This window comes from Pseudomonas sp. P65(2024) (assembly GCF_057480955.1).
This window is the reverse complement of the sequence record NZ_JBLIYX010000001.1, coordinates 1-113,274: the sequence shown is the minus strand read 5'-3', so window position 1 is coordinate 113,274 and position 113,274 is coordinate 1. Positions and strand designations below refer to the sequence as shown.

The following is a 113,274-nucleotide window of genomic DNA, read 5'->3' as shown; positions in this document are numbered from 1 at the left end:
CCACCAGCGTCAGGCCCGTGACCTCGCTGGCATCCACCGCGCTGCCCTGGCTGCTGGCCAGCAGGTTGTCGTCGATCAGCAACGGGGCTTCGGCCGTCGGCGCGAGGTTGCGCAGCTGGATGCCATGGCCACGGCTGTCGCCGATGCGATTGCCGGCCAGCAGCACGGTGCCGTGCTGGTCGCTGATCTCGATGGCGGCCTTGGCGGCGCCGAGGATCAGGTTGTTTTCGATCAATGCCCGGGTCTGGCCACGCAGGCGCACGCCGCTGTTGTTGTCGACGCCGCGCAGCTGGTTGCCACGCAGGCTCAGCTGGCTGTCGCGGGTGTCGATGGCATACTGCTGCGAGCCTTCGAAACGGCTGTCGATGATGGTCGCCTGGCTGTGCTGCAGCTCCACCGCGCTGGACAGCTCGCTGAAATGGCTGGCTTCCACCAGCAGCGTGGCGGGACGCGTACTGGCCGCCTGCTGGGTGCTGAGCGCGGTGCTCAGGCCGCGGGACAGGTTGGCGTTGTAGCCCAGGCGCTTGAGCGTCGAGCCGATCACCTCGGTATGGCTGCCCGCCCAGGCCACCACGAAGGGCCGCCAGGCACGGTCGGTGTTGCCGGGCTTGTCGCCGGCGACGCTTTCCAGCGTCGATTGGTTCAGCCCCAGCCAGCCCTGGTTGATCAGTGCGGTACCGGAGAAGCTGTACAGGTAGAGGCGCGTGCCCTCCAGCCGCAGCCCCGCATCGGCGCCGATCATCAACGGGTAGCTCAGCAGGTAGCCGTCCTTGTAGCGCTTGAGCACCCGTGGGTCGTGCAGCGCATCGTGCAGCTGCGCCAAGGTGATGCTGCCACCGCGCAGCACCACGGCCTGGGGGTGATGCGCCTGGTAGCCGGCGATGGCGCGGAACAGGCCGTTGTTGACGAACGGCTCGAACGGCCAGCTGCCGGCCTGGGACGAGAACATCGGCTGCAGGCTGACGCTGGCGCGGCCCGCAGGTGGCGGGCGGCGCGCCTGCTCGAAGGTCACCGCCTGACGGGTCTGGTGGCGCAGTTGCTCCAGCTGCTGCTGGTGCTGCGCCTGGGGCAATGTGTCCATCACCGGCGCGGCCCGCGCGGTGGTCGCCAGCAGCAGGGCGGCCAGGCAGGTGAAATAAAAGCGGCTGAACGGTGCCATGGGAGCGTCCTTGATCAAGGCAGGTTGGGGTAGGCCGGCTTGAGCGGGCCGCCGATCTGGCTGTAGTTGTCCACTTCGCCGTCCTCGCTGTCGTAGAGCTGGCGGGCGAGGGCATGCTCGGGTCGACGGGCCAGGAACGGGATCAGCCAGGCCAGCTTGTAGGGCGCGACGTCGGCCTGGCGCTGGCCCTTGAGCTGGGGCAGGGAGTCCGGGGCGAGCACGCTGCGGGCGGCGAAGGTGGCCAGCTGGTCGAGGGTGCGTTGGTCGTCCTCGCTCCAGGCCAGGCCGTTGGCCCGGGCCGACTCGCCAAGAAGCACCAGCGGCACCAGGGCGTACTGGCTGTAGTTGGCGGCCAGCTTGCTGCGCGCCACTTCCAGCGGCAGGTAGGCCTGGTCGCCACTGCGCACGGCCTGGGCCAGGCCCCGGCGCAGGTTGCCGTCGGCCCAGCGGATGAAGTCGTCGCGGTCCACCAGCATGCCGGCGGCGGCCACCGCCCAGGCGGCCCAGTAGTCGTGGTTGTTGAAGTAGACCGTGGTGGACTGGCGGCGCGGGTCGTATTCGCGGATCACCTGCTCGCCGAGCTGGTTGAACCAGCGTCGTTGCGCGGGGCTGAGCGGCGCCTTGCCGTCGGCTGCCGCCTGGGTCAGCAGCACCGCGCCGGCCATGGCCGCCAGGGCCCACTTGCGCGCGGCCATGCCGGTGTTGCTGGCGTCCGGGTCGAGCAGGGCGCCCGCTTGCGCCCAGTGTTCCAGCCACTGGTCCTGGCAGGCCAGGGCCATGTTGGCCTGCTGCGGCTTGCTGGCGTTCTGGAAGCGCTTGCCGGCCTGGATCAGGCCGTCGACGAACTGCTTGATCTGCCGGGCGACGCGCTCGCTGTCGGCATCGGGGCTGGCGCGCAGGGTGGACTTGCTGGCGTCGCGCGGGTCGTACTTGCTTTGCAGGTGCAGGCTGGCGGTGTAGGGCGGTGGCGGCGCCTTGCTGCAGGTGAGGGTGCGGTAGTCGCCGATCATGGCCGATTGCGCGGTGGCGCGGGCGGGCCAGATCGATTGAGCTGCGTGGGTGGGGAGGGGCAGCAGGGCGATTGCAAGTAGCAGGAGCACCCCAGGGGCCGGTTTCACAGGCACAGGCGGGTCTCCACATCGGTGGCGGCGGTGCCGGCCTTGGTCGGTTCGAGGAACACCGAAAGCAGGTTGGCGCCGGCGAACTCGGGGGCCTTGCTCAGTTCCAGGTAGTACTGGCCGCCGCTTACGGCCGCCTCGCGGCGGAACCACACCTTGTCGCGGGCGCCATTGTCGTAATAGACGATGATGTAGAAGTCCTTGACGCTCCTGTCGCTCAGGCGGATATCGAGAAAGCCCTTGGACACGGCCTGCCGGGCGCCGCCAGCATTGCTCAGCAACTCTATGCGTTCGCCGACCTTGAGTGGCGGACGCTGCAATTTCGTGCCAAGGATTTCCCTGGACGCCTTGCAGCCGCCGTGTATCGCCGGCACCAACTGGCGGTACATCAACGGCGAATCCAGGCGGTAGTTGGCCGGCAGTTCCCAGACGATCAGCTTGGGCGGCGCCTCGGGCTTGTAGTCGGCGGACAGCAGGTACTCCAGCAGCGAGCCGTCCTCGCCCACGCCGGGCAGGGCGTAGTTGAGGACATCCGCCTCCAGGTACTGTTTCAGGTAGCCGTCGAAGTTGAACTGCTTGCTCTCGTCCTCGCGAGCCGCGGCGTTGCTGTCGCCGACCAGGATCACCTCGGGGTCGGGCGCCTCGTCGAACAGGGCGTCGCTGCTGTCGGTCAGCGGCACGGTCTGGTAGCCGCGCACGTACTGGAAACCGTAGTTGTTGCCGCAGATGTAGCTCAGGGCCAGGTTCAGGGTGCCGTCCTTGGGCACCATCACGCCGGGCTCGGTGCTGTAGCGCTTTTTGGTCAGGCTGTCGTAGAACGGCTGGCGGCGGATCTCTTCGGCCATCAGTTTGGCCGTCGCCTCGGCGCCGCTCGGCGTCCAGTGGTGGTCGCGGCGGAAGAAGTACTCAGCCTGGGGTGGCTGGCGCACCAACTGCATCATCGGCGCCACCACCGCACCGGCCTGACGCAGTTGCCCCAGGTAGCTGTCTAGGTTGCGGCTGGCGCGCGGGTAGTCGAATCCGTGCAGTTGATCGGGGTAGAGCTTGTCGCGGTGCATCAGGCCGCGGGTCGGCTGGATCGCCATGGCCACCTGGATGCCCTGGCGGTGGAACGCGTTCATCAGCCGGGCGAACTCCGGGCGCATGGGCGCGGGAATGCCGAAGTCATTGGTCAGGTCGACCATCGAGCGGAACAGCCAGCGCTCCTTGCCGGGGACGATCTGGCGCATCAGCTTCATGCGCCCTTCGGCATAGTGCTGCGGTTCGGCCAGGGCCGGGCAGACCATGCACTGCAGGTTTTCGCAGCCGGGCCGGGCGGGCTCGGCGGCCTTTGCCTGCGTGCCGAGCAGGGCCAGGGTGGCCGCAAGGCCGAGGGGGAGGAGGGTGTTCATGGGCCAGTCATCCTTGCGTGCGGCACGGCGTCACTCGGTCGGGTCGATGCTGTTGGCCAGGCTCAGGCTGCGGTTGCCTGGCAGCAGCACATAGCTGTACGAGCGGCCCTTCTTGAGGAACAGCTCGTCGAAGCTGGCCACTTCCTGGTCGCCGACATAGGCGGCGAAGTCGATCTTGATCTCGTTGACCATGCGCGCGCCGGTCTGGCCACTGGCCAGGGCCTTGACCACCTCGTGCTTGCCGTCGGCGGTGCGCAGCGTGGCCTGGGCTGGCGTCAGGTTGTAGAAGGCCACCTGGGCCTTCTTCGGCTCGTTGACGTACTGGTCGGCGATCAACTGCAACTGCTTGCCGTCATAGACCACGGTGCTGGCGGCGTTGGCCGCCAGGTTCGGTTCGATGGCCTTGGCGCCGATGCCGATCCTGTGCACGCCGGCCGGCACGAAGCGGTAGCCGCTGAGCTGACCGGGGGCGACCTTCTGCGGGTTGAGCTTGCCGCTCAGGGCCACCTCGACATTGCTGTCGGACAGGTTGAGTACGCGCACGAACGCCGAATCGGCCGGGGCCACGGCGTCGTACAGGTCGGCGTTGCCTTCGGCGGCCAGGGCAGTGTGGCTGGCGGCGGCCAGCGCCAGGGCGGTGAACAGGGGTGAAAGCTTCATCAGGTTCTCCTAGGGACGTCAGAAATGCCCGGGCTGGGCGCTGCGGGTCAGCGCACCGGGACGATGGGCCAACAGGGTGCGCAGGGGGAACTCCCAGACCACGGTGTCGATCTGCGGGTTCTGCAACTGGTCGCCGGCGAGGAACTGGTTCATCGCCTCGAACGGCCCGCGGGCCTCCACGGCGATGGACAGCAGGTCGCGGTTGAGCGCCTCCTTGAGGAACCCGACGAAGTTCCAGTCGTCGATCTTGCTGTAGCTGGTGCCCACCAGCAGCAGGCTTTGCGACTGTTCGGCGAACAGCGCGTCGCTGTCCTGTTCGGCCTGGAGGGTCTCGTACAGCTCGATCGGGTTGGGGCCGAACTGCGGCGCCAGGCGCGCATGGTCGAACTGCAGGTAGTTCATCAGGTCGCCATTGACCGTCTTGTCACCGGCCTTGTGCGAGACGTACACCTGGTCGCCGAGCAGCTGCGGGCGCTGGCGGGCCAGTTCATAGGCCGACAGGCGCGCGCCGTCCGGGCTCCAGTGGGTGTCGGACTTGAGGAACAGCCGTGGGCCGGCCAGGTGGCGCAGGTAGGCGTCGCGCAGTGGCACCACGTCCAGCCGGCGTAGCTGCAGGTCGGCGACGAAGCGGTCGTAGAGGCTGTGCACCCGCGGATCGAAGGCGCGCTCGGCGTGTCTGGCGTAGATATCCAGCTTCATCGGCAGCGGCAGCAGCACCAGGTGCTTGCCGTGCTCGGCCAGTTGCCTCTGGACTTTGACGATTTGCTCCAGCTGGCTCGCCAGGCTGGCGTCCAGGTCGTTGGGCACGCGGTATTCCTGGTTGGTGTAGAGCCAGCCGTCCTTGCCCAGCACCACGCCCTTGGTGCCTTCGCCGAACAGCTGGAACTGGGCGTCGGCCCACAGCCGCTGTGAAGGTGCGCGCAGGAACAGGCGCTTGTCGTAGACCTGTTCGAACTTGCGCAGCAGCTTGCCATCGACAAACAGGTTCCAGCTGTCGGTCTGGGCGCGGGCGAAGCTCAGCACCGGCGGCAGCGAATAGACGAACATCGCCGCCAGCGCCAGGGCGAAGACCACACCGTTGGCCTTGCCGGCCGAATTCATCACCGGGTACATGGCACTCTCCTAGAACTGGAAATACAGGAACGGCGAGAACGAACTGGCCGCCAGGCTGCTCAGCGCCAGCAGGAAGCCGCCCCACAGCAGCAGGCTGTGCAGCACGCCGACGTGACGCATGAAGTAGCCTTCCTTGTTGCCGGCGTAGAAGCGCACGTTGTTGATCCCGGCCAGGATCAGCCAGGCGACCGCCACCAGGGCGAAGGCCATGGCCATCTTCGAGGCGCCGAGCACGTAGAGCTCCAGCGAACCGAAACCGTTGAAGCCCAGCAGCGCCTGGTAGATCTGCAGGCTGTGGCGCAGGTCCATGGTGAAGAACAGCGGCATGCTCAGGATGATCAGCAGCGCGGTGCGCAGGTTGCGACCCAGGTGATAGGGCGTGGTGACCTTGGTCGCGAGGTTGAACCTGCGCTCCAGCACCATGCCGATGCCGAAGAAAAGCCCCCAGCAGATGAAGGCGAAACTGGCCCCGTGCCACAGGCCCGACAGCAGCATGGTCCATACCAGCGCCGGCAGGGCGCCGGCCACGCGCTTGCGTACCAGCGGCAGGTACACGTAGTCGCGCAAAAAATGCGCCAGGGTCATGTGCCAGCGCGACCAGAACTCGGTGATGCTCTGCGACACATAGGGCTGGTTGAAGTTTTCCGGGAAGCGGAACCCCATCATCAGCGCCAGGCCCAGGGCCATGTGGCTGTAGCCGGCGAAGTCGAAGTACAGCTGCAGGGTCGAGACCACCAGGCCGAACCAGGCATCGCTGAATTGCAGGGTGCCTTCGCCGACGAACAGCACGTTGATCGGCGCCAGGCGGTCGGCGATCAGCACCTTCATGATGAAGCCGAGCATGAAACGGCACACCCCCAGCGAGAACAGCTCAAGCGAGTGGCTGCGCTGGCGCAGCTGCGGGGCGAGCTGGCTGTAGCGCAGGATCGGCCCCGCCACCAGGTGCGGGAACAGCGCGACGAAGGCGGCGAAGTCGATGAAGCTGCGGGTGGGCGTGGCATCCTTGCGGTAGATGTCGACGATGTAGCTCAGGGCATGGAACACGTAGAACGAGATACCCAGCGGCAGGAAGATGTTTTCCAGGGTCCAGGTGTTGATGCCCAGCGGCGCCAGCAGCAAGGCCAGCACCTCGGCGCCGAAGTTGGCGTACTTGAAGTAGCCGAGCGTGGCCAGGTTGCCGACCACGCCAAGCCACAGCAGGCGCAGGGCGCGGCGTTTGTCGCCGGCGTCCAGGCGCGCCTTGATGAGCAGACCGAAGCCGTAGTTCCAGGCGGTGATGGCGACGAACAGCAGCAAAAAGTCCGGGCGCCACCAGGCGTAGAACACGTAGCTGGCGGCGACGATCACCAGCGAGCGCCACTGCGGCCGGGCCAGGTAGTAGATGGCCAGGAACAGCGGCAGGTAGAGGAACAGGAAGACGTTGGAGGCGAAGATCATGCTGGCCGGTCCTTAGTAGCTGATCACCACGCCGACACTCAGCTGGTAGTCGTCGCCGCTGTCCAGCGCGCTGCCTGCGTTGAGGTAGCTGGCGCTGACCAGGGTGTTGACGTCCAGGTGCTTGCCGTCGAGGGCTACCGGGAACATCTTCCAGTAGTAGTTGAGGTCGATCATCTGGCCGACGTTGTCGCCCTTGCCATGCAGGCCGGCGTTCAGTTCGCTCTGGCGCCGGGCGCGGGCATCGGCGGCCATGCGGATCGGCAGGGCGCCGCCTTCATCGCGCAGGTTGAGCTGGGTCACCCGCAGGTCCAGGGCGCTGCGCGCCGTGGGCCGGGTCTCCAGGGCCAAGCCGTAGTAGCTCAGGTTGCGCAGGTCGAGGGCGACGAACGAGCTGGCCAGGCGCGTGCTGTACGAGCCCTGGCGGGTGATGCGGTCGGACTGGATCGGGTTGAGCCGAAAGCCGTCGTTGTCGTCGTCCGGCTTGTCGGTCAGGCCGCCGCGCAGGGCCACGCGCGGGGTCCAGGGCAAGGTCTCGAAACGCTTGCCGACCTCGCCCAGCGCTGCCCAGCCGCGGCTGCCGTGGCCGGTGCTGGTGACGCCGTTGCCGGCGGTGTTGTCCATCGTGCCGTCCAGTGCCGCCAGTTCCAGGTGGTAGTCGCTGGCCAGCGGCAGGTTGTCGCCCTTGAAGAACAACCCGTAGCGCCAACCCTTGAAGTCGTAGCGGTCGTCGACGTCGTGGCCGCTGCGGTCGTTCTCCTGCATCAGGCGCATGCCGACCTGGTTGTTCGGGCTCCAGCGATAGGCGTACTGGCCCATCAGGTACAGCGTGCGCGCTTCGCTTGCGGCCAGCGAATTGACGTCGGTGTTGTAGTTGCGAAATTTCTGTCCGACCGCGACGAAGGCATCGCTGAAGGTGTCCTGGTAGTTGAAGCGCAGCGACTCCAGGCTGTCGTCCCACCAGATACCGTAGTCGTCGTAGAAGCGCTGGCGACCGAACGACAGCGAAAAACGCGGGTCATCGCCGATCAGGTTGCGCTTGACGTACAGCTCGCGCAGCTCGGCGTACCAGCCCTCGGGTTGCTCGCGTTCATTGTTGTTGGTCGACTCGTTGGCCAGGTTGCTCGACTGGCTGGAGTCGTAGTTCAGCCACAGGCGGCCGTAGACCATCCATCTGGCCCAGCGTTTTTCCGGCGAGTACCAGGCGAACGACGGCTCGTAGCGCAGGCTGTAGAAGCTTTCGCGCTCGCGGCCGACCTGGGCGTCCTGAGGCCCGTAGCCGGTCTGCACGGTGAGCTTGTTGAAGAACTCCGAGGTGATCACCGGCTCGCTGCCGTCAACGGTCGCGACGCGCACCGGCGCGCTGCTGTCGGCCTCGGGGCCGGTGACTTCCTCGCCCGCCAGCACTGTCAGGGGCGCCAGGGCGAGCAGGGCGCCGAGCAGGGGTGGATGGGCTTTCACAGGGTGGCCTCCTTCAACATATCGTTGCGCGCGGCCAGGGCGCGCTCGATGTCATCCTTGGGCAAGGTCTTGTCCAACCGCTTGATCAGGCCACGGGCACGGGTCTCGCCCAGGTCTAGGGCGATGCGGGCGTAGGTGTAGGCCTTGACCGGGTCGTGGCAGATGGCCCGGCCGCGCAGGTGCACAGTGGCCATGCGGTACCAGGCCGCGGTCGAGCCCTGTTCGGCCTGTCGCTGCCAGATGGCCAGGGCGCGTTCCTGGTCGGGCTGGTCGAGGCCGCCCTTGCTGTACAGGTCGCCCAGCAGCAGTTGCGCGTCGGGGTAATGGGCGGCGATCAGTTCGTCGATCAGCGCCTGGGACTTTTGCGGATCCAGGGTCAGCCAGTTGTTGACCATGTAGAACGCCGCGTCCAGCGCCTTGGCCCGGGTCGGGTCCTTGGCCCGCACCTGGGCGATCAGCGCCTGGGCCTGCTCGGCGTTGTGCTCGGTGGGGTTGGAAATCATGAAGTTGGCCTTGGACACCTGCGCCGGCAGGTAGCCGCGGGCGACGGCGTTGTCCAGCCAGCGCTGGGCCTCGGCGATGCCGTCGGCGCGCTGCTGGTCGTCGGCCTTGTCGCGGGCCAGTTGCTCGGGCGTCGGCTCGACCTTGGGGCCTATGGCGCGACTCTGGCGCTGCTCGCGCTCGGCATCCAGCTCGGCGCGGGTGGTGCCGTGGATGCTGTCCAGCAGCGCGCCGATGCGCTGCACCACCTCCACCGGCAGACTGGCCATCTCTGGCTCCAGGCTGCGGGCGAAGGCGAGGAAGGCCGGGTCCTGGCGCTCGCCGAGGAAGCGGTAGTAGCGCTCGATGCCGCGCGGGTCGATGCGTGCCGCCTGCTGGTACCAGCGCTCGGCGGCGGCTCGGTCGCCCTGGCGCTCGGCGACCACGGCGCGGTATAGCTCGGGGCGGCAGTTGAGCAGGCAGCTCTGTTCGTACAGCGCCAGCAGTTCGGCGGCGCGCTCGCCGGGAAACAGCTGCGGATAGACCAGGAACACCTCCAGGCTGGTGCTGGTGCTGCGCGGATCACGGTCGTTGGGGTAGCGGGCCAGGGCCTGACGCACCCACGCCTCGTGGCTGCGCTGCAGGCGCGGGGTGCGGTCGAGCAGGCGTGCCAGCGAGGCCAGCGCCGGGATCTGGCCGTGGCCATCGGCGAAGGCCTCCTGGTACAGGCTCACGATGTCCTGGCGGTTGGCACTGTCGCTGTTGGCCAGCACATCGCCGAGCAGCTGCTTGGAGGCCAGGTCGCCACGCTCGGCGAGGGCGCGCAGGTCGCTCGTGACGTCGGCGCTTGGGTCCTTGTACAGCGCGTAGCGGATCTGCTCCAGGCTCTGCCCGGCCCAGCCGCTGCCGGCCCAGGCCAGGCCGAGACCGGCCAGCAACAGACGCGGGGCGTTCTTGGCGTTCATGAGCGGCCCTCAGTTGCCGTTGCCGAACGGCAGGCCCAGGTACAGGTCGACCGCCACGGCCTTCTGGTAGGCCGCCGCCGGCAGTGGGCTGTCCGGCTGGATGGTCAGCGCCAGGTTGTGGTTCAGCTCGTCGGAGCGGGCGTCGACCACGGTGCCGCTGAAGTGCTGGTCGAGGCCGAACACCTGCATCTCCACCGAGCGCACGCGGCCGACATCGGCGAGCTTGTCGAACGGCACGTTGGCGCGCACGAACAAGCCCTCGTTCTTCGGCAGCAGGTGCATCATCGGCGCGGCCTTGTAGCCATAGCCGTCCAGCGGCGGCGACGGGTACCAGACCTGGCAGTCGCACGGGCTGTTGATCACCGTCTCGACGCTGGCGCGGCCCAGCAGCGCCTGCAGGTCGCCCGGGGCGAGGTCGGCCAGGGCCTTCATGTCCGCCGGGCTGGTGAAGCTGGTGGCCAACTGGGTGGAGATGTTCGCCAGCGGCTGGCCGGCCTGCACCTCGCTGGCGCCGTCCGGCAGCAGGTACTTCACGTAGCCGTTGTCCGGCATGCTGATGACCTGGGCATTGCCGGCGACCGTGGCCTGCAGCGCCGGGATGCGGAAGAACAGCAGGTAGCCCTTGTAGCCAACGAAGCCCAGGGCGGCCAGGCCGGCGGCGGCGTAAAGCGCGGTGCCGGCCACGGCCTTGAGGCGCTCGGCCGGGGTGCGGGCGCTGGCCTGCTGGTGTTTGCGCGCCTTGATGTAGTTCTCGCGCTGCATCACGTTGAACAGGCCATTGATGTCTGCGACTTCGCCCGACAGATAAGCGCTGATCAGGTAGCGCAGGATGTCGCGCTTTTGCGCGTCGAGGTCGACGAACTGCGCGCCGACCTCCTTGCCGCGCTGGGAGACGATGCGCACCTTGCCGTCGATCGACAGGTCCACCTGGTTCAGACGCAGCTGGATCGAGCCGTCGTACAGCGCGCCGACGGTCAGTGGCGACTCGTACAGCAGGCCGATGCCACCCAGCGAGATATCGGCAAGGTCGGCCTCGAACGGTTCGCGTCCGGCGCCGGACAGGCGCACCCGGGCGTGCATGCGGGTGCGCACGTACTGACGCTCGTCGATGGCCTCGTGGACGATGTTGGCCGCGGTCTTGCCCGGGGCCGCCGGGGTATTCGAAGTACTCATGTGCAGGCGCCTTTCCTTAACGTTGCGTGAGTTCCAGGAGAACGGTGATGACCCCGAAGAAGATGGCGATCGAGGAGCACAGCATCGCCTTCGAGGACCAGCGGTTGAGGCTGGCGTCGAAGTCGACGCTGCCGGTGGCCAGGGTGGTCTTCTGCCGCGTCCAGCGTTGCTGGTCCATGTGGAACATCGCGTAGACCTTCATCAGCGAACCGACGATCTGGTTGTAATAGAGAACGAACGGGTACATCGGGCTGACCGGGTGCCCGGCGAAGACGAACAGCACCGTCACCAGGCTGCGCGAGACCAGCACCCAGAACAGGTACACCAGCAGGTACTGGATGCCGAACACCAGGCCGGCCACCACCGAGGCGGTCAGGCCCATCAGGCAGGTCCACATCGACACCCGCTGGTCGAGCAGTACATAGAGGGTGAACAGTCCCAGGCGCGCGCGGCCGAGCAGGGCGGTGGCGCGAAAGTTCTGGCGCAGCGAGTTGCCGTACCAGCGGAACATCAGCTGGCGGGTGGCCACCCAGAAACTGTCGCTGGGCGGGTGCTCGACGGTCAGGGTGTGGCTGTCGGGCACGTAGAAGGTGTCCCAGCCGGCGCGCATCAGGCTCAGCCAGCTCGACTTGTCGTCGCCGGTGAGGAACTGGAAGCGGCCCAGGCGCCAGTGCTCGAGAAAATCCGCCTCGACATCGCGGATGAAGCCAGGGTCGGTCATCACCCCGGCGCGGAAGAACGACAGCCGCCCGGTGAGGGTCAGCACCCGGTGCGACAGGGCCATCGAGCACATGTTGATGTGCCGCTGGACGAAGCGCATCGAGTGCCACTGGCGCATCCAGCGGCTGCCTTCGACCTCGCAGAACTCGTTGGTGGTCAGGCCGCCGACGTCGGGCAGCACGGCGAACAGCTTGACCGCCCGCTCGACGCAGCCGGGTAGCATCATGGTGTCGCCGTCGACCACGCCGACCACCGCGTCGTCCAGCGGCATCTGCCGCGACAGCGCGCGGAAGGCATGGGCCAGGCCATCGCGCTTGCCGGTGCCGCGGGCGCGGACGATCACCAGGTCGATGTCGTCGCGTCCCTGCACCTCGTCGCGCATGATGTCCTTGATGAACTGCTCGTCGCCCTTCTCGACGATCGAGGCAATCACCGTGCACGGCACCTTGAGCCGCTGCACCTCCTGGAACACCGACTGGTACACCTTGAAGGTGGTATGGGTGGGGATGCGAAAACTGGTCACCACCATGAACATGTGCGACGGCAAGGCCGCGTCGCCCAGACGCTCGACCCGGCGGCGCAGGCGTGGGAAGCGCCAGTGCAAAAAGTACATGCCGCGCAGGTAGTGGACGATGGCGTTGCCGTAGCGCCACATGCCCAGGGTGCCGATGATGAAGATGAACTGGTGGTGGCTGGGGTCCAGGTACTGTGGCGCGACCATCTGCGCGGCCAGGGCGATCAGCCCGGCGAGCAGCGCCCAGGCGCAGAAGCCGGCCGCCGCGCGCATGTACGCCGGGGCCGCGAAAGGCCGCTGTTGCTGTCGTTCCATGGCGTTGTAGCTCCTTGGGTCGGGGCCCGCCGTGACGGCGGGCAGCGGCGTGCCTTACCAGCAGATGCCGTGGCGTTGGGCGTCGCTGCTGCCGGCCATGAAGCCGACCAGGTCGATCACCTGCTTGCCGTTGCCGACGTCCAGGGCCTGGACGAAGCGCTCGTCGTTGTTGCCCAGCACGATCACCTCGGCCTCGTCGATGACCTGCTGCAGGTCGCTGCGCAGCAGGGCGCTGACATGGGGAATCTGCTGCTCGATGTATTGCCGGTTGGCGCCGAACTGACGGGCGTGGTCGACGTTGGCATCGAAGATGCGCAGGTCGTAGCCCTTGCCGATCAGTTGTTCGGCCAGGGTCACCAGCGGGCTTTCGCGCAGGTCGTCGCTGTTGGCCTTGAAGGCCAGCCCGAGCAGGGCGATGCGGCGCTTGCCGGCCCGGGTCACTAGGTCGAAGGCGTTCTCTACCTGGTTGCGATTGCTGTCCATGATCGAGGCCAGCAGTGGGTGCGCCACGTCCAGCTGGCTGGCGCGGTAGGTGAGGGCGCGCACGTCCTTGGGCAGGCACGAGCCGCCGAAGGCGAAGCCCGGGCGCAGGTAGTAGCGCGACAGGTTGAGCTTGTAGTCCTGGCAGACCACGTCCATCACCTCGCGGCCGTCGACCCCCGAGGCCTTGGCGATGTTGCCGATCTCGTTGGCGAAGCTGACCTTGGTGGCGTGCCAGACGTTGCAGGTGTACTTGATCAGCTCGGCGACCTCGATCGACTTGCGGATCACCGGGGCGTCGAGGCCTTCGTACAGCGCGGCGAGCAGGTCGCCCGAGCGGCTGTCGAGTTCGCCGATCACGGTCATGGCGGGGAAGTCGTAGTCCTGGATCGCCGTGCTCTCGCGCAGGAACTCCGGGTTGACCGCCACGCCGAAATCACGCCCGGCCTGCTTGCCCGAGGCCTGTTCGAGGAGCGGGATGACCACGTTCTTCACCGTGCCCGGCAGCACCGTGCTGCGCACCACCACGGTATGACGGCTCGCCTTGTCGCGCAGGGCCGCGCCGATCTCCCGGCACACCGCTTCCATGTACACCAGGTCGAGGTCGCCATTGGCCTTGCTTGGCGTGCCGACGCACAGTAGCGACAGTTCGGTGGCCAGGATCGCCGCCTGGACATCGGTGGTGCCGCGCAGGCGGCCCTGGCGCACGCCGTCGAGCAGCAGCTGTTCCAGGCCTGGCTCGACGATGGGCGAGCGGCCCTGGTTGATCATGTCAATCTTCGCCTGGGCGACGTCCACCCCCAGTACCTGGTGCCCGCGTGCCGACAGGCAGCCGGCGCAGACCGCCCCCACATAGCCAAGTCCGAAGATACTGATGTTCATAGATCCCTCTCCCCAGGCGCGGCGCAAGGCCGGCCGAGATACTCAGTTCAAGAAGTTGTGAAAATGCCAGACGCGCAGGATCAGGCCGCGCTAGATATATAGCGATGCAGGCTGTTTCTTGGTGGTCTTTTTACATCCTAAGGAGTTTTCTGATAGTTCGGCAAGCTTTGTTGTGTTGTTGTTTTGATAAATTCTAAGTGTGCTGTGATGAAGTTAAAAATTACTTATAAAACAATGAGTTAAAGTTAGATAAAAGTTGGGCGTCAAAAAAATGATATGCTTGTTTGTGCCGATAAAATGACGCCAAAATGGCGTTTTTCGACACTTTTTCCGCCGTTTCAGTCGTGCTTCGATGTACGCTTTTTTACTGACTTGGGTGATTTTTCTGATTCTTGGAAGTGCTATTTTCGTCTGTCGTCGGGCGCTTCCATGTCCACCAGCCGTCCGGCTGTGGCGCAATGATGGCTTGCAAGGATTGGATCCAATTGGCATAGTGCCGGACGACTGCGCAAGCATTCACTCGGGTGCGGGATGCACCCGTCTTCCATTCATGCAAAGGAGGCAAGCAGATGAACGGATTCGGTCCGCGACTCAGAGAAGAGCGCGAACGCTTGGGGCTGACCCAGCGTATCTTTGGCGATATCGGCGGTGTCGAGCCCAACGCCCAGGGCAAATACGAGAGCGGCGAACGCACGCCGCGCATGGATTACCTCGCGGCCGTCGCCAGCAAGGGCGTCGATGCGCTCTATGTGCTGAGCGGCGTGCACACCCCCGCGCCGCTGGACAGCCTCACGTCCGACGAAAACCGTCTGCTCGACGCGTTCCGCCGCCTGCCTTCGGCCGACCAAGCCGCGGTCTGGCACCTGCTCAACCGCCTGGCGGGCGAGGAGGGGGGGGCGCAAGTGCTGCGCATTCGGCGGCCTGACCGGCAGGCATATTTCCATGACGCTTTGCGCTAGGTTCGTTGTGAAAAATTTTGTTAAGGTGGCGGGATCCAATCGCCCCACTGACGAGGTGTCTGCTTGATTAGGGTCCTGGTGGTCGACGATCACGATCTGGTGCGTACCGGCATCACACGCATGCTGGCCGACATCGACGGGCTGCAGGTGGTGGGGGAGGCGGACTCTGGCGAGTCCGCCCTCAAGCTGGCCCGCGAGCTCAAGCCGGATGTGGTCCTGATGGACGTGAAGATGCCAGGGATCGGTGGTCTGGAAGCCACGCGCAAGCTGTTGCGCAGCCATCCGGACATCAAGGTGGTCGCGGTAACCGTGTGCGAGGAAGACCCGTTCCCCACCCGCCTGTTGCAGGCGGGTGCCGCGGGCTACCTCACCAAGGGTGCCGGGCTCGACGAAATGGTCCAGGCGATTCGCCTGGCCTTCGCCGGCCAGCGTTACATCAGCCCGCAGATTGCCCAGCAGCTGGCGCTCAAGTCGTTCCAGCCCCAGGGCTCGCCGTTTGACGCGCTGTCCGAGCGGGAAATCCAGATTGCGCTGATGATCGTCGGCTGCCAGAAGGTGCAGATCATCTCTGACAAGTTGTGTCTGTCCCCCAAGACCGTCAATACTTACCGTTATCGAATCTTCGAAAAACTCTCGGTCACCAGCGACGTCGAACTGACCTTGCTGGCCGTCCGCCACGGTATGGTCGACGCAAGTCTGTAAGCACACCTCATGTCACAACCTTTTGATGCAAGCGCGTTCCTGGCGACCTGCAGCGGTCGCCCGGGCGTGTACCGGATGTTCGACGCCGAGGCCCGGCTGCTGTACGTGGGCAAGGCCAAGAACCTCAAGAAGCGCCTGGCCAGCTATTTCCGCAAGACCGGGCTGGCGCCGAAGACGGCTGCCCTGGTGGGGCGCATCGCCCAGGTCGAAACCACCATCACTGCCAACGAGACCGAGGCGCTGCTGCTTGAGCAGACGCTGATCAAGGAGTGGCGGCCGCCCTACAACATCCTGCTGCGCGACGATAAGTCCTACCCGTACGTGTTCCTGTCCGACGGTGAATTCCCGCGCCTGGGCATCCACCGTGGCGCGAAGAAGGCCAAGGGCCGTTATTTCGGCCCGTACCCCAGCGCCGGTGCCATCCGCGAGAGCCTGAGCCTGTTGCAGAAGGCGTTCTCGGTGCGCCAGTGCGAGGACAGTTACTACGCCAACCGCACCCGCCCGTGCCTGCAGTACCAGATCAAGCGCTGCAAGGGTCCGTGCGTGGGGCTGGTCGCCGCCGAGGAGTACGCCGAGGACGTGCGCCATTCGGTGATGTTCCTCGAAGGCCGCAGCCAGCAACTGGGCAACGAGCTCAGCGCCGAGATGGAAAAGGCCGCCATGGCCCTGAACTTCGAGAAGGCCGCCGAGCTGCGCGACCAGATCGCCCTGCTGCGCCGGGTCCAGGATCAGCAGTACATGGAGGGCGGCTCCGGCGACGTCGACGTGGTGGCGGCCTTCGTCAATCCGGGCGGCGCCTGCGTGCACCTGATCAGCGTGCGTGGCGGCCGGGTGCTGGGCAGCAAGAACTTCTTTCCCCAGGTGGGCATCGAGGAGGAGGTGGCCGAAGTCATGGCCGCGTTCCTCTCCCAATACTACCTGGGCAACGCCGAGCGCGAGCTGCCGGGCGAGCTGATCGTCAACGTGGTGCACGACGACTTCGCCGCCATCAGCGAGGCGCTGCAGACCCTGCGCGGCCGCGAAATCAGCATCAGCCACCGGGTGCGCGGCACCCGCGCGCGCTGGCAGCAGTTGGCGGTGACCAACGCCGAGCAGGCCCTCAATGCCCGCCTGGCCAACCGCCAGCACATGGCCGCGCGCTTCGAGGCGCTGGCCCAGGTGCTCGACTTGGACGAGGTGCCGCAACGCCTGGAGTGCTACGACATCAGCCACTCCAGCGGCGAAGCCACCGTGGCCAGCTGCGTGGTGTTCGGCCCCGAAGGCCCGCTCAAGTCCGACTACCGCCGCTTCAACATCGAAGGCGTTACCGCTGGCGACGACTACGCGGCCATGCACCAGGCCTTGCAGCGCCGCTATGGGCGGATCAAGGACGGCGAGGGCAAGTTGCCCGACGTATTGTTGGTGGACGGCGGCAAGGGCCAGCTGAACATGGCCCGCGACGTGATGCAGGAACTGGGCTTTGCTGACCTGACGCTGCTGGGGGTGGCCAAGGGCGTGACCCGCAAGGCCGGTTTCGAGACCCTGTACCTGAACGACGTGGCCCACGAGTTCACCCTCAAGGGCGACTCGCCGGCCCTGCACCTGATCCAGCAGATTCGCGACGAAGCCCACCGTTTTGCCATCACCGGCCACCGCGCCCGGCGCGGCAAGGCCCGGCGCACATCGAGCCTGGAGGACGTCGCCGGGGTCGGCCCCAAGCGCCGTCGCGACCTGCTGAAACATTTCGGCGGCCTGCAGGAGCTCAACCGCGCCAGTGTCGACGAGATCGCCAAAGCCCCCGGCATCAGTAAAAAGCTTGCCGAGTCGATTTATGCCAGCCTGCATAGCGAGTAGAATGCCGGGTTCAACTCGCAGCCAGTCGTACCGATGAATATTCCAAACCTGCTCACCGTTCTACGCGTCCTGCTCATCCCGATCTTCATCCTGCTGTTCTATGTGCCCTATCACTGGAGCTACATGGCCGCCAGCACGGTGTTCGCCATCGCCGCCGCCACCGACTGGCTCGACGGCTACCTGGCGCGTCGCTTGCAGCAGAGCACCCCGTTCGGCGCCTTCCTCGACCCGGTGGCCGACAAGCTGATGGTCGCCGTGGCCCTGGTCCTGCTGGTGCAGGTGCACGCCAACTTCTGGCTGACGCTGCCGGCGGCGGTGATCATCGGCCGCGAGATTGTCGTCTCGGCGCTGCGCGAGTGGATGGCCGAGCTCGGCGCCCGCGCCCACGTGGCGGTGTCGAACCTGGGCAAGTGGAAGACCGCCGCGCAGATGCTGGCGCTGGTGATCCTGCTGGCCAACCCGCCGCTGCTGACCTTCTGGGTGGTGCTGGGCTATGGGCTGCTGCTGGTCGCGGCGGGCCTGACCCTGATCTCGATGGTGCACTACCTGCTGGCCGCCTGGCCGCACCTGCGCGAAGGTTCGGAGCAGAAGTAAAAGTTTTTTTGAATCAAGGGGTTGACGCCGTTCTGGAAATCGCTAGAATGGCACCCATCACGACGCGGGAATAGCTCAGTTGGTAGAGCACGACCTTGCCAAGGTCGGGGTCGCGAGTTCGAGTCTCGTTTCCCGCTCCAAATATAGATCTACAGAGTTTCATGGGATTCTTTAGATCATTGAAAATAGACGCTTCGGCGTCTTTTTTCGTTCCAGTCAAAGCCACTCCGATCGCATGCCTCGGTACCTACCCCGACGTCGGCCTGTGTCAGGCGCGCTCACTGCGCTATGAAGCGCGGCGGCTGATCGCCCAAGGCACCAACCCTTGCACGCATCGCCGGCATCAGCGCCGCACCCAAAACCTTGCAGAACAGAACACCTAGCTGAGCGCATCAACGGAATCCTCAAAACAGAGCTGCTGCTAAGTAGCCCTGAAAGTCTGGAACAGGCAAGGAAGATGGTTGTTGAGCCGTGCAGATCTACAACACAGATCGGCCTAACATGGCCCTGAAAAACAAAACGCCCGATGCGGTGCATCGGGCGTTTTAAGGCCTATCGGCCTACCTGAACAGGTGTAAATCTATTTCAGGGCTAGACATTGTCAAAGCCATCTGCCGGCTTTGCTGTCAATCAATCAACCAACCCGGATCACCCTCGACCAAGGTTCCGCCATGGCTGGTGGTGTCTCCCTCCCTTGCCGCCGGTTGGCCCTCGATGATCGTGCTGCCAGCACCGGTTTCGATGACAGCGCCACAACTGATTCGGTCGCCGACGCGTGCTATTGCCCTGCCATCCACGAATGCTGCGCTTGCGCCTGTTTCTACGGTGCCTTCGCCATGGATAGGGCAACTATGACGATGGCCTACGAGTACGATGGGTTTCATTTGCGCTTTCCTTTTTTTAGTTGAACAGGGGCTTCGTCGAAAGCCTCTGGCGGAGGCGGTGCTGCCCGGACATTGAACAGGCGGCACACGGCGTACCAGCCGATGGCGAGGCCGAGGTTGTAGGGGAACAACACGGCCCAGAACGGCAGTTGCCAGTTTTTCTTGCCCTGCATTTCACCGGGCTCGCCGGTTCGCCAAGGGGCGTAGTGGCGCCAGGCTTCTGCCGGGGTCAGGCAGATGGCATGAAGCGGCCGGTGCCACCAGTTGGGGTCGCCGGGAGGAGGGAGTTTGGATGGGCCGTGGTTCATGAACTGGCGAATGTATTCCCAGACTTCGGCGACGTGTTTGATGTCGGATTCAGTGGGTTCGTTGCTGTCGACCCATAAGCAATCTTTCTGGTGCAGGCTGCCATCCTCTCTAGGTGGGGCGAAGGCAAGTGCATAACTGGTGCTAAAGGATGAGCCTCCAAATTCGGTACGTTTGAATACGCCACCATGGGTCTTGTTCCAGTCAAAAGTGATAAGTTTTTTGCCGCGTTGGTAGTAAATTTTTTTGGTTGATCGGATGAAGTGGAAGTTTGAAAGTTTTTTTATGAAATAGATTCTATAGGCGAGGAAAGGTGTGAATATTAGTGGTGCAAAAATATACTGGATCACGGACTGGGTGCGTTCTAGTAGTATGGGTCTGTATTCGGGGTCTGCAATGTCTGGGTAGAAAGAAAGAGCCAGGGCTAATGTCATGGCGGTGTATAGTTTTGCCATGAATACAGAATCGGATACCCACGGGTTTTGCAAGGTTAATGTGTCTGTGGACAAGTTTTTTAGCTGTCCATTAATTGCTGGCTTGTATCCAGAGCTTGAGTTTTTATTGAATATCCATATGACTGCCATGATTAGCGCTCGAGACGAAAAATTGAATTAACCTTGTTGCCTTCACTCAAACCTTGGTTGGAAATATAGGCTAGATGCAGTGAGGCATGGTTTTGGTTGTTTATCGTATTTTTAAAGTTCAGAATTAAGCCGGCGCCTATAACGTAGCAAATAGTGGTAAGTGGAAAGACGACCATTTCTCCGTCTTCACGAAGACTGCTCAAGCTACCTGACCATTCGCTTGTACCTACGATGAAACCCGGTAGGAATACTGTGAATTCCACGGTGGATTGTGTAGTGGTGACTTCGTTATGGGTGATGGCAGCCCAGTTTGCTGGTGCCCAATATTTATTTTCATGCCAGCCACTGTCGACCCCGGTTATACCAAAGGATCGCGCTTCTTCTGCGGTTATTAACCTTGGTCCGTAATGCTCATCATGCCAGGCTTTAAGTTCGTCTTGCAGAGACGGGAATGTAGGAAGTTTTTTTTCATGATCCAGAACGACTTCGGGATGCACCTCTCCATCGTTTTTACGATTGCCGAATATGCTCCTTGCTGCCCACAGTTCAATAGGGGTATGGAGGTGTTCATACGATTTGGCGTGAAGGTATAAGCCTCCAGCGATAATCACTGCTCCCAGGAGTACAAGCGCTGCTGCGCCCCACCCGGCAAAGGGTACAACTGATGTAACTCCCGCAACCGCGAGTCCGCCCTCCAGTACTAAAACGGAGCCTGCCGCGACAGCGCTTCCGCCATAAAGTGTCAAGTCAGATGCTTCCGTGTTGCCGTGTCGTTTTTGTCTTTTTGATTTTTGAAAGTCTGAAGCGAGTCCTAGAAAAATTGCAGGGTAACCGGATAATCGTGCAAACAGATTGCTCCCCAAGAACTTGATTACGCCGTTACCAAACGCCATCCCCGGCGCCGTCGAACTCAATCGCAGCATTGCTGCTTGCTGCGTTTTTCTCACGCTAACCAATGTCGCCGCGGCCGCACCGATCACCCCGAAAATCGATGCCGCAAACCCCAAGGTATATTCCGGCGCATCGCTTTTCTGCAGGCTGTTGTAAGCCGTCTTCAGCGAGATCACGTTGAACCACAGCATTCCGGCGTTCAGAGCACCGCCTCCGCCCGACGTAAGCAACCCGAGAAAGCTGGGTTTAACCCGCGCAGTGGTGGTCAACTCAACCGCCACCGTCCGATTGCCCGAAATACGCAACTGCTTCATTTCCTCAACCTGCGCCATGCCGCTCTTCAAATACCGCTCCACCTCCTGGCTGAACGGGTTTTCACGGATGGCCTGGTCGGTGATCTGGTAACGCGCCGCCAACAGCCCCAGCGCTTTCTCGGCATTGGCCTCACGCGCCGCCAGCAGTACTTGCTGACGCAGGGTATGGCTGGCATCCCAGCGGGTCTGGCCACGCAGGCGTTTGAGCACCACGGCGTTGACGGACTGGGCAGTGAGATCGGTGATGTCGGCAATGGCCGGAAAACGCCCGGCCAGCCCTTCGATGACATTGTCGCTGCCACCCAGCACACCGCCGGCCGCATCGGCTTTGTCCTTGAAGGGGTTGAACGGCGCCAGGGCGGTGTAGAGCGGGCTGTCGTGCTGGTCCAGCCACTGTTCCAGGCGTTTGAAGCGCAGGTCTCGGTCTTCGGTACCGGGTGTCGGCTGGCCCATCGGGTAAATCAGCAGGGCCAGGGCGATTTCCAGGCCACGGGCCGAGATGCGTTCGTTGCGGTCATAGCACGCCAGTGCGGCGGCCAGGCTGTAGGGGTCATCGATATGCGCAGCTTCGGCCGTGGCCAGCCACGCGTCGTGATCATGACTGGCGTGCAGGGCAAGGTTGCGCAGGCCTGCAATGCGCTGCTCCAGCTCATCGCGTTCGGCGAGGAACTGCAGGTATTTGTCGGTATCGATGCGCAGCGCCAAACGCGCACCGTTTGGGGAATAGTCCTCGTGAGTGAGGGCCCGATAACGTGCCTCGGCCGGGGGGAAAGGGCGTCCGGTGCGGGTGGACTGCAGCCTTATCTCGACCACTTCGGTAGCGGGCATATCCGCCGGATACATCGTCTCCAGGGTTTTGTTCAGCAACAGGGCGACCAGGTTGCGATGGTGAAAATCGCGGCTCTGCTGGCTGAGCCGTTCGGCATCCAGCTGGTAGCACGCCGGTACGCCTGCCTGCTCGGAGCCTTGTGCAGGTTTGGTGTGTTCCAGCTGTTCGGCGGGCATCAGGTCGTGCAGTTGGTGCTGGTAGGCCGAGACCGACAGGCTCAGGTCCAGGGCCACGCCTTCAGCATCAGCCAGCGCCACCACCGGTATTTTCGGCTGAGTGCTGGGATAGTCCCGGGCAATGGCGTTGAGCCTGCCGACGGACAAGGTGGTTGTGGACGCGTGGCTGCTCCAGGTCAGGGACATACGCCGGCTTGCCGGTTTGTAGTCTTCGACCCAGTTTTGCAGCGCACTGAGCGGCAGTACATGAGGCTGGGTGGAGCGGGCCGGGTTGCCGTCAATCAGCTCGGCCATGTCCAGCTGGCGCATATGCCGTTTGCGCAGGGCTGCTGAAGCGGTGATGCGGGCAGTCGTGGCGTTGGTCCACAGGTGCGGGCTGTAGCCGATCCACACTTCCTTGGCGGTATCCGGGCAGGTGTCGGCCCATACCCAGCCCATGCTCTGGCTGGCCAGGTAGCGTTCGCGCAAGTGGTAGCCTTCCAGGCCCTGGTAGCGCAGCTCCCGGTAATGTCCTTCGCCGTCGTACTCATGAATGATCAGCTTTTCGCCCTGAGGACCTTTCATGAACACGTAGATGTAGCCTGGGCGCAGCGCGCGCAGGGTGTAGGATGAGGGCTGCAGCGGGGCGAAGCCTTGTTCCAGGTTGAAGCCTGCGCCTGCGTAGCGACAGGCCGGGGCATCGCCCGTACGCGGCACGATGGCATAGCGCACCGGCAGGATGGGCACGCGTGGGCTGCAGGCGGGGCCGGAGGTGGCGCTGTTGGCAGAAACGTCGGTCATTTACGCTGCCTTTTGGTTGAGCGTACTGGGGCTTCGTCGAAGGCCTCTGGCGGAGGCGGTGCTGCCCGGACATTGAAGAGTCGACACACGCCATACCAGCAGAGGGCGAGGCCGAGGTTGTAAGGGAACAACACGGCCCAGAACGGCAGTTGCCAGTTTTTCTTGCCCTGCATTTCTCCGGGCTCGCCGGTTCGCCAGGGGGCGTAGTGGCGCCAGGCTTCTGCCGGGGTCAGGCAGATGGCATGAAGAGGCCGGTGCCACCAGTTGGGTTCGCCGGGAGGAGGGAGTTTGGCTGGGCCGTGGTTCATGAAGTGGCGAAGGTATTCCCAGACTTCGGCGACGTGTTTGATGTCGGATTCAGTGGGTTCGTTGCTGTCGGTCCAGAGGCAATCTTTTTGATGGAGACTTCCGTCTTTTCGACGGGGTGCGAATGCGAGTGCATAGGAGGTGGTGAAAGATGATCCACCAGACTCTGTGCGCCTGAAAAGACCACCTCCAGTATTGCTCCACTCGAAGACGAATACCTTCTTAAAGCGTTGGTAGTAGATTTTTTTTGTTGAGCGGTTGAAGCAAACGCTTGATAAGCCTTTGATGAACCATATTCGGTAAAATAGAAATGGAAGGAAGGTAAAAGGCATAAGCACCATTCCGGTCATTAGTATGGGTTCAAGTAAAAAATCCTTCCAGCTGACGCTAGAAAATAGAAATGGGTAGAAACCGATCATTAATCCAATAATCATTGCGCAGTAAAGTTTTCCCATGAATACAGAGTCTGTTACCCATGGGTTGCGTAGGCATAAAGAGTTTTTGGATATGTTTAATAGCTGTCCACCAATGGCGGGTTCGTACCCTGAGCATGAGGTTGAGTTAAAAAGCCATATAGTTGCCATGATCAGCGCTCGAGACGGAAGTTCGAATGAATCTCAGTGCCTTCGTCCAGCCCTTGATTGGCGCTGTAGGCGAGATGCAGTGAGACGTGGTTTTGGTGGGTCAGCGTGTGCTTGAAATGCAGAATCAAGCCGGCGCCCACAACGTAGGCGGCGGGAGTGATCGGAAATACGTCCATTCCTCCATCGTTACGAAGGCTGCTCGAAATTCCTGACCACTCGCTTGTTCCTATTGCGAAGCCCGGTAAAAGAACTGTGAACTCAGCGCTTGGTTGAGGCGTGCCTACTTCGTTATGCGTGATAGCGGTCCAGTTTGGCGGTGCCCAATGGTTGTTATGATGCCACTTGGTGTCCACATTGGTTACACCAAATGATAGGGCCTGCTCGGCTGATATGAGCTTTGGTCCGTAGTGCTCGTTGTGCCAAGCTTTGATTTCTGCGTGCAGTGAGGAGAATCTCGAAAGTTTCTTTTCATGGTCCAGGATAATTTCAGAACGGGCCTCTCCATCGTTGATGCGATTGCCAAAGATGCTGCGTGCTGCCCAAAGCTCAATCGGCCTGTGAACGCGTTCATGTGCTTTGGCGTGAAGATACAGGCCTCCAGCAATGATTGCTGCTCCCGCGAGCACCAATGCAACTGCGGCCCATCCGGCGAAGGGCACAAACACCGTGGGCCCTGCTATTGCAAGCCCGGCCTCAAGGACGATGACAGAGCCAACAGCCATGCTTACTCCACCGGCTGACGTATAGCTGGCTGCAGTTGAATCACCATTATCGAGTTGGCGTTTCGTCTTGAGTCCATCAGAGAGCAAGCCAAATGCTATTGCAGGGTATCCCGCTAAACGCGCAAAGAGATTACTGCTCAAGAACTTGATCACGCCGTTACCAAACCCCATCCCCGGCGCCGTCGAACTCAATCTCAACATCACCGCCTTCTGCGTTGCCCGTACGCTGACCAATGTCGCCGCAGCTGCACCGATCACACCGAAAATCGATGCCGCAAACCCGGTGGTATATTCCGGCGCATCGCTTTTCTGCAGGCTGTTGTAAGCCGTCTTCAGCGAGATCACGTTGAACCACAGCATCCCGGCGTTCAGACCACCGCCTCCGCCCGAAGTAAGCAACCCGAGCAAGTTGGGTTTAACCCGCGCAGTGGTGGTCAACTCAACCGCCACCGTCCGATTGCCCGAAATACGCAGCTGCTTCATTTCCTCAACCTGCGCCATGCCGCTCTTCAAATACCGCTCCACCTCCTGGCTGAACGGGTTTTCCCGGATGGCCTGGTCGGTGATCTGGTAACGCGCCGCCAACAGCCCCAGCGCTTTCTCGGCATTGGCCTCACGCGCCGCCAGCAGTACTTGCTGACGCAGGGTATGGCTGGCGTCCCAGCGGGTCTGGCCACGCAGGCGTTTGAGCACCACGGCGTTGACGGACTGGGCAGTGAGATCGGTGATGTCGGCAATGGCCGGAAAACGCCCGGCCAGCCCTTCGATGACATTGTCGCTGCCCCCCAGCACACCGCCGGCCGCATCGGCTTTGTCCTTGAAGGGGTTGAACGGCGCCAGGGCGGTGTAGAGCGGGCTGTCGTGCTGGTCCAGCCACTGTTCCAGGCGTTTGAAGCGCAGGTCTCGGTCTTCGGTACCGGGTGTCGGCTGGCCCATCGGGTAAATCAGCAGGGCCAGGGCGATTTCCAGGCCACGGGCCGAGATGCGTTCGTTGCGGTCATAGCACGCCAGTGCGGCGGCCAGGCTGTAGGGGTCATCGATATGCGCAGCTTCGGCCGTGGCCAGCCACGCGTCGTGATCATGACTGGCTTGCAGGGCAAGGTTGCGCAGGCCTGCAATGCGCTGCTCCAGCTCATCGCGTTCGGCGAGGAACTGCAGGTATTTGTCGGTATCGATGCGCAGCGCCAAACGCGCACCGTTTGGGGAATAGTCCTCGTGAGTGAGGGCCCGATAACGTGCCTCGGCCGGGGGGAAAGGGCGTCCGGTGCGGGTGGACTGCAGCCTTGTCTCGACCACTTCGGTAGCGGGCATATCCGCCGGGTACATCGTCTCCAGGGTTTTGTTCAGCAACAGGGCGACCAGGTTGCGATGGTGAAAATCGCGGCTCTGCTGGCTGAGCCGTTCGGCATCGAGCTGGTAGCACGCCGGTACGCCTGCCTGCTCGGAGCCTTGTGCAGGTTTGGTGTGTTCCAACTGCTCGGCGGGCATCAGGTCGTGCAGTTGGTGCTGGTAGGCCGAGACCGACAGGCTCAGGTCCAGGGCCACGCCTTCAGCATCAGCCAGCGCCACCACCACCGGTATTTTCGGCTGGGTGCTGGGATAGTCCCGGGCAATGGCGTTGAGCCTGCCGACGGACAAGGTGGTTGTGGACGCGTGGCTGCTCCAGGTCAGGGACATACGCCGGCTTGCCGGTTTGTAGTCTTCGACCCAGTTTTGCAGCGCACTGAGCGGCAGTACATGGGGCTGGGTGGAGGGGACTGGGTTGCCGGCAATCAGCTCGGCCATGTCCAGCTGGCGCATATGCCGTTTGCGCAGGGCTGCTGAAGCGGTGATGCGGGCAGTCGTGGCGTTGGTCCACAGGTGCGGGCTGTAGCCGATCCACACTTCCTTGGCGGTGTCCGGGCAGGTGTCGGCCCATACCCAGCCCATGCTCTGGCTGGCCAGATAGCGTTCGCGCAAGTGGTAGCCTTCCAGGCCCTGGTAGCTCAGCTCCCGGTAATGTCCTTCGCCGTCGTATTCATGAATGACCAGCTTTTCGCCCTGAGGACCTTTCATGAACACGTAGATGTAGCCTGGGCGCAGTGCGCGCAGGGTGTAGGACGAGTGCTGCAGCGGGGCGAAGCCTTGTTCCAGGTTGAAGCCTGCGCCTGCGTAGCGACAGGCAGGGGCATCGCCCGTACGCGGCACGATGGCATAACGCACTGGCAGGATGGGCACGCGTGGGCTGCAGGCGGGGCCGGAGGTGGCGCTGCCGACGGCGGGGCTAGTCATGGGTGGATTCCTTGATTTGGACCAGTGCGTGCAGCTCGCGAAGACGGGCCTGGGGCGACTCGTTGAGGTTGGTGTAGATCTTCGTAGCCTGGTCACTGCTCATCAGCCACATGTGCCCGGCCATCAGCCGAATGAACTGACCTGCGGTTTCCTCGTCGCGAAAGTTGAGGGATTCCAGCTGCGGCAACAGGGCTTCAATCCATTTCCTAATGGCGGCTAACGTTTGGGCGGCATGGGGTGGCATGGCCAAGACTTCGTGCGCCAGCGTGAGGATGAAGTGCTCGCGTATACCTGCGTGCAGCCGGTCCAGTTCATGTACGCGAAGGCGCAGCGGTACTTGCGATATCAGGCGGGCAGTGGTCGGGATGTGTTCGTGTGTTTTCCATTCATGGGCCGGCCCCCAGTTGACTCGCCAGGCTAGTGACGACACAGGCCCAAGCCAGGTGGCGCGATGATCCTCGTCCAAGGCATCGAGCCAGGCTGCAAGATGATCCGGCTTTAAATAAAAAGTGGCTGCTCCCTGATCCGGGAGCGTGACCTGAGTAAGGCTGGTGAAATGGTCCGCTAGCACGGCGAGGCACGCTTCGCTATCCAGTGCTATGGCCCCTCCAACGGGCATCCAGGTGGTGATTGCATGGGCAAGGAGTTCGGGCGCTTCTGAAACGTCGACCAGCAAAGGGCCAAATTCGTGGCGGTCGTCCAGCGCGCTGCGCTTCCATAGCCATGCATGTTGAGTATTTCGGCTGACGTTATGGATGAGGTCGAGTACTGATGGGGCATAGGCCGGCACCAATTCGCCTTCTTGCGGTATGGGCCGGTAGGCCCAGTACTCGAGCTCGCGGGTCATGAGCAGCATGAAGCGATAGGGATGTCCGAGAGGTTCGCCGGACAGATACGAGGGTGTTGTATTCATTGGACTGGCCCTTTGATACAGCGGCAGTCGGGCAACGGGCAGGTGCCATCGGGGCGCCGCCCGCATAGGCGGTCCAGAGGTTTGCCAGTGATGGGGGTGCTGCTGATGGAAAAGGGGTTGGTGCTACCGCTTGGAGATTGGAGCAGGACGCCGTTGATGTGTAGGTTCGGGCTGTCCAGGGTGATGCCCGTGTCATCAATCCGGATGGAGCCTCCAGGCCCTTGGATGATCACAGCTTCCGCTGTTCGAAGGTCGTAGCGTCGAGTGCGCCTGCGGATTTCCAGTCCCGCCTCCAGCTCTGCATGGCCCTCGACCTGCTGCTCAAGATTGCCGCCGACGCTGATGTGGTGATTGGCTGTGATCTTGTCGTGGCGATGGTTGCCGACGGCTTCTATACGGTCTTTGGCGATGTTTATTTTCTGATTTCGGCCTATATCGACAAACGTATCCTGGCCAATCCGGACCCGCTCATAATTACCCACCGTTTGGCTGCGGTCATGGCCGATACTGAGCGTCTCGTCATGATCGACCTGTTCACTGCGGTCATTGCCGACGAAAGTGGTTTCGTTGTGTTTGACGACGTTGTTCTGGTCCTTCTCCGCATGGATGAACACCTCCTGCCGGCCCAGCTCATCCTCAAACCGCAACTCATTGAACCCATCCCCCTTATGAGTCTGGCTCTTGATGGTCATGCGGGTCTTGTGATCGGGCAGGTCGTAGGGCGGCAACTGGTTACCGCAATAGGTGCGCCCGGTGATCATGGGTTGATCGGGGTCGCCGTTGACGTACTGGATGATCACGTCCTGGCCGATCCGCGGGATGGCCATCGAGCCCCAGCTGCCACCTGCCCAGCCTTGGGATACCCGGACCCAGCAGGAGCTGAACTCGTTGTTGTTGCTCTCCCGGTCCCAGGGAAAACTGACCTTGACCCGGCCCCATTCGTCGCAATAGATCTCCTCACCTGGCGGGCCGACCACGGTGGCCATGTGGGGACCGTCGACGCGGGGCTTTTTGAGCGGAGCAGGGCGCCACTCGGTTCTGCCGGGTACCAGCTGAGCGGTTTGCTCGTAGTGCGTGCTCTGGTCGAGGCCAGCGGCTTCTTCCTGCAGACTGGTGAACTGGCTGCCCTTGTGCAACACGCTGTTCACGCGCCAATGCGCATTCAGATCATCACGTGGGTGGCCGGTGAGCGTGAAGCTGAGCCCAGGCTGCAGCCTGACGTCATCGCCCTGAACTTGTGCAATGCGCACATCATGACGCAGGGCAGTGATCCGGTTTTCGGTAAACGGTTTGCCCACGGCATCGCGTTTGTAGCGGCCGGGATAGTCGAAACGCTCGTACTCGGTGGACTGGTGTTCCAGGAAAGGGCCGTAAGCACGGTGTTCCTGGCGATACGCCGGGTGAGTGAAGGTGTAGTCGCGCTGGACCTGTCGCGAGGTTCGGACCTGCTCGCTGTAGCGCAAGCGCCGTAGGCAAGGCCTGGTTTGATCGCCGCCACTGTTGGATTGATACAGGACGGTGTTGGGATCGATAACGTCCTCGCTATCGAAGAGGTCATTGTTGTCGGTCTCGAGCGCGCCATGGCTGATCAATCCAAGGGATTGCAGTTGATCCGTGATGATCAACTTATGCAGTTTTTCACTGTGCTCGAAGCGATAGACGAAGCCCTCTTCAGCCGCCAACCGGGCGATGAAGTCGAGGTCGGTCTCGCCCGCTTGCACGCAGAATTCGCGCACCTGATGGTTCAGGCTCGCGCGAAGCTCGTATTGATCGATGCCCTGACGCTGGAGCATCAGTTCAATAATCTGCGGGACGGTCTTTTGCTGAAAGATGCGCCAGTTCGAGCGCAGTCCGGCGCGGGCCAGGATGGGCTCGACCAAGGCGTGGTAGTAGGTACGGTAAAAGCCGCTTTCACCCTGGCTGAATCGGCTGACCAGCCCATGCACGTGGCGCAGCGGACCTTTGCCATCCCAGATTGTGAATACGATGGGTTTATCCAGCAGTTGGCCGAAATCGATGTCGGGCTCGAAGCTGATCAATTCCAGCTCGAGCGTGAAAGGCGCGCTGATTTCTTCCTGGAGTTCAAACGACACCACTTCAAACTCGGCGTTGCCAACGAGTGGCTCAAAGGTGTACCGAAAATCAGATTGGCTGGGCATGAAATGTCCTTCCGCCGTCCGAGAGTTCAAACGCCCCCGGCAGGGCCTGCCTGCCAGGGATGTTCAGCCGGGTTAGACGACCGGCTTACGCCAGTCGTCGGAGCCTTCGGTGCCAGCGGTGACGTGTGTCCAGGAGATCTTGCGGTATGACATCGAGACCTCGATCAACTGGGTGAAGTCAGCGTTCTCCTTGTTTTGTGCATGAGGCAAGGTGGTGTTGATGTCGACGATGGTGGCGTCCTCCAGCTTGGTGGTAAAGAAATGCTCCTGCTTGCCCTCTACCGAAGTGCGGTACCAGTTGACTTCAACGGTCGGCAGCATTTCGCCGCTGGACAGGGCCTGATACATGAGCGGTGTCGCCTTGTTCAGGGCGCTGGTGAAGATGAAAGGCTTGTGGACCCGTTGGCCTGCAGGTTGGCCGCTTTGCGGGTCGGTGGGTACGGTCACCTGGTGCTTGATCTCTTGCACCAGAATCTCGTCTTCGTGGCCCTCGACAAACACGTTGCCGACCGAATCGGAGGTGAAGGCGCCCGCGGTGATGTTGCCTTGGGTCTGGCCTTCGATCTTGATGTAAGCGGGTGTTGGCATGGCAGTTTCTCCTGCGTCCATGTGGATAAGCACGCGCATGAGCGGCAGCGTGGCCATCGGAATCGATGGGCTTTTTCAACGCAGCAAACGCCGCGTCAATTCGTTGAATACGGTTGTGCCGACTGCCGGCTGTTCATTGCTGCAAGATGCCGTTGAGCGACTGCAGCACCTCGCTGGTGATCAGGTGCAGGCGGTAGCTGTAGATGCCGTAGGCGGTGGCCATGGCGATGGCGGAAATCACAAATGGGCTCCACCAGGGCCACTGCCGATTCATGCGGAAGTTGCGCGGGGCAACGTTGGTGTAGGGGTCAGAGACCGTTGTCGGCGTGGGCCCTCGTAGTTCACGGATGATTCCGTGGAGTTGGTGAATGAGGGTATTCAGCGTTTCTTCGCCTTTGGGCGCGAGGGCGTACTTGCCTTTGAGTCCCAGGCACAGGATGAAGTACATGAACTCCAGCACGTCCTTGTAGCGCTGGGGCTCTTGCATCAGGCGCGAGATAACGGTGAAGATCTTTTCGCCGCCGAACGTTTCGCTGTGGAAAATGCTGAGCAGGGGCTCTTGGCTCCAGTAACTGGTCTGCCCCCAGGGGCGCTCCATCACAGCTTCATCGATGAACAGGCAAAGGCCGTACGAATACGCCAGAAGTTGCGTGGTCTCGTAGCCATGCTGACGCATCTCTTGCTGGATGTTTTCAATCTGGATGCGTACCTGTTGGTGCACTTCCTCGATGTTGGGCAGCGCATCGAGCGTGCGTAGACGCATGACCAGTCCAAGCAGTGGTGTGGCTGCGTCCAGCATCAGGTTGTCGTAGCCGCCCCGTAGCTGAAAGTCGGGATCGGCGGGGTAGCCTTTGTCAACAGGGGCGGGCTTTGGTGTGGTTGCCTCGCAGGCCTCGGCGCCAGTGGGTAAAGCCTTTCCAAGCTTCGATGGCAACTGCTCAGTTTGAGCTGATGCGGTTTCATTGCGTGTGAGGTGGTTCTCTTGCATCTCACTCACTCCTGATCGCCCAGAACTGCAACTCAAGCCCAGGGAACTCCCCCGCGATATGAATCCCGAAACCGTTGGCCGTCTTCATGCAGACCCAGGCCGGGTCGCGGCGGTCGAGCTCGAAGTAGCTGAACCCTGCATGGAAGGGCAGGTCGCGAGGGGCAACAGGCAGCGGATTTAGCGCAATGCCGGGCAACTGCTTGTGCACCAGGTCATTCAAGGTGTCCAGGGATGTGACCTTGGCTTTCTGCAGGAACAGCCGGCGCAATGTTGGCGGCGGCAGGTCCGCGCGCACGGCAAGAATGAAGTCCGCGTCATCGATCAGGCGGCGGTCTTCGAGCGTTGTCGTCATCACGCCGTAATCCAGCGCGTCCAGCGGCAGCGAGATGGCCCGCGGTTGCAGGACCGTACCCAGGGCGCGGCGTAAGGTGTCCTGCAGTGGCTTGAATGACGTGCGCAGAGCCGTGTGCTGATAGGCGGGGAATTCTGGAGGCAGCCGGCTTTCGTCGGTGAAGGTCACGAACTCGCCACAGGCCTGGCTCATATGCAGGTACAACTGCTCGGGGTGTGTCTGCCCCTGCCTGGCCAAGTGCTGGAAGCACGGCCACCAGCGGTTCATGGCCTGCAGCAGGTTGAAGTCGCGGATGTCGGCAATACCGGACTGGCCCGATGCGCCTATCCGGCTAGCTAGGTTGCGCGAGCGCTCGCGCAGGGTATTGGTGATCTCCTCGAGGTAACGCTGGAGTGCCGGCACCGCCCGTACCGAGACGCTGGTCGGATAGAACCCTTCATCCAGTTGCAGGCTGCCATCGGGCCGGCGCTCCAGAATGCGCGCCATGGCAAGGCGGGTGTAAGCGCTGCTGTCATCGGCCTTGCGTTTGAGCTGAAGGTTGGGCACTGCCAGATCGACCTGCGCCAAGTCGCCGTCGGCGCTATGGGTGTCCTTGATTTCCTGAGCCTGTGCGCTGTAGCGGAAGTTGGCGGCATTGTCGGGCCAGCTCACCTCTCGGCCACCCTCGGTGCGCAGTGGCAGGCAGAGATAGATCTCGCTGTCTTTCGCGCCGTTGTCCTCGATTTCCAGCGGCGGCGGCGGTGGCAGATCTGCCGGGATATCGAACACGGTGCCGTCCGGCATGATGCCGCGTGCGCGGGTGATGGCGATCTTGCCCAGGCTCAAATATTCGTCGTTCAGTTGCAGTTCGCTGAATCCATAGAAAGCTGCGTTCAGGCTGCCAAGGCGTTGATGCAGGGCCGCTTCAGCGGCACGGCCAGCCTGCTGGAAATGCTGCGGTTTGACGAACAGACCTTCAGGCCACAGGACGGGATTACGTGAACTCATGAGCGCTCCATGTCAGCGTGAGTAAGTGAGAAGGGCAGGGTTGCAGGCGCCATCAGTCCTCCTCCTTGAGCAGGATCTGCGTGTCGTTGAGCAAGACCGACAAGATCATGTGTTGGCCGCGCGGTGGAATGCGCAGTACCTGGCTCCAGGTCGCGTTTTCCTGGTGGCGGTAGTCGGCGATCACCGCGATGAACCGGGTCTCGGCCTCGATAGCGGCAAACGGAATGAACTTGAATTGCCCGGGGCGTAGCAGATAGTCGTCATCACGAATGTAGGTGCTGCGCAGCACCTTGGCGGGATCCTTGTCCAACAGCTCATAAATGCTGTTGCGCAGCAGCGAGTCGTCGCGCAGTTGCAGGATCTTGATGGCCATTGGGGTGGCGGCCGGCTCGGAGGCCACTGTGGTTGTACGCGGTAAGGTCAGCACCACATTCGAGTCTTCGTAGTGGCCCGGCGTACTTTCCTCCAAGGGAGAACGAGCCGGCTCATCGGCCTCGTCCTCTGGCAGTTCGACGGGCGAGAAGGCCGGGAATTGCTCGTTAAGAAACTCGAGCAGGGTCTCGACTTTCTCGGTCAGGGCATAGGGGTCGCCCGCGCTCAAGCTGACCGCGTAGGGGCTGTATTCCAGGCTGCTTTCTTGCTCAGTCGCTGCTTGCAGGCTGTTGGGGTTGCTGTTGAGCGTGGGGCTCGCGTTGATGCTGAACGCGATTTCGGTGGGCTGATCCTTGGTCGCGCCGACGGGTATCGAGGGGTCCATCGCCACTTGGCCCATCTTGCTCAGGGCGGTGCAGCCCGAGGACCCGATCAGTGTTGCCAGAAGGCCGGCCATGAGTGAATGGCGCGTCATGAGCGTTCTCCTGAGATCAGTCGATCCAGCGGGTTCTCTTGCACTGGCCGCGTCACTGCTTCCAGGGCCGCCAAGGGATCGTTGCCCATGCCCGGATCGAAGGCCGAGCAGATCTCAGCGACGACTGGGGCAGCCGTGGGCTTGTGCAGCCAACGCTGCGCGGGTGCATCCATGATGAGTCGCTCGAGCACCCGCAAGTCAGTGTTGAACAGCTCTTCCAGCGAACGGGCATCAGCTTGTGAAAGCTGAACCAACAGTCGATAAGCGCCAACACGTAGCCGGTCACCCTCGAGCAAACGCCTGGCCGATAGCGGCCCCAGGCTATCGAGGTTGTCGTTCAGGTAGGTGCGCTCGCAGCGGTCGATCACGCAGAAGCCGCCTTCGATCCAGCGGATCTCGCAATGGATCGGCGCCACGCCCTGCTCACGATCATTGATCAGCCACGTGGTTCCCGCGCTGCCGACGGTGCCACCTGCACGATCGAATTCGTGCCGGGCGGTGACGTTGTGCTGCAACTGGTCGAGGTTGGTGATGCTCAAGATCAACGTGCTCATGAGCGCCCCCGGAACCGCACGACGGGGCTGATCTGGCCGCGGCGGTCATCGACGAAGCTGGTCCAGCCCAACTGGGCGCCACGGCTGGGGTGCAGGCAGAAGGGCGACAGCGCGTGCTGCTTCAGCCGCAGCTCCAGGTCGTAGGCCAAGCCGTCGCGCAACAGGAAGTCGATCAGAGCACGCAAGCGGTTGAAGTTGATGCCGCTGGGCAGCAGGTAACGCAGCTGTGCCTGGTCGAGCTCGCTGATCACGATGGTGAACTTGCTGCTGCGAGTTCGCGTGCGGCTGCCGACCATGAAGGAATTGCCCAGCTCACCATTGTTGCGGCCAAGGCTTACCTGTTGCTGGATTGTCGTAGGTACCAAGCGGGTTTCGAACTCGCGAATCTGCACCTGCTTCAGGTCGAAGCAGTGCGCGATGTTGCCGGCGACGGTACCCGGTGCGCGGCTGCGGCTGGCGATGACGCCGGCGAAGCTGAGCAGCCGGCTCCAGGGCAACGCCGTGTCGCCGCGTAGCTGTTTGTCATTCAACCCGAGCAGGGCAAAGATGTACTGGGAGAATCCATCGCTGGCACCCGGCTGGAAACGAATGTAGTAGCGGTACTTGCGCCAGATGCGGTGTAGCAGGCTGAGCAGGTAGTGATTGAAGAAGTCGAAGAACGCCGGACGCACGCCGATCCCCTGTGCATGCTCGTATGCCACCTGCTCCAGGTAATAGGAGGGCAAAGGCGAATCAGTGCCGTGCAGGCCCATGAACGTGGTGCACACGCGATAGCGATCTTGTGCTTCGGGCATGCGTTCGGCCTTGCAGATATCCGAAACGGGGAAGCTCAGGCGTGGGTCGCTGCCAAGCCGCACGCGCAGGCGGGCTTCTTTGCTGGGCCAACGGGGTTCAAGATCGTCTCCGTGAAGCCCGTGGAGGCGCTCGAGCAACTGGTAGAAGTTGTACCGGTGCGCGCCCGCGAGCAACTTGTCGGCTAGATCAGCGGTTGCTTGCCGGTCTGGATGGGCCATGTGTAATGCTCGTTGTTGGTGATGTTGATCACTTCCAGCTGATGGAAGGAATTGATGCTGGAGTACAAGGCGAAGAAGTGCGCGAGCACACAGCCGAACAGGTACAGGTCGCCTTCGCAGAGGAATGCAGCCTGGTCGAGCTTCAGTTGCGTGCGCAGGCCGCGAATGGGCTGCCCCTTGATCAGCCAATCCAGAGGCGCCGTTTGGATATCCCGGATGCCGTCGAGGCGTTTGCGGGTGGTGCGTGTCTGCTGGATGTCGTGCAATGCCGCGAAGTCATAAGCGCGAATAACCGCCTTCAATGGCTCGGCTGAGAGCAGCGACAAGTAGTTGAGCGACATGTTGGATATCAAGGACCATTGCAACTGGCCGTCCAGCACCGGCCGAAAGGGGCGGGTCGGTGCACAGATATTGGTGTAGGTGGTCAGTGGCGGGGTGACTTCGCTGAGCACATTGATGTCATCGATGCCCAGAGCCAGGGGTAGATCGCGGTTGGTGCAGGTCAGGTCGATGGACGCCGTTTCCAGCTCACCGATATAGGTATTGGCGTCGGCACGCACGAAGGCGATGCGATGCGTGACGCCATCACCTCGCAGTGAGTCTTCGAGGGTGTAGCGGTAATACAGCGCCGTGCGCCCTTGAACATGCTCGATCTCATGGGCGAACGATTCGAAGGGGCGGAAGGTTCGCAGGTGTTTACCAGTACTTCCGTCGTTTGTCGTACGGGTGCTGATCACCTGATCGACACTGAAGATTTCGTAGGCGTGGCGCTCGGCACCTTTGGGTGTGAGTTCGACCTGGGCGGCCTCGTTGGAGAGGTCAATGGGGTCGGCGCTGTGCTTGAACAGGTTTACCGCAGGGGCGCAGAACAGGTTGAAATCCGCTTTGCCAATGCGCAGCGAGTCTGGTAGCTGACGGGTGAAGTGGAATTCCAGACCCACTTGCTGAGTCGTCTGACCAGGCCAGATCTTCTCCAGGCCTGTCAGGGCGAAGAAGTGAAAGCGCTCAGGAAAAATGAAGTATTCCTGCAGGATCCGGTAACCGTCGAAGACGTTCTGCGGATAAGGCAACAACGCGTCGTCCGGGCTGAAGCCTGGGAAGACGATGCTGCTGGCCGGCAGCCGGCGAGCCTGACCATTGATGGTCACGCTGACATGGCTGAGATAGTGAGCGATCCATAGGTACAGTGTGCGCGCTGTTCGGGTGGTACCGCTCAGGTGAAAGTCGAGGCTGGTGCATTCGAGCGTATTCAATGGGCGCTCGACCAACGTGTGTAGGTCGATGCGAACCACTGAACTGTCGAGCGTTTGGGTTGAGCCCACCGCGTCGATCTCGAACGGATGAATGTCCACGGCGGTACAGGTGCGGAACTCACAGGGAATTCCGTCGACAGGCTTGGAGAACAGGCGTGCCCCCCTTGGCACGCGTTGCGACTGGCTGAGCGCCTGTTTGCACGGTGTGAACTGGATGATCGTGGCGCTCGGCAGCGGGCGAAGGTAGTTGGGCCACAGCAGTTGCAACATGGGGTGCGTCAGCTCTGGGAGGTCGTCCTCCAACTTGAGGCGCAGCTTCGCCGTCAGGAAGGCGAAGGCTTCCATCAAGCGCTCCACATCGGGGTCGCTACCCCTCTTGCCCAGCAGCCGGGCAAGTTGTGGATTGTCCTGGGCGAAGTCGTCCCCAAGTTCATGGAGGTAGCGCAACTCTTCGCTGAATCGATCTTTGAGCGACATCGATTACCTCACTCGGGTATGGCGGTTATGGCCGTTGACCAGCAACTCCAGTTGCAACTGCTCCGTGTGGTTATTCACCTGCACTTGGCAGTCCAGCCTGAAATGCAGCTCCTGAGGGGCGTGACAAGCGGGCACGGCCTTGAGTGAACGTACCTGCACGCGAGGCTCGAAACGCTGGATGGTGCGGCGTATGTCGGCGCTCACTTGTTTCAGGAGGTCGCCACTGCTCACGTCATGCCCGTTGAAATCGCGCAGGCCCAGCTCAGGGCTGCTCTGTGAGCAACCCTGGCGAGCGTTGAGCAGCGTTTCCAAGTGGCGCTTGATGGCGGCGAACTTGTGGGACGCGTTCTCTTGCCTGGACGGCGCCCGGATCACGGACTGATCGGCAACCAAGCGGTCGAAAAATCCGCTCATTGGGTGTCGAGCCGGCCTACCAGGGAGATCTCGAAGTTCGCGCCCATGTATTTGAAGTGCGGGCGTACTGCGAGCGAAACCTGATACCAACCCGGATCGCCGGCAACGTCTGAAACCTCGACCTTCGCAGCACGTAGGGGGCGGCGGCTGCGCACGTCGGCCGAGGGGTTTTCCTGGTCGGCGACGTACTGCTTGATCCATTTGTTCAGCTCGGACTCAAGGTCGCGGCGCTCCTTCCAGCTGCCGATCTGCTCGCGTTGCAGCACCTTGATGTAATGGGCCAGCCGGTTGACGATGAACAGGTAAGGCAACTGTGTGCCCAGCTTGTAGTTGGTTTGAGCCTGCAAGCCTTCCGGGGTCTTGGGGAAGTTCTTCGGTTTCTGTACCGAATTGGCCGAGAAGAACGCGGCGTTGTCGCTGTCCTTGCGCATGGTCAGCGCAATGAAGCCTTCTTCGGCCAGCTCGAATTCCTTGCGGTCGGAAATCAGCACCTCGGTTGGGATCTTCGCTTGCAACTGCCCAAGCGCCTCGTAGAGATGCACTGGCAGATCCTCCACGGCGCCACCGGACTGCGGGCCGATGATGTTCGGGCACCAGCGGTAGCGGGCAAAGCTGTCGTTGATGCAGCTGGCCAGCAGGAAGGCGGAATTGCCCCACAGGTAATTGTCGTGTCGCCCGTCGATACTTTCTTCGTAGTTGAAGCTTTTGATCGGCTGTTCCTGGGGGTGGTAGGCCGAGCGAAGCATGAAGCGTGGCCCGGTCAGCGCTGTGTGGCGGGCATCTTCGCTTTCGCGGAAGGCGCGCCATTTGGCATGTCGCGGCCCTGCGAAAATGTCTTTGATTTCCTTCAGGTTTGGCAGCTCTTCAAAGCTGCTCAGATTGAAGAAATCGGGGGCGGGGGCGGCCAGGAACGGGGCATGCGACATGGCACCGACAGAGGCCATGTAGCTCAGTAACTTTATGTCTGGCGAAGAGGGGCCGAAGTTGTAGTTTCCCAGCATGGCCGCCACCGGCTCACCACCGAACTGCCCATAGCCTGCGGTGTAAACGTGTTTGTACATACCGCTGCAGGTGATATCGGCGGCATTGTCGAAATCGTCGAGCAAGTCTTCTTTGCTGACATGCAGGATTTCAAGCTTGATGTTCTCGCGGAAGTCCGTGCGGTCCACCAGAAGTTTGAGGCTGCGCCACGATGATTCGAGCGCCTGGAATTCCGGCTGATGAAGAATGGCATCCATTTGCTTGCTGAGCACTCGATCCAGTTCTGCAATCATCTGGTCGACGCGATGTTTATTGATTAGTTGATCTGGATCACCAGTTTTGAGTATTTCTGCAATAAAAGCCGATACGCCTTGACGAGCGACTTGATAGCCCTCTTGAGTGGGCACTAGTTGTGTTTGCGCCATGATCTGATCGAGCAGAGTGGCATGGCTCAATGTCTCGCCAGATAGTTCAGCGGCGAGGGAGGTGCTGGTTGGCTTTGGCATGGGGACGCTCCGTTGTCTCAGTCTTCTTTTGGCGCCTCAAGCACCAGGTCCAATTCTTCGGCGAGTTGTTTGCGGGCCTGCTCGTTGTTCAACAGGTGATGCAATTGCTTGCGGAAAGCGGGCACGTTGCCCAGCGGGCCTTTCAGTGCCACCAGCGCCTCACGCAGCTCCAGAAGCTTGCTGAGCTCTGGTACTTGGCGGGCGATGCCGTCTGGCCCGAAGTCATTGATCGATCTGAACTGCAGATTGACCGCCAGCTCCGCGTCGATGGCCGTGCTGAGCATGGACGGTACCGACATGGCCAAGCTGACATCGGCGTCGTTCAACACGTTGTTGAAGGTGTGTTTATCGATGCGCATGACCGATCGGTCTTCCAGCGCACGGGTGTCATCCAGGCCGAAGTCGCCCATTACCAACATCTTGTGCGGCAGCTCTACTTCGGCCTGTTCATCGCCGGTGGCGGGTACGTATTTGATGTTGATGCGTTCTTTGGGTGCAACCGATCCTGTGGATTTTGCCATCGCAGAATCTCTCCGTGTTCTAGTAAGAGTTGTCCGTATTGAGTTTTTATTTGCAAATTAGTGTGTGGGAAATTTCCTAATTACTTGTTGGAGGTGTAAACAAGGTGCGGGATTGGTTGTGCGTCGCGTAAAAACATTGCGCTTGGTTTTATCATGTCGTCGAGTATGAAAATGTAAAAAAATATTTTTTTGTTTGTTGCTGTCCCGATGGGCTAGGCTCTTGCTGTTTGCGGGAATTTGAGTGCCTGGGAGGGCTGTTTCAGATCCACTGATTTGAATAGGTCATATGCACTATATGAAAGGTATTTACTTGCGATGCTTGGTAATAAAAATTGTGGCGTAAGTCTTTGGCTGGTGCTCGGGTGTATGCCAACACCCGTGTATTCCGATCAGGATTGTTCGCGGATCGTGTCCAACCTTGAGCGTTTGGCGTGTTTTGATGAGGCCGCCGGAACGCCTGCACACTCGGTGCCCATGCAGTGGTCGCCGCCAGAACAGGACTCACCCACGGTGCGCCGGGTGCTGACTCACGAAGCAGGACGCCATCCCGACGACCTAACGTTTCGACTCACGCCTGAAGACGACGGGCTGACGATCTCTGCACCTGCAATCGCTTCGGCCGTGTCGCATCCCTACTTGGTGATCAGTTGTTTGCAGAACATCTCCAGGCTGCAACTGGTCGCCGCGCAACCCATTGATGCTGGTCGGGTGACGGTGCGATTGCAGGGGGAGCGGAGCACCACCGTCGCAACCCCTTGGCAGGTGACGGAGAACGGTCAGGTACTCGATGCGGGCCGGGGCTTGCCCGGAATCGAGCAGATCAAGCAACTTATTGGGGCCCATCGCATTCAGGTCCAAAGCGACAACCCTTCCATTGATGGATTGGTCTTCGATGCCCAAGGCCTGGACCCGCTCATCGACGAGGCGCGCAAAACATGTCGCTGGTAGCAGAGGTCAACGCACAGGAAATTGCCCGGCTGCTCGCACCCATCGATGCGCAGGCACCCGTCGGTCTGTTTGATGTGGAGGACGAAACCTATCAGGCCATTGACCAGGAAATGGTCAAGCTGGGCGGGCTGCAGGCATCCACCATCGACTGGGCCTATATCGAGGAAGCGTCACGACAGTATCTGGCGCAGCAGTGCAAGCACTTGCGTATCGTCGCGCACCTGAGTGCTGCGTGGCTTCGCAGTGGATGTTGGGAGCGATGGGGTTTTACCTTGGCGTTGCTGGCCGGCATGGTCGAGCGCTATTGGGAGGTTGCGCATCCAAAGCCTGGCCCCAAAGGTTTCCTGGGCAAGCGCAAGCTGGTTGGCCTTGTGCTCGATCGCTTGAACGAAGCGCTGCCGCGCCTGGACCGCTACACATTCAACCCTGCTCATGCGGCCGTAGCTCAAGAGGCATTGCAGCGCCTGCGACAGCAGCAAGCCGTTGCTCAGTTGGATGGAGCCATTCTGAATGCTGTCGACCGACTGCTGCGCAAGCAGGCGGAGCAGGCGAGTGGCGCTGGCGAGCCTGCTGCGGCGAAGTCGTCGGCGGCGGCCAAGTCTGCACCGCTGGCCGAGGTCATTGCCACCCCAATGCCTCGTGTGTCGTTAGGCAACGAGCGTGAATCACGACGGGCCGTGCTGGCCATGGCCGAGATGATCAATCAACAAGACCCCTACGACCCGACGGGCTACCAGTTGCGTCGATTCGGCCTGTGGTCCCATATCCAGGCGGCGCCTCAAATCAAGCAAGGCAATCGCACGGAACTGATGGCGGTGCCGCTGGATATCGCCAGCGACTATGAAGAGGCGATTGCTGGCACCGCGATCGACGCGGTGTTGCTTCAGCGGATCGAAAAGAGCGTGACGGCTTGCCCCTTTTGGGTACGCGGCAGTTTCCTCGCGGCCAGTGCGGCGACACGGCTGGCGATGGGGGAGGTAGCTGAGGCAATCCGCGCAGCGACTGCCCGATTCGTCCAGCGCATGCCCGCGCTCCAGCAATTGTGTTTCAGCGACGGCAGGTCGTTCGTGGACGATCAAAGCATGGCTTGGCTCAGAGGCGCAGCTGGGCAAACGCAAGCCGAATCTGCCCACGAGTTCGCAGGCCTGCGCGAAGAGTTGGCCGGTCAGTTGGACGCAGGTGGGGTAGAGCCGGTCTTGCTCAAGTTGCAGGCCATGCAGGCGGACCTTCGTGCTCCGCGTGAGCGCAGCCATACCACCGTCATTGCGGCCGATCTCTTGGCAGCGCGAGGCGTGTCCTGGCTGGCTCAGGACCTGTGCGCCAGCGTCGCACGGACCATGCAGCACACCACGGCCGCCGTTTGGGAGCCAGAGGTGTTTCGACGACTGCAACAGTATGCCTCTGCCCATGTGTTGGCTGATCAGAACAAGGACTAGGCCCCCCATGAATCAACTATGGAAGCTATTGAAACGTTGGGGTTTGCCCCTGATGACTCGGATCGGCCTGGCCATGCCGCTGCTGCTTGTGCTGGGTACCATGCTGATGCTGGTCGCCATCTGGTGGCTCGGGCCGCAGTGGACGTGGCGTGAACAGCACCCGCTGGCCAGCATGGCGCATCGCAGCTTGGCCAGCCTGGTGCTCGTGCTGGTGCCGCTGTTGTGCTGGCTAGTGGTGCTGCGCAGGCGATACGTTCGCCTGCAGGCTGAGCGCAAGCAGGCGGTGGACGCTGAGCTGGACAGCGTATTGCCGCTGGTTCAGGCGCAAGAGAAAGCCTTGGACCAAGGACTTTCGCGATTTCTCGATGGCGCAGGCGGGCGACGTGCGTTGTATCGATTGCCCTGGTACTTGGTGATAGGTGACCAGCATGCTGGCAAGACCAGCTTCATCGATCGCACAGAACAAAGCTTTTCCCTGACCCGCATCGACAAGGCACAGGCTCGGGGCAGGCAGGCCCAAACGCTAGCCTTTCCGATAGGTTGGTGGGTCAGCAATGATGCGGTGATCATCGATCCGCCAGGGGCGTTCATCCGGCAGGAGTCGCTGGCAGGCTCGCCCGTCGACGAATCAGCCACACAGCAAGTGCCACCTGCAACCTCGGCCAGGCTGTGGCAGCACCTGCTGGACTGGTTGTTGCGCAGCCGCAGCCAGAGAGCCCTCAATGGCATATTGCTGGTAGTCGACTTACCCGCGCTATTGCATGGCACACCCGAGCAGCGCATTGCCTTGGCGCATGTGTTGCGCGCCCGTCTGTACGAGGTCAGTAGTCAATTGGGTTCGCGGCTGCCGCTGTATGTGGTGCTGACCAAGTTCGACCTGTTGGACGGGTTCGACCAGTTCTATGCCGGGCTTTCCGTCCCCATGCGGGAAAAAATGCTCGGTTTCACGTTCAAGCTGGATGCGATCGGTACGTTCGACGCTTGGCTGGAGGAGTATGGCGATCACTACGAACAGTTGATCAGCCAGCTGTTCGAGCAGGTGGTGGATCGGCTCGATGCGCTGGACAGTGCTGCGCAGCGCGCGCGCCTGTTCTCATTGCATGCCCAATTGATCGGCTTGCGCCCAATACTGCTGGAATTCCTGAAAGAAGCGCTGGCCAGTGATCGCTACACCACGCCAGCCTTGGTACGCGGGGTGTACTGGTCCTCGGTCATCCAGCAAGGTGACATGATCAATGCGTTCGTGCGCGAGGCCGCGCAACCCTACAAGACGAAGCTCCCTCTGCTCGAGGGGAAGGCGCAAACCAAGGCGCTGCCGTACTTCATCCAGCATGCGTTCGGGCGCGTCATCTATAAGGAAGCCGGACTTGCTGGGGATAACATCAAGGTGGCACGCAGCAAGCGCCAACTCCTATGGGTGGGCTCAGGGGTAGGCATGCTGGCTTTTTGTGTCGCCATCGCCGGCTGGCAGCGCTTTTTCGACATCAATGGCGACAAAGCCGCCAACGTGCTTGCCAAAAGCAGGGAGTACAGCCATCACGAGGTGGACCAACGTCTGGATCCTACCGGACGCAACCTGCTGGAGCCGCTGGACCAGATTCGCGATGCGGTATCGGTTTTTGGCGACTACCGCGCTGCATGGCCGGGTGTTTCCGATTTTGGCCTGTATCAGGGGCGCGCTATAGGCCCGCGTGTCGATGAGGCATATCTCAGCTTGCTCTCCAAGCGGTTTCTGCCGGCCTTGGCCAGTGGTGTGATCGATGCCATGGATGCGGCGCCGCCAGGCAGTGAGCAGCAAATGGCTGCCCTCAGGGTTTACCGCATGCTGGAAGACCGTCAGAACCGCCGCACCGAATGGGTCGAAGAGTGGATGGCCCGACAATGGCAGCAGAAATTCCCTGGCCAGGGGCAACTGCAGCGTGACCTCATGCGTCACCTTAAGTACGCCTTGGCCTACGCCGATACCGACCTGCCGCAGTACAGCCAACGTGTCGCGGTGGCGCAGGCAGCGCTGCGCAAGGTGCCGCTACCCGAGCGGGTTTACGCCGGCCTGAAACAACAGGCTGGGGAGCAGTTGCACACCGGGCTGGACTTGCGTCATCAGGTTGGGCCTGCCTTCGACGTGGTGTATCAGCCATCCATGGGCGCCAGGATGGGTAATGATGTGCTGTTAGCGCCGATGCTCACTGCCAAAGGTTTCAAGGAGTACTTCGAGCCACGCAGTCAGAGCTTCGCCGATTTGGCGATGATTGACCAATGGGCGCTGGGCGAGCGTAGCCAGCTCGATTATTCGGACGCCGACAGGGAGGCGCTGAGCGAACGGCTGCGCAACTTGTACAGCGCCGATTACATTGACAGTTGGCGCCGTGCCCTCAACGCTTTCAGCGTGGCTGATTTCCGTGACCTGGACCATGGTGTCGCGATCCTGCAGCAGTTGACGGGGCCTGCGGCGCCGCTGCATCGATTGCTCGATACGGTAAGGGACAACACGTCGCTCTCATCGACTGGTGTTGTTGAGGTGGCAGATGAAGCCAAGACCGTGCCACCGACAAGTAGTAAGCCTGGGCATCAGCAGGCGTGGACTATTCAAAGGGCCTTTGCCGGGCTGAGCGCGATGCTGCAGGCAACGGCAGAGAAGCCTAGCTACTACGATGAAACCCTGGCTGCTATCGCAGACGTGCACGACTACGCCAAGGCGGTGCAGGACAGCCCGGACCGAGGCAAGGCTGCTCTGCAGGCCGTGCGTCAGCGTTTCTCGATGATCGGGCATGACCCCATCGGCACCTTGCAACGGGTATCCACCGGCTTGCCTGAGCCTATCAACCACCAGGTCCGAAAGGTGGCTGATCAAACGGCGCAGGTATTGAACGTTGAAGCCCTGCGCGAGTTGGAACGGCGCTGGGACGCCGAGGTGTACAGCTTCTTCCAGCAGCGCCTGGCAGGTCGATACCCCTTCGTGGCCAGGGCGCCCGACGCGTCCCTGGATGACTTCGAGGCGTTCTTCGGGCCGAAGGGCCGGCTGAAGCAGTTCAATGAGCAGTATCTGAAGGTGTTCCTGAAGGACAACCTCGAAGCCCTGCAAACCGGCCAGCAGGGGCAGTCCCTGATCCGCAGCGATGTGATCGAGCAGTTGGAACTGGCAGACCGCATTCGCGAAACGTTCTTCGATCAACGCGGCAACTTGAGTGTGCAGTTCAGTATCGAGCCGTTAGGGCTGAGTGCGAACCAGCGCACCAGCCTGCTGGATCTGGACGGTCAGTTGATTTCCTACACCCATGGCACGAGCCAGATCACCGGCATTATCTGGCCCAATACGCTTGGGCAACATGTGCGTAGCAACCTGACACTGCTCAGGCAGAACGGCAACAGCAGCAGCCTGGAGTACCGAGGGCCATGGTCCATGTTTCGCCTGCTCAGTCGCGGTTCGCTCAATGGGCGGACGGCGACCAGCGTGGATCTGAGTTTCAGGACTGGTGATGGTGTGATGCGCTACCGACTCAGCGCAGAGAAGGCCTTCAACCCAATTACTCAACAACCGTTCAAAGGCTTCCGCTTGCCGCGCGGGTTGCTGCAACAGACATCCAGTGTGGCTCTGGTCGGACAGACGATCGCACCTGTCATGTAAGGAGTGGGCGATACAAAAGGAAGGGCGAGTACAAGCTTTGCATTTCTGCACCCAGGCCATCGAACAACTTGAGGCTGGGATGCGCACCGTGCGCAATCCGATCGTCGCAGGAGGAGAAGTGATGGAAGAAGAGGTGACCCCGCTATCCGAACAAGCATTGTTCGTGAGCCATGCTAAGTGCCTTCTTACAAAGAAGCTCTTCGAAGAGATTCGCGCGGCAGTTCGTAGCGAAGTGTCGGTAGGGGTGCCACCGATATCTGGGCATGGGTTCGATGACTGCATGCAAGCTTGCGCAGGCGCCAGATGGTGGCCCTACCAGGGGGGCACAGCGCTCGTGTTCGCCGTGTCCCATCTTCACCTGAAGCAATCAGTTTGCCTCGCCCTTGACCAGTGCTCCCGCTGACTCGTCGAATCCTCATCTTGCTGTCGGCTGACCACAGTCCGCAAGAAACGGAGAGCATCCCCCTTGTACCGCACCCGATAGTACCCGCGCACCCTGCAAATCATCTTCAGGACGAGGTACTCATCATGCAACTGGCCGGCAAAGTGGCAATCATCACCGGCGCCAGCTCCGGTATCGGCCGAGCCGCGGCGACATTGTTCGCCCGGCACGGCGCCAACCTTGTGCTCACGGCCCGGCGCCAGGCCGAACTCGAGCAATTGACGGCGGACATCGCGGCGGCCGGGCAAGGCCGGGCTATTACCGTGGCTGGCGACATCACCGATGCGGCGTTGGTCAGGGAACTGGTGGACGTGGCGGTGGCGCGCTTCGGTGGCCTGGATATCGCCTTCAACAATGCCGGTACCCTCGGTGAACTGGCCGCCGTCCCCGAGCTGTCCCTGGAGGGCTGGCAACACACCCTGCACACCAACCTCACCAGCGCCTTCCTCTGCGCCCAGGCGCAGATTCCGGCGTTGCTGGCCCGTGGTGGCGGCTCGCTGATTTTCACCTCGACCTTTGTCGGCCACAGCGTGGGCATGCCGGGCATGGCCGCCTATGCGGCGAGCAAGGCCGGCGTGGTCGGCCTGGTCCAGGTCATTGCGGCGGAGCAGGGCTGCCGTGGCATACGCGCCAACGCGCTGCTGCCCGGCGGTACCGATACGCCCATGGGCCGTAGTGCGATGAACAGCCCCGAGGCCCGGGCCCATGTCGAAGGGCTGCATGCCCTCAAGCGTCTGGCCCGGCCGCAGGAGATCGCCGAGGCGGCGTTGTTCCTGGCGTCGGAGGCATCGAGTTTCATGACCGGGGCGGCCATGCTGGTGGATGGCGGGGTGTCGGTGGTGCGGGGGTGAGGTGGGCTGCAGGTTCCGCGTGGCCCTTTAAAATGATCGTGGGGCAAGCCCACGCAAGTCCAGTTACTACACGCAAGTTCAGTTACCAGTAGATTGAACGGGGCTGCCAGGCAGCCCCGAGCGCTTGCATCAATCCGCCGGTTTGGGCGCGAAGCGCAGGATCAGGCAGGCGATCACCGCCGACAGCAGCGAGCCCAGCAGGATGCCGATCTTGGCTGCGTCGATCTTATCGGCCTGGCCGGGGAAGGCCAGCTCGCCGATGAACAGGCTCATGGTGAAGCCGATGCCGCACAGCATCGCCACGCCGTAGATCTGCAGCCAGCTGGCGCCATGGGGCTTGCTGGCCAGGCCGGTCTTGACCGCCAGCAGCACGCCGCCGAACACGCCGAGCTGCTTGCCCAGCAGCAGGCCCAGGGCGATGGCCAGTGGCAATGGAGCGAAGATGTCGCTCAGGCCCAGATTGCCGAACGACACGCCGGCGTTGGCGAAGCCGAAGGCTGGCACGATGAGGAAGCCGACCCAGGGCGCCAGGCCATGCTCCAGCTTGAGCAGCGGGCTGGCTTCGCGGGCCTCGCTGCCGCCGGTGCTGTAGGGGATCAGCAGGGCGCCGACCACGCCGGCGATGGTGGCGTGAACGCCCGACAGCAGGGTCACGTACCACAGTGCGGCCACGCCGATCAGGTAGGGCCACAGGCTGACCACGCGCAGGCGGTTGCAGGCTAGCAGCACCGCGACGATGCCGGCGGCGCCGGCCAGGGCCAGCAGGTTCAGCGACGAGGTGTAGAACACGGCGATGATCGCCACCGCACCCATGTCGTCGATGATCGCCACCGACACCAGCATCACCTTGAGCGACAGCGGCGCATGCCGGCCGAGCAGGGCCAGGGCGCCGACAGCGAAGGCGATGTCGGTGGCGGCCGGGATCGCCCAGCCGTCGGCCAGGCCCGGCTCGCCACGGGACACCGCCAGGTAGATGAGCGCCGGCACGGCCATGCCCATCAGTGCCGGCAGTGCCGGCAGGCGGCGCTGCTCCCAACTGGCCAGGCGACCGTCGACCAGCTCGCGCTTGATCTCCAGGCCCACCAGCAGGAAGAAGATCGCCATCAGGCCATCGTTGATCCACATGTGCACGGTCATTGGGCCGAGCTTGTCGGTCAGCACCGGGCCGACGGGCAGGTGCAGCAGGTGCTGGTAGGCGCTGGCCCAGGGGCTGTTGGCGATGACGATGGCCAGCGCGGCGGTGAACATCAGCAAGACGCCACCGGCCGCCTCTGTGGCCAGCAGGTGCCGCAGCATCGAACGCGGCTTGAGGGGTGGAAGGGGTGCGGTCATATAACGCTCCTCGTTCATGGCATCACCCTCGCGGTGGCAGTGTCGCGACGGGCAACGGGCACGGCGGGACGCTGGCTCCGGGCAAGACGGGCCACTGCGGCGAAGGGCGAGAAGAAGGATGGAAAATGCGGCGCAGCGACCCACGCCGTGAGGACACGGGGCAGGAAGGGCCATGGGGAATGGAGGCATGCGTGCAACATGGACGGATCTCACGGAAAACAAATGAATGTTCTCCGTATTCGGGAAGGCTCCCGGGCGCACGCAGCACACGCCAGGCGACCATTCTAACGGTGCGGGCGAAGGTGTGTGTTGCATTTTTGCATCGAAATGTTGCCAAGCGAGGGTTTCGACCCGTAGCACCGACCCTCAGGAGATGGCCTCCCTCCTTGAACCGCCTCAGCGCTGATGATGCCTGCGCAACCCCATTGGAGGGCGCGTAGGTCTGTGCCTGTCTCTCTCCATGGGGGCTTTCGGACCTATCCTGGAGCTAGTCGATGTACCTCTCGTTCATTTCCGTTGTCGTCGGAGGCAGTGCCGGTTGCGTATTGCGCTGGATCCTTGGCCTGCGCCTGAACTCGCTGTTTCCCGGGATGCCGTTGGGCACCTTGCTGGTCAACCTCGTCGGTGGTTCGTCATCGGCGGCGCGATGGCCTTCTTCCTGCGCTTGCCCAACCTCGGTCCGGCCTGGCTGCTGCTGATCACCACGGGCTTTTGCGGCGGGCTGACCACCTTCTCGACGTTCTGCGCCGAAGTGCTGTCGATGCTCATGCACGGCCGCGCTGGCTGGGCGATGGCCACGGCACACCTGTGACAACCAGGCTGGCGCGGGCCAGCCAGTGGACCTGGTGAAGACGGTTCATGGCTGCAGCCCGAGAAAACGACGTTGATGGTCTGGGCTGGGCATCAGGCATTGCTCATATCGGCCGAACAGCCGATAGCGGTTGAGCGCCACACGATCGTACAACCCGTCCCGCAACCTGCGAGGGCAGAGACGCAGCATGCGCAGCAGTGGCCAGGCGCCGGGCAGTTGGCGTACTACCTCGAAGAATGCCTCGGAGCGCACCCAGTAGTGGTTGTCACGAATGACCGCCATGGTGTCGAACGCCATCACGGGCAGGCCTGCCCAGGCCAGCAATGCCTGGCCTTCGGCTGACTGCACCGTGGCCAGGCGGATACGTTGGTGGCGATCGTGGCGGATAACGAACGTCGCCCAGCCGTTGCACAGCTTGCATACACCATCGAACAGCAGCACGGTTTCCCCTGGCGCGAGCAGAGGGGCGTGAGAGGGGCGCATCAGGGAGGCGGGCATCGCTTGATTCCGTTCAGGCTGGAAGCGGCATTTTAGAGGCTTTGGATGGGAAGTAGCGATTAATCGGCGCGCAGGGAGCCGCGCCCTAGGGATTGGCCGGTTCAAGGGCGATTGTCGAACCGTTATCATGCGCCCCCGATATTGGAGCGCCCCATGGCCAAGGACATCGACAACCCCTGCGTCTCGCTGTGCCAACTCAATGGCGAACTGTGCGTGAGCTGTGGCCGAACCCGGGATGAGATTCGCAAATGGCGGGGCATGAAGCGCCCGGAGAAGATGGCGACCGTGCAGCGGGCGGCTTCGCGAATGAAGGCTATCGTCAAGAAGAACGCCAAGCGCTAGGGCAAGACGCCGTTGCGGCCTGGCCCGGGCGTCAGGCGCGCTTGCGTGTCCCTGACACCTGCTGATGATCCGAATTCATGGGGAAGCTATGCGCAGACTGTGGCGAAGGTACCTCGCACTGTTGGATGCGGACCTCAGTAACAAGGTCTTCGACAACTTCAAGAACTTGCTGGTGTGCGCGCTGCTGTTCGCCGCGGGCACCGAGGCGATCCATGGCAACCAGCAGATGCTGTTGGGTTTGTGGGTGTCCAGTTTCACCGGCTGGGGGTTGATCCTGGTGTCGGCGTTGCTGTTGCTGTTGAACATCAGCGACACGCTGCATCGTCTGGCGAAGTTGCCATACCACACGGTACTGCAGGTCATCCTGTGCCTGCTCTATCTCATCCTGGCGTCGCGAGTGGTCGAGATTGTCTGGAGTTTCCGGGCGGAGTAAGGACGCTCCTTCAGGAGGCGACCGCGACACCGCCTGGTCGTCCAGGCAGTGTCGTTACGGTACGTGTCGCCGGTTCAGGGGGCTATCAGGCGATCGCCTCGCGACCTGCACTTGCCGCCTTGCTGTGCCAAAGGGTCGGCACCATGAACGCGATCGCCAGCACGCACGCGCTCACCAGCAGCACGAAGCCGCCGTCCCAGCCGAAGTGGTCGACGGTGTAACCCATCGCCGCGCTGGCCGCGACCGAACCGCCCAGGTAGCCGAACAGCCCGGTGAAGCCGGCTGCGGTACCGGCGGCTTTCTTCGGCGCCAGCTCCAGCGCCTGCAGGCCGATCAGCATCACCGGCCCGTAGATCAGGAAGCCGATGGCGAACAGCGCGATCATGTCGACGGTCGGGTTGCCTGGCGGGTTGAGCCAGTAGACCAGGGTGGCGACGGTCACCAGGGCCATGAATACGATCCCCGTCAGGCCACGGTTGCCGCGGAAGATCTTGTCGGACATCCAGCCGCACAGCAGGGTGCCGGGAATGCCGGCCCACTCATAGAAGAAGTAGGCCCACGAGGTGGTGTCGACGCTGAAGTGCTTGGCTTCCTTCAGGTAGGTCGGCGCCCAGTCGAGCACGCCGTAGCGCAGCAGGTAGACGAACACGTTGGCCATGGCGATGTACCACAGCAGCTTGTTGCGCAGCACGTACTCGACGAAGATCTGCTTGGCGCTGAATTCCTGCTCGTGGCTCTCGTCGTAGCCTTCGGGGTAGTCGTTCTTGTACTGCTCGACCGGCGGCAGGCCGACCGACTGCGGGGTATCGCGCATGGTGGCGAAGGCGAACACAGCCACCAGCACGGCCACGGCGGCGGGCACGTAGAAGGCGGCATGCCAGTCGTTGGTCCAGCCCAGGCCCAGCAGGAACAGCGGGCCGATCAGGCCGCCGCCGACGTTGTGAGCGACGTTCCACACCGACACCACGCCACCGCGCTCCTTCTGCGACCACCAGTGCACCATGGTTCGCCCGCTCGGCGGCCAGCCCATGCCCTGGGCCCAGCCATTGATGAACAGCAGCACGAACATGATCGTCACGCTGGATGTGGCCCAATGCGCGAAACCGAAAATGAACATCACCCCGGCCGAGATCAGCAGGCCGAAGGGCAGGAAGTAGCGCGGGTTGGAGCGGTCCGAGACCAGGCCCATGAGGAACTTGGACAGGCCGTAGGCGATGGCGATGGCGGAAATCGCCACGCCCAGCTGGCCGCGCGTGTAGCCCTCTTCCTCGATCAGGTAGGGCATGGCCAGTGAGAAGTTCTTGCGCAGCAGGTAGTAGCCGGCGTAGCCGAAGAAGATCCCGGCGAAGATTTGCCAGCGCAGGCGGCGATAGGTGCTGTCGACGCGCTCGTCGGGCAGCGGCGCCTGGTGCGCGGCAGGGCGGAAGAAGGCAAACATGTGAAGCTCCCAACTTGTTATAGGTATGCGAAAACGAATTTTACATTTTCGTTACAGAAAAAATACCGGTTTCGCTGGGAGATTCTGTTGTTTTGTGAACCTGGTCGGCTGCCGCCATGAAGCAAGCCCGGCACAGGGCATGGTTCACGGCGGCACACGCCCCGACCAACTGATAAAAGAGCTGTGATGTGGCGCAAATGACCCTGGCTCAGTCGAGCACAGGGCGCAGGAAGTTGCGTTCGTAACTGAGGATGAAGCGTTGCTCGCTAGCCAGGGCGAAGGCGGCGATGCATTCCGGGTCGGTTTCCGAGGCAGTGCGGTACTGCTCGTAGGCCGCCAGGCTGGGGAAGCTGAACAGGGCGTAGGCGACATTGTTGGCGCCTTCGCTGGGCAGGAAGTAGCCGTGGTGGGTGCCGCCCATGCGGTTGACCAGGCCGATCCACAGCTTGCCATAGGCCTCGAAGGCTGGGATCTGGTAGGGGTCGATGATGTACTTGAGGTGGCAGGTGATCATTGCATGCAATCCTTTGGGTGAGCCGGGTGGCTCACCTTACAGGGGCGGATGGCGGCCGTCACTGGGGGGCTGGCTGGCGCCAGATCAGTTGGTCGGTGGGATAGCCCTGCTGGCGTGCCAGCTCCAGCAGCTGTTCTCGGGTCTGGGCACTGACGGTCGGTGAGCGCGACAGCAGCCACAGGTACTCGCGGTTCGGATGGCCGACCAGCGCCACGCGATAGTCCGGGTCGTGGTAGAGCACCCAGTACTCGCCCTTGGTCAGGCCGGGGGCCAGGCGGCTGAACCAGTTGTCGAAGCGCACCCAGAGCTTGTCGGTGCGCCCGGCCACCTGTGGCTCGGCGAGGCCGTGGGCCTCATTCCACTGGCCGTCCTTCTCCAGGCAGCGATTGGTCACATCGATACGACCGTCCTCGCGCAGGCCGTAATGGGCCTCGGATTGCACGCAGTTGCGCTGGAAGAACATCGGCAGGCGCGCCAGTTCGTACCAGGTGCCCTGGTAGCGCTGCAGTTCTATCTGTTGCGTGGTAGGCGGCGGCTCGTCGCGGGCGCTGGTGCAGCCCGTGAACGCGAGGGTGAGGCAGCAGTAAAATGGCACGGCCAGGCGCATCGCCATGGAAAACCTCCTGAAGGGGGAAAGGGCTCACATGATGTTCGATGCGCAGGCCGGCCAAAGGTTTTACTGGGCTGGGCGCGAGGTTTCCACGCGCAGGATCTCGGTATAGATGGCGTCGACGGTCTGGTCGACCTTGAGGTTCTTCATGCGTGCCTGCAGGTCCGGGTCCTCGACCTTGACGACTTGTACCTTGCCTTCAGGCGGCAGCAGAGTGACCTCATGGGTGTTGAGGTCGATCTTCTTGATCTGCGAGGTGACCTTTACCTGGCGGAACGCCTCGCCGCCGGGGTTGGGGTTGTCCTTGGTGGCGCGGATAGTGCCGGATTCCTCGGACGCTTTCGGTGCGCCGCCTTCCTTGGTGTTGAGCACGTAGGCCACGGCGCGGGTCACGTAGATGTCGACCTGATCGCCGACCTTGAGGTTGGGCAGGGCCTTGGCCTGTTCGGTGAGCTGGAAGGTCACGTCCTTGTCGTGGGGACCCTTCACCGTGACCTGGCGATTGGTCAGGTCGATCTTGGTCACTTCGGTGGTGACATGGCTTTCCAGCGCCTCACTGGCGATGGGCAGTTCGGCGGCGTGGGTGGTGAGGTTGGCGGCAAAGATGAGCGAGGTGAGAGCGATGGCGCGGGTCGGGTTCATTGGCCTGTCTTCCTTGTGGTCGAGGGTGCATGCGAGAGGAAGCATAGACACTGGTTGGCAGGTGTGCGGCAGGTTCAGGCACTAGAAAGGTTGATGGTCACGCTGGCGCTTGGCCCCGGACACACTCACCGCCCCCGGCAAGTTCACGGCGTTCTTGGCCGCCAGCACTTCGGCCATCACGCTCACCGCGATTTCCGCCGGGGTCTTGCTGCCGATGTAGATGCCAATGGGCCCATGCAGGCGCTCGAGGGACTGTTCGGTTTCGCCGAAGTGCTCGATCAGCCGCTCGCGGCGCAGCTGGCTGTTGCGCCGCGAGCCGATGGCGCCGATGTAGAACGCCGGGCCGTGCAGGGCCTCGAGCAGCGCCAGGTCGTCGAGCTTGGGGTCGTGGCTGACGGCGATGATGCAGGTGCGCAGATCGGCCTTGAAGTCGCGTACCACATCGTCCGGCATGCCCTTCAGGTATTCGACGCCGGCGACCGACCAGGTGGCCATGTGCTCGGGCCGGGGGTCGCACACCGCCACCCGGAAGCCGTTGAACAGGGCCATGGTCGCCAGGTACTCGGCCAGCGCGCCGGCGCCGATCAGCAGCATGCGGTAGCCGGGGCCGAGGGTGTTGGTCATCTGCCGGCCATCGAAGCAGAACTGTTCCGGGGTGGCGGTGGGTTCGAGCTCGACCGCGCCGTCGGCCAGGCTCAGCTGGCGACGCATCAGTTGGCCGTTGTCGAGTTGTACCAGCAGTTGTCGCAGTGGGAGGGCGGCGGGCATGAACTCGAGGATCAGTTCCAGCGTGCCGCCGCACGGCAGGCCAAAGCGGTGGGCCTCGTCGGCGCTGACGCCGTAGCGGATCACCTCGGGCGCGCCCTCGGGCAGGCCTGGGCCGCCGTAGGCGGTGGTGTAGCGGTGGACCAGGTCGTCTTCGATGCAGCCGCCGGACACGCTGCCGACTACCCGACCGTCGTTGCGCAGGGCCATCATCGAACCGACCGGACGCGGCGACGAGCCCCAGGTGCGGGCGACGGTGGCGAGCAGCACGCGATGGCCGGCCTGGAGCCAGTCATGGGTGGTGCGCAGGACCAGCAGGTCGATGCTTTCCATGGTGTCCTCGGTATTTCAGTCGATTGTGCTTCGGGCCGCTACGCGGCCCATCGCCGGCAATCCGGTATCAGCGCATATGCAGGATGATCGGGCTGCTGCTGGCCGGGTCGGTATGCCCGCGCAACGTGCCCACCGCCTTGGCCTCTACCGCGCCGCCGTGATTGCCCCACGCACTGCGGGCGAAACTCAGCACCTCGGCGATCTCCTGGTCCGACAACTGCTCGCGAAACGCCGGCATGCGGTAGGCATCCGGCACCCCGGCGGCGACGATGCGCTGCGAGCCGTTGAGGGTGATGTTGATCGCCGAGGCATTCTCCGTGGCCAGCATCGAGGTGGCGCCCGCCAGTGGCGGCATCCACTCGGCCTGGCCCTTGCCGTCCAGGCCATGGCAGCTGGCGCAGCGGGTCGCGTAGGTATGCGCCCCCGGTGTGTCGGGCTGCGCAGCAGTCGTTTGATACTGCCAGGGTGCGCCGTCACGCCCCGGGTCGCCGGGCAGTGACTTGAGGTAGCGGGCGATCGCGTTCAGGTCGTCGTCGCTCATGAACTGCGTGGAGTTGTTGAACGCCTCGGTCATCGAGCCGTACACCACCGCGTGCTTGTTCCGCCCGGTCTTGAGGAACTGCACCATCTCCGGCTCGCTCCAGCGCCCGAGCCCGGTGTTGTGGTCCTGGCGCAGGCTCGGCGCGTACCAGCCATCGAGCAGGGCGCCGGCGAGGAACGGCGCGCCGCTTTCGTCCAGGGCCTTCTCGTTGAAGGCCAGGCCCCGAGGCGTGTGGCAACTGCCGCAGTGGCCGGGGCCCTGGACGATATAGGCGCCGCGATTCCACAGCGGGTCCTGGTCGGCCTTCTGCGCATAGGCGCTGGTCGGCGCGAACAGGCCGTTCCACAGGGCGATGGGCCAGCGCAGGTTCAGCGGCCAGGGAATGTCGCTGGGGACATTGGCCTCGGCGGCCGGCTGCACGCCCTTCATGAAGAACGCGTAGAGCGCCCGCACATCGTCGTCGCTGAGCTTGACGTAGGACGGGTAGGGCATGGCCGGGTAGAGCCGTCGCCCACCCGGCGCGACGCCCTGGCGCACGGCGCGGTCGAAGTCGGCCAGGCTGTAGGCGCCGATGCCATGCTCGCGGTCCGGGGTGATGTTGGTGGCATGGATGGCGCCCAGCGGCGTGGCCATTTCCAGGCCGCCGGCAAACGGCGCCTTGCCCGGCAGGCTGTGGCAGGCCACGCAGTCGCTGAGCCGGGCGACGTATTCGCCGCGGCTGACCAGGGTGGCGTCGGCGCTGTCCGTGACGCTGAAGGGCGAGGCGGGCTCGCGGGTGACGTACCAGGCCAGCAGGCCTGCCGCGACCAGGCACGGCACGGCCAGCCAGCCTGCGGTTCTTGCGAATCGGCGGTTGTTCATGGGCTGTCCTTGTCGTGTCAGCTGAAGGTATGGCGGCTAAGGGGCATGCTGCGCACGCGCTGGCCGGTGAGCCGCGCCACGGCGTTGGCCACCGCGGGCGCCACCGCCGGCAGCGGTGGCTCACCGATGCCGCCCATCTTCGCCCCGCTCTCGACGATGCGCACATGCACCCGGGCCATGCGCGACGGCGGGAGCACCGGGTACAGGTCGTAGTTGCGTGCCCGTGGCATGCCGTTGAGCCACACCGCTTCCTCCAGCAGCACCTGGGATAGGCCCAGGGACACCGCGCTGTTGACCTGGGCCTCAATGATCGCCGGGTTGACGATGCTGCCCGGGTCGATGGCCTGCCAAATGTCGTGCACCCTGACCTGGCCGCCCTCCAGCGACACCTCGGCGATCACCGCCGCCTCCGAGCCGAACGGCGAGGCCATGGCCACGCCGCGGGCGCGCTTGCTGCCGTCCTCGGCGGTGAACGGGCCGCGTTTCCAGCCACCGGACAACTCGCCCACCGCCTGCAGCAGGGTGGTCAGGCGCGGGTTGCCCTGCAGCAGTTGCAGCCGCAGCTCGAAGGGATCGTGGCCGCCCTTGTCGGCCAGCTCATCGAGGAACGACTCGTAGAAGAAGTCGTTGAGCGAGTTGCCCACCGAACGCCAGTAGCCGAGCATGGCCGGGCCTTTGACATAGATCTGCGCGGTGCGCTTGTTGGCGATGGCGTAGGCCTTGCCCGACAGCCCTTCCAGGGCGGTGGGGTCGACCTTGTCGCCCTGCTTGCCGGCGAGCGACTCGGTCGGGCCTTCGGTGGCGCTGATCGCCTCGATGGCCACCGGCAGGCCTTTTTCGTCCAGGCCGGCGCGGAACTTGACCACGGCCATCGGCCGCATGGCATCGCGCAGGAACTCCTCCTCGCGGCTCCAGATCAGCTTCACCGGCCGACCCACGGCCTTGGCCAGGGCGATGGCCTGTGGGTAGGGGTTGGCCGAGTCGTACAGGAAGTGGCGGCCGAAGAAGCCGCCGAGCAGCGGCGAGTGCAGGGTGATCCGCGCTGGGTCCAGGCCGGTGCGCTTGGCGATGTCGTCGCGGAACATGTCCTGGGCCTGGTTCGGCAGCCACACCTCCAGGCTGCCGTCGGGATTGAAACGGGCGGTGGCGGAGGGCGGCTCCAGCTGCGCATGGTTGAGGTACTGGTTGTGGTAGGTGGCCTCGACCGTGGTCTTGGCACCTGCCAGGGCGCCTGCCACGTCGCCCTGGTTTTCCTCGTCACGGCTTGGCCCGGTCTGGGCGGCCAGGTGGTCGCGCCAGCCGTCGCTGGAAAAATCGGCGGGCATCGCACGCACCTGGCTGTCGGCAGCCGCCTCCTTCCAGTCCACCTGCAGTGCTTCGACGGCGCGCTTGGCGTGCCACCAGCGTTCGGCGACCACGGCCACCGCGCCGGGCAGCTGATGCACCGAATGCACGCCCTTCATGGCCTTGACCTGTTCCTCGTTGCGCAGGCCGCCGACGCTCATGCCCAGGCGCGGCGCATGCTGCACGGCGGCGTGGAGCATGCCGTCGACCTTGATGTCGATGCTGTAGAGGGCCTTGCCGGTGGACTTGTCGTAGGCGTCGAGGCGCTTTACCGGCTTGCCGATCCAGCGGAACTGGCTGGGGTCGCGCAAGGTGACGCTGGCGGGGTCCGGCACCGGCAGGTCCATGGCCGTTTCGGCCAGTTCACCGTAGCCCAGCGAACGGCCCGAAGCGGCATGCACTACCTTGCCCGGCTCGGTGGTCAGCTCGCTCACCGGCACGCCCAGCCGCTGGGCGCCGGCCTGCAGCAGCATGGCCCGGGCCAGGGCGCCGAGGCGGCGCATGGTCGGGTAGCTCATGCGCACCGACATGCTGCCGCCGGTGATGCGCAGGCCGTTTTCCATCACCACGTAGGCTTCGCCGGCGGGCGCGCTTTCGACCAGGAAGCGGGCAGGATCGAGGTCCAGTTCCTCGCCGACGATCTGCGCCATGGCGGTATTGACGCCTTGCCCGCCCTCCATGAATGGGCTGAGCAGGCGCACGCTGCCGTCCGGGCGCAGCTCCAGGAAGGCCGGCACCTGGGTACCGCGCTCCGGGGCGCTGGAGGCCTGTACGCGTGGTGCGCCTACTGGCAGGCCGAAGCCGAGCACCAGCGCGCCCACGGTGGTGCCGACCAGAAAGCGCCGGCGCGACAGGTTGACAGTTTCACCTGCGGGCAGTTTCAGCAAGTCTTCGGGGGTATCGATGCGTGTGCTCATCAGGCTTTATCCCCTTCGGCGAGATCCTGCACGGCGGCATGGATGGCGTTGTAGGTGCCGCAGCGGCACAGGTTGACCATCGCCGCGTCGATCTGCGCAGTGCTGGGTTTGGGCGTGTGCTTGAGCAGCGCGGTGGCTGCCATCACCTGGCCGGACTGGCAGTAGCCGCACTGGGCGACCTGGTGCTCGACCCAGGCGGCGACCACGCGTTTGCCCACGGCATCGTGCTCGATGGCCTCGATGGTGGTGATCTCGCGGCCGACCACGCCGGCCACCGGGGTGACGCAGGCGCGCACGACGTTGCCGTCCACCAGCACCGAGCAGGCGCCGCACTGGGCCAGGCCGCAGCCATACTTGGTGCCGGTCAGGCCCAAATCGTCGCGGATCACCCAGAGCAAGGGCGTGTCGGCGTCAGCCTCGACCTGGTAAGTCTGCTGGTTGATTCGTAATTCCATGGGCTCACCTGCTGATCATCGGTTGTGGAAGCGGGGAATACGCTGTTCCCCAATCCGGAAACGCTAGCACAGAGGCCCATTGCGCAACCGATACACCCCACAGATTCAGAGGATCAGGCAAGCAATCCGGCGGAATGCGCAAGTAGCCCTCAATCGATGCGCGGATGCTGTTGTGCGAGCGTCTGGCGCCGGGCCTCCAGCTCGGCGATCTGTGCGTCGATGTCCTCGATCTTCTGCTCGATGTTGTCGTGGTGCTCCTGCAGCAACTCGCGGGCTTCCTCGATATCCGAGGCGGCCGGGGCGGCGCCGCGCAGCGGGCGGTTGGCGGTCTCCTTCATGGTCAGGCCGGTGAGCAGGCCGACCACGGCAATGACCATCAGGTAGTAGGCCGGCATGTACAGGTTGTCGGTGGTCTCCACCAGCCAGGCGGCCAGGGTCGGGGTCAGGCCGGCGATCAGCACCGAGATGTTGAAGGCACTGGCCAGGGCGCTGTAGCGGATATGGGTGGGGAACATCGCCGGCAGGGTCGAGGCCATCACGCCGATGAAGAAGTTCAGCAGCACGGCGAGGATCAACAGCCCTGCGAAGATCACCGCCAGCTTGCCGCTGGTGATCAGCATGAACGCCGGGATCGCCAACAGGAACAGGCCAGCGCTGCCAATGATGATGAACGGCTTGCGTCCCCACTTGTCGCTGAGCAGGCCGATGATCGGCTGCACGAACAGCATCCCGACCATGATCGCGATGATGATCAGCACGCCGTGGTCCTCGCTGTAGTGCAGGTTGTGCGAGAGGTAGCTGGGCATGTAGGTGAGCAGCATGTAGTAGGTGACGTTGGTGGCGATCACCACGCCGATGCAGGTCAAGAGGCTGCGCCAGTGCTGGGTGGCGACTTCCTTGAACGACACCTTCGGGCCGCTGGCCAGGCCTTCGCGGTCCCCTTGTTCGAGCTTGTCGACGTGTTGCTGGAACGCCGGGGTTTCTTCCAGGGCGTGGCGCAGGTACAGGCCGATCAGGCCCAGCGGCAGGGCCAGGAAGAACGGCAGGCGCCAGCCCCATTCGAGGAACTGTTCCTCGCCAAGCACCGTCGAGATCAGCACAACCACCCCGGCGCCAAGGACGAAGCCGGCGATCGAGCCGAAGTCCAACCAGCTGCCAAGGAAGCCGCGCTTGCGGTCCGGGGCGTACTCGGCGACGAAGATCGACGCTCCGGTGTATTCGCCGCCCACCGAGAAGCCCTGGGCCATCTTCGCCAGCAACAGCAGGATCGGCGCCCAGATGCCGATGCTGGCGTAGGAGGGGATCAGGCCGATGGCGAAGGTGCTCAGCGACATGATCACGATGGTCGCGGCCAGCACCTTCTGCCGTCCGTAGCGATCGCCCAGGGCGCCGAAGAACAGCCCGCCCAGCGGACGGATCAGGAACGGCACGGAGAAGGTGGCCAGGGCGGCGATCATCTGCACGCCGGGGCTGGCGTTGGGGAAGAACACCTTGCCCAGGGCGTAGGCGACGAAGCCGTAGACACCGAAGTCGAACCACTCCATGGCATTGCCCAGGGCGGCGGCGGTGATGGCCTTGCGCATCTTGGCGTCGTCGACGATGGTGATGTCCTTCAAACCGATGGGCTTGACGGGTTTCCTGCGTGATTTCATGGGCCGTTGTCCTTGAAGGCTTGGGGCGTGGCCATGGTTTGGCCAGCCTTGTACCTAGGGTCAGATACAACGGCGCGCTAAATAATTCCCTGCGGGGTCATTTGCGTGGGTAAACCATGCGCGATTTCTGTAGGAGCGGCGCTGGTCAGAGCGTGCGAGACATCAACCAATGGCTATGCCCCCAGGCCTCGAACTGCTCCATATGCGTCCAGCCACGCTTGGCGTAGTAGGCGTCCTGGTCGTGGGTATGCAGGTAGAGCGTGGCAACTCCGTTGCTGCGGGCATGCTCGCAGACACCTTCGATCAGCCGCTCCGCCAGGCCTTGCCCACGCGCCTCTGGGGCGACGAACACGCAGGCCAGCCAGGGACCGAGGTCGCTGCGTCCGGGCAGGTCGTCGCTGGCCAGGGCGGCACTGCCCAGCAGGCGGTCGCCGTCCAGGGCGACCAGGCATTGCCATTGACCGTTGTGCTGGCCTTCGGCGAATTCGCGTTGCCAGTCGGCCAGCGGCACGTCCGCGTACTCATAGTGGAACTGTTGGTGCAGCCACTGGGCGAGGGTGTCGCTGTGGGCCATGTGGTGTTTCAGCCAGTCCAGGCGGAGCATGACGATGTCCTTTCAGGGGCAGGAGGGGTGGACCTTTGCGCGAAGCATACACCGCAGTGCGTGAGCGACGAGGATGATGGCGTTTTGATTTTAAGGGTGCGCAGCCGTTATCCTTGCGCCCGCATTCATCAAGGAAGAACCATGCACCTGTCGTCCCGCCTCAAATCGCTTGTAGCCCTGTCACTTGCCAGCCTGCTCGGTGCTTGCGCCAACTACCACTACAAGGAGTACCAGGGGGACTGGGCGCCTGAGACGATGACGCCCTATGATCTGTCCGGCAACCAGGCCGACGCACCGGTCGTGTACTTCGCTACCGTCCGTTACCGCGCCCTGGGCGTGCCGTTTCATCGCCTGCTGCTGGCCACCCATGTCGATGACCAGTTGCTCGAAGGCGCCGGGCGGCGCTCGATCCTCGATATCGCGGGCAAGCAGGCGCTGCGGCTGACGCCGGGCAAGCACTCGCTGAGCTGGTGCTGGGCCTCGATGAACGCGCTGGGGACCGGTGGCGGCAAATGCGGTTTCACCGCGCGCGACGTCGAGTTCCGCGCAGGCAAGCGCTACATCGTCGACTTCGACACCGTCGATGCCATCAATGGCCCGCCCGGTCGAGAGACGATGACCATCACCATCACCTCCGAGATTCGCGACCTCGATACCCGAGAGGTGGTCTACCCGCCCAAGGGCAGCGAAGCGTTGACCAAGAGCATGGACGGTTGAGGATGTGCTCTGATGCAGACTTACTGGCCACTGTTCTGGCCCAATGACAGCAAAGTCGATCACAGCGCCCCGCAGGTGCGTCTCGATGCGCTGTTGCCGGTTGTCGGGGCGGTCACGCTCGCTTATTTCGAGCGCAATGAGCGCATTCAGGTTGATGAAACCGTTCGGCTCATCTGGTGCCCAAGTGTTTCCGACCTCAATGGCTGGAGTGAGCAACCTTCTGAAATCGCCTTTAGCCATGTGCTGCACGCCAGGGTGGTTGCACTCGATGCTGCCCCTGAATCGACGATCGACTCTGTGCATTTCGGTCTGCGCGGGCACATGCTGGAGGTTCTGTCCCTGGAGCGATTGCTACCGGCCTTGTGTGGATGGGCAAACGGTACCGGGGCTTGGGCGTTGCCTCAAGCAGCGACCGAGAATGGCAGCCTGCAGTTATGGGCGGAACTGAGCTGGTGCGGTTGGGCAGAGGTGGCGGGGTACATTTATCTTGTCGGTAGTACGCGAGCCGAGTCGCATCTGGAACTGATCTTCGAACGTGATGGCGATAACCTTGTCGGCTTGTTCCATGTACAGCGAAATCCAGCCGGGACCTTTTTCGACTTCGGGGCGACGTATTTCACCGAATTAGAACGTTGCTTGCTGGAGCGGGTGCTGAATAGCGCTCACCCCTTGTGTGATACTCACCCCCTTTATCTGGTGGAGTAGTCCGGTGTACAGAAAATTTGATCAGTGATACGACGTTGAGCTTTCTATTGATGTTCGCCAGACTTTCCTTCTGCTCGCAAGCCGGAAAGTTTAACCAGCAGGTCACGTACGACTAAAGTCCGGTGTCTCTCACTCGTTTCTACAAGTACCGTGGGGCCAGACAGTCATCAAGTTGGATTGTTGGACAATTAGATCTCGTCAACCCCTTTACCCGCTCTGCCACGGGCTAGCCAGTGACCATGCGGTCATGCCTGGCGCCATGTGGTAATTAGCAGTCGTTAACTTTTCCGCGAGCGTTTCAACAAACAACGCTCAACTTTCTAAAGTTATTGCGCGTGTGCCGATAACCCTCGGTGACCGTGCCGGGAAGTTCCAAGTACTGCGATTCTCGCTGTGCCTTTGCCTGCGAATGGGTGTTGTATGTCGTACCTGTCTGCTGTTGATCGTCGTCAATTAACGCTGTCTGTCGCATTGGCTTGCCTGTGTGTTGGCAACCTGCATGCCGAGACATTTACGCCCGGTCAGGAAGTGCTGCGCCAACAACAACAGCAGCAACACGACCTGCAGCAACTGCAGTTGGAACAACGCCGCCGGCAACTGCAACGCGGTGCATTCACCGCACCCGACAACACTGCGCAGACACCCAAGGCCTCGGCTGCGGATGCGCGCTGCTGGCCGCTGGCCGGGGTGCGCATCGGCGGTGTCACGCTGATCGACCGTGCCACCCTCGATGCCCGCATCGACCCGCTGGTGGCCGCGTGCATGGGCGTGGGGCAGATCAACCAGCTGCTGGCGGGCATCACCGCGCTGTACCTGGAAAAGGGCTATATCGCCAGCCGCCCCTACCTGAGCAGCGCCCCGACGGCCGGGCAGTCGCTGGACATCCTGGTGGACGAAGGCTACCTGGAGGCCATCGAGCTGGCCGACCAGCGCCTGCCGGTGTCCCTGGCCGGGGCCTTCCCCGGCATGCTCGGCGAGCCGCTGAACCTGCGCGACCTGGAGCAGGGCCTGGACCAGCTCAATCGCCTGCGTTCGGTAGACCTCAGTGCCGACATCGCCCCCGGCAGCCAGCCGGGTGCCTCACGGATCATCCTGCGCCCACGCAGCGCCGGCCAACCGCGGGTTTCCGTGGGCCTGGGCCTGGACAATCTCGGCAGCGCCAGCACGGGGCGCGACCGCAGCGTGCTCAGCCTGAGCCTGGACAACCCGCTGGCGCTCAACGACCTGCTCAGCCTGTCGGCCAGCGACACCCTCAACCAGGGCGATCGCTACAGCCGCAATGCCAGCCTGTACTACGCGATTCCCTACGGCTACTGGACGTTCAGCCTGTTCGCCAGCCATGCCGAGTACCGCTCGCCGATCAAGCTCAGCACCCTGACCCTGCACAGCACCGGCATCACCGATCAGCTCAGCCTGCGCGGCGAGCGCGTGCTGTGGCGCGACCAGCGCCATCAACTGAGCGCCAGCCTGCAACTGGCGCACAAGGACGTCAACAGCGAACTCGCCAAGGTCCGCCTGGATGTGCAGAGCCCGACGCTGACGGTGGCCGAAGCCGGGCTCAACCTGTTCTGGCTCGACAGCGCGGTGTGGAACCTGGACCTCAACTACGCCCAGGGACTGCACTGGTTTGGCGCCGACGACGATGCCGATCGGCCAGTGCCCGACCTGCCCATGGCGCAGTTTCGCAAGTACCGCGCCGGCCTCGGCCAGTGGCGCAATGGCCACCTGCTGGGCCAGGCCTGGCAGTGGCAGAGCCAGCTCAACCTGCAGTACAGCCCCGACCCGCTGCCGGCCATCGAGCAGTTGCTCGGTACCGACGATTCCGCCGTGCGCGGCTACCGCCTCAGCAGCCTGTCCGGGGCCAGCGGAGCGGTGTGGCGCAACACCCTGCGCCTGCCGTTGCAGCCCCAGGGGCCGCTGACCATCACCCCGCGGCTGGGGCTGGACCACGGCTGGATCAAGGCCGACCACGGCGCCGCCAGCCAGCGCCTGAGCGGCGCGAGCCTGGGCCTGAACCTGAGCTGGAAGGCCCTGCAGCTGGATGTCGACTACCAGCGCAGCCTGACCACCCCCAGCGGTTACCACCGCGAGCCCGAAGTCTGGCTGTTCAGGGCCGCCGTGCAGATTTGAGCGCACCGAATTAGCTGTACCGACATGGAGAGTGACCTATGCCCAAGACCCCTTTTACCTTCAACCTGTCCCCGCAAGGCAAGCTGCGCTGGGCGATAGCCAGCCTGTTCCTGGCCACGAGCCTGCCCCAGGCGCTGGCCGGCGGCGTCGTGGTCGCCCCCGGCCCCGGGGGCACGGCACAGTTGCAGACCCAGGGCGGCGTGCCCATCGTCAATATCGTCGCGCCCAACGGCGCGGGCCTGTCGCACAACCAGTTTCTCGACTACAACGTCGACCGCCAGGGCCTGGTGCTGAACAACGCCCTGCAGGCCGGCCACTCGCAGCTGGCCGGTGAGCTGGCGGCCAACCCGCAGTTCCAGGGCCAGGCGGCGAGCGTGATCCTCAACGAAGTGGTCAGCCGCAACGCCTCCGCCATCAATGGCGCCCAGGAAATCTTCGGCCGCGCCGCCGACTACGTGCTGGCCAACCCCAACGGCATTTCGGTCAACGGCGCCAGCTTCATCAACGCGCCCAATGCCAGCCTGGTGGTGGGCCGCCCTGAACTGGACGCGGGCCGGCTCAAGGCCCTGGGCACCCAGGACGCCAGCGGCCAGTTGCATGTGCAGGGCGCCGGCCTGCGCAACGATGGCGGCTCGGTCAACCTGATCGCCCCGCGCATCGACAGCCAGGGCCGTCTGGATGCCCGTGATCAGCTCAACCTCACCGTGGGCCGCAACCAGGTGGACTACGCCAGCGGCCAGGTCCAGGTCGTCGACCGCGGCGCGGCCAGTGGCGAGCAGCGTATCGATGCCAGCCTGTTCGGCGCGATGCAGGCCGGACGCATCAATATCGTCAGCACCGCGCAAGGTGCCGGGGTGCGGGTTGGGCCGGGGCAGGTCGACGGCCGCGACGGCGTGCGCATCGACTCGGCGGGAGACCTGAACGTCAGCGGCGCTGCAGTGGCCGACTCGCTGGAAGCGACCCGTGCCGGCGTGCGCAGCAGCCAGGGTGATGTCGAACTGCGTGGCGCCCAGGACCTGACCCTGGCCGCCGCCGACGTGGCCGGGCGCGATGTGAAGCTCGACGCCGGACGCAACCTCACCCTGAGCACCGTGCAAAGCCGCAAGCTCCAGGAAAAACGCGAGAACTGGCGCAGCGGCGCGCTGGGCATCGACTGGGAGACCTACCAGCGCACCCAGACCGACAGCGACACCCGCGAGCACGCCACCCGGGTCGTGGCCCAGCGTGATGCCGGGCTGAACGCCGGCCAGGATCTCACCCTCAGCGCCGCCAGCCTCGAGGCGCCCGGCAAGCTGAGCCTGGACAGCGGCGCCGACCTGCGTCTGACCGCCGCCACCGAGCGCCAGGTGCAGACCGACCAGGGCAAGCACACCAAGGGTTTCTGGAAAGCCGACTGGGACAACCGCAACGAAACCCAGCGCAGCGTCACCAGCCAGCTCAAGGGTGGCGACATCGCACTGCACGCCAAGGCCTCGGTGCTGGCCGAAGGTGCCCAGCTGACCAGTGGCCAGGACATCCGCATCGCCGGCAAGCAGGTGCAGATCAGCAACGCCTCGCGCACCGACCAGCGTGACAGCCAGAACCAGCAGAGCAAGTTCTTCGGCGTCAGCCACAACGAAGCCAAGCAGAACAGCCGGGAAAGCACCGCGGTGCGCAGCGAGCTGGTGGCCGGTGGCAGCGTCGGCCTGAGCAGCGCCGAGGGCATCGACGTGGTCGGCTCGACGGTCAAGGCCAGCGGTGCGCTGAACGCTGATGCGGCGGGGGATCTGAAGGTCGCCTCGGCCCAGGACACCCGAGAGCACAAGAGCGCCAGCAGCAGCCGTGGCTTCGTTGCGTCGGCCAAGGAAACCGCGCCGGGCTCCGGGCAGTATCGTGCTGGCGTCGGCTATGCGAGCGATCGTCAGAGCACCAGTGGCAGCCAGGTCAGCCAGCAGGGTTCCAGCCTCAGCGGCAGCGAAGTTCAGTTGACCGCCGGCGGTGACCTGACCGTCAAGGGTGCCGCGGTGAAGTCAACCGCGGGCGATACCACCCTGGTCGGCAAGCAGGTGTCGCTGCTGGCCGAGCAGGACAGCCGCAGCGAGACCCGCGACAGCAGCCACACCGGCGGTGGCGTCTACCTTACCGCTGGCCTCGACCGTGCCGGCGCCGGGGTCGACTTCGCCCATGGCACCCAGCAGGACGCCTCGAGCAGCACCACGGCGAAGACCACCGGCCTCGACAGCGCCGGCAGCTTGAAAATCAAGGCCGACACACTGGCCAGCGAAGGCGCGCAGGTGAACAGCGCCGGTACCCTGAGCATCAGCGCAGGTCAGGTAGACAACCGCGCGGCCCGCGACACCACCAACACTAGCCATCAGCAGAGCAGCTGGACGGCGGATGTCGGTGTCAACGTCGAGTACAAGGACATTGCCCGGCCGATCGCCGGGGCGGTCAAGGATGTGGTGGACGGCAAGGTGTCGGTCAAGGATGCGCTCGACGGCAAGCTGCCGCTTAATGACGTCAAGGACGTGCTGGACGGCAAGACTTCGCTGACCGCCGCCCTGGGCAAGCTTGGCACGCCGAACCTGGGCGTCGACCTGGCCGTGGGCCATGCCAGCCAGCAACAGGGCGAGCAGACCGGCACCGCGGTGGTCAGCCAGTTCAATGGCCAGGGTGTGCAACTGGACGTGGCCGGTGCGCTGAAGGACCAGGGCACCCGCTACAACGCCAACGGCGGCGCGCTGGACATCAAGGCCGGTTCGCTTCAGGCCGACGCGGCCAGCAACACCCACAGCCGCAGCGAGCAGCAGGTGAACGCCGATGTGTCCGCCCGGATCTACACCAAGACCGGCGAAGACCTCAACGTGACCGCCAATGGTTCCGGTGGCAGCAAGCACTTGAGCGAAGATACATCCACTGCCGTGGTCGGTACTTTCAGTGGCAGCCAGGGCCTGAACATCCAGGTCGGTGGCGATGCCCGCTTCGAAGGCAGCCGCCTCGACGGTGGCCAGGGCGCGGTGGCGGTCAACACTGGCGGCAAGCTGGCCCTGGACCAGGCCAGCAACCAGGCGCGTCGCGACACCGGCAGCCTCGGTGGCAGCGGTTCGTTGACCGTGGGCACCTTGCCGGTGGGCGACAAGGTCGACCTGGGCGCTGGGTTCCAGCTCGACCATGCCGGCGAGCACAGTGTCGACAGCAAGGCCCAGGTGGCGAGCATCAGCGGCAACGGCCCGGTGCGACTGGGCAGTGGTGGCGACCAGACCCTGCAGGGCACGCGCATCGACGCGAACGGCCCGGTCGAACTCAAGGCCGGTGGCGCCCTCGACCTGCAGGCCGCCAGCGACACCCGGACTGTCAGCGGCAGCCATCTGGGCGGCGGCCTCAACCTCGGCGGCAAGGCTGCCACCGGTGAGCAAGGGCGTGATCTGAGCGGCAAGCTGGGCGGCAACTTCAATGTGGGCCAGACCAACGAACGTTCGCAGACCCTGGCCGGCGGCCAGTTGAACAGCCATGGCAACGTGGACCTGGCCGGCCAGTCGGTGCATCTGCAGGGTACGCAGGTCGGTGCCACGGGCGTCAACGCCAGCGCAGGCGAGGGTGGCCTGGCGCTGGAGTCGGCCCAGTCCACTCAGGCCCGCACCAACTGGGGCGTCGAGGTGAAGGCCGGGAGCAACCTGAGCCGCACTACGCCGGCGGACGCGGGGCAAGAGGTCAGCTCGTCCCATGACTTCGACCTGGGCGGCAAGGTGCAGGTGGACCATCTGCAGGCCACCACCCAGCAGAACAGCCATATCACCGCTGGCGATGTGACCCTGAACAGTGCCGGTGCGGCGCAACTCAGCGGCGCACGGGTCGACGGCCAGCAGGTCGGCGGCAAGCTGGCGGGCGGGTTGACGGTCGCGGAACGCCAGGACACCACCACCTCGGTACGGGTCGACCTGGGCGCGGGCCTGGCCGGCAAGCCGGGCGAGGCGAAGGAGGGCCAGGAAAAACCAGGCTTCGACTACACGCCGTCGTTCAATGCCCAGGGCGAGTTCGTGCGCAAGGCCGGGGTTACGCAGGCTTCGGGCATCTCGGCACAGCGTGGGCTGGGTCTGCAGGTCAAGGGCGTGGAGCAGGGCGGTACCACGCTCGGTGCCGATGTGAAACCGCTCGGCTACCAGGTCAAGGCCACCCTCGACCTGCCCAAGCTGCCTGAAGCCGGTCTGCCCAGCGTGTCGCTGGATGACGGCAAGCTGAAGGTCGGGCCGGTGACGGTCGAAGGGCGTATCGAAGGCTGAACGTCTTCCATTCACACCAATGAGGTCCGGGGCGCTTTGCGCCCCTTTTTGTTGGTTGAAACTCTAAGCTTCGTACGAAAAAACGATGGGTGGGGGTGAGCCCTTGGGCCTGGCGCGAGAGCTGTAGGAGCGAGCTAGCCTCGCGATAGCACAGGACCAGGCCGTACCATGGGCGCATCTGACTCCATCGCGGGGCAAACCCGCCCCCACGCAGGTTATGTGTGCAGTCCAGTGCCTGCCTGCAACAACCTCGCTCAGACCGCCGAGAACACCGACCCGGTCATTCGCTCGCTCAGCAGCTCCAGCGCCCGCAGCCCTGCCAGCGAGTTGCCCGAGGCGTTCAGCGCCGGCGACCACACGCAGATGCTGTAGCGCCCCGGCACCACCGCGACGATGCCGCCGCCCACGCCGCTCTTGCCCGGCAGGCCGACCCGGTAGGCGAAGTTGCCGGCCTCGTCATACAGCCCGCTGGTGGCCATGATCGCGTTGACCTGTTGCGCCTGGCGCGGGCTGAGCACCTGCTCGCCGCTGTGCGGGCAGTAGCCGCTGTTGGCCAGGAAGGCAAAGCCGCGCGCCACATCGGCGCAGCTCATCGACAGCGCGCAATGGTGGAAGTAGCTGCGCAGCACCGCATCGACATCGTTGTGGAAGTTGCCGAAGGCCTGCATCAGGTAGGCCATGGCCGCGTTGCGCGCGCGGTGCTGGTATTCCGACTCGGCCACCACGGTGTCGCTGACGATGCGCGGGTTGGCCGCCAGGCGGCGGACGAAGTCGCGCATCGACAGGGTGGGGGTGGCATAGCGCGACTGGTTGATGTCGCAGATCACCAGCGCCCCGGCATTGATGAACGGGTTGCGGGGCCGGCCTTTCTCCACCTCCAGCTGCACCAGCGAATTGAACGCCTGGCCCGAAGGCTCGTAGCCCAGCCGCGACCAGATGTCCTCGCCGCTGTGGTTGATCGCCTGCACCAGGCTGAACACCTTGGAGATGCTCTGGATCGAGAACGGCGTGTGCGCATCGCCCGCGCAGTGCAACTGGCCGTCCAGGCTCTGCACGGCGATGCCCAGCTGGTTCGGGTCGACCTGGGCGAGGGCGGGGATGTATTGCGCCACCTGGCCCTGGACGAGCAGGGGGCGGACGTGGTCGAGGATCTCTTGCAGGAGTGCTTGCATCGGGGAACCTGGTGCGAAGGAAAGGCGCGTTCGAAAACGTTCAGGTAGACGATGGTCGCTGGCTGCGGAGCACATTTGTTCGTGTCGGCTCGCGGGGTGATGCGCAACCTCCGGGAGCGGGGCAAGCCCGCTCCTGCAGTGACCGCGTTTTACGCGTTGGAGGTTGCCTCGAACGCCGCGCAGTACTGCACGCTGCCCTGCGCCACATCACCGCTGAAGGACAGGGCCTGGAAGTATTCGGCCGGTACGCCCGGCAAGCTCAGGCCCGGCTGGGCCTTGAAACCGAAGCGGCCATAGTACCCCGGGTCGCCCAGCACCACGCAGCCCTGGCCACCCAGCCCGTGCAGGCGGGCCAGCGCGGCGTTGATCAGCGCCGAGCCGATGCCCTGGCCCTGACGCCGCGGCAGCACCGAGACCGGCCCCAGCCCGTACCAACCCTCGGCACCCGACGACAGCGTCACCGGGGAGATCGCCACATGGCCGACGATGACGCCGGCCTCCACGGCCACCAGCGATACCGTGAGCGCTCCGGCCTGACGCAGGGCGCTGACGATGAACTGCTCGGTGTGGCTGCTGTGTTCGGCGTTGGCAAAGGCGGCTTCGGTCAGCCGGCCGATCGTGGTGGCGTCCTCCGGGCGCTCGTCGCGCAGGCTGATGCCATTGTCGAGATGCCGGCGCGTGTCGGCGTCGATCAGGCCGCGCAGGGCCTCGAACAGCGGCGTGGCGGCAGTGTAGCGCTTGCCGTAGTCGAGGTTGAAGGCATAGTCGAAGCCCGGAGGATTGCGCCCCTGGTTGTGCTGCAGCAGGGTCTCCAGCTTGTCGAGGGCCTTGACCGCCTGTGCCTCGGCCGAGGTGGCGGCCTCGTACTCCTCCCACAACGCCATGATCTCGTCGCGCAGGGCGGCGTCCAGACTCGCCATCAGTTGCAGCAGGTCTTCGCGTTCCTGCCGGCTCTTGTCGGGGAAGCCCTGTTTGCTGACGGCCGGGACGTCGCCGCTGATGGCCTCGCCCAGGTCGTGGACCAGGCACATCTTCAACACCTTGAGCAGATCGAGGTCGCCCAGTTCGTCGGCGAAGGTGATGGCCATCAGGCACAGCCGCCAGGTGTGCTCGGCGGTGCTCTCGGCGCGGCCGCTGGAGGTGTGGGCGCTGCGGATCACGCTCTTGAGTTGTTCGGCCTGGCGCAGGAAGGCGAGGCGGTTCTGCAGTTTTTCGATGTTCATGGTGGCTCCATGTCCTGGGGCGGGTTCAGCGCGTCTGCATGACGAACAGATGATACCCATACTCGCCCAGGTGGTTTTCGTGGATCTTGAGTTCGCGGCGGATGTCGGCCAGGGCCTGGGAGGCGAAGGTCTCGTTCGCCAGGCTGGCCACGCGTGCGCGCAGCGGCTCCAGATAGTTGGCCCAGGCCTGCGCGCTCAAGGGGAAGTGCGACAGGGTGCGATAGCCCAGGCGGGCGATGGCGGCCAGGCGCGTGTCGACGCTGTGCAGGTCGGGGTAGGCGGTCTGCCAGAACGCCTCGGCCGCAGGGGCGAGCCTGTCGGCCACCCGCACCAGGTCGCTGACGACCAGGTAACCCTGGGGCTTGAGGAAGGTACGCCAGTACGCCAGGGCGTTGTCGAAGCCCATGATGTAGGCGCAGCCCTCGGCCCAGATCGCGTCGAAGTGCCGAGGCGCGAACGGCAGCTGGGTCATGCTCGCGCAAATCGGCGTGACCCGTGCCTGCAGGCCCTTGTCGAACAGGGTCGCCCGCAGGCAGCCAAGGCTGTGCTCGTCGTTGTCCAGCGCAGTGATGTGCGCCTGGCTGTGTTCGGCCAGCAGCACGCTGGAGGTGCCACGGCCGCAGCCGATGTCCAGCAGTGTCGCGGGGGCGTGGGGCAGGGCGTGCAGTGCTTTGAGTGAGTCCTCTGGCGACCCTGGGCCAAGGTGCTCAAGGCCCTCGAAGAGGCGTTCGAAGTCGGCCATGTAGCGGTCGTGTTCGTTCATGTCGCGGGACAGCCATTTCAGGCGCAGGGCCTGCTTCTCATTGAATCCTTGCCGGCGCAGCCACGCCAGGTGGGCGCCGGGCGCCTGCTGCTCGAGGGCCTCGTGCCAGGGGCGCATGGACGACATGCCGAGCATCGCCGCCAGCAGGTCACGCGAGCGTTGCCGGGCGGCGATCTCTTCGTCCAGGGTGTGCAGGCGTTCGAGCAGGGCCGCGCGGTCCAGGCGTGCCTCCAGGCAGGCCTGGCACTCCTTCAGGCTCAGCCCGCCGGCCTGCAGTTGCTGCAACAGCCGCAGCTGCTGCAGGTCCTGCTCGCCGTAGGTACGATAACCGTTGGCCTGGCGCCGCGAGGACACCAGTCCGAGTTTTTCGTAATAGAGCAGCGTGGAGCGGCTCAGGCCCACCTTCGCCGCCAATTCGGAGATGCGATACACCGGTCTTCCCCTCATGCAGTGGGGCGATGATGAACTATGAAGCTATAGACAGGTAAAGCGGGTTTCTAAAGAAACAGGCGTTTCTTGAGATCGGGGTTGCCTGTGATCACAGGCAGCGCCGGCGTGCTCTTGAAGGATGTTTTCTCAGCGGCTCTTCAACAGGCCCACGAAGCGCTTTGTGGGCCATTCCTTGAGGTCGGATACCTGGCCGTCGCCCAGCTCCACCAGCCGCAGCACGCCATCGGCGCGCATCACCGTGTCGACCGAGAAGAACGGGCTGTCGATCCGCTTTGCGCACTCTCGCACCAGCTCGGGCACCTTGCCATCCGCACCGTGGGCGCATCCATCGAGTACGAAGTAACGACGCTCGGTTTCCTCGAGGTAGCTTTCCCGCCGCCTGACGCAGATACCGCCCTCGACCTGGCCGCGGTATTGGCGCATTTGGGCCACCAGCGGCGCGATCTCCCGAGGGCTGTCCACCAGGCTGCCGGTGCCGGTGTTCAGCGATTTCACATAGTCCTTGATGAAATAGCCCGGCCATTGCAGGCCGGCGAGCGCCTGCTCGAAATCGGCGTCGTCGGGCAGTATCACCGTTTCGCTTGTATGCGCGGCCAGCAACGGGTACCACTGCGGCAGGTGATGACACTGCCGGTATTGCTCGGGACTGGTCAGCGCGACCGCGGTACAACCATGCAGCAGGTCGACCAGCACGGCGTAGGCCTCGGGCGTCAGCATCCAGCCCCGGTACAACATGCAATCGCCGGGATTGAGGGCGCGGGAGGTTTCGAGCAGACCGGCTTGAAGGGCTTCGAACGAGAACAACAGGGTGTCCAGTCCGGCCGCCAGCGCCGCGTTGTACTCCTCGGCGTACTGTTCATCGGGCTGTTTCAGGTTGAAGGGTTCGCAGGGATAGAGCAGTCGCATCGGGTTTGCTGTCCATGGCAAGGGTGGGAGGCGCAAAGGCTGTCAGTCTACCCCGATTTCCTCCATGAATTCGGCGAGGAACGACGCCAGCCGCTGATGCCTGAGCGCGGCCAGTCGCGCACCTTCGCCGGTCTGAAAGCCTGAGGCGAGCTTGAGCAGCTTGGTCGGGAAGTGCTCGATGGCGAAGCGGTTGTCGCGATAGTCCCGGCCTGCGGCGGTGGGGTTCTCGACGTCGTAGAGCGCCGACCCCGTGCGCCCGGCCACATAGAAGCAGCGGGCGATGCCGACGGCACCGATGGCGTCGAGGCGATCGCTGTCCTGGAGGATCTTCGCTTCCAGGCTCTGTGGCGGCAAACCTGCCGAGTAGCTGTGGGTTATCACTGCATGGGCCACCTGTTCGATGCGCGGTAGCGGCCAGCCCATGTCGGCGAGGATCGCGGCGGCGCGTTCGGCCGAAAGCGTCGAGGCCTGCGCACGCAGGGGCGAGTTCTTTTCCACCGCCACGCAATCGTGCAGCACGGTGGCGGCGAGCAGTATGTCGAGGTCGCCGCCTTCCTTGGCCTGGATACGCTGGACATTGCGCCAGACCCGTTGCAGATGGGCGAGGTCGTGGGAGCCGTCGTTACCGTCGGCGGGCAGATAGGGCAGCAGTTGGGCCGCCAGGGCTTGCAAGGGGAAAAATGGCGCGCTTGCCATGAAAGGGTTCACCGATCAAAGGGAAGATTGAATTCTACGTTGGCGATTAGCGAAGCCGGAGCATTGTCCTTGCCGTTGTCCGGGCGCGGCCTTACCTCAACTGGCGTACCGGGCGATACCGTTGCCGAACGACCAGTTCTCCTTGCGCACCTCGACCAGGTTGATGAACACGTCCTGCGGTCGCACCCCGGCCTCGTGCTCGAAACCTTCGGCGATGGCCTGGTACAGCGCCTTCTTCTGCTCCAGGGTACGGCCTTCGTTGAGGGTGATCTGGATGAACACCTGGCCGTCGGAACGTTGGATGCCCAGGTACCGTGGGTCGCTCACCACGCCGTCGCCGTCGTGTTCGGTCAGGATCTGGAAATTGTCGTGCTCGGGCACATTGATCGTGCGCCGCATGCAAGCGTAGACGATCTGGCCGAGTGTGCGCAGATGGTTAGGGTCGGGGTGGCGCTTGATATCGATGCGTACCAGTGGCATGTGGACTCCTTGGACGATGGCCAGGCGAGACGCAGAAGCTGGTACGGCAGGATCAGGTATGAGCCCGGACAGGCGCCGGGCTCGGGAAGGCAACTACCGTTACTGTGGCAGCAGCTTGGAGGCGCGCTCGCTCGCGTTATTGAAGACCTCGATCAGCCTTTTCGCCAGGGCATCTTCGATGGCCGCTGCAGTGAGCAGGCCCTGGGTGAAACCGATGCCCTGGTCCTTGGCGACAGCCAGCTGCTGGCTGTTCTCTGCCTCGGCCATGTCGCCCAGGTAGTGGGCTGCACGATAGGCGTAGCGCTCGGGGAGTGTCAGCTGTTCGAGCTCCTTGAGCGAGAGGGCGAACTGGCTGGCGGCGGCGGGCTTCAGGCTGAGTTGCTCGAACTGGAGCAGGCTCAGGCGATCGGTAGTCAAGGCGAATCTCCGTTTCATTGCGGGAACACCCGGTTACTGTCCTGCCTTTTGCCGGTCAACGCAAGGGTGGCCAGGGCAGTGGCGCGAAAAGAATCCGCTTGCCCACGGCCTATGCTCGCCTGCCGGAGCGGTAAGGAGGTGCTTGGCTCGGGTGCTAAAACGTTCTAGCCTTCGCGTTTTGCTTATTTTCACAAGGGATGTCTGCATGATTCCAACCCTCAGCCGCCGCCGCGTGCTCCAGGGCGCGCTCGGCTGCTCGGCCCTGTTGACCTTGCCCGCCTGGGCGCACGATCCGCTGCGTCAGGCGATGCAACAGCTCGAGGCGGCCAGCGGCAGTACCATCGGCCTGTGGGCCCTGGACACCGGCAGCGGTCGGCAGCTGGCCTGGCGCGGCGAAGAGCGCTTCGCCTTCTGCAGCACCTTCAAGGCCGTCCTCGCCGGTGCCGTCCTGCACCGCAACGAGGCCGAGCCGGGCTTGCTGGCGCGGCGCATCGCCTATGGCGCCGAGCAACTGGTGGTCTATTCACCGGTCACCGAAAAGCATGTCGGGCCCGGCATGACCGTCGCCGAACTGTGCGCCGCCGCCGTGCAGTACAGCGACAACACTGCTGGCAACCTGCTGCTCGAGCTGGTCGGCGGTCCACCCGGGCTGACGGCGTTCGTCCGCGGCCTGGGCGATCCGACCTTCCGCCTCGATCGCAACGAGCCGACGCTGAACACCGCCTTGCCGGGCGATCCGCGTGACACCACGACGCCCCTGGCCATGGGCGTGACCTTGCAGCGCCTGCTGCTCACCGATGGCCTGCCCGCCGGCGCGCAACAACAGCTGCAGGCCTGGCTCAAGGGCAACACCACGGGTGATGCCCGTATTCGCGCCGGGCTGCCAAAGGACTGGGTGGTGGGCGACAAGACCGGTTCGGGCGACTATGGCGTGGCCAACGACGTCGGGGTCATCTGGCCCAAGGGCCGGGCGCCGTGGATCCTGGTGGTGTTCAGCCGTGGCACGAAACAGGATGCGCCGTGGAACAGCGAGACGATCGCGGCGGCGACGCGGGTGGTGGTGGAGGCCTGGAAGGGCTGAGCAAGTGTGCGGGCCACATCGCGGGCAAGACCAGATAACACCTGGCCATCACCCCACCCGCGCCCGCCGCCGCTTCTTGCGGTACATCTCGCCATCGGCATGGCTGAGCAGGGTGTCGGCATCCTCGCCATCGGTGGGGTAGCAGGCCACGCCGATGCTGCAGGACGGCATCCTGACGTCGCCGAACTCGGCGCCGAGCGGCTCCTCCATGACCATGGCGATCTGCTCGACCACCTCGTACACGGCGTCCTCCGACGGTACATCGGTCAGCAGCACGATGAACTCGTCCCCGCCGATCCGCGCCACGGTATCCGCTTCCTGCACGCTGTCCTGCAAGCGTCGGGCGATGGTGCACAGCACGCGGTCGCCGGCCGCGTGACCGTGTACATCGTTGATACCCTTGAAGTCGTTGACGTCGAGGAACAGCAGCGCCAGCCGGCGCTGCTGCTGACGGGCGGCGCGCAGGGCGGTGGCCAGGCGGTCGTTGAACAGCGAGCGGTTGGTCAGCTTGGTCAGCGGGTCATGATGGGCGAGAAAGCGCAGTTCCTGCTCGGCCTGGGTGAGGGCTGTGATGTTGCGGGCGACGCCGATCCGCGCGCCCACCTCGTCGGACCAGAAGGCCGCCCAGAGGATATGCACGATCTCGCCATCCTTGCGCACATAGCGGTTGCGAAAGTCGAAGTGCGGGGTGCCGTCCATGACCCGGGCGATCGAGGCGCGGGTGGTTTCCAGGTCATCCGGGTGCATGTAGCGGGTGATCGGGGTGCCGGTCAGTTCGTCGGCGCGGTAGCCGAGCAAGGCCTCGCAGGCGTTGCTCACGAATGCGATGGTGTCGTCCCGGTCGACCACGAACACGGTGTCCAGCATCAGGTGGATCAGCCTGGGGTAGAGCGCTTGCAGATCGACGGGCATAGGGCAGAAGTGTCCGAAACGGGTAGCCCGGTCATGGTCCGATCACGCAGGGCGGCCGCGCGAGGTCCTGCAAGCCGCCGGGGGCCGCTCGCCGCGCTCGTGCAGCATACACAGGCTCGGGGGCGCGGCACACTACCTGCGGACAAGCAAACCGTCGGCTGCTTCAAGTGCCCTTGTCTGACGGAAACGGCAACTGCCCCAGCAGCTCGACGATTGTCGTCGCGCAGTGCCCGTCCGGGTCCAGGTCGGGGTCGAAGACCGTGACCGTCATGCCCCGGCAGCGTCGGTCCGCCACGAACGGGGTGAGGATCCTCGCCAGGTCGTCGGGGGCGATGCCCGGTGTCCCGGGGCTGTCGACCGCGGGCATGATCGCCTGGTCCAGCACATCGATGTCCAGGTGTATCCAGAACCCCTGGCCAGGTACCTGGTCGAGCGTGTCCCTGATCCGTGCGATGACCGCGTCCGGGCCGATGGCCAGCGCCTCGAAGACGTCGATTCGGTTGATGGCCGTATGGTTGACGTCGGGCCAGGCGAAGTCGTGATCACGGTTCTCGCGCTCGCCCAATTGGACAACCTGGGCATCGCCCACCAGCGGACCCGCTATGCCGGGCCAGTCGGTTGCCAGCGCCTCGCCACGGCCGGTCGCCAGGGCCAGGTCCATGCCGGCGACGGCGCCCAGGCTCTGTTCCGGGTCGTAGTTGCCGGGGTGGCGGAAGTCGCTGTGCCCATCGATGTGCAGGAGCGACAGCGGGCCTGCGTGGCGCGCACCGGCCAGTGCGCCGAGCAGGATTGAGCAGTCTCCGCCGATGACCAGTGCAAAGTCATCCTCCTGCATGGCGGCACGCACCAGGTCCGCCAGGGCGAGGTTGAACGCGCGCAGGGCGTGGCCGTTGCGCAGGCGGGTGCCGGGTTGTGCCTCGGCTGAGTAGAGCGGACGTGGCAGATGCCTCACGGTACTGGCGTTGATCGCTTGCAGCAGACCCGCTGCCAGCAGGGCTGACGGGGCACGCCAGGTACCGGGTTGATGGCCTGGCCTCAGGGGACTGAGGCCGAGGTTCGAGGGGGCGGCGATCACGTGCATGGATGGGTACTCGAAGGCGCTACAGGCAGATGTCTATGGACACGTTCTCGCCAGTCATGAGCCATCGGCCTGGCTGGCCATCAGTGCGTTGAGTTCACCATAGCTGTGGGCCTTCAATCCGTGGGTGTCGAGCTGGCCGCTTTCCAGGAAACGCTGGGCCAGGCCGCTCATGGCACCATAGAGAAACTCGGCGATGCTCGAGCCGGCACTCAGGCGGCGAACGCCAAGCCGTTGCAGTTCGGCGGGGGTGGGCAGGCCTGCGCGCCAGAGCAGGTTGACCGGCAGCGTCACCTCCCGGCACAGCGTGGCGATCTCGCCGGGCTCGACCATGCCGGCGGCGAACAGCCCGTTCGCGCCACCAGCGGCATACCGCGCGGCGCGCCGCAGGAGCTCCTCGAGGCGCTGCTCGGCGGGCAGCTGGTTCTTCAGGTAGACATCGCTGCGCACGTTGATGAACAGGTCGACCCCGCGCCGGCTCGCGGCGTTCCTGGCGGCGTCGAGCTTGCGCAGGAGCTGTTCGGGAGGCTGCGTGCCATCCTCGATGTTGATCCCCACCGCGCCTGCGGCGATGACCGTGTCGACGACCTTGGCAACTTGTTCGGGGGCGTCCGAATAGCCGCCTTCGATATCCACCGTCAGCGGCACGCTGAGCACCCTTGCCATCGACTCGACGGTGCCGGCCAGCAGTGCCAGGGGCAGCTTGTCGCCGTCCTGATAACCGTGGGACCAGGCCACGGCGGCGCTGCTGGTGGCGACCGCCTGGCTGCCCTGGCGCTCGACCAGGCGCGCGCCGCCGGCGTCCGCCACGTTGGCCAGGACTAACAACCCTTGCTGGTGAAGACCATGAAAAGCGCGATCCAGTGCTGCCATGACGACATGACTCCCTTGAACATCCTGTTGATGGTTCACTGCGAGACCTAGATTGCCATTTTCCCTGGGATTCGACGAGCGTGTTGCAGCGCCTTCGAAAGGACCAGCCCTCAAAGCCTGCCGATCTTCTCCAGCTCAACCCCAAGCTGATCGCGTCCGAGGCGGTCCAGGGGCAGGGCGAAGAACGCCCGGCAGCGCCGTTCGATATGCGCCAGGGTGGCGTGGAAGGCGGCGTCGATGGCCTGCTCGTCGCCCACCACCTCGGAAGGGTCCGCCAGCCCCCAATGGCATTTCAGCGCTGGGCCGAAGTACACCGGGCAGGTTTCGCCGGCAGCCTTGTCGCACACGGTGATGACGATGTCCGGTGGGTTGAGGGCGAAGGCGTCGTTGCCTTTGCTGCTCAGGCCCTCGATGGCGATGCCGACCTGTTGCAGGGTGCTCAGGCTGCGAGGCAGCACCTGGCCCCGGGGGAAGCTGCCGGCGCTCACGGCCTGCAAGCCCGGTGGCGCAAGGTGGTTGAACAGGGCTTCGCTGAGGATGCTGCGGCAGCTGTTGGCCGTGCACATGAACAGGACTCGCATGGGGCGCTCCAGGTATCAAAGGCTCAGGCGCAAGGCCAGGGCCGAGAGGGTGATCAACAGGACCGGCAGGGTCAGCAGGATGCCAACCTTGAAGTAGTAGCCCCAGGTAATACGCATGCCCTTGCGCTCCAGTACGTGCAGCCAGAGTAGGGTGGCAAGGCTGCCGATGGGGGTTATCTTGGGCCCCAGGTCGCAGCCGATGACGTTGGCGTAGATCATCGCTTCGCGCACCAGGCCCTGGGCATCGCTGGCCTGGATTGACAGGGCACCGATGAGCACGCTGGGCATGTTGTTCATCACCGACGACAGCAAGGCGGCGAGCAGGCCGGTGCCGAGGGTGGCGCTCCACAGGCCATGCGCGGCCAAGCGGTCGAGCAGTTGCGTGAGCAGGTCGGTGAGGCCGGCGTTCTTCAGTCCGTACACCACCAGATACATGCCCAGCGAGAAGATCACCACCTGCCAGGGCGCTTCGCGCAGCACGCGGCGGGTGGAGATGCGATGACCGCGGGCGGCGACGGCGAACAGCATCGCCGCGCACACCGCCGCCACCGCGCTGACCGGCACGCCTAGTGGTTCCAGGGCGAACAGACCGACCAGCAGCACCAGCAGCATCCAGCCACCGACCACGAAGGTGGCGCGGTCATGGATCGCCGCTTCGGGAGCCTTGAGCGCATCGAGGGCGTAGTGCCGGGGCAGGTCGCGACGGAAGAACAGCCACAGCACGCCGAGGGTCGCGGCGACGCTGACCAGGTTCACTGGGACCATCACCGCGGCGTACTCGCCGAAGCCCAGGCCGAAATAATCTGCCGAAACAATATTGACCAGGTTCGACACCACCAGCGGCAGGCTCGCGGTGTCAGCGATGAAGCCGGCAGCCATGACGAACGCCAGGGTCGTGGCGGCCGAGAAGCGCAAGGCCAGCAGCATCGACATGACGATGGGGGTGAGGATCAGCGCAGCGCCGTCGTTGGCGAACAGCGCCGACACCGCAGCGCCCAGCAGCACGCAGAAGGCGAACAGGCGGTAGCCGCTGCCATTGGCCCAGCGCGCCACGTGCAAGGCGGCCCATTCGAAGAAGCCGGCTTCATCAAGCAGCAGGCTGATGATGATGATGGCGATGAAGGTGGCCGTGGCGTTCCAGACGATGGCCCAGACCGCCGGGATGTCCTGCAACGACACCGCGCCGACGGCCAGGGCGATCAGCGCGCCGAGTGCCGCGCTCCAGCCCACGCCCAGGCCACGGGGTTGCCAGATCACCAGCACCAGGGTGAAGACGAATACCGCGATCGCGATCAGCATGATGGATGTGTTCCGGGGGCAGGTTCAGCAGCAGGCGGCGCGTTGCGGGCGGCCGTCCATGAGCTGCAGGCAGGTGGTGTTGTCGTGCAGCCAGGCTTCGTTGGCCCGTAGGGTCAGTTGCAGCAGTTCACGCACCCAGGCGGGGAGCTGCGGGGCAAGGCGGTAGTACACCCACTGGCCTTGGCGGCGGTCCTGCAACACGCCGCAGTTGCGCAGTTGGGCCAGGTGGCGACTGATCTTCGGCTGGCTGTCGCCGAGGGCGCCCATCAACTCGCAGACGCACAACTCGCCCGACTGGGCGATCAGCAAAGTGGCACGGGCGCGGGTCTCGTCGGCGAGGCATTTGAATACCTCGGGGGGCGTGAGCATGATGATGGCCTATACATATGGATATCCGAATATACGGATTTTCATATGTATATTGCAATTCAATTCGGTGGATGACAGGGATGCGGTGCAGGAGAAGGGGATGCGCTGTTGCGCAGGGAGCTGGACCTCTGTGGGAGCGGCCTTGCGTCGCGAAAGGGGCGCGTAGCGCCCCCTGATTTCGAGCCGCCAGCAAAATTGCCGGGGCTGCTGCGCAGCCCTTTCGCGACGCAAGGCCGCTCCCACAGGACCTAGCTAAATCAATGAATTACCGCGTTTTTCCTTAAAAGAGGGCAGCGCATGGACTGTTCAGCGACGATAGTAGCGGTGATCGTCGTCATAGCGATGACGCAGGGCACGCTCGTGATGGCGCTCCCAGTAGCGTTGCCGTTCCATTTCCCGACGGTGCTGTTCCCGGCGCCATTGTTCTCGCCGCCACTGTTCCCGACGCCAGTCGTCGCGGTGGTCATGCCAGCGTTCGTCGTGCCGGTAGCGTTCGTCGTGGGCCAGCAGCGGTGCGGACGGCGTGCTGGCCAGGCTTGGCCAAGGGCGTTCGCTGGCCTGGCGGTCCGCCAGGTCGAGGCTGTGGGCGGGAGGTGTCGAAGTCTTCATGGGGGCGGCGGATGCCGAGCCTGCGGCCACAAGTGCGAACAGGCCAACGAGCAGCAGGCATGGGGCAGGGAAGTTCATGAGTGAAGACAACCTCTGATTGGCAATTGAAGGTGCGTTCGGTGGTTGCTGGAACAACCGTGGAGCGCACTCACCCAATAGACCGGGAAAACGGAAAAAGTTCTGGAGGCTGCGTACGACCTGTCTCGTCTGCTCGGTAATCCCGCTATGTGCCCGCCGGTTGTTCGGGGTCGTTGAGCGGCCCCGCAAATCCGGCGTCACTGTTCAGAAACCGAACTCGCTCAGCCCCGGATGATCGTCCGGGCGGCGCCCCAGCGGCCAGCGGAACTTGCGCTCGGCCTCGCTGATGGGCTGTTCGTTGATGCTGGCGTGGCGGTTGCGCATCAACCCGTCCTCGGCGAACTCCCAGTTCTCGTTGCCGTAGGCGCGGTACCACTGGCCGCTGTCGTCGCGGTACTCGTAGGCGTAGCGCACGGCGATGCGGTTGTCGGTGAAGGCCCAGAGTTCCTTGATCAGGCGGTATTCCAGCTCGCGGTTCCACTTGCGGGTGAGGAAGGCCTGGGCCTCTTCGCGGCTGGTGCAGAACTCGGCGCGGTTGCGCCAGTGGGTGTCGAGGGTATAGGCCAGGGCCACCTTGGCGGCGTCGCGGCTGTTCCAGCCGTCTTCGGCCAGGCGCACCTTCTCGATGGCGGTTTCACGGGTAAAGGGGGGCAGTGGTGGGCGGGACATCGTGGTCGTTCCTTGCAGGGAGTGGGTTTGCAGGACCGAGATTAGACCCATCGCAGGGCAGGGAGAATCGGTATACCGGGCACTTCATAATTGTCCTCGGAGGAACAATCCGGGCGGGAGTGTCAGGCCTGGCTGTCTATAGTTACCGCACAAGCGACCCCCAGCCCCACTGGAGCCCACTCATGACCCTGATCAGCCGCGAACCCTGGTGGCTCGTCCCGCCCAAGCCCGGGCAGACCGAGCAGGACCTGCACTGGGGCTACCTGGAAATCTACGCCGACGGCCGCACCGTGTTCGTCGACCAGCGCCCCAGTGAGCGGGAGCTGGCCGAACGCAAGAGCTGCCGTCACTTTCCCGATGCCGAAAAGCCCTGAGTCAACCTTCGAGTTGGGCCAGGCGTGCTTCCAGCGCCGCCACTCGGGCTTCCAGCGCCTCGATGCGCTCGTCCGCCGCGCTGGTGGAGCGGTGGCCGCCGTCCTGCTGGCGGGCGGCGAGAATCGCCTCGATCTCGGCCGGGTCGCCCAGGGCGTGGGTGTAGCGGTCTTCGCGCTGGCCGGCCTGGCGCGGCAGGTGCAGGGCCAGTTCGCGCGAGACCAGGCGCTCGAGCTGGTGCTGGACCTGATCGACGTCCTCGAAGGCGTACAGGCGGTTGCTGCGAGTCAGCAGCTCGCTGAGGGTCTGCGGGCCACGCAGGAACATCAGCCCCATCAGTACCAGCTGCGCCGGCACCAGCTCCAGGGCCTTGTCCACTCTATGCTCCCAGCGGTCGGCGCGGCTGCCCATCTGCAGGCGCGCCATCTCCTGGCTTTCCAGGTTGCGCAGGGCCTGGCCGACCTGGCCGGGCGTCAGGTTCATGACGGGTTCGCGGCTGGTCTTCTGGTTGCAGGCCAGGACCAGGGCATTGAGGGTCAGGGGGTAGGTTTCCGGGCTGGTGGCCTGTTTCTCGATCAGCGAACCGAGCACACGGATCTCGATGCTGCTGAAACGGCCTTCGCCGATGGTTTCGTGTTCTGACATGGCCCTGTCTCGTTGCGAGGAAAAGGCCACTAGCCTAGGTAAAGCGTCGGGCTTAAGCAATCACTGCCGCCGTCGCGAGCCGGGCCTGCACGCATCACCCAGGGTATGAGTGATAGCGGAGCCGACCCGCTGCGGCGACAGCGATCAGGCAGTGCTGCCCAATGCCTGGTCGCTGGCCTTGCCGCGCCCGCCCAGCCACACCAGCAGCAAGCCGGTCGCGGCCAGCAGGCCACCGGCCATTGGCACCGCCGCATAGCCCAGGTCCAGGCTGATCACCGCGCCACCCAGGGCGGCGCCGACGGCATTGCCCAGGTTGAACGCGCCCACGTTGATCGACGACGCCAGCCCCGGCGCCTCGGCCGCGGCGGTCATCACCCGCATCTGCAGCGGTGGCACCACGGCGAAGGTGAACACGCCCCACACCAGCAGCGCCAGGGCGGCGCCGACATGGCTGCCCAGTACCAGCGGCATCAGCAGCATGATCGCCGCCAGCGCGCCGAGGAAGATCCGCGCGGCGCCGTCCAGCGACCAGTCGGCCAGCTTGCCGCCCAGGCTGTTGCCGAGGGTGAAGCCGACGCCGATCAGCACCAGGCCGAGGGTGACGAAACTGTCGGAGGCACCGGTCAGTTCGGCCAGCACCGGGGCGACATAGGTGTACAGGGTGAACATGGCGCCGGCACCCAGGACCGTGGTGGCCATGGCCAGCAGCACGTTGGGGCGGGCAATCACCGCCAGTTCCTTGCGCACATGGGGCACGCTGCCGCGCTCGCCCTTGGGCAGGGCGTACCACAGCGCCGCGATGGCCAGCACGCCGAGCACCGCGGTGCCAGCGAAGGCCATGCGCCAGCCGACCTGCTGGCCGAGCCAGGTGGCGGCCGGCACGCCGCCGATATTGGCGATGGTCAGGCCCATGAACATGGTGGCCACGGCACTGGCCTGCTTGTCCCGGGGCACAACGCTGGCGGCCACCACCGCGCCCAGGCCGAAGAAGGCGCCATGGTTGAGGCTGGTGATCAGGCGTGAAAGGAGCAGGGTGTAGTAGTCCGGCGACAGGGCCGAGAGCAGGTTGCCGAGGGTGAAGATGCCCATCAGCATCATCAGTGCGGCGCGCTTGCCGAAGCGGCTGAACAGCAACGTCATGATCGGCGCGCCGACCATCACGCCGATGGCGTAGGCGGTGATCAGCATGCCCGCGCTGGGAATGCTGGCGCCGACACCATCGGCGATCACCGGCAACAGGCCCATGGGCGTGAACTCGGTGGTGCCGATGCCGAAGGCGCCGATGGCCAGGGCGAACAGCACCCGTTTGGGGGAAAGCGTGCTCATTGGGAGCTCCGAAAAAGCGGTTGAGAACGGGGGTGGGCTTCCATGCCCGGTGCAGATCAGTCCCAGTTCGGCGCCAGGCCGTCCGGGCTGACTTCGCGGCCGTTGCGTTCCAGGGTGGCGATGCGCGCCATGTCGTCGGCGTCCAGGCGCAGGCTTTGGGCAAGCAGGTTGCTGGCCAGGTTCTCACGCTTGGTGGACGACGGGATCACCGCGTAGCCCAGTTGCAAGGCCCAGGCCAGGGCCACCTGGGCCACGGTGGCCTTGTGCTTGGCGGCGATCTGCGCCAGCAGCGGATCCTTCAGCACCTTGCCGTAGGCCAGGGTCATGTAGGAGGTGGTGGTGATGCCCTGCTCCTGGAGGAAGGCAGTCAGCTTGCGGTTCTGCAGGTACGGGCTGAGCTCGATCTGGTTGGTGGCGATCTCGCCCTGGCCGACCACGGCGATGGCCTGGCGGGTCAGCTCGATGTTGAAGTTGGAGATGCCGATCTGGCGGGTAAGACCCTGGTGCTTGGCCTCGGCCAGGGCCTGCATGTATTCGGGCAGCTCGACGCCGTTGCCTGGTGCCGGCCAGTGGATCAGCAGCAGGTCGACATGGTCGGTGCGCAGCTTGGCCAGGCTCTCGCGCAGGCTGGGGATGAGCTTGTCGGCGGCGTAGTGGTCGACCCAGATCTTGGTGGTGATGAACAGCTGGTCGCGCGGCACACCGCTTTCGGCAATGGCTTGGCCGACTTCGGCCTCGTTCTTGTAGATCTGCGCGGTGTCGATGGCGCGGTAGCCCAGCTCCAGCGCCGACTTGACCGAATCGATGACGGCCTGGCCGGTGAGGCGGAAGGTGCCCAGGCCGAAGGAAGGAATGCTCATGGATCTGCTCCTGTCGAGTGAGGGGATCGAAGCCCGGACAGTGGGGTGCGGGTTCGAACGAGTGAGCGCAGTTTGCGCCGTTCGGCGGGATTGATTAAGACGCCGGTGAGTCAAGGTCCTTTGACTTGGAGTCATGAATGGGAGGGTGGGTTGTGATTGGTGGCTAGGCAATAGGGGTATCAAGCAGGGGGATGCATCCGGCATCATGGCAAACCTGCAGGTGGTTGTGATTGAGCAAATGCGGCTAGGCAGGCCCGAGCGCGGATCGACGAAGCTGTGGCCTGCCGTATTTCCAGGAGCACACTGACCTTGCCCGTCAACGTTCATTACAAGACCCGCTTCGACGCCGTGCTCGCCTATATCCAGGACAACCTGGAAGGCGACCTGTCGGTGGAGGCCCTGAGCGCGGTGGCGCACTTTTCGGTGTTCCACTTCCATCGCCAGTTCAGCGCCTATGTGGGCGTGCCGGTTGCCCGCTACGTGCAACTGATGCGACTGCGTCGCGCGGCCCTGCGGCTGCTCGGCCAGCCAGGCCACTCGGTGCTGGCGGTGGCGCTGGAGGCGGGCTTCGAAAGCCCGGAAGCGTTCAGCCGGGCGTTCCGCCGGGCCTTCGGGCATGCGCCCAGCGCGTTCCGCCGCCGGCCTGACTGGCAGGTATGGAATACGGTGTTTGCCATTCCTCATTTTTCCAGGAGCATCACCATGCAGGTACGAATCGTCGATTTCGCTGCCGTGCGCCTTGCGGCGCTCGAGCACCGTGGGCCGGCCAATCGGGTCAGCGAGACCGTGCGCCACTTCATCGACTGGCGCATGAGCAGCGGGCAGTCGCCCGTGGCCAGCAGCCGCAGCTTCGGCATTCCCTACAACAATCCGGACACCACGGCGCCGGAAGACTTCCGCTTCGCCATCTGCGGGGAAATCCACGAGGCGGTGGCGCCGAATGCCCAGGGCGTGCGGGAATCGAGCCTGCCCGCCGGGCGCTGCGCGGTGGTGCGGCATGTCGGCTCGCCGGACCATATCGGCGAGACGATCTATCCGCTCTACCGCGACTGGCTGCCGGCCAGTGGCGAGGAATTGCGCGATCATCCGTTGTTCTTCCATTACCTGAGCATCTACCCGCAGACGCCGCTGGAGCAGTGGCAGACCGATATCTACGTGCCGTTGCGCTAAAGCACGGTCGGCCCCAAACGCAACAGCCCGCCGATTGGCGGGCTGTTGCGTAGGGCCAGGAGCGATCAGCGGCGGCGGAACAGCGGCAGCGGCTCGTCAGTGGCGCCCTGGTAGGTCACCGAGAAGTCCTTCAGGCTCTGCAGCGCGTCTTCCGGGTCCTTGTCGGCACGGATGGCGAACGCGTCGAAGCCACAGCGGGCCATGTAGAACAGCTGGTCGCGCAACACGTCGCCGATGGCGCGCAGCTCGCCCTTGAACTTGTAGCGGTCACGCAGCAGGCGCGCGTTGGAATAGTTGCGCCCGTCGGTGAAGGCCGGGAAGTTCAGGGCGATGACCTGGAAGTGCTCGACGTCTTCGCCAATTTCCTCGGCTTCCTCGTCGCTGTCCAGCCAGATGCCCAGGCCGCCGTCGCGGGCCTTGAGCAGGCTTGGATGGTCACGCCACAGCTGCAGCGGCACGATGTAGTCGTCGCAGTTGGTCAGCTCGTCGATCGAGACGTCCTTGGGCAGCAGGTGCCAGGTTTCGTCGACGATCTGGTTGTTCTTAATGATTCGCTGCATAGACGCGTTCCTTGAAGGGGTCGATGCCGATCCGCTGGTAGGTGTCGATGAAGCGCTCGTCTTCGGTGCGCTGCTCGACGTACACATTGATCAGCTTCTCGATCACGTCGGCCATGTCGTCCTGGGCGAAGGAGGGGCCGAGGATCTTGCCCAGGCTCGCGTCGCGTGCGGCATTGCCACCCAGCGAGACCTGGTAGAACTCCTCGCCCTTCTTGTCCACGCCAAGGATGCCGATGTGGCCGACGTGGTGGTGGCCGCAGGCGTTCATGCAGCCGGAGATGTTCAGGTCGAGCTCGCCGATGTCGAACAGGTAGTCCAGGTCGTCGAAGCGGCGCTGGATGGACTCGGCGATCGGGATCGACTTGGCGTTGGCCAGCGAGCAGAAATCACCGCCCGGGCAGCAGATGATGTCGGTCAGCAGGCCAATGTTCGGGGTGGCGAAGCCTTGCTCGCGCAGTTCCAGCCACAGCGCGTGCAGCTGTCGCTGCTCGACGTCGGCGAGGATGATGTTCTGCTCATGGGAGGTGCGCAGGAAACCGAAGCTGTAGCGCTCGGCGAAGTCCGCGACGGCGTCGAGCTGCTTGTCGGTCAGGTCGCCCGGGGCGACGCCGGTGGGCTTGAGCGACAGGGTCACGGCGACGTAGCCCGGCTTCTTGTGCGCGCGGGTGTTGCGCGAGCGCCAGCGGGCGAAGCCTGGGTGCTCGGCGTCCAGGGCGCTGTAGTCGACGTTGTCGAGGGCCAGGTACTCGGGGTCGACGAAGTGGCGGGCAACGCGCTGCACCTCGTCCTCGGTCAGGGTGGTGCTGCCACCGCGCAGGTGGGCCATCTCGGCCTCGACCTTCTCGGCGAACACTTCCGGGGTGAGGGCCTTGACCAGGATCTTGATCCGCGCCTTGTACTTGTTGTCACGGCGGCCGTAACGGTTGTACACGCGCAGGATGGCATCCAGGTAGCTGAGCAGGTCCTGCCAGGGCAGGAACTCGTTGATGAACGAGCCGATCACCGGGGTGCGGCCCAGGCCGCCGCCGACCAGCACGCGGAAGCCCAGCTCACCGGCGGCGTTGCGCACCGGCTCCAGGCCGATGTCGTGCACTTCGATGGCGGCGCGGTCGTCGCTGGAGCCGTTCACGGCGATCTTGAACTTGCGCGGCAGGTAGGCGAATTCCGGGTGGAAGGTGGTCCACTGGCGGACGATCTCGCACCACGGGCGCGGATCCACCAGCTCGTCGGCGGCGACACCGGCGAACTGGTCGGTGGTGACGTTGCGCAGGCAGTTGCCGCTGGTCTGGATCGCGTGCATCTGCACGGTGGCCAGTTCAGCCAGGATTTCCGGGATGTCTTCCAGCGCCGGCCAGTTGTACTGCACGTTCTGGCGGGTGCTGATGTGCGCGTAACCCTTGTCGTAGTCGCGGGCGATCTTCGCCAGCATGCGGGCCTGGCGGGCGTTCAACTGGCCATAGGGCACGGCGACACGCAGCATCGGCGCGAAACGTTGGATATACAGGCCGTTCTGCAGGCGCAGAGGGCGGAATTCTTCTTCGCTCAGCTCACCGGCCAGGTAGCGGCGGGTCTGATCACGGAACTGCTTGACGCGGTCCTCGATGATCCGCTGATCGTACTCGTCGTATACGTACATATAAGTCCTGTCTCAGGCTAGCATGCAGCTAATCGCGCGCACGGCCGCGCACTCCAGGTCGGAGCCGAGGCACGATAGCAGAGTGGGTTTATGCGCTAAAGTGATGTTTTTGCATATGAAAAGAACCATTTGGACTAAGTGAGACTGACTGGCATTTGTCCGCGCCGGTACATCGCGGCGCTATAATCCGGGGTTTGCTCCGCAGGGAAGTATCAGCATGCTCAAGGCCTTGTGCCAGAGCCTGTGCCTGAGCCTGCCACTGGCAGCGAGCGCACAGGCAGCGTCCGTGGTGTTCCTCAACCCGGGCTATTCCAATGAGACGTTCTGGGTCGATTATTCGCGCTTCATGCAGGCCGCCGCCCAGGACCTGGGCATGGCCTTGCGCGTGCAGTACAGCGAGCGCCGTGCCGACCTCGCGCTGACCCAGGCCCGCGAAGTGCTGCAAGGACCGCAGCGCCCGGACTACCTGGTGCTGGTCAACGAGCAGTATGTCGCGCCAGAGATCATCCGCCTGTCACGGGGCACCGGGGTCAAGCTCTTTCTGGTCAACAACGGCCTCACCGACAGCCAGGCGCACAGCGTCCAGGCACAGCCCGACAAGTATCCTGAAGTGCTCGGCACCCTGGTCAGCAACGACGAGGAGGCCGGTTACCAGATGCTCAAGGCGATGGTGGCGCAGGTGCCGACTGACGCAGGGCCGGTTGACCTGCTGGCCTTCGCCGGGATCAAGACCACGCCCGCCTCGCAATTGCGGGTGCAGGGCATGCGCCGGGCGCTGGCGGAGTTCCCCCAGGTGCGCCTGCGCCAGGTGGTGTATGGCGGCTGGCGCCGCGAACGCGCCTTCGAGCAGGCGCAGATGCTGCTGGAGCGCTACCCCGACACGCGCCTGGTGTGGTCGGCCAACGACCAGATGGCGTTTGGCGCCATGCAAGCGTTCGAGGCCCTGGGCAAGGTGCCGGGGCGCGATGCCCTGTTCAGCGCGGTCAACAGCTCGCCCGAGGCCCTGCGGGCGCGGATCGACGGGCGTCTGAGCGTGCTGATGGGCGGGCATTTTACCCTCGGCGGCTGGGCCATGGTCATGTTGCATGATGATGCCCAGGGGTTGGCAGTGGGGCGCGACGGCCAGCGGGAACATAGCGTGCCGGCCTTGCAACTGATCGACGCGGACAAGGCCCGGCGCTGGCTCAAGCTGCTGGAACAGGACAACCACGGCATCGACTTCCACCGCTTCAGTGCCGAGGGCAGGCCGACGGACTTTCGCTACCCCTTTCTCACGTCACCCGTCGACTACTGAAAACCCCTGCTTGAGGGAAGGGCATTGCTGGACTTAACTGCTGCTTGTGAAGTGCATTCCCATAACCACTACAAGAGGCAATGCAATGGGAAACTCTACCAAGGTCCGCAAAGCTGACAGCAGTGTCGATGCTTGGGCGATCCTGTGTCTGATCGTGCTGGTGGTGGTCACTGCGGTGTATTGGGTCAGCCATCAGTAGCCAGTAGCGCAAAACTGCTCGAGACCGTGAGTAACACCTGAACCGCCCGCGGAAGGGATATCCGCGGGCGGGTTGCGTTTGGGCCAGCTAATGCATACCCCCTGTAGGAGCGGCCTTGTGCAGGGGCTGGCCCTGGCGCGGCTAGCGCGCCGTCAGGTGCAGCGCCAGCTGCACCAGGCCAATCAGCACGAAGATGAAGATCAGCGTGAACAGCGTTCCCATTACGATGAAATGGCTGGCCTTGCCGTAGGTGAAGTCGCGCGCGCGGTTCTTGCCGCTCTGCACGCCGAAGGCGGCGGCGAGGATGCTTTGCAGCATCTGCCAGAAGGTCGGTGGCTTGCCGTGTTGGTGGTCGTCCATGAGTGGCTCCCGGGTTCAGAGGCAATCCCCCACAGTGTAGGCGACTCAGGCCGATGCCATGGACGAATCCGCCTGCTCCTGCTCATCCTGGGCCACCACCCGCTCGCACAGCTCGATGATCTGCTCGCGCATCCAGCGGTTGGCCGGGTCCTGGTCGGTGCTTTCGTGCCAGTACAGGTGGGTCTCCAGCGCCGGCACCTCCACCGGCAGCGGCTGGTGACGCAGCTGATGACGGCGGGCGAAGCGCTCGGGCACGGTCATGACCATGTCGGTCTGCTGCAGCACCTGCGAAGCCATCAGGTAGTGCTGCGAGCGCAGCGCGACACGGCGCTGCACGCCCATCTTGCCCAGGGCCAGGTCGACATAGCCCAAGCCGTTGCGGCGGCTGGAAATATGGATGTGGGTCATGGCCAGGTAGCTGTCCAGGGTCAGCTTGCCGTCGGCCTGCGGATGGCCGGGGCGCATGGCGCAGACGTAGCGGTCCTGCATCAGCTTGACGTGGCGCACTTGTGGGTCGGTATTCAGCGGCGCGTCGACGGCGAAGTCCAGGCGCCCGGCGGCCAGTTCCTTCGTGGTCTCGCGGCGCTTGCACAGGAAGCTCTCGATCACCAGTGCCGGGGCCAGGCGGCGCAGGCGCTGGAACAACGGCGGCAGGATCACCGCCTCGGTGAGGTCGGTCATGCTGATGCGAAAAGTCTTGCTGGCCTGCAGCGGGGTGAAGATGCGGCTTTCCTGCACCGAGGTGCGCAGCAGCGACAACGCGTTGCGCACCGGGCCGATGATGTTCTGCGCCATGGGCGTGGGCACCATGCCCTGGGCGGTGCGCACGAACAGCGGATCGTTGAAGGTCTCGCGCAGGCGCGATAGGGCGTTGGACACCGCCGGCTGGGTGATGCCGACGATCTGCCCGGCGCGGGTCAGGTTGGCTTCGGTGTAGATGGCGTCGAAGACGATGAACAGGTTGAGGTCGACCTTGCTGAGGTTCATGGGCGCCGCTCTTTGTTGGAATTATCGGGTGATCATATATTGGTTATGAATGTTTATACACGTAGAAAATAGACTAGGTGGATGAAGGGTGGCTGTTCTAGGCTCAGGCCCATGTTCTTCATTGACTGAAGGTAGCCCCGATGGATTTCGCCTATTCGCCCAAGGTCCAGGCACTGCGCGAGCGCGTCAGCGCATTCATGGATGCATACGTCTACCCGGCCGAGCCGGTGTTCGAGCGCCAGGTCGCCGAGGGCGACCGCTGGCAGCCCACCGCGATTGTCGAGGAGCTCAAGGCCAAGGCCCGCGTCGAGGGGCTGTGGAACCTGTTCCTGCCGGAATCGGAGTACGGCGCGGGGCTGACCAACCTCGAGTACGCGCCACTGGCGGAGATCATGGGCCGCTCGCTGCTGGGGCCCGAGCCGTTCAACTGCTCGGCGCCGGACACCGGCAACATGGAGGTGCTGGTGCGCTACGGCAGCGAGGCGCAGAAACGCCAGTGGCTCGAGCCGCTGCTGCGCGGCGAGATCCGCTCGGCGTTCGCCATGACCGAGCCGGACGTGGCCTCCTCGGACGCCACCAACATGGCCGCCACCGCCGTGCGCGACGGTGACGAATGGGTGATCAATGGCCGCAAGTGGTGGACCTCCGGCGCCTGCGACCCGCGCTGCAAGGTGATGATCTTCATGGGCCTGTCCAACCCGGACGGCCAGCGCCACCAGCAGCACTCGATGATCCTGGTGCCCACCGACGCGCCCGGGGTGAAGATCGTCCGCCCGCTGCCGGTGTTCGGCTACGACGACGCGCCCCACGGCCATGCCGAGGTGCTGTTCGAGAACGTGCGCGTGCCTTATGAAAACGTGCTCCTGGGTGAGGGCCGCGGCTTCGAAATCGCCCAGGGCCGCCTCGGCCCAGGCCGGATCCACCACTGCATGCGCTCGATCGGCATGGCCGAACGCGCCCTGGAGCTGATGTGCAAGCGTTCGGTCGAGCGCACCGCCTTCGGCCGGCCCCTGGCGCGGCTGGGCGGCAACGTCGACAAGATCGCCGACTCGCGGATGGAGATCGACATGGCCCGCCTGCTGACCCTCAAGGCCGCCTACATGATGGACACCGTCGGCAACAAGGTGGCGCGCAGCGAGATCGCCCAGATCAAGGTGGTGGCGCCGAATGTTGCGCTGAAGGTGATCGACCGGGCCATCCAGATTCATGGCGGGGCCGGGGTGAGCGGTGATTTCCCGCTGGCGTACATGTATGCGATGCAACGCACCCTGCGCCTGGCCGACGGACCGGATGAAGTGCACCGGGCGGCGATCGGCAAGTATGAGATTGGCAAGTATGGGCCCAAGGAGATGTTGCGCAGCGGACACTGAAGAACATCGTGAACCGCCCGCTCAGGTTCGGCTGCACGCCTGAACGGGCTCACCCTCGGCGCCATCGCTGCCGTGTTCAACGAAGTGTTCTTCTACAACGAAGCGGGCCAGATGACCCACGCCAACGCAGCAGCCCAGGCGCCGGTGCCCAGCGTGATGATGGGAGGCTCCGACGCGGGGCTTGGGCGTCAGGACGAGATGGGCAAACTGATAAGCGTGCTCGCGACCAAGGCGGCGAGGGATCTGGTGCTGGACCTCAAGACGCCTTGAGTAAAAATCTGGCCACTGGTCCCCGCATTGGTACCTGAGACTCCCAATGCGGGGCTGGCTTGTCGGACCGGGAAGTCGGGGGCTGGCAATTTTTGCATGGGACACTCCTTGTGCGGGAAGTGCGCATGCTCGCCAAGGTGTTTTGCCTGAAGTAGTCAGCTGGGTCCGCTTGCGATGTAGGACGTTTCTTGATGAGCCTTGAGTATGCCTGGCAAGGGCAGAAGACCCGCCGTGGCGGGTCTTCCTGTCGATCATCAGCCCGGCGGATTCAGACCCCCGCCGCCAGCTTTGCACTCACCTGGCGACGGCGATACGCGCTGTCGCGAGTGGCCAGCCACCAGTACAGCGGCGAGGTGATCGCCAGCCCCACCAGCCACGACAGGTCGGCGCCATTGATGTGTACGGATACCGGCCCGACATACAGCGGCGTGTTCATGAACGGGATCTGCACCGCGATGCCCACCGCGTAGGCGATCAGCGCCTGTGGGTTGTAGCGGCCGTAGATGCCGCCGTCGACCTTGAAGATCGAGTCGATGTCGTAGTCGCCCTTGTGAATGACATAGAAGTCGATCAGGTTGATCGCCGTCCACGGCACCAGCACCACCAGCAACACCAGCACCATGTCGACGAAGTGGCCGATGAAGTCCGCCGAGGCAAACACCGCCACCACACAGCAGGCGGCCAGGACGATCAGCGACAGCACGGCGCGGCTCTTGGCGGTGGGGATCCAGCGGTAGGCGAAGGTCTGCACCAGGGTGATGATCGACAGCACCGCACCGTACAGGTTGAGGGCGTTGTGGCTGATCACGCTGAGCAGGAACAGCACCAGCATCAGTGGGCCAAGGGTGCCGGTGGCGAGCTTGACTGCGTCCATGGTGTCCATCCCGGCCGGGATCGCCAGCACCGCGACCGCGCCGAAGATGAACGACAGGCTCGAGCCCAGGGCCGAGCCCAGGTAGGTGGTCCAGAAGGTCGAGGACACCTTGACGTCGGCCGGCAGGTAGCGCGAGTAGTCCGAAACGTAGGGAGCGAAGGCGATTTGCCACAGCGCCGCCAGCGACACGGTGGCCAGCCAGCCGGCCAGGTTGAAGCCGCCGCGGGTGAGGAAGTCGTCGCTCTGCACATGGCTGAAGATGTAGCCGAAACCAACCACGATGCCGATGCCCAGCACCCAGGTGCCGATGCGGTTGAGCACGTGGATGAAGCGGTAGCCGATGATGCCGATGATGCCCGAGCCCAGGGCGCCGATGACGATGCCCACCGGCACCGGCACGCTGTCGACCACGCCGTGCAGCGACTTGCCGGCCAACACGATGTTGGAGGCGAAGAAGCCGATGTACATGACCCCGGCGATCACCACCACCAGCAGGGCGCCGAGCGAGCCGAACTGGGCACGGCTCTGGATCATCTGCGGGATGCCCATCTGTGGGCCCTGGGCCGAGTGCAGGGCCATGAGCACACCGCCGACCAGGTGGCCGACGAGGATGGCGACGATGCCCCAGACCAGGTTGAGGTGGAACAGCTGCACGCCCAGCGCGCCGGTGACGATGGGCAACGGCGCGATGTTGCCGCCGAACCACAGTGTGAACAGATCCCTTACCTTTCCATGGCGGTCTTGCGGCGGCACGTAGCCGATTGTGTGTTTCTCGATGAGGGGTGCCGAATTGGCTGCACTGGTCATGACTGACTCCAAGGCAAGGTGGGGCATCGGGGGAAGCCCGGGTGCGTGCCGGCAAGGGGCGACGCGTTCTTGTTGGAGCGATGATGCGGGGTGGGCGGGTATCGAGAAATTAGTAAATTTGTGCTCATGAACCTTAAAAAACCTAAGGCTGGCAAAAGGTTAAGCGGGGGACGGCAGCAAGGAGGGTGCCAGGTGGCCGGAGGCCTTGGCGGGCGGGGGCTGCACAGTGCCTTCGGGGTCGTGAAAGGTCCATTGTGGTGCGCGCTGCGCAATAACATGGCACTGGCTGCGTGGGTGATCACGCGGCACGTCCGCTCCCGTTGGCAGTCCGCTGCAGTGAGGGCGCACAGCGGCTATGCTGTCTAGTGCGGGGGTTCAAAGAGGGGATGACTTCATGGCGACGCTGGAGCGGGCCATCGCGATGGCCATCAAGGCACATGAAGGGCAGTTCGACAAAGGCGGTGCGGCGTACATCCTCCACCCGCTGCGGGTGATGGAGCGAGTGATCACCCCGGAACAGCGCATCGTCGCGGTGCTGCACGACGTGCTGGAAGACACCCCGCTGACCCTGTCCGACCTCGCCCGCGAAGGTTTCCCGCTGAAGATCCTCGCCGCGCTGCTGGCGCTGAGCCGCCGCGAAGGGGAGAGCTACGAGGCCTTCGTCATCCGTCTTGGCGTCGACCCCCTGGCGCGCCAGGTCAAGCTCGCCGACCTGGCCGACAACAGCGACCTCTCGCGCATTGCCCATCCTGGCCCGGCCGACCTGGCCCGGCTGTCCCGCTACCGGGAGGCCAGCGCCTACCTGCAGACGCTGGCCTGACCCTGCTCAGCCACAGGCCTTGAGATTGACAGGCCCGACGAACTCGTTGCCACGGCCCATCACGCATGCCACCTGCTGGTTGCGCTGCAGCTCCCAGGCCTGCGGCGGGTAGGTCTTGTTCCAGGCCTCGAACAGCTGGCGGTCCTGCTTGGACAGCCTCAGGTCATACTGCTTGCTCATGTAGAAGTAGGTGCGCGCGATCATCCCGCGGATCGATGGGCGCGGCATGACCTTCTTGGCCTTGAAGTCGACCTGGGTCAGGCAGCTGCCGTACTGGCCATGCTGCTCGGGCAGCCAGCCGAAGCTGAAGTTGCTGCGGTCGCCGTTGATATTCTTATCTGATAAAAAAGCATGGTGACAAATTCCAGACATCACCGGGAGGCCCCGAAATTACTGGGCTGCAGGCCATGATGATGGTGTTGACATGTATGTCAATATTGACGCCGAGGCTGGCCGAGAAACCAGATCGAGTTCGTTTCAATGACGCGTTGTGAGCTTTGCGCTTTTGCCTGCTGCTAAGAGGAATTCGCTCGCCCGAGAGTAGGTCTGTTCCCTGCACTAATGAGCCAGGTGAAACGTTGCCGCGAGGAAACTTGATGTAGGCGAGGAGGATAACCTCCCCGCAGATGCTCTCCCCTATATCGTCGTCCTGCGAGTAGGGAGCAAGTTATTTACAGTTACTAGCCCTGCGATACCCCGCAGCCTGTGCATCCGCTTCTGAGCTGAATAGCACTTGGTTTTTTTCAGCGACTTGATGGTAGCCAGGGCATCCAGATGCTAGGTGGTACACGTGGCTGTTCCGATTGCCGAGAATCGACACATTCGTCGCCTTTTTCTCCAGCGTAGGCTTAGCGGTATCTGCATTGGACTGGATCGCGATGTCAGATAGGGCCGAGGGGCTACCGGTTGGTTTGTAGCCGAGCGTCCAAGTTCGTTCGCCAGTCACGAAAGGGTTTGAATGACCCATGATACGAGAGATCCGCTGATTACGCTCAATCTCCCAAGCAGTCACCGGATGCTGTCTATCCCATGCCATCAGAACCTGCTGTTGTTGACGAGACATACTGAGCTTGTACCGATCAAACATGTAGAACGTTGTTCGAGCAACCAGCCCCTTCACCTGATCGCGAGGCTCAGCAGCCTTCTGTTGAAAATCAATCTTGGTCGTACATTGGCCATACTGACGTGCAACACCTGGTGCCATACCGTAATTGAAATTGCTGCGGTCTCCGTTCACCTCGCCTACGGCTGGGTAGAGGTTGAAAAGGTCAGCCTCCATCGCACGGAATGTAGGATCTGAATCAACGCAGTTTTCTCTCCCGCCCGTTTGCCAGCACTGACGCTGATGCCCAAAAGTCCATGCTGGGACAATGTGTTCCCACTCTGTTCTCTCCGCCCGATTTTGCTGCTTGCGAGTCTCATAGCCGCATGACTGAGCATCGATTCGACCACCCGTTTGTCCTACCCAAGTCCATTTACAACCACAGTAGAGATCTCCGACCGAGCTATTAGCTTGGTCAAAGTAGATTTTCTGTTTTGCAATGATCTTAGCTTCGGTGAAGGTTGTAGGAGGAGCGGCAATGGCGGTCAGGGTAGTAGTGAGGGTTAGCGCTACTGCGAAAAACAGTTTCTTCATCAATCGAGGTCTTAGGGGTGGGGGGATGATCTGGCTAAGTCGTGGGATGTCAGCTATCAGTTGGGGAGATTTATTAGAGGTCTTATGAGCTTCTCTGTTGGGCAATTCGCTAAGTTGGGCCAAGAGCGCTGCAGCGTCCGTGATTTGCCGATGGAGAGCGATCCTGAGACCCAGAAGGTCTAGTCTTGAATTGATTGATGCCACAGTCGACGCAAGGTGCTTTCTGGAAGCCCTAGCTTTTTAGCAGCTTGGGACTGACTGAGACCGAGTGCTTTTTGTTCCTGTACAGCCATCAATTTTTTTCTTGCTGACGATACGTTAACTCGTGTCACAGCCTGAGGCTCGGTCGGCAGAAGGCTGTCGGCCAGTCCCAGCGCTTCTAGTTCAGCCAGTGATGCAAGAAGTGTTTCTCGAGCTGAGCGGTGATCGTGTGATGCCATGACCAGGGCTAGGAGGGTGGTGGGTTCGACCTCCAAGCCTGAAGCTAGTAGATAGCTTGTATCAACGGTTACGGAGCTCTTGGCCAACTCCAGCTTGCTCACATTAGTTTGTGGCACGAATGAAGACAAATCGTCTTGGGACAAACCCTTGTGCGTTCGCAGTAGCTGAAGCACTGCAGCAAATGAGTAACGCAGCGACATGATGCTTTCCCCAAAAGCGAACGATATGCCGCGTTTGCTTACCGCCAAACAAACGTCTATAGTCGTGTTTCTGGCGGTGTGGCCGAATTACCGGCAATTTATGGAAATTGAAATGCGGGGATGTGCTTGATGGATAGCCCACTCAACGACGGGCTATTGGGGGAGGGAGTTGATCTGATCGGCTCCGAGTTGACCCTGGAGGAACTGGTTCTCGCCGCTCGTGAGCGCTACAAGTGGATGCCGTTCTGCGTGGTTGAGGAGTGGGTCATCCTGGACGCCATCCTCACGGAAGATGAGCTGGCTAAGGTGGCTGCTGCTGGATGTCAGCCCATGTTCTTGTTTGCCCACAAGGTCGTACATGACGAACAGCAACGCTTTGAGGCGGGCGATTGGGTGCGGTCGACTATCGCTCGAACCTTCAATGAGGGCTACCTCTTCGCGACCAGGAACACTGTCTACCTACTCAAGGGGCCAGGCCAACGGAAGCCGTCTTCGCTGCAAGGCATCTTCTCAATTTTCTAGGTCTCTCGGCCCCGCTCGTGACGACTCTACTGTTTCAGAGATCAAGATATGTTTCGTTCTCACCATGCTGACATGGCCGGCATCCCTGGCATGTTTGGCGACGGGTTGATGCATTGGCATGGCGTTTCCCGAGCTCTCGCTACCCACTGGTACCACGTGAGTGTTCAGCGTCTCCATGAAGGCCAATTCAGGAATTATGAGGAGATGCTCAACGATGAGATGCGCCTCGTCGAGCTGCTGATAGCGCAGGACGAGAGCCTAGTTGTGCAGGAAGTCCAGGCCGTGACTCCATCCTGGATGAACAAAGACGGCGGCTGGAAGATGGAGAGGCTCACTTCACTGTCGATGGGACACAACCACGCTGGTGTGGCCGTCTGCCTTCTGGAAGTAGAGGGTGGTGCTGTGTACGTCGATACGCATGAGCCTGGTCTCGGTGCCGACTCCTTGAACGGCGTCAGGGAGCTGTATCGACGCGGTATGGCTCAGGCCAGTGCTGCAGCAGAATCTCGGAGGGCTTAGGGATGTCAGAGGTCAATACGGTGAAGGTGGACTATCACGTGAAGCGCTACTCGGACTTCGACCTGTTGCGTATTGCTCGAGCTGTAGGCCAGGGATACGAGGATGAGATAACCGCGTTTCTGGTGAATGTTCACATTCATCGACTGAGCGCCGTTGGCGTAGTCTTTGGGCATATGCGGCAAGGGCCTCATGGTCGGTTTGCTGATGGGCACCTGATCCAGACATCCGACATCGTGAGTATTAAGAAGGAAGGCAAGTTCTGGGTGATCACGACTATGAAGTCCAAGTACGTGGTAGCTACCTTCCGCCGCGATGGCGGACGCCGGAGCCTGAGGGATTTCTGCCGCTTGGTTGGAGAGCGCTTCCCCAATACTCAACTGCACTGATTTAGATCGAGCCTGAGCACGCCAAGGTGTGCCCAAGGCCTCCCCCTGCCTGAAATTTGGGCCCGAGCAAGGAGCTGTAAGTGTTTATTAAGTTTGAATACCTGAAATTTTCTGGCTGCCTGGAAGACATACGAGTTTTTGAGAGCTTCTCAGATAATGTGCAAGTCATCATGAAAATAGATGACGTTCTCATTCCTAATTTTCGGATGCCTACTCGTATCTACGAAGATCTGGAAAATGGCGGACAGTACGAGTTTTACGGGCTTGTTCAGAAATCTAAGAATAAACAAAAAAATACAGGCTTTATATACGCCGCAAAGACCGCTAGCGGGAAAGTGCTCGAGCAGCCTAGCCTAAAGTACACCTCCCAGCTGGGTATTTGGGCGAATGGAGCGGTGATCTCAGCAGTGGCCTTTGTTTTGGCATGGGTAGCTTTGTTCTTTGGATTAGGCACCCTGGTTGATGGGTATCATTATAGTTCTGTAAATGGATTTGCTGAGTATGCGGGTGATGTGACGCGTTATGCATTCGCTCTTGCTTGTATGATTGCAGCGTTTTTTGTGGGAGTAGGGATAAATCTGTTCTACAAAACAACGGTATTGGACACCTGGCAGTCGATTGCACCTGCAAAGCTTGTTGAGCGGTTCAGCAAAATGCATCGCTGACCATTGGGCGAGCCCTCCTTCAGAGGGGCGGCTGTCGTAAACCGTGCCCGGCTTGCCGGTCACGGCCCTCCGGGCTTCCATCCTCACGCCTGCGGCCATCCTTGGCCTGCGCGCTCCGCTTGCCGTTTGGTGTCAAACCCCTTGTTTATAGGGCTTGTAACGTAGTTTTTGGAATGTAACATTGGCGTTGTTACATTCCAGGAAATGCGTTACAGCAATTGTCTTAGAAGTCGAGTCGCTTCACTTCGTCAAAGATTTTTTGGGCAAGCTTGACCTGAGATGGTTAAGACATTCTTCGACAATTTCTGTAATCTGGCCCGATCATAGCCCCCAAGGAACACCCCCCCCATGTCTCGTCTTGCAGAATTCCGCCGCCTTGAACTCCAGCTTGCTCAGCAGCTCGCAGAATTGGAAGCGATGAAAAATGACGGTGCAATCCAGGCTGAAATGGAGTTTGAAAACAAACTCCGTGCCCTGCTTGGTGAGTACGGTTTCAGCCTGCGTGAGGTGATCAGCATTCTTGATCCTCAAGCTCGCGCTCGTGCCGCTGCTCCAGTCTCTCCAGAGAAAGCGACTCGTAAGCCACGTGAAGTTAAGACTTACAAGAACCCGCACAACGGCGAAGTGATCCAGACCAAGGGCGGTAACCATGCCATCCTCAAAACCTGGAAAGCCGAGCATGGCGCCGAGACTGTGGAGTCGTGGCGTCAGTAATCTCCGCACCTTTAGCGGAATGGCTGCGATCCGCAGCCTAAGTGTCCGGCGACAAAACCTCTGTGAGGAAAAGACCTCTTTAACGACAACCTAAATCTCGTCGTGGAGAGCCGGAGACCCCGAGCAGTACCTTATGAACCGCCCCTGTTGGCGGTTTTTTTTTCGCCTGGAATTCAAGTAGATCGCGACCGGGTCGAGCGTCTGGACAGCCAATCTTCTTCGTCTACCTTACTCATCGAACCTTTTGCCGTTTTGGATGTGAGTAGAGATTGCGTAAGGGCGTTAAGCTTATCTAGCCTGCGGGAAGCGTTTAAATACTAGGATCTACGGCTCATTCAACGGCACGCTAAATAGCTAGGCCATACCCAACCCCCCATGCTTTGACCCAGGCGTTAAGCGGCTATCGTTCACATTGGAAATCACTGCGTGATTACGGAGATTTCGAGACCACGACCCCAAAGGACGTTATTGTGCCGGCGAGGTGATTGCCTGGTACCCCGACCAGAAGATCATTCAGATGCGTGGATAGATAGTCTCAGCCACAAAGATGAGAAGGAGAACTATTCATCTCAAAAATTTTTCCTTAAGCCTAAAGAGTTAAACGATTCAGCCGATAAGCATAGACTGGTGTGTAGGACAGAGGTTTATATGAAGTTTCGTGATATTAAAATAGGGCCGCGTGCGGCGCTTATTTTTGCAATTATTGTCGCTGTGGTTGTTATGATGGGGCTACTTTCTGCTAATAAGTTGGAGAGGCTTCGTCAAGCAGAGCAAGATGTTGAAACAAATTGGATGGCCAGCATTCGGCTAGCTGGGCTTATAAACTCAAGCGTTCTTAGGCTAAGGTTGGAAAGTCTTCGAGCAACTACTACGAATGATCCTGTAGTTCGTGATCAGACAGTGAAAACTTTTCCGGACTATCGGCGGGAATTCACAAGCCTCATAAGAAAATATGAGTCTGTGGTAGCGAGTCCTGAAGAGCAGTCACTGTACGATAAGGTCAGGGCGAGCGCTGATCGTTATGAAGGTTTCCTGAACCAGTTAGAGCCAATGCTCCTCTCTGGTGACAATGCGGCTGCTTCTGCGTTGATTAGTTCGACTATCCGCCCCCTTACCAATAGTCTCGTTGATCAAATTTCTGATTTGATGGATTATAATGATCAAGGAGCAAAAGCAGCGGGGGTGTTAACAGGTGAAATCTATCATAGCGGATTAGTCACAATCTATGGTCTGCTTTTGGCCGTGGTGACGCTTACAATTGTTTTGGGTTACATGCTGGTGCGAAGTGTGACTCAGCCTCTGGACGAAGCGCTTTCAATTGCCAAGGTTATCGCGAATAAGGATCTATCGCAGACTTTCAAGGTTTCAGGTCGAGACGAGGCAGCTGCGATGCTGGCTGCTATCTCTCAAATGCAAAATAACTTAAAAGACACATTGACCCATATTTCCGATAGCTCAACGCAACTTGCTTCGGCTGCTGAAGAAATGGCGGCGGTCACTGAAGAAAGTAGTCGAGGGTTGGTCAAGCAAAACGATGAAGTCAACCAAGCTGCCACCGCTGTCAATGAGATGAGTGCCGCAGTTGATGAAGTGGCCGTCAATGCTGCGGAAGCCGCTGATGCATCCGGGCGAGCTCAACAACTCACCAAATCTGGGCTCGAAAATGTTAAGAGAACTTTAGGAGCTATACAAGCGCTATCCTCCTATGTTGAGTCTACGGGTGAGCAGATCCAAACGCTTTCTTCGCGAGCTCAAGACATCAGTAAAGTCATCGAAGTGATTAGAGCCATCGCTGAACAAACCAACTTACTGGCGTTGAATGCCGCAATTGAGGCCGCAAGGGCTGGGGAGCAAGGTAGAGGCTTTGCAGTAGTTGCAGATGAGGTTAGGGCTCTGGCCCATCGTACTCAACAATCCACTCAAGAAATTGAGCAAATGATTGGCTCTATCCAGGACGATTCGCTTCAGGCTGTTAAGGCTATGGTCGAAAGTCAGAAAATGGCTGATGAATCTACCTCTGTAGCACAGCTGGCTAGTGAGTCGCTAGAGGAAATATCCCAGTCAATCACTATGATCAACGAACGTAATATTTTGATTGCGACTGCTTCAGAAGAGCAGGCGCAGGTGGCACGAGAGATTGATCGAAACCTCACAAGTATTCGTGATTTGTCTACTCAAAGCGCAGCGGGTGCGAGCCAGACGGCGAGTGCTAGCGGGGAAGTGTCCAGCCTTGCTGTCGGCTTAAATCGTGTAGTCCAGGACTTCAGGCTTTAAGCTCTAGGTCTATATTTGTTTTTGGATTTATTTTAGCAGGGATGCTTTTTTATAATTTCGCGCAGGGGTGCAGGTGTAAGTATGGTTTGTGGTTCTGTTTTCTTGTGCGTTGTCATGTGTTGCTTTGGGGGATTTTCCAAGTTGTAAGCTCTGTTTGGGGTGCCAAGGTGTGCCGAAACTAATTCTTCTAACTTTGTAACCTGCCAGGGCTTTGGCAGAAATATAGCGAGATCAGGTAGAGACTTGATTTCAAACTCGTAGTATCCACTCATGACAATAATTTTGGCATCAGGGTGTTCCTCGTTGGTAATCCAGGCAATGTCCACTCCGGTGAGCGAGCCGGGCATCTGCACATCAGTGAGCACTAAGCGCCAGCCTGGTTTTCTTAGCTGCTCACGGGCTTCATCGGCAGTGCTTACGGCTGTAACCGCAGCACCCCAATCTTCCATCAGTAGTGTCAGTAACTCCCGAAGCGTTGGTTCGTCCTCCACAATGAGGACGTTAGGGCGGTGTATCTCCTCTACTGGAAGAAAGTCTTTCATACTAGCACTCGAACATATAGCTACGGTTACAAAAATCTGAATCCACTTGCCGCTTCAACGTATCGTGGACAGCTCGTCACGCATACGACATGTGAACTGTACAAAAAATTCACTTGATCATCAGGGGGCAATACAGCACTGATCGGTGGAAGTGCTCGCTATTCTCCTGGATGATTGGCGTGGCTTCAAGAACTGCTGCGGGGTTATGGCAAAGCCTGGACTTCAGTTTTCCTGACTATATGATCAAGTTGGCGAGTTCAATTCCGTTCGTATCTGGATAGCCGGTCGGCTATGGCTTTTATAGCGCGATAGCACAAGCTTATTCAGTTATGCAGGTGACACAGGCATCGACCCTAGCCGCTATGCGGATAGCGATGTGCTCTCAACTCACACTGAAGGCCTGACTTCCTACATGATGCGTCCTGATGGAAGCGGTAAGCCGCTGACAGCGGGTGATGTGAGGCAGCGCTTTGCCAACGTCACACGAGGTACTGATCTGATCTTGGTAGGTAGGCCCGAACAAATTGCTGATCGAGTCGAGGAGCGTGCTCGCATCTCGGGCACCAGTGGCTACATGCTTAACCCGCTCACAAGCCCTGGCACGCTTGAGGATTTCGCCGGGCTGGTCGTGCCAGCGCTCCAAAAACGAGGCCTCTATCGCACTCAGCCGCAAACCGGCACTTTTCGATCTCGACTGAGGACTGACGGCTCTAGTCGGGGCTACCGCCATCCGCCTATGGGGCTTGTTTTCGGGATCGTTGATATGAAAATCCTATGATCGGATAGCCAAGCCTCGGGATGGTCACTACCGGTGTGGCCTACTGAGGAGGCGTTCGACTCGGGGCTAGGGGAATCTATGACACAGGCTCTGTCATCGTGTGTTGCGATGGCCCACCGAACAGCTAATCAAGGAGCCTGAGTGGTTACTCGACCAGCCGCTTCTGGGTAAAAGTCTCCTGGATAGCTCGGTATCCGTCCTGAGATAGCCTTCGCCGGCTGCTTTCACGGCAGGGAGCGTAAGATGTGCGATGAGATCAGAACTACCCATTTGCTTTGATGTCATAATGATGCACAGGGACATCGGCACGTATCCTCGAGCCAGCCCTTCAGGACATCAGTCCAATGCTAAGCAACGACGATTTTCGGTACACCGCTCATAGGCATCTCCTCGAATTGGATGCTTCAAATTCCAGGCTCAGGCACCTAATTTCTCGGGGCGAAATCAACGGTGTCCTCTGGGACGATGCTGTCCAATGGCATCAACACTCATATGAAACCTGGGCCATTTTCTTGAGCCAAAATACTCAGCCTTCGTTGCCATCCTGATCTGCAATCGCGGAGAGATCTTCGATTTTCAGCGGTTCCAATTCACATCAGTCTTCCTCCCCTTGAGGCCAACTGCGCTTCCAGAGGCTCTGGCTGGCGTCTACAAAACCAAGGGCGATTCATGGATCCGTTGGCGCGCCACCCTACCGACCCAATCAAAAACTGACTGGCCGCTCAAGAAAAAGTGGCCTGTGTCGATAATTGCTGATTCAGCACGTGTGGAGCCTAAAATTGTTCAACCGCAAACTCAAAAAAACGCTGCAGGAGCAGAGTGCGGAGCTACATCTGCTACGTCAGCAGGTCGAGCAAATGGACAGAGGGATGCTTTCCATAAGACTTGATGCTCAGTTCCGGATCTGTGCATTCAATCGAATTTTCTTAGAAACTCTGGGGTACTCGAGCGACCATCTGCATGGCCGTCCGCTTTCGGAGATCGTTCCGCCTTACGTCAAAAATCTCCCTTGCTTCCACGCCTTCAATCAAGCTGTGGCGCGATTCGAACCCGTCAATGACGAATATCGCTACCTGCGGGCTGACGGTACTCTTGCATGGTTGAAAATCTACTGGCTTCCTATTCGAAACCAAGACGGGAGCTTGGCTCATGTCCAGGGCTACGGCAGTGAGATCACTCGCACCGTTGAGGAGGCCAAGGAGAACCGGGCTCTGATTGAAGCGCTGGTTAGGTCAACAGCTGTCATTGAATTTAAATTGGATGGCACCGTGATCACGGCGAACAAACAGTTCCTCGATGCCATGGGCTACTCACTGGGCCAGATCGTAGGCAAGCATCATCGCTTGTTCTGTTCGGCGCAAGAAGCGGCATCCGATGAGTACGTAGGTTTCTGGAAGACACTCAACCGTGGTGAATACGTCGCGAATCGCTTCAAGCGAGTCGACGCGCGTGGTAACGATATTTGGCTGGAGGCAACCTACAACCCTGTGCACGACACTGAGGGCAACCTAGCGAAGGTCGTGAAATTTGCGAGTGTGGTTACCGACCAGGTAGCTAGAGAGCAAGAAGTTAAAGATGCCGCCGGTGTTGCTTTTGATGTGTCGCAACGAACGGACTCTAGTGCCGAACACGGCGCCGTCGTGGTAACGCGAACGGTAGGCACGATGCGAAGTATCGCTGAGCAAATGAAGCTCGCAACCGACAGCATCGAGGCACTCGGTAAGCAATCTGCGTTGATCAGCTCAATCGTTCAAACCATTGGCGGTATTGCGTCGCAGACTAACCTTCTTGCCTTGAATGCGGCGATTGAAGCGGCACGTGCCGGAGAGCAGGGACGGGGCTTCGCTGTGGTTGCCGATGAAGTCCGAAAGCTTGCAGGCCATACCAGCTCGGCGACCGAAGAGATTGTGAACGTCGTTCAGCAAAACCAGGAGCTCGCTGATAAGGCCGTCGCCCAGATGTTCAGCAGTCGTGCGAAAGCCGAGGAGGGTTTGGTACTCGCCAACGAGGCGGGCACGGTTATCCTCGAGATTCAAAATGGAGCAAAGCAAGTAGTGGAAGCTGTTGGGCGTTTTGCTAACGAGGTGAAATAGACCTGTATCTCTTACGGTACTGAATTGAGGTGCGCCATCACAGATGGACGGACTGCGAATGTCCATCTGTCATGGCCAGTGCCTGTAAAGTTTTTAGCACTTCACGTCGTTGCCGTGCTGCCTCCTTTGAGTGGATTCGACAGGAGGCCAGCGGAGCGTTTCCCCGCAGGGCTGACCGATCAAACAGAGTCTCCACTCGTACAGGCCGAAGGTTTTTGATTGTTAAAAATCGAGCGTCACCCCTGCATACAGGGCCCGGCCATCGCCTGGCGAGTGTAGCGAGTTTTTAGCGCCATCGGGGTCATACCAAGCGTACTCGTAGTAGCGATTGGTTAGATTTTTCAACTGAAGATCCACGCTCATCGACTCACTCAACTTATAGGTGGCCCCGATGTTCATGAGTACGTAACCACCATAAGTGCCTTGAGTGTTCTCTCTCTCTAGGTAGTAATTGGTTTGTCCGTTTGCCCACGCAGATAGTTGAAGCATCGGGGTAGCATGGTAGCTGATACCAGTATTCCACAGATGATGCGGCACATGGTCGATCTCCCTGCCTTTGCTCTGTGGTAACGCACTGCTGGGCTCAAGGATTTTTGAATACTGCCAGGAGTAGGACATCCACATTTCAGTGCGTTCGTCCGGGCGGAGGTTGACCTGCAGGTCATAGCCCCACCGTCGTGTTTCCCCCACATTATCGGAGTCGCCACTGGGGTCGTTCAGACGTCGGCTGACTTCACCCGATGCATCTTGTTGCCAGTAGGCAACGCGACCGTCCATCCAGCTGACTGGCGTAAACTTGATGCCGGTCTCCCAGCCTTCGTTGATCGATGGATCAAGGTCTTCGTTACGCGGCGGTACCTTATAGGCAGCTGCACCTGTGCCTACTTGGAAAGTGCGGCCCCAGTTCGCATAAAAACTCGCAAACTTCCAGGGGGAGTATACGACACTGAGCTTCGGCTGTTTGATCAGGCCATAGTCGTTAATGTCGTAATCTTGGTCGGTGAGCTTGTTGGTGAAATCGCCGCTGATCTTGTCGACGCGGTAGGCCGGGACAATCTTCAGCGACTCAAAGGGCTCGATTTCGGCCTGCATATAGGCCCCAACGGTATTGAAGTCGAAATCCTGGTCGCGAGTCTGGTTCTGCCGCACCCGGTTGATGGTGTTGTAGCGCTCGCTGCGATTTTCCTGTTTCTGCACATCGCTACCACCCTCTAGAGCGAAGGCGTGCAACCAGTCAACCTCGGGTCGCCAAGTCAAAGAGGTGATAGCGCCGTACTGGGTCTCGTAGGCGTCACGCTCTTGCTGCGAGCTGGTGCTCCAGTATTGCGTCCAGCGGCGGTCATCGAAGGTGTTCACATAGGTCTTGGCTGACCAGGACAGCGTGTCAGCCAGATCAGTGTCGAAGTGCAGGCTGACCTGATTCATACGCCGCGTACCCTTATCCGTGGCGTTATACGGGTTGCTCATGCGAGGGTGATGCCGGGCATTGTCTTCTGTCAGGTATCCAGCCTCATCTGCTTCGGCCTCGTAGTGCCTAGCGATCAATCCCAAGCGATAGCCGTTGTCATCAGGGGTGTAAAACCACTTGCCACCGAAGCTGTAGCGTTCGGTGTCAGCATGGTCTCTATAGCCATCTACCTGTTGTCGAGCGAAGAAGTAGTTCTGCGTCCAGTTGCTGGTCTCGATGCCCTTGGCCATTTGGACTTCACGGGTATTGAAGCTGCCATAGCGCAGTCGTGCCTTGTTGTAGTTACCGCCTATACGAGTATTGATGTTGACGTTGCCAGCGATGTTATTCAGCCCGTAGCGAGCGTCACTGGTGCCACGGACGATCTCTATGCTGTCGATGTCCATGGGGAACACCGAATCGATGAAGGGCATGTTGCCGTCATTCGTGTTGCTCGGGATGCCGTCAATCAGCAGCTTCACTGCGTTAACCTCACCCTCTCCATTGAATCCCCGAAACGAGATTTTTCCGGAGGTGGTGCCTTGGTTGAACTCGGTGAGCATCACGCCAGGTGCCCGGTTGAACAGCTCCCAGCTGTAGGTAACGGGCATTTTTTCAAGGATGTCGCCACCGAGAATGTCGACTGAACTGAGTACGCTGCTGGTGGCCAGGGGGCCAGTGCTAGATCCTGAAATGTTCACGGCACCCAGAGTCAGGGTGGAGCTTTCGGGCGGCAGGGTATCGGCAGTTGCAGTCGAAAGTGGACTGACGGTAAAGGCGCTGGTGATGGCGAGCACGGGCAATATAGCGCGTGCGGAATTGCAATACGCAGGCATGACGTATGTTCCTGGTAAAAGTCGAATACGACCGGACTCGCTCAAACGCGAGCACGTTCTGGATTGAGTGACTGCTTAAACCAGGGGGGAGGCGCGAGGATTTAGACTAGGCCGCTGATGGCGAGGTAGGGGAAGGAGCGGGGTATCGCCTAGAAGTACAGTATCAGGCCAGAAGCGTGGAAACAGATGCTTGAAGTAGTCGCCGGATACACCGGCCTGGCCGGCATGGCAGCAACAGCAGTCCCCACTTTGCACCTTGCCCAGAGCATTATCAGCCAGATCTGTCTGGTCAACCTTAATCTGTGCCAGCAAGGATTTAGGCAAGCTTTCCAGGCCATGAATGCTGCAGAAGCTGCCCAGGATCAGAGACTCATCAACTGGAGCGTTACGCAAACTACGGTCGAGCGGCATCATCAGCAGGTTGAACAACACTGCAAAGCAGGCGAGCAACAGCAGGTGGTTACGGAAGCGCGAGACCATGATCCTTTCCGCTTGGCGAGCGCCGGCATTAAGCCGGAATCAGCGCAACCTGTAAAACCTTTTCATAGGTGCTCGGCGATAAGCGTCACACGCCAAATGTGCTACTCCAGTGTTACTGCGAGCCGCCCAACTCAATCACTGTCGGGGCGTGCAGCCATTTGAGAAATTCACTGAGCTAATCGACGCCACAAAAGCGAGGCTCCTCGCGCCGTCAGCCGAGCAGCTACCTTTCGATCCCGGTTATGGCTTGACGTCTCTAGCCGGAGCCCGTCATCCGCCCGAAGCTACTGAACCCACCAGCCTCCAGTGAGTGGGCGCTTTACGAGGTGATCCCTCATCACGGCCATTGCTAATTTCGCGGGTTCCGCTAACTTATACAAAACCTGTACAAGATTGAGGTGTTGTACATGTATTGCCAGTGGCCTTTGACCCTTTATTTTGACGGTGCCTGCCCATTGTGCGCCAGGGAGGTGGCCTTCCTGCGCAGGCGTTCAACTGCAGCAAAGCTCATCCTGATCGATATCGATGGCGATGACTTCGATCCCATACCTCTTGGCCTGTCGATTGAGCAAATGAGAACGTGCTTGCACGCAAGGTTCGCGAACGATCATTGGGTAACAGGCTTGGACGCTACCCTTTGGAGCTGGCGTGCTGCCGGTGTTGGGATGTGGGCCGCTCCACTGGCTTGGCGTCCGCTACGTCCTTTGCTTTCAGTTCTGTACAGGTTGTTCTGTCGTTTGAGGCCAAGTTTGGCCTGGTTACCCCATCCCGAGGGTAGGCAACGTTGCAAAGGTGAGGAATCCAAATGTCACATTCGCTAGCCGAGCATTATCGTGAAATCCTTGTTGGCGTTGGTGAAAACCCGCAGCGAGAAGGGCTCTTGGATACCCCCCAACGTGCTGCCAAAGCGATGCAATATCTATGCAATGGCTATACCCAGAGCCTAGCTGAGCTAGTCAATGGCGCTTTGTTCGAAAGTCAGAATGATGAGATGGTGGTCGTTCGCGATATTGAGTTGTACTCATTGTGCGAGCATCACATGTTGCCGTTTATTGGGAAAGCGCATGTCGCCTATCTGCCAACAGGACGAGTATTAGGGCTTTCCAAAGTGGCGCGTTTAGTCGATATGTTTGCCCGCCGTTTGCAGATTCAAGAGAATTTGACTAGACAGATTGCGTGTGCCATGCAGGAAGTGACTGATGCGGCAGGTGTTGGCGTCGTTATCGAGGCCAAGCACATGTGCATGATGATGCGAGGTGTAGAAAAGCAGAACTCAGTGATGATTTCATCGGTAATGCTGGGTGAGTTCCGAGACTCCCCGACTACCCGGCACGAATTCCTCAACCTCATTGGGCGACATACCTGAAATATGATCCCTAGCCGCATAGGAAGAACGTGCCCATGAGTGCAGTTTTCAATACGTTATCTTCAAGTCGTTTTAAAGTCCTGGGTTATAGTGGCTTGCTGCCGTTCGTTGGTGTGGCACTGCTGTTTTGTTTAGCGACTGATTACCGAGATTTTCTATCTGTTGCTTTGGTTGGCTATGGGGCTGTGATACTGAGTTTTGTCGGGGCCTTGCATTGGGGTTTCGCTATGACCTTACAGGGATTGTCTGCAAAGGGACGACAGGAGAGGCTCGTGTGGAGTGTTATTCCAGCCCTCATCGGTTGGGTTAGCATGTTGTTACCTGTGTCATGGGGCTGCTTGGTATTAGCTTGTGGTTTCATTGGGCATCTTTGGCAAGATCGTAAATTGGTCAATATTTTGCCTGGGTGGTACTGGCCTATGCGAGTACGTTTAACCATAGTCGCAAGTGTGTGTTTGCTAATTGGTGCACTTGTACTGTATTTTTTTGATTGAGCTCATTATCCCGATGGCAGCGGCTGGGCAACCATTGAGGCGGTACCACCTAGACTAGGTCAGCCCTGTGCGTGACGGCTTTTAGGGCTTTCGGTTATCAGAAGCGCTTGCTAACTAATCGGTCTAGCTCTTGGCGGGTTTTGCAGCCCATCATTGAGTGACCTTTGATGTGCAATTCGGCAGCTCGGGATGATCCAATGCCGAGTATGCTGGAGAAATAATTGGTAAAATTTTTCCTCTTGCAAGGTTGTTTGATTGGATAAAATCTTAACGTGTGACGCCGGGCCCCTCTGACGGTTAATTAGCCGCCATGTCGGAGTCATAGTTGTTGAACTACGACTATATAGGAGGGGCTCATGACTGCCCTAAATGCGTATCTCTCTCAGGATGTCCTGGGCACTGATCTGTGGCTCTGGCTTTCCTTTTTTGCTGTGGTTTTAACTCTGCTAGCGCTTGACTTAGGGGTTCTCCATCGAGGGAATCGAGAGATTGGCGTCAAAGAGAGCTTGCTGCTGTCAGCTGGTTACATCAGCATGGGCCTACTGTTCGCTGTTTGGGTTTACTTCCAGAAAGGCAGCGACGCAAGTATGGACTATGTGACTGGTTTCCTGATTGAGAAGTCCCTGTCGATGGATAACGTATTCGTTATCGCATTAATATTTAGCTTCCTGGCCATCCCTAGAGAGTTTCAGCATAGAGTGCTGTTCTGGGGGATTATGGGAGTCATCGTCTTGAGGGCCATTATGATAGGCCTGGGGGCCGCGCTCATTGCGCAGTTCAGCTGGATACTTTACTTTTTCGGAGCTTTCTTGGTTTTCACTGGGATAAAGATGCTATTCGCTCGTGTGGATCATGCGCCTGATCTGGAGAATAACCGGTTCGTCAAGTATCTCCGTAGTCATTTGCCCATAACCAAGGAATTGCATGGTCAGAATTTCTTGGTGCGGCTGCCCAATGACTCAGGTAAAAAGGTGTTATGGGTAACACCGCTATTTCTTGCTTTGATTCTTATTGAGTGTGCTGACTTGGTCTTCGCTGTTGATAGCGTTCCCGCAATCTTTGCTATCACTCAGGATCCCTTCATTGTCTATACCTCTAACATTTTTGCCATACTCGGATTGCGGGCGCTGTATTTTGCGCTGGCGGCGATGATAAGCCGCTTCGCTTATCTTAAGTATGCCTTGGCCTTGGTGCTTGTCTTCATAGGTACGAAGATTTTCCTTCACGATATCGTGGGCAAGGTGCCCGCAGAGATTTCTCTGAGCGTTACAATTGGTCTTCTGATTGGCGGTGTATTGCTGTCGCTTTGGAAGACAAGAGAGCCCGTCAAGTTTTAACGTACTAGCTTTTATCGTTGCTTTTAGCGAGAGGAAAGCGCGGAAGCGTTATGAATTACAGGAAAATGCAGTAAACCTGTAGATCTTGGATTGGGCGTCCGCCATTACACCGCTTAAGCTTCCGCGTGTAATGGCTGGATGTCTACACTCCTTGAGCACAAGCGCCCTGGCTATTTAGTTTTCAGTTTGCTCTTGCAGTGAAATGCTGAACCCTCGGTCATAGTCATAAGCAGCGGTGCTGAGATGATTCAAATAGAATTGATCGCACCCATCGTTGTCCTTCATCTCGCTCCGTTCTCCCATGCCAAATCATAGCTTTGGTAAACCCAGGAATATCGACTGGCGGCTCTCTCACGACAAGTGTTTCATCCGCTGGAGTCAGCCGCTCTGGTACTACAGCGATCAGATTACAGGTGCTGAGCAACTCAGGGAGTATGAGGAAGCTGGAGACTGAGATGCAGACTCTGCGTCGGCGATTAATTTTTGACAGCGCTTCATCAGTCACTCCGCTGAAAGAACCTCCCGCTGGCGAAACTAGCACATGGTCTAGCTCACAGAAGCGATCAAGTGACAGCGTAGCCGGTTGGGCATCAGGATGGGTTGCACTCATCAGGCAAACGTAGCGTTCATCGAAAAGGCGCTGTGATAACGCTCCTGGCGGGATCATCTCTGGTGTGACTAGGGCTATGTCGATCTCGCCCTGCTCCAATTGAGTTGGCAAGCTGGCTAGGTCTACCGCACGAACTGCAACCCGGATGTTTGGAGCCTGCTTTCGGAGTGCGCTCAGGAAGGGCGCTACGACCGCCCGAAGAGCGTAGTCAGTCGCAGCGACTGTCACGAACATTTTGCTGGTCGTGGGATTGAAGGCCTCTTGTTGCAGCGTAAGCGCTCCATGAACCCCACATTCAAAGCGCTTACCTGATCCCCGATGCTGTGCTCCCGATTTCTTTCTGGAGCCTGCCGACGATGATGCGCCCCGA

102 protein-coding genes, 1 tRNA gene, 6 pseudogenes and 1 riboswitch (1 of these 110 only partly in view) are annotated in these 113,274 nt (G+C 62.0%); of the genes and pseudogenes, 38 read left to right on the top strand and 71 right to left on the bottom strand.

What is annotated here, in order from left to right:
• The 11 genes in view from AC25MA_RS00545 to AC25MA_RS00495 are tightly spaced (at most 54 nt apart) and all read right to left on the bottom strand, a layout consistent with a single transcriptional unit that may run on beyond the window.
• On the bottom strand, window positions 1–1,159 hold the 5' portion of the coding sequence (locus AC25MA_RS00545) for a right-handed parallel beta-helix repeat-containing protein (protein ID WP_486971680.1). Its footprint begins 275 nt before the window's first position; the window shows 1,159 of its 1,434 coding nt (coding positions 1–1,159); the start codon lies at window positions 1,157–1,159; the stop codon falls past the left edge of the window.
• A gap of 14 nt (window positions 1,160–1,173) precedes the next feature.
• Window positions 1,174–2,283 (bottom strand): polysaccharide lyase, encoded by a 1,110-nt coding sequence (locus AC25MA_RS00540; RefSeq protein WP_486971679.1) that lies wholly within the window; start codon window positions 2,281–2,283, stop codon window positions 1,174–1,176.
• A complete protein-coding gene (locus AC25MA_RS00535; protein ID WP_062359422.1) occupies window positions 2,274–3,668 on the bottom strand; it encodes an alginate O-acetyltransferase AlgX-related protein in 1,395 nt (464 codons plus the stop codon). Before AC25MA_RS00535 ends, AC25MA_RS00540 begins: the two co-directional genes overlap by 10 nt.
• Before the next feature lie 30 nt (window positions 3,669–3,698).
• A complete protein-coding gene (locus AC25MA_RS00530; RefSeq protein WP_028692535.1) occupies window positions 3,699–4,328 on the bottom strand; it encodes an alginate O-acetyltransferase AlgF in 630 nt (209 codons plus the stop codon).
• A gap of 18 nt (window positions 4,329–4,346) precedes the next feature.
• Window positions 4,347–5,441: an alginate O-acetyltransferase gene (locus tag AC25MA_RS00525; protein WP_028692534.1), complete on the bottom strand. Its 1,095-nt coding sequence runs from the start codon at window positions 5,439–5,441 to the stop codon at window positions 4,347–4,349.
• A gap of 9 nt (window positions 5,442–5,450) precedes the next feature.
• Complete coding sequence (locus AC25MA_RS00520; RefSeq protein WP_028692533.1) at window positions 5,451–6,878, bottom strand: MBOAT family O-acyltransferase; 1,428 nt, start codon at window positions 6,876–6,878, stop codon at window positions 5,451–5,453.
• Between the two features lie 12 nt (window positions 6,879–6,890).
• On the bottom strand, window positions 6,891–8,336 hold the full coding sequence (locus AC25MA_RS00515) for an alginate export family protein (protein ID WP_062359416.1): 1,446 nt from the start codon (window positions 8,334–8,336) through the stop codon (window positions 6,891–6,893).
• The gene (locus AC25MA_RS00510; protein WP_486971678.1) at window positions 8,333–9,781 is read right to left on the bottom strand and encodes a tetratricopeptide repeat protein; all 1,449 of its coding nucleotides are present in this window, start codon (window positions 9,779–9,781) and stop codon (window positions 8,333–8,335) included. The genes AC25MA_RS00515 and AC25MA_RS00510 overlap by 4 nt, the downstream gene beginning before the upstream one ends.
• A 9-nt stretch (window positions 9,782–9,790) precedes the next feature.
• A complete protein-coding gene (locus tag AC25MA_RS00505) occupies window positions 9,791–10,954 on the bottom strand; it encodes a PilZ domain-containing protein (RefSeq protein ID WP_486971677.1) in 1,164 nt (387 codons plus the stop codon).
• Window positions 10,955–10,970: 16 nt separating this feature from the next.
• A complete protein-coding gene (locus AC25MA_RS00500) occupies window positions 10,971–12,503 on the bottom strand; it encodes a glycosyltransferase (RefSeq protein WP_028692529.1) in 1,533 nt (510 codons plus the stop codon).
• Window positions 12,504–12,557: 54 nt separating this feature from the next.
• Window positions 12,558–13,865: a nucleotide sugar dehydrogenase gene (locus AC25MA_RS00495; RefSeq protein ID WP_028692528.1), complete on the bottom strand. Its 1,308-nt coding sequence runs from the start codon at window positions 13,863–13,865 to the stop codon at window positions 12,558–12,560.
• Window positions 13,866–14,434: 569 nt separating this feature from the next.
• On the opposite strand from AC25MA_RS00495, the gene AC25MA_RS00490 reads away from it, so the two are divergent.
• From AC25MA_RS00490 to AC25MA_RS00460, 7 genes and pseudogenes are all read left to right on the top strand, one after another.
• The gene (locus AC25MA_RS00490; RefSeq protein WP_028692527.1) at window positions 14,435–14,824 is read left to right on the top strand and encodes a helix-turn-helix domain-containing protein; all 390 of its coding nucleotides are present in this window, start codon (window positions 14,435–14,437) and stop codon (window positions 14,822–14,824) included.
• A 63-nt stretch (window positions 14,825–14,887) separates the two neighbouring features.
• Window positions 14,888–15,526, top strand: a complete 639-nt coding sequence (gacA, locus tag AC25MA_RS00485; RefSeq protein WP_028692526.1) for a response regulator transcription factor GacA — start codon at window positions 14,888–14,890, stop codon at window positions 15,524–15,526.
• 9 nt (window positions 15,527–15,535) lie between these two features.
• A complete protein-coding gene (gene uvrC / locus AC25MA_RS00480; RefSeq protein ID WP_050704747.1) occupies window positions 15,536–17,359 on the top strand; it encodes an excinuclease ABC subunit UvrC in 1,824 nt (607 codons plus the stop codon).
• Window positions 17,360–17,392: 33 nt separating this feature from the next.
• A complete protein-coding gene (pgsA, locus tag AC25MA_RS00475; RefSeq protein ID WP_028692524.1) occupies window positions 17,393–17,953 on the top strand; it encodes a CDP-diacylglycerol--glycerol-3-phosphate 3-phosphatidyltransferase in 561 nt (186 codons plus the stop codon).
• Between the two features lie 64 nt (window positions 17,954–18,017).
• A tRNA-Gly gene (locus AC25MA_RS00470) sits at window positions 18,018–18,093 on the top strand.
• 21 nt (window positions 18,094–18,114) lie between these two features.
• Window positions 18,115–18,336, top strand: a complete 222-nt coding sequence (locus AC25MA_RS00465; RefSeq protein ID WP_213883003.1) for an integrase arm-type DNA-binding domain-containing protein — start codon at window positions 18,115–18,117, stop codon at window positions 18,334–18,336.
• Window positions 18,318–18,502, top strand: a pseudogene (locus AC25MA_RS00460) (integrase core domain-containing protein); the annotation flags it as partial. The gene AC25MA_RS00465 and the pseudogene AC25MA_RS00460, both read left to right, overlap by 19 nt.
• 77 nt (window positions 18,503–18,579) lie before the next feature.
• Here the strand turns inward: AC25MA_RS00460 and AC25MA_RS00455 are convergent.
• The 17 genes from AC25MA_RS00455 to tssB form a co-directional block, all read right to left on the bottom strand.
• Window positions 18,580–18,837: a PAAR domain-containing protein gene (locus AC25MA_RS00455; RefSeq protein ID WP_139670126.1), complete on the bottom strand. Its 258-nt coding sequence runs from the start codon at window positions 18,835–18,837 to the stop codon at window positions 18,580–18,582.
• Entirely contained in the window at window positions 18,834–19,727 is an 894-nt protein-coding gene (locus AC25MA_RS00450) for a DUF6708 domain-containing protein (protein ID WP_486971676.1), read from the bottom strand. The genes AC25MA_RS00455 and AC25MA_RS00450 overlap by 4 nt, the downstream gene beginning before the upstream one ends.
• A gap of 2 nt (window positions 19,728–19,729) precedes the next feature.
• Entirely contained in the window at window positions 19,730–22,717 is a 2,988-nt protein-coding gene (locus AC25MA_RS00445) for a T6SS effector BTH_I2691 family protein (protein ID WP_486971675.1), read from the bottom strand.
• A complete protein-coding gene (locus AC25MA_RS00440; RefSeq protein ID WP_435768283.1) occupies window positions 22,714–23,607 on the bottom strand; it encodes a DUF6708 domain-containing protein in 894 nt (297 codons plus the stop codon). The genes AC25MA_RS00445 and AC25MA_RS00440 overlap by 4 nt, the downstream gene beginning before the upstream one ends.
• A gap of 2 nt (window positions 23,608–23,609) precedes the next feature.
• Window positions 23,610–26,600, bottom strand: coding sequence for a T6SS effector BTH_I2691 family protein (locus AC25MA_RS00435; RefSeq protein WP_486971674.1), 2,991 nt, complete (start codon window positions 26,598–26,600; stop codon window positions 23,610–23,612).
• Window positions 26,593–27,513 carry a DUF4123 domain-containing protein gene (locus AC25MA_RS00430; protein WP_238348089.1) on the bottom strand — a complete coding sequence of 307 codons (921 nt, stop codon included), beginning with the start codon at window positions 27,511–27,513 and terminating at the stop codon, window positions 26,593–26,595. The genes AC25MA_RS00435 and AC25MA_RS00430 overlap by 8 nt, the downstream gene beginning before the upstream one ends.
• Window positions 27,510–29,672 (bottom strand): type VI secretion system Vgr family protein, encoded by a 2,163-nt coding sequence (locus tag AC25MA_RS00425; protein ID WP_486971673.1) that lies wholly within the window; start codon window positions 29,670–29,672, stop codon window positions 27,510–27,512. The genes AC25MA_RS00430 and AC25MA_RS00425 overlap by 4 nt, the downstream gene beginning before the upstream one ends.
• Window positions 29,673–29,744: 72 nt before the next feature.
• On the bottom strand, window positions 29,745–30,260 hold the full coding sequence (locus AC25MA_RS00420; RefSeq protein WP_102682902.1) for an Hcp family type VI secretion system effector: 516 nt from the start codon (window positions 30,258–30,260) through the stop codon (window positions 29,745–29,747).
• 133 nt (window positions 30,261–30,393) lie between these two features.
• Window positions 30,394–31,248 carry a type IVB secretion system protein IcmH/DotU gene (icmH, locus tag AC25MA_RS00415; RefSeq protein WP_486971672.1) on the bottom strand — a complete coding sequence of 285 codons (855 nt, stop codon included), beginning with the start codon at window positions 31,246–31,248 and terminating at the stop codon, window positions 30,394–30,396.
• A 1-nt stretch (window position 31,249) separates the two neighbouring features.
• Window positions 31,250–32,587, bottom strand: coding sequence for a type VI secretion system baseplate subunit TssK (tssK, locus tag AC25MA_RS00410; RefSeq protein WP_213883007.1), 1,338 nt, complete (start codon window positions 32,585–32,587; stop codon window positions 31,250–31,252).
• Window positions 32,588–32,639: 52 nt separating this feature from the next.
• A complete protein-coding gene (tssJ, locus tag AC25MA_RS00405) occupies window positions 32,640–33,434 on the bottom strand; it encodes a type VI secretion system lipoprotein TssJ (RefSeq protein WP_186595380.1) in 795 nt (264 codons plus the stop codon).
• Window positions 33,431–33,988: an FHA domain-containing protein gene (locus AC25MA_RS00400; protein ID WP_186595378.1), complete on the bottom strand. Its 558-nt coding sequence runs from the start codon at window positions 33,986–33,988 to the stop codon at window positions 33,431–33,433. The genes tssJ and AC25MA_RS00400 overlap by 4 nt, the downstream gene beginning before the upstream one ends.
• Window positions 33,985–35,001 carry a type VI secretion system baseplate subunit TssG gene (gene tssG, locus AC25MA_RS00395; protein WP_486971671.1) on the bottom strand — a complete coding sequence of 339 codons (1,017 nt, stop codon included), beginning with the start codon at window positions 34,999–35,001 and terminating at the stop codon, window positions 33,985–33,987. The genes AC25MA_RS00400 and tssG overlap by 4 nt, the downstream gene beginning before the upstream one ends.
• Window positions 34,965–36,731 (bottom strand): type VI secretion system baseplate subunit TssF, encoded by a 1,767-nt coding sequence (tssF, locus tag AC25MA_RS00390; RefSeq protein ID WP_186595374.1) that lies wholly within the window; start codon window positions 36,729–36,731, stop codon window positions 34,965–34,967. Before tssF ends, tssG begins: the two co-directional genes overlap by 37 nt.
• Window positions 36,732–36,734: 3 nt before the next feature.
• A complete protein-coding gene (gene tssE / locus AC25MA_RS00385; protein ID WP_110739891.1) occupies window positions 36,735–37,145 on the bottom strand; it encodes a type VI secretion system baseplate subunit TssE in 411 nt (136 codons plus the stop codon).
• On the bottom strand, window positions 37,142–38,632 hold the full coding sequence (tssC, locus tag AC25MA_RS00380; protein WP_186595364.1) for a type VI secretion system contractile sheath large subunit: 1,491 nt from the start codon (window positions 38,630–38,632) through the stop codon (window positions 37,142–37,144). The genes tssE and tssC overlap by 4 nt, the downstream gene beginning before the upstream one ends.
• A gap of 17 nt (window positions 38,633–38,649) precedes the next feature.
• On the bottom strand, window positions 38,650–39,153 hold the full coding sequence (gene tssB, locus AC25MA_RS00375) for a type VI secretion system contractile sheath small subunit (protein WP_186595355.1): 504 nt from the start codon (window positions 39,151–39,153) through the stop codon (window positions 38,650–38,652).
• Between the two features lie 366 nt (window positions 39,154–39,519).
• Here tssB and vasI point away from each other — a divergent pair, with 366 nt between their 5' ends.
• From vasI to AC25MA_RS00355, 4 genes are all read left to right on the top strand, one after another.
• Window positions 39,520–40,101: a type VI secretion system-associated protein VasI gene (gene vasI, locus AC25MA_RS00370; RefSeq protein ID WP_213883010.1), complete on the top strand. Its 582-nt coding sequence runs from the start codon at window positions 39,520–39,522 to the stop codon at window positions 40,099–40,101.
• Complete coding sequence (gene tssA / locus AC25MA_RS00365; protein ID WP_486971670.1) at window positions 40,089–41,537, top strand: type VI secretion system protein TssA; 1,449 nt, start codon at window positions 40,089–40,091, stop codon at window positions 41,535–41,537. The genes vasI and tssA overlap by 13 nt, the downstream gene beginning before the upstream one ends.
• A gap of 7 nt (window positions 41,538–41,544) precedes the next feature.
• Window positions 41,545–45,162, top strand: coding sequence for a type VI secretion system membrane subunit TssM (gene tssM / locus AC25MA_RS00360; RefSeq protein ID WP_486971669.1), 3,618 nt, complete (start codon window positions 41,545–41,547; stop codon window positions 45,160–45,162).
• A 528-nt stretch (window positions 45,163–45,690) separates the two neighbouring features.
• Complete coding sequence (locus AC25MA_RS00355; RefSeq protein ID WP_486971668.1) at window positions 45,691–46,455, top strand: SDR family oxidoreductase; 765 nt, start codon at window positions 45,691–45,693, stop codon at window positions 46,453–46,455.
• A 129-nt stretch (window positions 46,456–46,584) separates the two neighbouring features.
• On the opposite strand, the gene nhaA is transcribed toward AC25MA_RS00355, so the two are convergent.
• The gene (nhaA, locus tag AC25MA_RS00350) at window positions 46,585–47,787 is read right to left on the bottom strand and encodes a Na+/H+ antiporter NhaA (RefSeq protein ID WP_028691409.1); all 1,203 of its coding nucleotides are present in this window, start codon (window positions 47,785–47,787) and stop codon (window positions 46,585–46,587) included.
• 360 nt (window positions 47,788–48,147) lie between these two features.
• Window positions 48,148–48,209: riboswitch (Fluoride riboswitch) on the top strand.
• A gap of 72 nt (window positions 48,210–48,281) precedes the next feature.
• Between nhaA and crcB the strand changes: the two are divergent.
• A pseudogene (gene crcB, locus AC25MA_RS00345) lies at window positions 48,282–48,577 on the top strand (fluoride efflux transporter CrcB); the annotation flags it as partial.
• A 66-nt stretch (window positions 48,578–48,643) separates the two neighbouring features.
• Here crcB and AC25MA_RS00340 read toward each other — a convergent pair.
• Entirely contained in the window at window positions 48,644–49,096 is a 453-nt protein-coding gene (locus AC25MA_RS00340) for a thiol-disulfide oxidoreductase DCC family protein (RefSeq protein ID WP_088851952.1), read from the bottom strand.
• 153 nt (window positions 49,097–49,249) lie between these two features.
• Here AC25MA_RS00340 and AC25MA_RS00335 point away from each other — a divergent pair, with 153 nt between their 5' ends.
• Both AC25MA_RS00335 and AC25MA_RS00330 read left to right on the top strand, forming a co-directional pair.
• The gene (locus AC25MA_RS00335) at window positions 49,250–49,438 is read left to right on the top strand and encodes a DUF1289 domain-containing protein (protein WP_028691411.1); all 189 of its coding nucleotides are present in this window, start codon (window positions 49,250–49,252) and stop codon (window positions 49,436–49,438) included.
• An 88-nt stretch (window positions 49,439–49,526) separates the two neighbouring features.
• Window positions 49,527–49,871: a hypothetical protein gene (locus AC25MA_RS00330; protein WP_028691412.1), complete on the top strand. Its 345-nt coding sequence runs from the start codon at window positions 49,527–49,529 to the stop codon at window positions 49,869–49,871.
• 85 nt (window positions 49,872–49,956) lie between these two features.
• Here the strand turns inward: AC25MA_RS00330 and glpT are convergent, their stop codons facing one another.
• The 10 genes from glpT to AC25MA_RS00280 form a co-directional block, all read right to left on the bottom strand.
• Window positions 49,957–51,309, bottom strand: a complete 1,353-nt coding sequence (gene glpT / locus AC25MA_RS00325) for a glycerol-3-phosphate transporter (protein WP_028691413.1) — start codon at window positions 51,307–51,309, stop codon at window positions 49,957–49,959.
• A gap of 208 nt (window positions 51,310–51,517) precedes the next feature.
• Window positions 51,518–51,823, bottom strand: coding sequence for an NIPSNAP family protein (locus tag AC25MA_RS00320; RefSeq protein WP_028691414.1), 306 nt, complete (start codon window positions 51,821–51,823; stop codon window positions 51,518–51,520).
• A gap of 58 nt (window positions 51,824–51,881) precedes the next feature.
• Complete coding sequence (locus AC25MA_RS00315) at window positions 51,882–52,436, bottom strand: lipocalin family protein (RefSeq protein WP_028691415.1); 555 nt, start codon at window positions 52,434–52,436, stop codon at window positions 51,882–51,884.
• Window positions 52,437–52,499: 63 nt separating this feature from the next.
• Window positions 52,500–53,075: a hypothetical protein gene (locus AC25MA_RS00310; protein ID WP_028691416.1), complete on the bottom strand. Its 576-nt coding sequence runs from the start codon at window positions 53,073–53,075 to the stop codon at window positions 52,500–52,502.
• An 81-nt stretch (window positions 53,076–53,156) separates the two neighbouring features.
• Window positions 53,157–54,173 (bottom strand): XdhC family protein, encoded by a 1,017-nt coding sequence (locus AC25MA_RS00305; protein WP_486971667.1) that lies wholly within the window; start codon window positions 54,171–54,173, stop codon window positions 53,157–53,159.
• Between the two features lie 67 nt (window positions 54,174–54,240).
• Window positions 54,241–55,575, bottom strand: coding sequence for a c-type cytochrome (locus AC25MA_RS00300; protein WP_197866195.1), 1,335 nt, complete (start codon window positions 55,573–55,575; stop codon window positions 54,241–54,243).
• Between the two features lie 17 nt (window positions 55,576–55,592).
• Window positions 55,593–57,836 carry a xanthine dehydrogenase family protein molybdopterin-binding subunit gene (locus tag AC25MA_RS00295; protein ID WP_486971666.1) on the bottom strand — a complete coding sequence of 748 codons (2,244 nt, stop codon included), beginning with the start codon at window positions 57,834–57,836 and terminating at the stop codon, window positions 55,593–55,595.
• Window positions 57,836–58,291 carry a (2Fe-2S)-binding protein gene (locus tag AC25MA_RS00290; RefSeq protein ID WP_028691420.1) on the bottom strand — a complete coding sequence of 152 codons (456 nt, stop codon included), beginning with the start codon at window positions 58,289–58,291 and terminating at the stop codon, window positions 57,836–57,838. The genes AC25MA_RS00295 and AC25MA_RS00290 overlap by 1 nt, the downstream gene beginning before the upstream one ends.
• A 149-nt stretch (window positions 58,292–58,440) precedes the next feature.
• Window positions 58,441–59,943, bottom strand: coding sequence for a glycine betaine/L-proline transporter ProP (proP, locus tag AC25MA_RS00285; RefSeq protein ID WP_028691421.1), 1,503 nt, complete (start codon window positions 59,941–59,943; stop codon window positions 58,441–58,443).
• Between the two features lie 145 nt (window positions 59,944–60,088).
• Window positions 60,089–60,547: a GNAT family N-acetyltransferase gene (locus AC25MA_RS00280; protein ID WP_088851945.1), complete on the bottom strand. Its 459-nt coding sequence runs from the start codon at window positions 60,545–60,547 to the stop codon at window positions 60,089–60,091.
• A gap of 141 nt (window positions 60,548–60,688) precedes the next feature.
• Here AC25MA_RS00280 and AC25MA_RS00275 point away from each other — a divergent pair, with 141 nt between their 5' ends.
• From AC25MA_RS00275 to AC25MA_RS00260, 4 genes are all read left to right on the top strand, one after another.
• Window positions 60,689–61,264 carry a hypothetical protein gene (locus AC25MA_RS00275; protein ID WP_280092577.1) on the top strand — a complete coding sequence of 192 codons (576 nt, stop codon included), beginning with the start codon at window positions 60,689–60,691 and terminating at the stop codon, window positions 61,262–61,264.
• A gap of 12 nt (window positions 61,265–61,276) precedes the next feature.
• Window positions 61,277–61,969, top strand: a complete 693-nt coding sequence (locus AC25MA_RS00270) for a hypothetical protein (protein ID WP_088851943.1) — start codon at window positions 61,277–61,279, stop codon at window positions 61,967–61,969.
• Window positions 61,970–62,389: 420 nt separating this feature from the next.
• Window positions 62,390–64,099, top strand: a complete 1,710-nt coding sequence (locus tag AC25MA_RS00265) for a ShlB/FhaC/HecB family hemolysin secretion/activation protein (protein WP_463402365.1) — start codon at window positions 62,390–62,392, stop codon at window positions 64,097–64,099.
• A gap of 38 nt (window positions 64,100–64,137) precedes the next feature.
• On the top strand, window positions 64,138–68,358 hold the full coding sequence (locus AC25MA_RS00260) for a hemagglutinin repeat-containing protein (protein WP_486971665.1): 4,221 nt from the start codon (window positions 64,138–64,140) through the stop codon (window positions 68,356–68,358).
• 254 nt (window positions 68,359–68,612) lie between these two features.
• On the opposite strand, the gene glsB is transcribed toward AC25MA_RS00260, so the two are convergent.
• The 8 genes and pseudogenes from glsB to AC25MA_RS00220 form a co-directional block, all read right to left on the bottom strand.
• Window positions 68,613–69,530: a glutaminase B gene (gene glsB, locus AC25MA_RS00255; RefSeq protein WP_028691427.1), complete on the bottom strand. Its 918-nt coding sequence runs from the start codon at window positions 69,528–69,530 to the stop codon at window positions 68,613–68,615.
• Window positions 69,531–69,679: 149 nt separating this feature from the next.
• Window positions 69,680–70,186: a GNAT family N-acetyltransferase gene (locus tag AC25MA_RS00250; protein ID WP_280092588.1), complete on the bottom strand. Its 507-nt coding sequence runs from the start codon at window positions 70,184–70,186 to the stop codon at window positions 69,680–69,682.
• A gap of 9 nt (window positions 70,187–70,195) precedes the next feature.
• Window positions 70,196–70,753 (bottom strand): annotated as a pseudogene (locus tag AC25MA_RS00245) (HD domain-containing protein); the annotation flags it as partial.
• Between the two features lie 25 nt (window positions 70,754–70,778).
• Entirely contained in the window at window positions 70,779–71,948 is a 1,170-nt protein-coding gene (locus tag AC25MA_RS00240) for a MerR family transcriptional regulator (RefSeq protein WP_028691428.1), read from the bottom strand.
• Between the two features lie 144 nt (window positions 71,949–72,092).
• Window positions 72,093–72,872 (bottom strand): ATP-grasp domain-containing protein, encoded by a 780-nt coding sequence (locus AC25MA_RS00235; RefSeq protein ID WP_486971664.1) that lies wholly within the window; start codon window positions 72,870–72,872, stop codon window positions 72,093–72,095.
• Window positions 72,873–72,914: 42 nt separating this feature from the next.
• Window positions 72,915–73,568, bottom strand: a complete 654-nt coding sequence (locus tag AC25MA_RS00230; RefSeq protein ID WP_247283255.1) for an HD domain-containing protein — start codon at window positions 73,566–73,568, stop codon at window positions 72,915–72,917.
• A 96-nt stretch (window positions 73,569–73,664) separates the two neighbouring features.
• Window positions 73,665–74,048, bottom strand: a complete 384-nt coding sequence (locus AC25MA_RS00225) for a tautomerase family protein (RefSeq protein WP_486971663.1) — start codon at window positions 74,046–74,048, stop codon at window positions 73,665–73,667.
• Between the two features lie 99 nt (window positions 74,049–74,147).
• The gene (locus tag AC25MA_RS00220) at window positions 74,148–74,465 is read right to left on the bottom strand and encodes a hypothetical protein (RefSeq protein ID WP_028691432.1); all 318 of its coding nucleotides are present in this window, start codon (window positions 74,463–74,465) and stop codon (window positions 74,148–74,150) included.
• Between the two features lie 205 nt (window positions 74,466–74,670).
• Here AC25MA_RS00220 and bla point away from each other — a divergent pair, with 205 nt between their 5' ends.
• Window positions 74,671–75,546 (top strand): class A beta-lactamase, encoded by an 876-nt coding sequence (bla, locus tag AC25MA_RS00215; protein ID WP_486971662.1) that lies wholly within the window; start codon window positions 74,671–74,673, stop codon window positions 75,544–75,546.
• A 48-nt stretch (window positions 75,547–75,594) separates the two neighbouring features.
• On the opposite strand, the gene AC25MA_RS00210 is transcribed toward bla, so the two are convergent.
• The 8 genes from AC25MA_RS00210 to AC25MA_RS00175 form a co-directional block, all read right to left on the bottom strand.
• Entirely contained in the window at window positions 75,595–76,458 is an 864-nt protein-coding gene (locus AC25MA_RS00210; protein WP_028691434.1) for a sensor domain-containing diguanylate cyclase, read from the bottom strand.
• A gap of 163 nt (window positions 76,459–76,621) precedes the next feature.
• Complete coding sequence (locus tag AC25MA_RS00205) at window positions 76,622–77,539, bottom strand: arginase family protein (protein WP_069017402.1); 918 nt, start codon at window positions 77,537–77,539, stop codon at window positions 76,622–76,624.
• Between the two features lie 54 nt (window positions 77,540–77,593).
• Window positions 77,594–78,409 carry an isocitrate lyase/PEP mutase family protein gene (locus tag AC25MA_RS00200; RefSeq protein WP_069017403.1) on the bottom strand — a complete coding sequence of 272 codons (816 nt, stop codon included), beginning with the start codon at window positions 78,407–78,409 and terminating at the stop codon, window positions 77,594–77,596.
• 110 nt (window positions 78,410–78,519) lie between these two features.
• Window positions 78,520–78,990 carry an arsenate reductase ArsC gene (locus AC25MA_RS00195; protein ID WP_069017404.1) on the bottom strand — a complete coding sequence of 157 codons (471 nt, stop codon included), beginning with the start codon at window positions 78,988–78,990 and terminating at the stop codon, window positions 78,520–78,522.
• A 15-nt stretch (window positions 78,991–79,005) separates the two neighbouring features.
• Entirely contained in the window at window positions 79,006–80,289 is a 1,284-nt protein-coding gene (locus AC25MA_RS00190) for an arsenic transporter (RefSeq protein ID WP_069017405.1), read from the bottom strand.
• Between the two features lie 24 nt (window positions 80,290–80,313).
• On the bottom strand, window positions 80,314–80,658 hold the full coding sequence (locus tag AC25MA_RS00185) for a metalloregulator ArsR/SmtB family transcription factor (protein WP_069017406.1): 345 nt from the start codon (window positions 80,656–80,658) through the stop codon (window positions 80,314–80,316).
• Window positions 80,659–80,964: 306 nt separating this feature from the next.
• Window positions 80,965–81,345: a hypothetical protein gene (locus AC25MA_RS00180; RefSeq protein WP_069017407.1), complete on the bottom strand. Its 381-nt coding sequence runs from the start codon at window positions 81,343–81,345 to the stop codon at window positions 80,965–80,967.
• A 204-nt stretch (window positions 81,346–81,549) separates the two neighbouring features.
• A complete protein-coding gene (locus tag AC25MA_RS00175; protein ID WP_062360986.1) occupies window positions 81,550–82,014 on the bottom strand; it encodes a nuclear transport factor 2 family protein in 465 nt (154 codons plus the stop codon).
• Between the two features lie 182 nt (window positions 82,015–82,196).
• Between AC25MA_RS00175 and AC25MA_RS00170 the strand changes: the two genes are divergently transcribed.
• Window positions 82,197–82,388, top strand: coding sequence for a hypothetical protein (locus tag AC25MA_RS00170; RefSeq protein ID WP_069017408.1), 192 nt, complete (start codon window positions 82,197–82,199; stop codon window positions 82,386–82,388).
• A gap of 1 nt (window position 82,389) precedes the next feature.
• Here AC25MA_RS00170 and AC25MA_RS00165 read toward each other — a convergent pair whose 3' ends face one another.
• The 3 genes from AC25MA_RS00165 to dkgB all read right to left on the bottom strand — a co-directional run bounded on the left by AC25MA_RS00165 (window position 82,390) and on the right by dkgB (window position 85,217).
• Window positions 82,390–83,031, bottom strand: coding sequence for a YceH family protein (locus AC25MA_RS00165; protein WP_062360989.1), 642 nt, complete (start codon window positions 83,029–83,031; stop codon window positions 82,390–82,392).
• A 144-nt stretch (window positions 83,032–83,175) separates the two neighbouring features.
• The gene (locus AC25MA_RS00160) at window positions 83,176–84,357 is read right to left on the bottom strand and encodes an MFS transporter (RefSeq protein ID WP_036986217.1); all 1,182 of its coding nucleotides are present in this window, start codon (window positions 84,355–84,357) and stop codon (window positions 83,176–83,178) included.
• 56 nt (window positions 84,358–84,413) lie between these two features.
• On the bottom strand, window positions 84,414–85,217 hold the full coding sequence (gene dkgB, locus AC25MA_RS00155; RefSeq protein ID WP_028691441.1) for a 2,5-didehydrogluconate reductase DkgB: 804 nt from the start codon (window positions 85,215–85,217) through the stop codon (window positions 84,414–84,416).
• 309 nt (window positions 85,218–85,526) lie between these two features.
• On the opposite strand from dkgB, the gene AC25MA_RS00150 reads away from it, so the two are divergent.
• The gene (locus AC25MA_RS00150; RefSeq protein ID WP_486971661.1) at window positions 85,527–86,387 is read left to right on the top strand and encodes an AraC family transcriptional regulator; all 861 of its coding nucleotides are present in this window, start codon (window positions 85,527–85,529) and stop codon (window positions 86,385–86,387) included.
• 65 nt (window positions 86,388–86,452) lie between these two features.
• Here the strand turns inward: AC25MA_RS00150 and AC25MA_RS00145 are convergent, their stop codons facing one another.
• Both AC25MA_RS00145 and AC25MA_RS00140 read right to left on the bottom strand, forming a co-directional pair.
• Window positions 86,453–86,947 carry a DUF934 domain-containing protein gene (locus tag AC25MA_RS00145; RefSeq protein WP_028691443.1) on the bottom strand — a complete coding sequence of 165 codons (495 nt, stop codon included), beginning with the start codon at window positions 86,945–86,947 and terminating at the stop codon, window positions 86,453–86,455.
• Complete coding sequence (locus AC25MA_RS00140) at window positions 86,931–88,583, bottom strand: nitrite/sulfite reductase (RefSeq protein ID WP_062360993.1); 1,653 nt, start codon at window positions 88,581–88,583, stop codon at window positions 86,931–86,933. The genes AC25MA_RS00145 and AC25MA_RS00140 overlap by 17 nt, the downstream gene beginning before the upstream one ends.
• Before the next feature lie 217 nt (window positions 88,584–88,800).
• Here AC25MA_RS00140 and AC25MA_RS00135 point away from each other — a divergent pair, with 217 nt between their 5' ends.
• Window positions 88,801–89,877 (top strand): ABC transporter substrate-binding protein, encoded by a 1,077-nt coding sequence (locus AC25MA_RS00135; protein ID WP_028691445.1) that lies wholly within the window; start codon window positions 88,801–88,803, stop codon window positions 89,875–89,877.
• Between the two features lie 340 nt (window positions 89,878–90,217).
• Here AC25MA_RS00135 and AC25MA_RS00130 read toward each other — a convergent pair whose 3' ends face one another.
• Window positions 90,218–90,436 carry a DUF2970 domain-containing protein gene (locus AC25MA_RS00130; protein WP_028691446.1) on the bottom strand — a complete coding sequence of 73 codons (219 nt, stop codon included), beginning with the start codon at window positions 90,434–90,436 and terminating at the stop codon, window positions 90,218–90,220.
• A 45-nt stretch (window positions 90,437–90,481) separates the two neighbouring features.
• Window positions 90,482–91,423 carry a LysR family transcriptional regulator gene (locus AC25MA_RS00125; RefSeq protein ID WP_028691447.1) on the bottom strand — a complete coding sequence of 314 codons (942 nt, stop codon included), beginning with the start codon at window positions 91,421–91,423 and terminating at the stop codon, window positions 90,482–90,484.
• 140 nt (window positions 91,424–91,563) lie between these two features.
• On the opposite strand from AC25MA_RS00125, the gene AC25MA_RS00120 reads away from it, so the two are divergent.
• A complete protein-coding gene (locus AC25MA_RS00120; protein ID WP_486971660.1) occupies window positions 91,564–92,793 on the top strand; it encodes an acyl-CoA dehydrogenase in 1,230 nt (409 codons plus the stop codon).
• A 120-nt stretch (window positions 92,794–92,913) separates the two neighbouring features.
• Window positions 92,914–93,063: pseudogene (locus AC25MA_RS00115) on the top strand (SPFH domain-containing protein); the annotation flags it as partial.
• 268 nt (window positions 93,064–93,331) lie between these two features.
• Here AC25MA_RS00115 and AC25MA_RS00110 read toward each other — a convergent pair.
• A complete protein-coding gene (locus AC25MA_RS00110; RefSeq protein ID WP_028691450.1) occupies window positions 93,332–94,744 on the bottom strand; it encodes a purine-cytosine permease family protein in 1,413 nt (470 codons plus the stop codon).
• Window positions 94,745–95,138: 394 nt separating this feature from the next.
• Between AC25MA_RS00110 and AC25MA_RS00105 the strand changes: the two genes are divergently transcribed.
• Entirely contained in the window at window positions 95,139–95,564 is a 426-nt protein-coding gene (locus AC25MA_RS00105) for a GTP pyrophosphokinase (protein ID WP_028691451.1), read from the top strand.
• A gap of 6 nt (window positions 95,565–95,570) precedes the next feature.
• Here the strand turns inward: AC25MA_RS00105 and AC25MA_RS00100 are convergent, their stop codons facing one another.
• From AC25MA_RS00100 to AC25MA_RS00090, 3 genes are all read right to left on the bottom strand, one after another.
• A complete protein-coding gene (locus tag AC25MA_RS00100) occupies window positions 95,571–95,936 on the bottom strand; it encodes an endonuclease (protein ID WP_486971659.1) in 366 nt (121 codons plus the stop codon).
• Window positions 95,937–96,231: 295 nt separating this feature from the next.
• Window positions 96,232–97,200: an endonuclease gene (locus tag AC25MA_RS00095; RefSeq protein ID WP_197854202.1), complete on the bottom strand. Its 969-nt coding sequence runs from the start codon at window positions 97,198–97,200 to the stop codon at window positions 96,232–96,234.
• A 179-nt stretch (window positions 97,201–97,379) separates the two neighbouring features.
• Window positions 97,380–97,841 carry a helix-turn-helix domain-containing protein gene (locus tag AC25MA_RS00090; protein WP_182363623.1) on the bottom strand — a complete coding sequence of 154 codons (462 nt, stop codon included), beginning with the start codon at window positions 97,839–97,841 and terminating at the stop codon, window positions 97,380–97,382.
• 129 nt (window positions 97,842–97,970) lie between these two features.
• Between AC25MA_RS00090 and AC25MA_RS00085 the strand changes: the two genes are divergently transcribed.
• The 6 genes from AC25MA_RS00085 to AC25MA_RS00060 all read left to right on the top strand — a co-directional run bounded on the left by AC25MA_RS00085 (window position 97,971) and on the right by AC25MA_RS00060 (window position 102,921).
• Window positions 97,971–98,363, top strand: coding sequence for a DUF6957 family protein (locus AC25MA_RS00085; protein WP_025755015.1), 393 nt, complete (start codon window positions 97,971–97,973; stop codon window positions 98,361–98,363).
• 48 nt (window positions 98,364–98,411) lie between these two features.
• Window positions 98,412–98,882 (top strand): hypothetical protein, encoded by a 471-nt coding sequence (locus AC25MA_RS00080; protein ID WP_025755016.1) that lies wholly within the window; start codon window positions 98,412–98,414, stop codon window positions 98,880–98,882.
• Between the two features lie 2 nt (window positions 98,883–98,884).
• Complete coding sequence (locus AC25MA_RS00075; RefSeq protein WP_486971658.1) at window positions 98,885–99,268, top strand: hypothetical protein; 384 nt, start codon at window positions 98,885–98,887, stop codon at window positions 99,266–99,268.
• A gap of 80 nt (window positions 99,269–99,348) precedes the next feature.
• Window positions 99,349–99,933, top strand: coding sequence for a hypothetical protein (locus AC25MA_RS00070; protein WP_078479305.1), 585 nt, complete (start codon window positions 99,349–99,351; stop codon window positions 99,931–99,933).
• Between the two features lie 348 nt (window positions 99,934–100,281).
• Window positions 100,282–100,647, top strand: coding sequence for a histone-like nucleoid-structuring protein, MvaT/MvaU family (locus tag AC25MA_RS00065; RefSeq protein WP_197854203.1), 366 nt, complete (start codon window positions 100,282–100,284; stop codon window positions 100,645–100,647).
• A gap of 648 nt (window positions 100,648–101,295) precedes the next feature.
• Complete coding sequence (locus AC25MA_RS00060) at window positions 101,296–102,921, top strand: methyl-accepting chemotaxis protein (protein ID WP_021782231.1); 1,626 nt, start codon at window positions 101,296–101,298, stop codon at window positions 102,919–102,921.
• Between the two features lie 32 nt (window positions 102,922–102,953).
• Here AC25MA_RS00060 and AC25MA_RS00055 read toward each other — a convergent pair whose 3' ends face one another.
• Window positions 102,954–103,463: a response regulator gene (locus AC25MA_RS00055; RefSeq protein WP_197854204.1), complete on the bottom strand. Its 510-nt coding sequence runs from the start codon at window positions 103,461–103,463 to the stop codon at window positions 102,954–102,956.
• Window positions 103,464–103,782: 319 nt separating this feature from the next.
• Here AC25MA_RS00055 and AC25MA_RS00050 point away from each other — a divergent pair.
• The 3 genes and pseudogenes from AC25MA_RS00050 to AC25MA_RS00040 form a co-directional block, all read left to right on the top strand.
• Window positions 103,783–104,225, top strand: a pseudogene (locus AC25MA_RS00050) (LLM class flavin-dependent oxidoreductase); the annotation flags it as partial.
• Between the two features lie 780 nt (window positions 104,226–105,005).
• Window positions 105,006–105,797, top strand: a pseudogene (locus tag AC25MA_RS00045) (PAS domain-containing protein); the annotation flags it as partial.
• Window positions 105,777–106,334: a methyl-accepting chemotaxis protein gene (locus AC25MA_RS00040; RefSeq protein WP_392510496.1), complete on the top strand. Its 558-nt coding sequence runs from the start codon at window positions 105,777–105,779 to the stop codon at window positions 106,332–106,334. The pseudogene AC25MA_RS00045 and the gene AC25MA_RS00040, both read left to right, overlap by 21 nt.
• A gap of 222 nt (window positions 106,335–106,556) precedes the next feature.
• Here the strand turns inward: AC25MA_RS00040 and AC25MA_RS00035 are convergent, their stop codons facing one another.
• Window positions 106,557–108,617, bottom strand: coding sequence for a TonB-dependent receptor (locus tag AC25MA_RS00035; protein ID WP_486971657.1), 2,061 nt, complete (start codon window positions 108,615–108,617; stop codon window positions 106,557–106,559).
• 75 nt (window positions 108,618–108,692) lie between these two features.
• Window positions 108,693–109,028 (bottom strand): hypothetical protein, encoded by a 336-nt coding sequence (locus AC25MA_RS00030; protein ID WP_367237718.1) that lies wholly within the window; start codon window positions 109,026–109,028, stop codon window positions 108,693–108,695.
• A 476-nt stretch (window positions 109,029–109,504) separates the two neighbouring features.
• Here AC25MA_RS00030 and AC25MA_RS00025 point away from each other — a divergent pair, with 476 nt between their 5' ends.
• The 4 genes from AC25MA_RS00025 to AC25MA_RS00010 all read left to right on the top strand — a co-directional run bounded on the left by AC25MA_RS00025 (window position 109,505) and on the right by AC25MA_RS00010 (window position 112,294).
• A complete protein-coding gene (locus AC25MA_RS00025; RefSeq protein ID WP_486971656.1) occupies window positions 109,505–109,918 on the top strand; it encodes a thiol-disulfide oxidoreductase DCC family protein in 414 nt (137 codons plus the stop codon).
• Window positions 109,903–110,463 (top strand): GTP cyclohydrolase I FolE, encoded by a 561-nt coding sequence (gene folE, locus AC25MA_RS00020; RefSeq protein WP_028614330.1) that lies wholly within the window; start codon window positions 109,903–109,905, stop codon window positions 110,461–110,463. Before AC25MA_RS00025 ends, folE begins: the two co-directional genes overlap by 16 nt.
• 35 nt (window positions 110,464–110,498) lie before the next feature.
• Complete coding sequence (locus tag AC25MA_RS00015; protein ID WP_486971655.1) at window positions 110,499–110,957, top strand: DUF3429 domain-containing protein; 459 nt, start codon at window positions 110,499–110,501, stop codon at window positions 110,955–110,957.
• 356 nt (window positions 110,958–111,313) lie between these two features.
• On the top strand, window positions 111,314–112,294 hold the full coding sequence (locus tag AC25MA_RS00010) for a TerC family protein (protein WP_021782226.1): 981 nt from the start codon (window positions 111,314–111,316) through the stop codon (window positions 112,292–112,294).
• 223 nt (window positions 112,295–112,517) lie between these two features.
• Here the strand turns inward: AC25MA_RS00010 and AC25MA_RS00005 are convergent.
• Window positions 112,518–113,274 (bottom strand): LysR substrate-binding domain-containing protein (locus AC25MA_RS00005; protein ID WP_486971654.1); only part of this gene is annotated, 757 nt, incomplete at its 5' end.

Coding starts and splice junctions, on each gene's coding strand:
- AC25MA_RS00535 (WP_062359422.1), bottom strand. CDS start 3,668: ATGAACACCCTCCTCCCCCTCGGCCTTGCGGCCACCCTGGCCCTGCTC.
- AC25MA_RS00530 (WP_028692535.1), bottom strand. CDS start 4,328: ATGAAGCTTTCACCCCTGTTCACCGCCCTGGCGCTGGCCGCCGCCAGC.
- AC25MA_RS00525 (WP_028692534.1), bottom strand. CDS start 5,441: ATGTACCCGGTGATGAATTCGGCCGGCAAGGCCAACGGTGTGGTCTTC.
- AC25MA_RS00520 (WP_028692533.1), bottom strand. CDS start 6,878: ATGATCTTCGCCTCCAACGTCTTCCTGTTCCTCTACCTGCCGCTGTTC.
- AC25MA_RS00510 (WP_486971678.1), bottom strand. CDS start 9,781: ATGAACGCCAAGAACGCCCCGCGTCTGTTGCTGGCCGGTCTCGGCCTG.
- AC25MA_RS00505 (WP_486971677.1), bottom strand. CDS start 10,954: ATGAGTACTTCGAATACCCCGGCGGCCCCGGGCAAGACCGCGGCCAAC.
- AC25MA_RS00500 (WP_028692529.1), bottom strand. CDS start 12,503: ATGGAACGACAGCAACAGCGGCCTTTCGCGGCCCCGGCGTACATGCGC.
- AC25MA_RS00495 (WP_028692528.1), bottom strand. CDS start 13,865: ATGAACATCAGTATCTTCGGACTTGGCTATGTGGGGGCGGTCTGCGCC.
- AC25MA_RS00490 (WP_028692527.1), top strand. CDS start 14,435: ATGAACGGATTCGGTCCGCGACTCAGAGAAGAGCGCGAACGCTTGGGG.
- uvrC (WP_050704747.1), top strand. CDS start 15,536: ATGTCACAACCTTTTGATGCAAGCGCGTTCCTGGCGACCTGCAGCGGT.
- pgsA (WP_028692524.1), top strand. CDS start 17,393: ATGAATATTCCAAACCTGCTCACCGTTCTACGCGTCCTGCTCATCCCG.
- AC25MA_RS00465 (WP_213883003.1), top strand. CDS start 18,115: ATGGGATTCTTTAGATCATTGAAAATAGACGCTTCGGCGTCTTTTTTC.
- AC25MA_RS00455 (WP_139670126.1), bottom strand. CDS start 18,837: ATGAAACCCATCGTACTCGTAGGCCATCGTCATAGTTGCCCTATCCAT.
- AC25MA_RS00450 (WP_486971676.1), bottom strand. CDS start 19,727: ATGGCAGTCATATGGATATTCAATAAAAACTCAAGCTCTGGATACAAG.
- AC25MA_RS00445 (WP_486971675.1), bottom strand. CDS start 22,717: ATGACCGACGTTTCTGCCAACAGCGCCACCTCCGGCCCCGCCTGCAGC.
- AC25MA_RS00440 (WP_435768283.1), bottom strand. CDS start 23,607: ATGGCAACTATATGGCTTTTTAACTCAACCTCATGCTCAGGGTACGAA.
- AC25MA_RS00435 (WP_486971674.1), bottom strand. CDS start 26,600: ATGACTAGCCCCGCCGTCGGCAGCGCCACCTCCGGCCCCGCCTGCAGC.
- AC25MA_RS00430 (WP_238348089.1), bottom strand. CDS start 27,513: ATGAATACAACACCCTCGTATCTGTCCGGCGAACCTCTCGGACATCCC.
- AC25MA_RS00425 (WP_486971673.1), bottom strand. CDS start 29,672: ATGCCCAGCCAATCTGATTTTCGGTACACCTTTGAGCCACTCGTTGGC.
- AC25MA_RS00420 (WP_102682902.1), bottom strand. CDS start 30,260: ATGCCAACACCCGCTTACATCAAGATCGAAGGCCAGACCCAAGGCAAC.
- icmH (WP_486971672.1), bottom strand. CDS start 31,248: ATGCAAGAGAACCACCTCACACGCAATGAAACCGCATCAGCTCAAACT.
- tssK (WP_213883007.1), bottom strand. CDS start 32,587: ATGAGTTCACGTAATCCCGTCCTGTGGCCTGAAGGTCTGTTCGTCAAA.
- tssJ (WP_186595380.1), bottom strand. CDS start 33,434: ATGACGCGCCATTCACTCATGGCCGGCCTTCTGGCAACACTGATCGGG.
- AC25MA_RS00400 (WP_186595378.1), bottom strand. CDS start 33,988: ATGAGCACGTTGATCTTGAGCATCACCAACCTCGACCAGTTGCAGCAC.
- tssG (WP_486971671.1), bottom strand. CDS start 35,001: ATGGCCCATCCAGACCGGCAAGCAACCGCTGATCTAGCCGACAAGTTG.
- tssF (WP_186595374.1), bottom strand. CDS start 36,731: ATGTCGCTCAAAGATCGATTCAGCGAAGAGTTGCGCTACCTCCATGAA.
- tssE (WP_110739891.1), bottom strand. CDS start 37,145: ATGAGCGGATTTTTCGACCGCTTGGTTGCCGATCAGTCCGTGATCCGG.
- tssC (WP_186595364.1), bottom strand. CDS start 38,632: ATGCCAAAGCCAACCAGCACCTCCCTCGCCGCTGAACTATCTGGCGAG.
- tssB (WP_186595355.1), bottom strand. CDS start 39,153: ATGGCAAAATCCACAGGATCGGTTGCACCCAAAGAACGCATCAACATC.
- vasI (WP_213883010.1), top strand. CDS start 39,520: ATGCCAACACCCGTGTATTCCGATCAGGATTGTTCGCGGATCGTGTCC.
- tssA (WP_486971670.1), top strand. CDS start 40,089: ATGTCGCTGGTAGCAGAGGTCAACGCACAGGAAATTGCCCGGCTGCTC.
- tssM (WP_486971669.1), top strand. CDS start 41,545: ATGAATCAACTATGGAAGCTATTGAAACGTTGGGGTTTGCCCCTGATG.
- AC25MA_RS00355 (WP_486971668.1), top strand. CDS start 45,691: ATGCAACTGGCCGGCAAAGTGGCAATCATCACCGGCGCCAGCTCCGGT.
- nhaA (WP_028691409.1), bottom strand. CDS start 47,787: ATGACCGCACCCCTTCCACCCCTCAAGCCGCGTTCGATGCTGCGGCAC.
- AC25MA_RS00340 (WP_088851952.1), bottom strand. CDS start 49,096: ATGCCCGCCTCCCTGATGCGCCCCTCTCACGCCCCTCTGCTCGCGCCA.
- AC25MA_RS00335 (WP_028691411.1), top strand. CDS start 49,250: ATGGCCAAGGACATCGACAACCCCTGCGTCTCGCTGTGCCAACTCAAT.
- AC25MA_RS00330 (WP_028691412.1), top strand. CDS start 49,527: ATGCGCAGACTGTGGCGAAGGTACCTCGCACTGTTGGATGCGGACCTC.
- glpT (WP_028691413.1), bottom strand. CDS start 51,309: ATGTTTGCCTTCTTCCGCCCTGCCGCGCACCAGGCGCCGCTGCCCGAC.
- AC25MA_RS00320 (WP_028691414.1), bottom strand. CDS start 51,823: ATGATCACCTGCCACCTCAAGTACATCATCGACCCCTACCAGATCCCA.
- AC25MA_RS00315 (WP_028691415.1), bottom strand. CDS start 52,436: ATGGCGATGCGCCTGGCCGTGCCATTTTACTGCTGCCTCACCCTCGCG.
- AC25MA_RS00310 (WP_028691416.1), bottom strand. CDS start 53,075: ATGAACCCGACCCGCGCCATCGCTCTCACCTCGCTCATCTTTGCCGCC.
- AC25MA_RS00305 (WP_486971667.1), bottom strand. CDS start 54,173: ATGGAAAGCATCGACCTGCTGGTCCTGCGCACCACCCATGACTGGCTC.
- AC25MA_RS00300 (WP_197866195.1), bottom strand. CDS start 55,575: ATGAACAACCGCCGATTCGCAAGAACCGCAGGCTGGCTGGCCGTGCCG.
- AC25MA_RS00295 (WP_486971666.1), bottom strand. CDS start 57,836: ATGAGCACACGCATCGATACCCCCGAAGACTTGCTGAAACTGCCCGCA.
- AC25MA_RS00290 (WP_028691420.1), bottom strand. CDS start 58,291: ATGGAATTACGAATCAACCAGCAGACTTACCAGGTCGAGGCTGACGCC.
- proP (WP_028691421.1), bottom strand. CDS start 59,943: ATGAAATCACGCAGGAAACCCGTCAAGCCCATCGGTTTGAAGGACATC.
- AC25MA_RS00280 (WP_088851945.1), bottom strand. CDS start 60,547: ATGCTCCGCCTGGACTGGCTGAAACACCACATGGCCCACAGCGACACC.
- AC25MA_RS00275 (WP_280092577.1), top strand. CDS start 60,689: ATGCACCTGTCGTCCCGCCTCAAATCGCTTGTAGCCCTGTCACTTGCC.
- AC25MA_RS00270 (WP_088851943.1), top strand. CDS start 61,277: ATGCAGACTTACTGGCCACTGTTCTGGCCCAATGACAGCAAAGTCGAT.
- AC25MA_RS00265 (WP_463402365.1), top strand. CDS start 62,390: ATGTCGTACCTGTCTGCTGTTGATCGTCGTCAATTAACGCTGTCTGTC.
- AC25MA_RS00260 (WP_486971665.1), top strand. CDS start 64,138: ATGCCCAAGACCCCTTTTACCTTCAACCTGTCCCCGCAAGGCAAGCTG.
- glsB (WP_028691427.1), bottom strand. CDS start 69,530: ATGCAAGCACTCCTGCAAGAGATCCTCGACCACGTCCGCCCCCTGCTC.
- AC25MA_RS00235 (WP_486971664.1), bottom strand. CDS start 72,872: ATGCGACTGCTCTATCCCTGCGAACCCTTCAACCTGAAACAGCCCGAT.
- AC25MA_RS00230 (WP_247283255.1), bottom strand. CDS start 73,568: ATGGCAAGCGCGCCATTTTTCCCCTTGCAAGCCCTGGCGGCCCAACTG.
- AC25MA_RS00225 (WP_486971663.1), bottom strand. CDS start 74,048: ATGCCACTGGTACGCATCGATATCAAGCGCCACCCCGACCCTAACCAT.
- bla (WP_486971662.1), top strand. CDS start 74,671: ATGATTCCAACCCTCAGCCGCCGCCGCGTGCTCCAGGGCGCGCTCGGC.
- AC25MA_RS00210 (WP_028691434.1), bottom strand. CDS start 76,458: ATGCCCGTCGATCTGCAAGCGCTCTACCCCAGGCTGATCCACCTGATG.
- AC25MA_RS00205 (WP_069017402.1), bottom strand. CDS start 77,539: ATGCACGTGATCGCCGCCCCCTCGAACCTCGGCCTCAGTCCCCTGAGG.
- AC25MA_RS00200 (WP_069017403.1), bottom strand. CDS start 78,409: ATGGCAGCACTGGATCGCGCTTTTCATGGTCTTCACCAGCAAGGGTTG.
- AC25MA_RS00195 (WP_069017404.1), bottom strand. CDS start 78,990: ATGCGAGTCCTGTTCATGTGCACGGCCAACAGCTGCCGCAGCATCCTC.
- AC25MA_RS00190 (WP_069017405.1), bottom strand. CDS start 80,289: ATGCTGATCGCGATCGCGGTATTCGTCTTCACCCTGGTGCTGGTGATC.
- AC25MA_RS00185 (WP_069017406.1), bottom strand. CDS start 80,658: ATGCTCACGCCCCCCGAGGTATTCAAATGCCTCGCCGACGAGACCCGC.
- AC25MA_RS00180 (WP_069017407.1), bottom strand. CDS start 81,345: ATGAACTTCCCTGCCCCATGCCTGCTGCTCGTTGGCCTGTTCGCACTT.
- AC25MA_RS00175 (WP_062360986.1), bottom strand. CDS start 82,014: ATGTCCCGCCCACCACTGCCCCCCTTTACCCGTGAAACCGCCATCGAG.
- AC25MA_RS00170 (WP_069017408.1), top strand. CDS start 82,197: ATGACCCTGATCAGCCGCGAACCCTGGTGGCTCGTCCCGCCCAAGCCC.
- AC25MA_RS00165 (WP_062360989.1), bottom strand. CDS start 83,031: ATGTCAGAACACGAAACCATCGGCGAAGGCCGTTTCAGCAGCATCGAG.
- AC25MA_RS00160 (WP_036986217.1), bottom strand. CDS start 84,357: ATGAGCACGCTTTCCCCCAAACGGGTGCTGTTCGCCCTGGCCATCGGC.
- dkgB (WP_028691441.1), bottom strand. CDS start 85,217: ATGAGCATTCCTTCCTTCGGCCTGGGCACCTTCCGCCTCACCGGCCAG.
- AC25MA_RS00145 (WP_028691443.1), bottom strand. CDS start 86,947: ATGCAGCGAATCATTAAGAACAACCAGATCGTCGACGAAACCTGGCAC.
- AC25MA_RS00140 (WP_062360993.1), bottom strand. CDS start 88,583: ATGTACGTATACGACGAGTACGATCAGCGGATCATCGAGGACCGCGTC.
- AC25MA_RS00135 (WP_028691445.1), top strand. CDS start 88,801: ATGCTCAAGGCCTTGTGCCAGAGCCTGTGCCTGAGCCTGCCACTGGCA.
- AC25MA_RS00130 (WP_028691446.1), bottom strand. CDS start 90,436: ATGGACGACCACCAACACGGCAAGCCACCGACCTTCTGGCAGATGCTG.
- AC25MA_RS00125 (WP_028691447.1), bottom strand. CDS start 91,423: ATGAACCTCAGCAAGGTCGACCTCAACCTGTTCATCGTCTTCGACGCC.
- AC25MA_RS00120 (WP_486971660.1), top strand. CDS start 91,564: ATGGATTTCGCCTATTCGCCCAAGGTCCAGGCACTGCGCGAGCGCGTC.
- AC25MA_RS00110 (WP_028691450.1), bottom strand. CDS start 94,744: ATGACCAGTGCAGCCAATTCGGCACCCCTCATCGAGAAACACACAATC.
- AC25MA_RS00105 (WP_028691451.1), top strand. CDS start 95,139: ATGGCGACGCTGGAGCGGGCCATCGCGATGGCCATCAAGGCACATGAA.
- AC25MA_RS00100 (WP_486971659.1), bottom strand. CDS start 95,936: ATGTCTGGAATTTGTCACCATGCTTTTTTATCAGATAAGAATATCAAC.
- AC25MA_RS00095 (WP_197854202.1), bottom strand. CDS start 97,200: ATGAAGAAACTGTTTTTCGCAGTAGCGCTAACCCTCACTACTACCCTG.
- AC25MA_RS00090 (WP_182363623.1), bottom strand. CDS start 97,841: ATGTCGCTGCGTTACTCATTTGCTGCAGTGCTTCAGCTACTGCGAACG.
- AC25MA_RS00085 (WP_025755015.1), top strand. CDS start 97,971: ATGGATAGCCCACTCAACGACGGGCTATTGGGGGAGGGAGTTGATCTG.
- AC25MA_RS00080 (WP_025755016.1), top strand. CDS start 98,412: ATGTTTCGTTCTCACCATGCTGACATGGCCGGCATCCCTGGCATGTTT.
- AC25MA_RS00075 (WP_486971658.1), top strand. CDS start 98,885: ATGTCAGAGGTCAATACGGTGAAGGTGGACTATCACGTGAAGCGCTAC.
- AC25MA_RS00065 (WP_197854203.1), top strand. CDS start 100,282: ATGTCTCGTCTTGCAGAATTCCGCCGCCTTGAACTCCAGCTTGCTCAG.
- AC25MA_RS00060 (WP_021782231.1), top strand. CDS start 101,296: ATGAAGTTTCGTGATATTAAAATAGGGCCGCGTGCGGCGCTTATTTTT.
- AC25MA_RS00055 (WP_197854204.1), bottom strand. CDS start 103,463: ATGAAAGACTTTCTTCCAGTAGAGGAGATACACCGCCCTAACGTCCTC.
- AC25MA_RS00035 (WP_486971657.1), bottom strand. CDS start 108,617: ATGCCTGCGTATTGCAATTCCGCACGCGCTATATTGCCCGTGCTCGCC.
- AC25MA_RS00030 (WP_367237718.1), bottom strand. CDS start 109,028: ATGCCGCTCGACCGTAGTTTGCGTAACGCTCCAGTTGATGAGTCTCTG.
- AC25MA_RS00025 (WP_486971656.1), top strand. CDS start 109,505: ATGTATTGCCAGTGGCCTTTGACCCTTTATTTTGACGGTGCCTGCCCA.
- folE (WP_028614330.1), top strand. CDS start 109,903: ATGTCACATTCGCTAGCCGAGCATTATCGTGAAATCCTTGTTGGCGTT.
- AC25MA_RS00015 (WP_486971655.1), top strand. CDS start 110,499: ATGAGTGCAGTTTTCAATACGTTATCTTCAAGTCGTTTTAAAGTCCTG.
- AC25MA_RS00010 (WP_021782226.1), top strand. CDS start 111,314: ATGACTGCCCTAAATGCGTATCTCTCTCAGGATGTCCTGGGCACTGAT.